Here is a 115,343-nt window from a genome sequence, read left to right on the forward strand (position 1 = left end):
CTGCCTGATGGGGCCGATGGCCTACCGTGTCGCGGGGATCGCGCGCACCCTGACCGAGCTTGGCCATAGTGTCGAGGATCGCGGCGATGTCGTCCCGCCTCCGCCGCGCGGCGAAACCCACGCCAATCCGGCCGTCCACCACCTCCCCGAAGTGCTCGCCTGGACCGAAGCGCTGGCGGCCGCCGCGACCACCGCAATGGCCGACGGGATGCCGGTTTTCATGGGGGGCGACCATTCGCTGTCGCTGGGAACCGTCGCGGGGGTCACCGCCCATGCCAAAGCGGCGGGACGACCGCAATTCGTGATCTGGCTCGATGCCCATAGCGATTTCCACACCTTCGAGACCACGACGTCGGGCAATCTCCACGGCACACCCATGGCCTATGCCGCCGGTCGCGCGGGCTTTGCGCCGCTGCCGCCCTTTCCCGCGCCTGTCCCCGAGGCCAATATCTGCATGTTCGGCATCCGCTCGGTCGATCCCAAGGAATATGCCGCGCTGAAAAGCACCGATGTCATCGTCAACGACATGCGTGTGCTCGACGAGCGCGGGATCAGCGCCCCCCTGCGCGAATTCCTTGACCGCGTTCGGGCGGAGAACGGGATGTTGCATGTGAGCCTCGACGTGGATTTCCTTGATCCCGCCATCGCGCCTGCGGTCGGAACCACCGTTCCCGGAGGCGCAACCTTCCGCGAGGCGCATCTGGTGATGGAGCTTCTGCACGAGAGCCAGCTGGTGACCTCGCTCGATCTGGTCGAGCTGAACCCTTTCCTCGATGATCGCGGCAGAACCGCCAAGCTGATGGTCGATCTTTTGGGCAGCCTCATGGGCCGCAAGGTCTTTGACCGCCCGACGCGGAGTTATTGAGACGTCCCAGCGCAGCCGCCCCGCCCCTCGGCCAAAAGGGGCGAAGCGCTTGACTCTGCTTGCCTCCTGCCAAGCGGCAGGCTAGGAATTTCTCGGCTGCGGGCGTGGCGGAATGGTAGACGCATGGGACTTAAACTCCCTGGGGCGTAAGCCCGTGCGGGTTCAAGTCCCGCCGCCCGCACCATCTTGGCAAAACCGCGACAAACAACCGCAACCGCGCCCCGCCCGTCCTTTACCCGAGCCGCAACCAAATGGCCCCGGCTTTCGCCGAGGCCGCCTGTCCGGCGCCACCACGCCACCCGACAGGTATCCGATCCCGCCTTCAGCTAAGCGCGGATGACCCTGCGGCGCAAATCCGAACTGCGCGGCATTTTAGGCGATTGGGCTTGGTTCCCCCTGCCCCCTCGTTTAGGTTGCGCCGCATCGAGTCTAAGGAGTTTCGGATGGCACAACGTCTTCATCTGGTTTTCGGTGGCGAGCTTGTCGATCCCGCGCGGACCGAGTTCAAAGATGTCAAAAACATCCATGTTGTCGGCATCTTCCCCGATTACGCCTCGGCGCATGCCGCGTGGAAAGCCGAGGCGCAGCGCACCGTCGACAGCGCCCATACCCGCTATTTCATCGCCCATCTCCACCGCCTGCGCGACGAAGAGACCGAGGCGAGCATCACCGATGCGCTGACCAACAGCTGATCTGCGCGATTTCATGGCAGGTCTAGGCGGCAGCGCGGGCAATCTGGCACTCTGGCTGCATCTGCGGCGCAAGGACGGGCTTGTCGGCACGTCCCGCCCCGCAGTCGTCGCACCCGATGGCGAGGGCCCGCTTTTGCTGATCCACCTGCCGCCGGGCGAAGAGGACCCCGCCGCCCTGACCGCCGTCGTGGGCGCGCTTTTATCGACGCGCAAGGATCTGCGGCTGGTCTTCAGCGGCGGGAACCGCACCCCCTCGGCGCAGGGCGGCTCGCATTCGGTCAATCTGGCGGCGCTGGATAGTCCGGCTGCGGTCGAGGCGGCGCTCAAGGCCCTCGCCCCCAAAGCACTGCTGCTTTTCGGGGCCGACCTGCCCGCCGCCCTGATCACCGGCGCAGCCGATGCCGGCATCCCGATCCTGATGGCCGAAGCCCGCCTCGAGGGAAAGCTCGCGCGCGGGCTTTGGCGTGATACGATTACCCGCGGCCTTCTGGCACGCATCGACCGCATTCTCGTGCCCGACCTCCAGACCGAAGCCCTGCTGCGCAAGCTCGGCGCGGACGGGGGCAAGATCGAGATGATCGGCCCCGTGACCGACACACAGGCGCTTTTGCGCGGCAACGAGGCGGAACGTCAGGCCTTGGCGCAAGTCCTGAGCGGGCGCCATATCTGGTTTGCCGCCTCGCCGACCCTGCCCGAGGCTTTGGCCGCGATCGAGGCCCATCACGATCTTCTGCAATACAACCACCGCGCCTTGCTGATCCTTGCGGCCCCGCCCGAAGGCACTCTCGCCGAGATCCTCGCCTCCTGCGACGCGCACGGGCTCGCGCCGATCCTGCGTACCGACGACGATGATCCCCAGCCCGACGACCATGTCCTGATCGCCGAGGAGGACGACGAGATGGGCCTGTGGTACCGCCTCGCGTCCGTGACCTTCGTCGGCGGCACGCTGATCGGCGGCAATGCCTTTCCCGCGCGTCATCCCTTCGAGCCCGCAGCCCTCGGTTCGGCGATTATCCACGGCCCGATCCCCGGCCGCTATGATGCCGCCTGGGCACAGCTCGAAGGCGCCCATGCCGCGCGCAAGGTCGCGGATGTGCAAGGGCTCAAACAGGCGGTCTCGGATCTGGCTTCGGCCGAACAGGCGGCGATACTGGCGCAAAACGCATGGACCGTCAGCACCGGCGGCGCGGCCGTCGTGCGCCGGATCCTCTCGGACATCCTGACCGCGATGGAGGGAAAAGCATGAGCCTCCATGCCCCGCGCTTCTGGTTCGAGAAACCCGGCCCCCGCGCTCGGCTGCTGCAGCCGCTCGGCGCGCTTTACGCTGCGGCCACGGCGCGGCGTCTGGCCAAAGGCGCGCGCGAAAAGGTCGGCGTTCCGGTGATTTGTGTCGGCAACATCAATGCCGGCGGCACCGGCAAGACCCCGACCACGATCATGCTGATCCAGCTTTTGCAGGCGCGCGGCGTTGCGGTCCATGTCGTCTCGCGCGGCTATGGCGGCACCGAAAAAGGGCCGCTTCTGGTCGACGAGCGCAACCACAAAACCTCGGCGACCGGAGACGAGCCGCTGCTCATGGCGGCTTTCGCGCCGGTCTGGGTCTCGGACGACCGCGTTGCCGGGGCGAAGGCCGCAGCGGCTGCGGGGGCACAGGTGGTCCTGCTTGACGACGGATTTCAGGACCCCGCCCTCGCCCATGACATGTCCTTGGTCGTGGTCGATGCGGCGCGCGGCTTCGGCAACGGGCTATGCCTGCCCGCCGGCCCGCTGCGCGAGCCGGTTGCCGCCGGATTGAAGCGCGCCGATCTTCTGCTGACGATCGGCGATGCGGCCGCCCAAAGCCGGTTTGACGCCGATTGGGGCGCGAAAACCGCCACGACCCCGCGCATCAGCGGCGCGCTCAAGCCTTTGCAGATGGGTTTCGACTGGGAGGGCCACCGTGTGCTGGCCTTTGCGGGCATCGGCCATCCCGAAAAATTCTTTGCGACATTGCGCGATCTCGGAGCCGAGATCGTCCGTGCCGAGGCGCTCGAGGATCACCAGCCCTTCACCCGCGCCATGCTGACGCGGCTCGAGGCCGAATCGCGGCTGTCGGGGGCGCAATTGGTCACGACCGAAAAGGATGCCGTGCGGCTGCCGCGCAGTTTCCGCATGAAGGTCATGGCGCTGCCGGTCCGGCTGGAGCTGGACGACCCCGCCCCGCTTGCCGAGCGCCTCGCGGCGCTCGGGTTATAGCGCCCTAATCGTCCTGACCAAGACGCGGCGACGCGCGGTCGAGCGCAAGCTCGGCATCCGAAAAGCGGATCGGCAGGCGGACGCCCGGAATGCCCTCGGGCGTGATTTTCATGCCGCGCGCCACGATCTGGGGATCGGCGAATACATCCGCCATATCGTTGATCGGACCGGCAGGCACGCCCTCGGCCTCGAGCGCCGCAAGAAGACCGTCGCGCGTCCAAGTCCGCGTGACCGCGCTCAGCGTCACGGTCAACGCCTCGCGGTTGGCGATCCGGTCGGCATTGCTGCGGTAATCGGGCGCCTCGGCCAGCGCCGGCAGGCCCAGAACCGTGCAAAGCCTGCGATATTGACCGTCATTGCCGGTCGCGATGATGATCCAGCCGTCCGAGCAATCAAAAACCGCATAGGGCACGAGGTTGGGATGGGCATTCCCGAGCCGCTTGGGCGCAGTGCCGGTAGCAAGATAATTCATCGCCTGATTGGCCATGACGGCGGTGCCCACATCGAGAAGCGCCATATCGACCTGCTGGCCCCTGCCGGTCCGCTCGCGTTGCTGGAGCGCCGCGAGAATGCCTACGGTGGCATAGATGCCGGTAAAGATGTCGACCACGGCCACGCCGACTTTTTGCGGCTGGTGTTCGGGCTCGCCGGTCACGCTCATCAGGCCGGACATGCCCTGAATGATGAAATCATAGCCCGCGCGGTGCGCATAGGGGCCGTCCTGACCGAAACCCGTGATCGAACAATAGACCAGACGCGGGTTCAGCGCGCGAAGACTGGCGTAATCCAGCCCGTATTTTTCGAGACCGCCGAGCTTGAAATTCTCGATCACGACATCGGCATCCGCGATCAGAGCGCGGACCTTTTCCCGGCCCTCGGGGGTGCGGAAATCGGCGATGACGGATTTCTTGCCGCGGTTGGCGGCGTGGAAATAGGCCGCGCTTTCATCGCCGTCGCGTTTGATGAAAGGAGGGCCCCAACGCCGCGTATCGTCACCCTCGGGGGCTTCGACCTTGATCACCTCCGCGCCAAGATCGGCAAGAATCTGGCCGGACCAAGGTCCGGCCAAAATCCGCGCGAGCTCGACAACCTTCAGCCCATCGAGCGGTGTCGTCACGATCAGCCAGCCGCCGCGATCTTGTCGTCGAGGACTTTCTTCAGATCGTCCCACGGCTGGTTCTGGACCATCTCGCCGTTGATCATGAAGGTGGGAGTGCCTTCGATCTTGTCGTCGCCTGCATGTTTCTGGAAGGTCGCGACAAGATTGGCGACCTGCTGCTGGTCGGCCCAGCACGCATCCATCTGCTCGGTCGACATGCCGGCTTTCGCGCCGACTTTGCGCAGGTTGGCGGCGATCTCGTCACCCGATTGCGCGGCGAGCCAGGTCGTCTGGTCCGCAAACAGAATATCCGCGACCGCGTAATATTTGTCGTCGCCACCGCAACGCGCCAGAACGCCCGCCCAGAGGCCGACCGCGTCGAAATAGACGTCGCGCTGGATGAATTTGACCTTGCCGGTGTCGATATATTCCGCCTTCAGCTTGGCGAAGTTGTTGTTGTGGAAATCGCGGCAATGGCTGCAGGTGAAGCTCGCATATTCGACCATCGTGACCGGAGCGCTTTCCTGCCCCAGAACGATATCGTCAAGAACTTTGCCCTCGGGCATCTGGTCGGCCGCAGCCGCGGCTTCGGGTGCCGCGGTTTCCGCCTGTGCGGGAGCCGTGGCCTCTTGTGCGGAGGCCGGCACCAGCATCATCGCCGACATCGCCGCGGCGACAGCCGTCGCGAACAGGGAACGGGTGAGGGTCATTTATGAGCCTTTCGGTCGTTGTTGTCCCGACGGGACAGGTTATTGAGGGTCAGCTGGCGCATCGCCGCCGCCAAGGCAGGGTCGGTAAACCCCTTGGCAACCGCTTCGGCCTGATGAAGCTGTTCGGGAGTCGGAGGTTGCGCCGCAGCCTTGCGCGGCGCGGGCGCGAACTGCGCCTGCCCCTCCGCAAAGCCGGTCGGCGCGGTCTGGGTCAAAAGCACTTTGGAAACCGCATTGAACCCGTAGCAGGCATTCACCTTTTCGCGAATGCGCGGCAGATCCATCTCGACCAGCGGCGCATGGGCGCCCTGCACCAAAAGCGTCAGCGTCGCGCCGAAGCCGCGACCATGCGCGATCCGGACCGGACGCGTGCGGGCGGCGGTTTCGGGGCCGACCACCTCGGCCCAATTGGTCAGGAGGCGCGCAACGGCAAAGCCGCGGGTCTCGCCCACCGTGCGAACCCTTTGGGCAACCAGCGACGAGGCGACCTCGAAGCCGCGCATCCTGCGCCTTTGGGTCTTCTGCTGGTCTTTCGACTGCGCCATAGCTCGCGGCACCTTGTCCCGTCGCACCATTAAAATCCAATGCAGTCTGGACCGGACCGCTTCGGGATGCCAGATACCAGAGTCTGAAAATTGCGTGAAAGAACAGTGATCGCCCCGCTTCTTCTTGATTGGTACGACCGCCATGCGCGCGTTCTCCCTTGGCGAGTACCGCCGAAAGGGGGGACCGGCGACCCCTATCGCGTCTGGCTGTCCGAAGTCATGCTGCAACAAACCACTGTTGCGGCGGTGAAATCCTATTTCGAGCGCTTCACCAGTCTTTGGCCCAGTGTCGAGGATCTGGCCGCCGCACCCGACGAGGCGGTCATGGCGGAATGGGCGGGCCTCGGCTATTACGCGCGTGCCCGCAATCTGGTGGCCTGCGCCCGCGCGGTTGCCGAACGCGGCGCGTTTCCCGACACGCGCGAGGGGCTCGAGGCGCTGCCCGGCATCGGCGCCTATACATCGGCCGCGATTGCCGCGATCGCCTTCGACCGCTGCGAAACCGTGGTCGACGGCAATGTCGAGCGCGTGGTCTCGCGGCTCTTCGCGGTCGAAACCCCGATTCCGCGCGCCAAACCGCTGCTGCGCGAGCTGGCGGACCGGCTGACCCCGACCGAACGTCCGGGCGATTTCGCACAGGCAATGATGGATCTCGGGGCGACGATCTGCACGCCGCGCAACCCCGCCTGCGCGATCTGCCCGCTGATCGGCGAATGCGCGGCGCAAAAGCGCGGAATTGCGGCGGAGCTGCCCCGCAAAGAGCCGAAAAAGCCCAAACCCATGCGGCAGGGCATCGCTTGGGTCGGCTTCAGCAATGCCGGCGTCCTGCTCGAGCGGCGCGCCGAAAAGGGCCTGCTGGGCGGCACGCTGGCCTTCCCCTCGAGCGGCTGGGACGGCTCCGATCTGGCACCGCCCGCCGACGCGCCCTGGCGCGAGATCGGGACCGTGCGCCATGTTTTTACCCATTTCACGCTGGATCTGGTGGTGGCCACCGCGCCGCTTGCGCAAAAACCCGATCGCGGCAATCTTGTGGCTTTGGACGAATTCGATCCCAAAGCCCTGCCCGGCCTGATGCGCAAGGTCTGGGACATCGCCGCCCCGAAAGACCCATCCGCCCCGCCAGTCACGGCAAGCCGGGCCCGCACCAAAAAGCAGGGATAGACCCGATGAGCATGCCGCCCCGCCCCGCCGGTTTCCGCCACCGCCTGATCGACGCTTTGCCCTTCTGGCTCTCGCTCGGGATGGTGCCTTTGGTCGTGCTGGCGGCGGCGCGCGGCGGCTGGTGGTTTCTCTGCCTGCCGGCCTATGCGTGGTATCTCGTGACGTTCATGGACCTGATACTCGGCCGGAACGAGGAAAACCCCGATCCCCAGACGCCCGAAGCGCAGCTTTACTGGTACCGCGCGATCACGCTGGTCTGGTTCCCGCTTCAGGCCGCGCTGATTTTCGGAGCGATCCTTTACGTCACCCGCGCGCCCCATCTGGGCGGGCTGGAAAAGCTCGGGATTTTCTTCGGGATCGGCGTGGCTTCGGGCACGATCGGCATGGTCTATGCCCACGAGCTCTTGCACCAGCGCAACAATCTCGAGCGCTGGCTGGGCGATCTGCTGCTCGCCTCGACGCTCTATTCGCATTTCCGCACCGAGCATCTTCTGGTCCATCACTCATGGGTCGCCACCCCGCGCGATGCGGTTTCCGCCCGCTATAACGAGGGGTTCTTCCGCTATTTCCTGCGGGTTCTGCGCGATTGTCCGGCCAGCGCCTGGCAGGTCGAGGCCAAACGGCTGGCGCGGCGCGGCAACCGCGTCTGGGACCTGCGCAACCCGTTCTGGCGCTATGGCGCGCTGCAACTGGGGATGCTTGCCCTCGCGTTGGCCCTTGGCGGCTGGCAAGGGCTTTTCCTATTTCTCTGGCAGGCTTTCGTCGCGATCTGGCAGCTGGAGCTGACGAATTACGTCGAGCATTACGGGCTGACGCGCAAACATCTGGGGGAAGGCCGCTACGAACATGTCCTGCCGCGCCATTCGTGGAATGCCGCGCACAAGGCCTCGAACTGGCTGCTGATCAACCTCCAGCGCCATTCGGACCACCATTACAAACCCGACCGCCGCTTTCCGCTGCTGCAGACCTATGGTGCGGACGAGGCCCCGCAACTGCCCTTCGGCTATCCCGGCATGACCTTCATCGCCATGATCCCGCCGCTTTGGCGCAGGCGGATGAACCCGCGCGTCCGCGCCTGGCGGCGTCAGTTCTACCCCGAGATCGACGATTGGGGGCCCTATAGCTGCGCCGAAACCCCGATGCCGCGCGGCGCGCTATAGGGCCTGCAATCCCGCGAGTATCTGGTCGATCCGGCGCGCGCCGAAGCGGGTGTTGCCGTGGGAATATTCGGCCCGTCCGTGCTGGACATCCTGACGGCTGTTGAGCCGCAGCGAGCCGCGCATCCATTCGCTTCGGGTAAAAACCTCGTGGACCATCGTATCGGGCGGCTGCTCGATCACCACCGCCAGATCGGACATCAGTTCGTGCAGATGATGAAGATAGCGCTGGTGAAAGCTCGCCCCGTCGCCCCGCCGGAAAAGCTGGAGCAACGCCTGTTCCTGCTGCGGATCGTCGCGACACTCGACCGAGGGCAAAGGCGCGGGCAGAAACAGGATCGGCGCGATCCCGAGCCGCGCCAGCCGCCGGATCAGCCGCATCGCGGTCGAGGCCAGAATGCGGCGGCGCACCATCGCATCCATGAACCCCTCCGAGCACAGCTCGCAGGGGATACCTGCCGCGACAGAGGGAAAGCCGAGGCTGCGGTGGCTGGTCTGGACCGAGCAGAGCTGTGCAAAGCTGGACCCGCCGACCACAACGAAAGCGTCATAACCCGTCACCGCGAGCGCGGGCACCTCGTTGTAGAAATTGATCTGGCGCCGGATTTCGGGATCATCGGACAGGAGCACGCCGTCGCGAAGCTCGAGCTCGCCTATGCCGCGTCCGGGCAGGCCGAATATATCGGGGCGGAAATCGGGCCAACGCTCCGGCCAGTCGCGCAGGGCATTGCGCGGCGCGGCGAGATGGGAGTTCCCGATCAGAAGCACCCGCCCGAAACTCATCGCGCGAAAGCCTCTTTGAGGATTTCCTCGCAATCGGGCGGATCGCCGTCGATCTCTTCGCCGCCCAGCCACGGCGCCGGCGCGCCGTCCGGATCACGCAGCCCCTGCGCCGCAAAGAAAGCCGCCATGACCGAATCCACCCCGCGGTCAGAGACATCACGCAGATTGGGGCGAAAAAAACTGCCCATAGCGGCGGGATTGTTGACGATTTCATAGCTGGGGAAATAGTCGACATCGGCATGGCCGGCCGCAAAAGCACCGGCAGCGACGCGTAGAACCGCCTTGGACTGGTTGGTCGCGACCAGAACATGCTGGCCCGACACCGTTGCGGTCAGAGGCACCGGCGAGACCGACAGGATCAGCCTGCCCGCGGGATGAAGGGCTTTGAGGGTGTCGCGCAGCTCGGCCAGATCCGCCAGAACGTCGTCGTGACCGAGCGAAACAAATTCGTAGAGCGCCGGATCGAAATGGCCGGCCACCACGCCGGGGCAGGTCGGAAAGACCCTGCCCGTGCGCCGCTCCACCCAGCATTCGGTCAGCCCCAAGGTAAAAAAGACACAAGTCGCACGGGTAAAGACGCTGCGCACCGCCGCCAGATGGATCCGCCGCATCGCCAGAGCTTCATCGACCGAAACGAAACCATCCGGCTCGATCACGGGACGCAAAGCGTCGAAATAGCGGCCGTGACGGTCCCAGACATAGGCGGGATCGACGAAATCCGTCAAAGCATCGCGCAGAAGCTGCACGAAATGGCGCGCGGAATAGATATTGCCGTATCGCGCCGAATAAATGCCGTAACCGAAGTCGCGCGCGACAGCTTCGGCGGCGGCCCGCGGGGCGGGTTCGGCATCCAGCACATTCAGCCCCGCCCGCCGCAGCCTGCGCCCGATATATTGGGCAAAGCAGCTGCCTGCCGTCGCGATGGCATCATCCATACCCACGGAAAACTTCGGCTCGAAGACCGCAGTGATCCGCGCAGGATTGCTTTTCGCGACGCCGCTGCGCCAGAAAGCCTGAGGGGGAAGTTCCGAATAAGGATGAACCATGCCCCCTTTTTCCACAGAGAGCTGAAGATTTCGCAAATCCGCCCCCCCGAAAATCGCGGCAGAGCGGGCATATTGCGTAAAATGCGAATCAAAAGGCCCCGCCGCGACGGATCGACCGCGCGAACGGGGCAAGGTCGCCCCCACCGCGCGGAACTCGCGGCGTCATGGGGGCGTGGCGAAACGGGTGTCAGTTGGGGCGCGGGGTGTCCTCGGCCTGCATCTCGGCGCGGATCTGCTGGCGCAACGTGTCGATCGGCACCATGCGGCCCTCGCGGCGGAAATGCCAATAGGTCCAACCGTTGCAGGACGGCGCGCGTTGCAGCGCGGCCCCGACCTGATGGATCGAGCCCTTCACGTCATTGCCGATCAGGCTGCCGTCGGCGCGGACCTTGGCCTTGTGGCGGCTGTCGAGCGAGTAAAGCTCCTCGCCCGGACGCAGCATGCCGCGCTCGACGACCTGACCGAAGGGCACGCGCGGTTCGGCGCGTTTGCCGGTGGTGGTCGCAAGTGCGCCCGCATCAAGACGACGGACCCGCTCGAGCCGCTTGGTCGCGATCTCGCGGTAGGCTTCCTCGCGCTCGATGCCGATGAAATCGCGGCCAAGCATCTTGGCCACCGCGCCGGTCGTACCGGTGCCGAAGAACGGGTCGAGCACGACATCACCGGGATTGGTCGAGCCGATCAGGATGCGGTGCAGAAGGCTCTCGGGCTTTTGCGTCGGATGGGCCTTGTCGCCCTTGTCGTCTTTAAGACGCTCGCCGCCGGTGCAGATCGGCAAAACCCAGTCCGAGCGCATCTGGATGCCCTCGTTCAGCGATTTGAGCGCTTCGTAGTTGAAGGTATATTTCGAGTTTTCCGATTTCGAGGCCCAGATCATGGTCTCGTGCGCATTGGTCAGGCGCTTGCCGCGGAAATTCGGCATCGGATTGGATTTGCGCCAGATCACGTCGTTGAGGATCCAGTAACCGGCATCCTGAAGCGAGGCGCCGACGCGGAAAATGTTGTGATAGGAGCCGATCACCCAAATCGCGCCGTTGGGCTTGAGAATGCGGCGCGCTGCAGCCAGCCATTCGCGGGTGAATTGGTCATATGCGGCGAAACCCGTGAACTGGTCCCAATGGTCATCGACCGCATCGACTTTGGAATTGTCGGGGCGGTGCAAATCACCCTTGAGCTGCAGATTATAGGGCGGATCCGCGAAAATCAGGTCCACACTCGATTCCGGGAGCGAATTCATCACCTCGATGCAATCGCCCGCCAAAATCTGATTCAATGGAAGCTCACGTGATGCGAGACCACGCGGCTCGGCACGCCGAGTCGATTCTGTTTTCATTTTACTGCCTCATAACGCCGGCATTTTTGCCGATCTGGTATGGGTCCAAAATGATTCAGAAGCGATTCGGCGTCAAATTCTATTTTAAATCAAACGGTTGGGTTTGAGGGTTTACACAAGATGTTGTGGACGGGTGCGAAGCTACGCCTATGATATGGGGTCACGCCCAAATCTAGCAGCGCCTGCAAATGGGACTTAGTCGGATATCCGGCGTTTCTTTCCCAGCCATATCCCGGATGCTGTTGCGCCAAATCCACCATGAGCCTGTCGCGCAGCACTTTGGCCACAATCGACGCTGCGGCAATCGACATCGACAGCGCATCGCCCTTGATGATCGCCTGCGCGGGAATCGCGAGATCACGCGGAACGACATTGCCGTCGATCAGGGCGAAATCGGGACGGCGCGGCAAAGCCTCGACCGCGCGGCACATGGCGAGATGCGAGGCGTGATAGATATTGAGCGCGTCGATTTCCTCGATCCAGACATGGGAATAGGCCCAATCGCAACGCGCCATGATCTCTTCCGCCAAGGCATCGCGGCGCTTGGCGGAGAGCTTCTTGGAATCGTTCAGACCTGCCGGAGGATCGTCGCAGAGAATCACCGCGGCCGCCGTCACAGGACCGGCCAAAGGCCCGCGCCCGACCTCGTCGACGCCCACGATCACGCGGGCGCCCCGTGCTGCGGCCTCTTCCTCGAAATGCAGGTCCGGCTGGCTCATCGGGTGATCGTCACGGCTGCAATGGTGACTTCCTCGAGGTTCACGCCCTCGCCCTCGCGATCGACGACCAGAAAATCGGCCGCATTGTCGATCGGGGTCAGCACGCCGTGCCAAACGCCGGCATGCAGGTTCACGCCCGTTCCGGCCGGCACGATGAAGGCGATCGGCGCGCCGGGCTTGCCGCCCTCGTCGGGGGCCACGACCGACAGCCACTCGCCGTCGGTGATCGGGAAAAAGGCTTGCGAGCCAAGCGGGTGACGCTCGAGCAGGGTGCAGTCATAGGGGAAGCTGATCGGCTCGGAGCGGAAAATCGAGATGATCGCCTCGCCGCCGTTGCGCTCGACGGTCGCAAGGGCATTGTGACGCTCGCAGCGACCGGCGTTGATCATCTTGGTGGGGACTTCGCGCGCCGAAAGAACATCGCCGAAAGGGGCAAAGGCTTCGGCTGTAAGGGCAACAGCGCGGATTGCGTCAGTCATGTCGGTCTCCTCCAGACAGTCGGGCGGCAAAATGGCCGCCCAACTCTAGCGGAGCCTATACCCGATGCATACGGGGAAGGAAAATCGTCAGCAGCCCCATCAGCGGCAGGAAAGAGCAGACCCAATAGACGAATTCGATCCCCTTCTGGTCGGCGACCCAACCCAGCACGGCGGCTGCAATCCCGCCCATGCCGAAGGCAAAGCCGAAGAAGATCCCCGCGATCATACCCGTCCGCCCCGGCACCAGTTCCTGCGCGAAGACGACGATGGCCGGAAAGGCCGAAGCAAGGATCAGGCCGATGATGACGCTGAGCACGCCGGTCATCTCCAGCCCGACATGGGGCAAGGCGAGGGTGAAGGGCAGCACGCCCAGAATCGAGAACCAGATGACCTTGAGCGGCCCGACGCGGTCGCCGACGATCCCGCCCAGCATCACGCCCGCAGCCATGCCGGCGAGAAAGAGGAACAGCATGACCTGCGCCGACTGGGTCTCGATCCCGAATTTTTCCATCAGGAAGAAGGTGTAATAGCTCGAGAGGCTGGCGGTGTAGATGTTCTTGGTGAAGGTCAGCAGCGCCAGCACCACGATCGCCACGACGATCTTTTCGCGCGGCAGGCGGCTTGCGACCGCTTGGCGCGCAGGGCTTGCCTTGCGCTTGCCCTCGGCCCAGGTGCCGATGCGCCACAAGATCGCCGAACCGGCCATGGCAAAGGCCGAGAAGATCGCGATCGAGGGCCGGCCGAGCGGGACCACGATGAAGGCGGCGAGCAAAGGCCCGAGCGCCTGGCCGAAATTGCCGCCAAGCTGGAAGAGGGATTGCGCCGTTCCGAATTTGCCGCCCGACGCGATCCGCGCCACGCGCGAGCTCTCGGGGTGGAAAATCGACGAGCCGACGCCGATCAGCATCGCGCCGACCAGAAGAAGCGAATAGTTATGCGCCAGCGCCAACAGCAGCACGCCGACCACGGTCGAGCCCATGCCGAAAGACAGCGAACGCGGCATCGGATGCTTGTCGGTGACGATCCCCACGACCGGCTGCAAAAGAGATGCAGTTACCTGAAACGCGAAGGTCATCAGGCCGATCTGGCCGTAGCTGAGGGTAAATTCTTCTTGCAATAGCGGATAGATCGCCGACAGCATGGATTGCATCACGTCGTTGATCATATGGCAGGCACTGATTGCAATCAGAACTGCCCAAGCTGTGCCCACCTGTGCTGAGCCGCGGGACATTGTCGCATCCGACATCTGCTCCCCTCCCGAGTAATGGATTTTCCGTGAGATCCGGAACACTAGGGTGAGGCATTGTGCCGCAGAAAGAGGAAGTCAATGCGCGGAAGTCCGAAAAGTTCATCACGAAGCGATAAAAAATTCCTTAACTTGTCCGATTAGCACAACATATCCTTGTACATGTTACCGTTATGGGTGAATAATGAGAAAATACTTACAACCCTGAGATGACAATGAACGCTTTTTCCACACTCCCGAAACAAGTCGGGCAAGCACTGACGACAGGAGATCCCGTGCGTAGTCCGCAACGCATGATGACGTGGCAGGCGGTTCAGTCCGAGGTGCTGACGCGTATCCGTAACGGTTACTGGCGCCCGGGGCAACTGATCCCGACCGAAAGCGAGCTTGCAGTCGAATTCGGCTGCGCCCGTGCGACCGTCAACCGCGCCCTGACCTCTTTGGCCGCAAGCGGCCTTCTCGAGCGCCGCCGCAAAGTCGGCACCCGAATCGCCAAACACCCGCCGCAAAGCTCGACCTTGCCGAAAAACGTCCTGCGCGGCGAAATAGAAAGCAAGGGCGCGGCCTATGGCTACCACCTGATTTCGGTCAACCGCATCGTGCCGCCGGCCGATGTCGCCCAGCTTCTGATGCTGAAGCCGGGTCAGGAAGTCCTTGAAGTCCGCGCCGAATTCTCGGCCGACGACAGCCCCTATTGCGGCGAGGAACTCTGGGTCAATCTCGAGGCCGTTCCGGCCATCGACGGTGCCGACCTCACCTCCGCCTCGGCCTATGAGTGGCTGATCGAGAATGTCGCGCTCAACCACGGCAACCTCGCGGTTTCGGCCACTTCGGTGAAGTCGGAATTCGTCGGCAATGCATTGAGCATCCAGCGCGGAGCACCCGTTCTGGTGATCGAGCGCACGACCTGGGCTGATGCGGCCGCCGTTTCGGTGTCGCGCCAGTATTTCCCCGAAGGCCACTCGCTCAGCGCCCTTTTCTGAGCAATTCGCCATGCAGCGCCCCCCTATCAAGGCAACTTGATTCGGGAGCGCTTGCAACACCCGTGCAGAGCGTTCATGTGATCAGGGTCCCTTTGTGATCTTATCCTTCCCGCACCTGCCCGGAGCCCGCATGTCCCGCCTGCTTCCACAAACCCGTCGTCTCGCAAGCCTCATGTTGGCCGGGACTTTCCTGTTTGTTACCCAGGCCGCATTCGCGCCCCTTCCCGCTCTTGCACAAAGTGCAACCGCGCCGGAAAACAACGCCCGCAAATTCTCTGCCGCCGATATCGAGGCTGCCGATTACACCAGCGGCGATCTGCCTGCCGGCCAATCGGCCCTGACCGCCAAAGTGCAGATCCTGCTCGATCGTTCGGGCATTTCGCCGGGGGTGGTCGACGGCTGGCGCGGCGGGATGAGCGAAAGCGCGATCCGCGCGTTCCAGCGCCGTGCCAATCTGCCGATGAACGGCCGCATGAGCCCCGTCGTGTGGCAGCTTCTCCAGCCCTTCGCGGCAGAGCCCCTGACGATGGAATACACCATCACCGAAGACGATGCGCATGGGCTGGTCGACAAGATCCCGAGCGATTACGCCGAAAAGGCGGCGATGACCTCGCAAGGCTATACCAGCATTCTCGAAAAGCTGGCCGAGCGCTTCCACATGGACGAGAAATTCCTCCAGAAGCTGAACCCCGGCATCACCTTCGAGCCGGGCGCCACCATCAAGGCGACGGTTCCGGCCAAGCCGATTCGCGCGACCGTGACGCGCATCATCGTCGACAAGGCGACGCGGCGGGTCGCGGCCTATGATGCCAAGGGCAATATGGTCGCGGATTATCCCGCAACCGTCGGCTCGACCACGACGCCTTCGCCGCACGGAACCCATACCGTCGATGCGGTCGCGCTCAATCCGACCTACACCTACAACCCCGCCAAGAACTTCAAACAGGGCGACAACGACCGCGTTCTGCTGGTCCCGCCCGGACCGAACGGGCCGGTGGGCGATGTCTGGATCGACCTGTCCGAGCCGACCTACGGCATTCACGGCACCGCAACGCCCTCGCGGCTTTTCGTCAACCAATCCTATGGCTGCGTGCGTCTGACCAACTGGGATGCGCGCGAGCTGGCCCATATGGTCAAGGCGCGCGTCACCGTGGTCGAATTCCTCGATCCGGGGGTCAGCATTGCCGATGTGACCTCGGGTGCCGCAGGAGCTGCGGGCGCAACCTCGGTTGCCGCCACCATCACCGGCAAGCGCCCCCTCGCGCGGCCTTATCTGCCGGCCGAAACCGTCACGGCTGCCGGCGCGGGCGCCACGACAACGGCCGCCACCGGCGCGGCCACGAATGCGGCAACCGCCCCGACCGCGGCCACGCTTCCCGCCGCAACCGTTACCGCCCCTGCCGCCCAGCAGGCGGCAAGCCCTGCGACAAGCACCGCGCCTGTCGCTGGCACCCCTCCTGATGGCGCACCCACCGTTTCCGGCAGCGACCTGCTCTCCGAGGCGATCTCGCAGGCGGTGACCTCCAACCCGCCGGTCACGAGCACGACCCTGCCCGATGCCCCGCAAAGCGGTCCGGCGGCATCCACCCCGCCGGCTGCGGCCGTGCCCTCCTTGGCGCCGACGCTGCCGCCGCGCCGCAGCCCGGGCCGGAGCGATCCGGCAACGCCGCCCGCCGCGCTCGATGCGGCCACGGCCGCCAGCACGATCGCACCGCTGACCACCCAGACCACAACGGGGCAATAGGGAAATGCGGGCCGCCTTGCAGACAAGCGTACTGGCGGCCCTTTTTTCCGCTGCCATCCCCCTGACGGCTTTGACGCAACCAGCGCCTGCCCAAGGGCAGGAAGCACCTGCCATCGCGCCGCAATCCTCGAAACCGCCACCTCCAAAACCCGCCGCACCGGAGACCGCCCCCAAGGCCGCATCAGAGGCCGCATCAGAGGCGGCTCCCGAATCCGCTCTACCGGAAGCCGCCAAGCCCGAAGCGCAGGCAGAGACAGGCGCCGCTCCGCCCCCTGCCGGTCCCGCGGCCAAAGCCGATGCGCCCCCCCTGCCCGATGGCCTGCGCGGCAGCGACCTCGGCCATTCCGCCTGCCTGCTCACGCTCTATCTCATGGGCGCGCGCTATAGCGAGGAGCCGGCAATCACCGAGGAAAACCCCGATTGCGGCATTGCCCGCCCGATATCCGTCTCCCAGATTCTGCCGGGCGTCACTTTGGACGGCGATCCGGTCATGCGCTGCGAGACCGCCCGCCAGCTCGCATTCTGGCTGAACGGCACTGTCCTTCCTGCGACGCGCTTTCTTGACGGCGCGCCGCGCCTTGCCGCGATTGCCCCCGGCTCGACCTACCAATGCCGCGGCGTCATCGGCACGCAAAGCAGCGCCAATGTCTCGGAACATGCTTTGGGGAATGCTTTCGACATCGCCGCCTTCACCTTCGACAACGGCGAAAGCTACGAGGTCGCGCCGCGTCAGGACGACGGCGATATGGCCGAGGCCTTTCTGGCCGCGATCAGGGGGGGCGCTTGCCTCTATTTCACGACGGTGCTCGGGCCCGGCACGAATGCCGCCCATGACAACCACCTCCACCTCGACATCAAGGCCCGCAAGGGCGGCTTCCGCATCTGCCAATAGGCAGCGCCCCCCCGCGCGCCCTAGTGGACCAGTCGCTCCATGCTGAGATAATCGGGATCGAATTTCGCCAGCCGGCAGAGCTCGTCCCAATCGAGGATCTGCACCTCGGATCCGACCCAGCGCACCAGCCCGCGATCCTTGAGATCACGCACCGCACGGTTGATATGAATGGGCGAATATCCAAGAATTTCAGCAAGTTCACGCTGAAGAATCGGCAGAGTGAAGCGCAACCCCTGCGTCGCCCCGATGCTGCGCTGGCGCGTGTAAAGCTCGCAGACGAGATGGGCAAGATGCGCGCTCGAGCGCAACGAGGCCGCCGCGACCAGCCAGCGCCGGTGCACCGCCGCATCAAAGGTCGTCGCCAGCCACAGCAGCCGCGTCAGATGCGGAAATTCCTGCGTGATGCGCGACAGCTCGTCATGTGCGATGAACTCGACGCTCGATTGCCCCATCGAGATCACGTCATGTTCGAGCCGCTTGGTCATGAACCCGTGCAGATCGGTAAAATCCCCGATGATATGGATGGCCGTGATGACCTGCACATCCGAGCGCCCTTGCACCTTATGGGCATGGGCCGACATTCCCCGCACCATCATGGAGCTGCGCGTCAGCGTCTCGCCTTGCGGAATGATCACGGCGCCCGGTTGGAAACTGGTCGTTGTCGTCCGGATCGACCGGAGCCGTGCAATATCGGCAGGGCCCACCTCGGATTTGCCCTGAAGATAGCGGATGAAATAGTCGCTAATCGCCATAACCGCCCCCTAAAAAAAAACCTTTTAAACTTACAATTTATCAATGAGGGGCCGAATATCACGCTACGTCAAGCTAACATAAGTTGATCGCCAAGCCGCTGACCGCGCCCGAAACACTCAACCGCTGGGAACAAATGGCATTTTGCCAATTTGTCTTTTTAGCAGTTTATGTCCGCAAACCCGAAGGTGCGGAATTCGACGCGGCCAAAGCGGTCTGACGCGCCAAGGCCTCGCTCAAAAGCACGAAGCTTTCGGCCGCATCCCCCGAGCGCAGCGTGACAAAATGATCGAGCGAGGGATAAACGCGGACCGCCTCGTCAAGCACGGGGTCCGAGCCCTGCGCATAAAGGCCCGCACGGATCATCAGCTCGGATTCCGCATAGGCCCCGAGCATCGCCCGCGCCCGCGCGATCAGCGCATTCTCCGCATCATTGGCCGCCTGCGGCAGCGACCGCGACACCGAGCGCAGCACATCGATCGCGGGAAATCGGCCCCGCTCGGCGATGGCGCGGTCAAGCACGACATGGCCGTCCAGTACCCCGCGCAGGATATCGGCGACCGGCTCCTCCATATCCGATCCGGCCACCAGAACCGAGAAGATGCCGGTGATATCGCCCTGCCCTTCGGGCCCCGGCCCCGAGCGCTCGGCCAGCGCCATGATCAGGTTCGAGACCGAGGCCGGAAAGCCGCGGTAGCTGGGACTTTCTCCGGCCGCGAGGGCGATCTCGCGATGGGCTTCGGCGAATCGGGTGATCGAATCGGCAAGGAAGAGCACATGTTTACCTTGATCGCGGAAATATTCGGCGATCGTCATCCCCGCCCAGGCGCAGCGTCGCCGCATCATCGGCGACTGGTCCGAGGTCGCGGCGACCACGACGGCCCGCGCCATCCCCTCGGGGCCAAGGACCGTTTCGACGAATTCGCGCAACTCGCGCCCGCGCTCGCCGATCAGCGCGATCACCACGACATCCGCCGTGACCCCGCGCGCCAAGGCCGAGAGCAGCGTCGATTTCCCGACGCCCGATCCCGCGAAAAGCCCCAGTCGCTGGCCGCGCGCGATGGGCAGGATCGTATCGAAGACCGCCAAGCCGGTATCGAGCCGCGCCCCGAGCCGTTTGCGGCCGGCAGCAGGCGGCGGCGGTGCGCGGTAGCGCATCGGTGTCGGCCCCTGCGCCAGATGCCGCCCGTCCAGAGGCTGCCCCAGAGGATCGATCACCCGCCCGATCCACGCATCCGTCGGCGTCAGACGCGGCGCGAACAGCAGCTCGGCCCGCGCGCCGATCCGCAGCCCCTCGCTCGGCCCCTCGGGCAGGATCGCCGCGAATCGCGCCTGCAAGGCGATGACCTCGCCGAACAGCAGCGCTCCGCCCGGCATCGCAAAAGAGATCCGGTCGCCAAGCGCCGCGTGGTTGTTCAACCCGCTGACCAACACCACACCTGCCTGAATCGCATGCACAAGGCCGAAATGGCGGATCATCTTTTGCTCGGAGATCTGCTGCCCGATGCGGGCGGCAAAGGAGGTTAATCCATCCATCTCGGCTGTCTCTCCAGAAAGTTCCGTCGTCGAAACGGTTTCTAAACCAATTGGGGTTAAAACCTGGTTATCGACCAAGCGGAGAAGCCGGTGTTTGACAAAATCGAAACCCTGAGAATGGCGGAAAAGCTGATCGCCCACGGCACCCAGCGCCAAAAGCTCATCGCGGCCAATGTCGCCAATGCCGATACGCCCGGCTTCAAGGCCAATGATCTCGCGGGGTTTGCGCAAAGCTATGGCCATGCGCCTGCGACAGAGCTGCGCGCCAGCAATCCGCGCCACATCGCGGGCGGCAGCTGGGGGATGGGCGCGCCGCGGACCATCAGCGCCGGCGGCGAACCCGCACCCAACGGCAATACCGTCTCGCTCGAGGACGAAGTGTTCCGCATCGCCGATGCCCGCCGCGAATTCGACCTTGCGCTGACGATCACCAAAACATCGCTCTCGCTGATGCGCTCCAGCATCGGCCGCAGATATTGAGGCCCGCCATGTCCGATCTTCTTTCCGCCGTCAAAATCGCCAGCTCGGGCATGAAGGCCCAAGCCGTCCGGCTGCGCCATGTCTCGGAAAACATCGCCAATGCCGACACGCCCGGCTACCACCGCAAATTGGTCAGCTTTCAAGAGGATGTCGATTTCGGCCGCGAGACGGGGCGGGTGGCGGCCAGCCCGACCCGCTATGACCGCCGCGAATTGCCGCAAATCTACAACCCCGGTCATCCGATGGCCGACGCCAACGGCTACTACCGCGGATCCAACGTCGATCTGGTGATCGAAATCGCCGATTCACGTGAAGCGAGCCGCAGCTACGAAGCCAATCTGCGTGTCTTCGAACAGTCGCGCCAGATGGGCTCCTCGCTCCTTGACCTCATTCGCCGCTGAAAGGATTGAGACATGATCTCCCCGATTTCCGCCGCCAGTGCCTATAATAACGCCCGCGCCTCGGTCGCACCTTCCGAAGAGCTGCCGCAGGGTGTGGTCAACGGCATTTCCGACTTTGCCCGCGTCATGGAGCAGGTCGATACCGCCGCCACCGGCGCGATGAAAGGCACGACCGAGACCCACGAGCTGGTGCAGTCGATCGCCCGCGCCGAGATGGCGATGGATACCGTCGTAGCCATTCGCGACAAAGTCGTCGAGGCCTATCAGGAAATCATGCGAATGCCGGTCTAAGCCGATGATGGACGAGAACCTCATCTTCGACGTGACGCGCCAGGCGCTTTGGATCGCGGTCCGCATGTCGGCACCGCTTCTGGCGGCGGCTCTGATTGTCGGTGTCGTGATCGGCCTTTTTCAGGCGCTCACCTCGATTCAAGAGATGACGCTGACCTTCGTGCCGAAAATCGGCCTGATGCTCGTCATCTTCTGGGTCACCATGAGCTTCATGACCGCCACCCTCGCCGATTTCTTCAACGAGCGCATCTTGTCGCTGATCATCGGAGCCTGAGTGATGGACAACAGCATCTATGCCACCCTGACGCGCCAATCCGGCCTGATGAACGAGATGCGTTCGGTTGCCAACAACATTGCCAACTCGAATACGGTCGGCTTTCGCCGCGAGGGCGTGATTTTCTCGGAATATATGGTCTCTCTCGACCGCAGCGGCGAGACGCTGGCCATGGCCAACGCCCGCGGCCGTCATGTCGACCTGCGTCAAGGCGGCCTGACCATGACCAACGGCCAGCTTGATCTCGCGCTCGAGGGCGAGGGATTTTTCATGGTCGAGACCCTGCAGGGCAAACGCCTGACCCGCGCCGGTGCCTTTGCGCTCACGCCCGAAGGCGAGATCGTCGACATGTCGGGCAACCGCTTGCTCGACGAGGGGCAGGCCCCGATCGCCATCCCCGACGGCGCGCGCCATATCGGCATTGGTGCCGACGGCACGGTCTCTGCCGATGACCAGCCGATCGGTCGCGTGGGCGTTTTCGCGGCGCCCGACCCTTCCGAGATGCTGCATCAGGAAGGCACGCTTTTCACGCCGGGCGCGAACCCCGAGCCGCTCGAAAACCCGCGTGTGCGCCAGGGCTTTCTCGAGGAATCCAACGTCGAGCCCATCCACGAGATCTCGCGAATGATCGAGGTGCAGCGCGCCTATGAACTCGGGCAGTCCTTTCTCGATGCCGAGGACCAACGCATTCGCAACGTCATGATTTCACTCACCCGATAAAGGAACCGAGATGAGAGCCCTGCAGATCGCAGCCACCGGCATGAGCGCGCAGCAAATGCGCGTCGAGGTAATCTCGAACAACCTCGCCAATATGTCGACCACCGGCTACAACCCGCGCCGCGCCGAATTCGCCGATCTTTATTATCAGCAGGCACTGCGTCCGGGGACTTTGACCTCGACCGAGGGTTCGATGGTTCCGACCGGCGTCCAGCTCGGCCTCGGCGTGCGTCCGACGGCGGTTACGGTGATGTTGGCGCAGGGTACGCTGACCAATACGAACGGCGATCTCGATGTCGCAATCGACGGCAACGGCTATCTCGAGATCGAGCTGCCCTCGGGCACATCGGCCTATACCCGCGACGGCAGCCTCAAGCGCTCGGCCGACGGGCTGATCGTTACCTCCGAGGGCTATCCGGTCGTGCCGGGCCTCACGATCCCCGCAGATGCCACCAGCGTTGCAATCAACGCAAACGGCGAGGTTTTCGCCTATTTCGAGGATCAGGTCGAACCCGAAAACCTCGGCCAGTTCACTCTGGCGACCTTCATCAACGAAAAGGGCCTCGAGGCGACGGGCGGGAACATGTTCCTCGAAACGCCCGCCTCGGGTCCGGCACAGGTCGCCAACCCGGGCGAACAGGGGCTGGGCACCCTGCGGGCGGGCTATCTCGAGGAAAGCGCCGTCGATCCGGTGCGCGAGATCACCGAGCTGATCAAGGCGCAGCGCGGCTACGAGCTGAACTCCAAGGTCATCACCGCTGCCGACCAAATGCTCAACGCAACGGTACAGGTGCGGAAATGCTCAAACTTGCGCTCTGTCTCATCGCCCTGCCCGCCTTGGTCGCGGCAAACCCCGTTACTGCGGCCCGCACCTTGCCCACCGGCACGATCCTGTCCCAAGGCGATCTCGCCTTTGGCGAACAAGCCGACCCCGCAGCGCTGGATGCGCTGATCGGCATGGAAACCCGCGTGATGATCTACGAGGGCAAGCCAGTCACGCCGTCCCAGCTTGCCACGCCCACCCTCGTCGAACGCAACCAGATGGTCACGCTCTCCTATGTCAGCAACAGCCTCCAGATCGACACCGAAGGGCGCGCGCTCTCGTCCGGCCGGCTGGGTGATGTGGTTCGGGTCATGAATATGGGATCGCGCGCGACCGTCTCCGGAGAGGTTGCCGCGAACGGCAGCGTCGTGATCCGCAACCGTTAAGCCAGAAAGCACTGAAACATCATGAGCAAAACCCTTCCGCTCCTGACAGGGGCCTGCCTTGTCACGCTCACCGCTCTGGGTGCCTGCGGCCGCATCAAGGAGGTGGGACAGCAGCCCGAACTGACGGATTCCGTCGACGGGCCCGAGTTCCATGCCATGTCGGCGGCCGCCTATAGCGCGCCCCATTTCCCCGGAGCGACCATCGAATCCCCCAGTCTGGGCTCGCTTTGGACAACAAGTCCCATGTCGCTGGTCAGCGACAAGCGCGCCACCGAACGCGGCGACATCCTGACCGTCGTCATCGAGATCGACGACAAGGCCGAGTTCCAGAACACCTCGGGGCGCAGCCGCTCGGCGACCGATAAAGTCGGCATTCCCAATCTCATGGGAATTCCGCAACGCATCGACAAGATGTTGCCCGACGGTGCCTCGATGGAGGATCTGGCGGATGCCAGCGCGAATTCCTCTTATAAGGGCAGCGGCAATATCTCGCGGCGCGAAAAGCTGACCCTGCGGGTCGCGGCGACAATCATCGACATTCTGCCCAATGGCGTGCTGCGCGTCCAAGGCTCGCAAGAGGTCCGCGTCAACAATGAAGTCCGCGAGCTGACCGTCAGCGGCTTTGTCCGCCCCGCCGACATCGGCCGGCGCAACGAAATTGCCTATGACCGTATTGCAGGCGCACGGATTTCCTATGGCGGGCGGGGCAACATCACCGATGTGCAGCAGCCGCGCTACGGCCAGCAGATCGCCGATATCCTTTTGCCCTATTGAGGACATGATGCTCAAGAAAATCCTCATGCTGCTTCTGCCCGTACTCGCCCTTATCGGAGGCGCGGTCGGGGGCGAGATCCTCAAAGGCAAGCCCGAGATAGATGCTTCCGCGCAAGCCTCGGGCGAAGATGGCGAAGACGAGGCCTCCAGGGCTGGCGAAGGCGATCACGACAAAGGCGAGAATGCCTATTTCCGTTTCCCGACGCAGTTCTTCGTCCCGATCATGCAGAACGGCGATACTTTCGCGACCATGATCGTGGCCCTGACGCTGGAGATGCCGAAACCTTCGGAGGAAAAGGTTCTGGCCAACGAGCATCGTCTGCGCGACGCTTTGTTGCGTGCATTGATGATCCACGCCAATACCGGCGGTTTTTCAGGAAACTACACGTCGGACCAGCAAATGGACCGGCTGCGCGCCTCGCTGCTGAAGGCCGCGACCGATACGGCGGGGCCGGATGTAACGGGTATCCTTGTCGAGGATATCGCGCGGCAACTGCAATAGCCGCGCGGTCTTCTACCGGATGACGAACAGCGAAGCGCCCGTAGGCTCGGGCGCTCAACAGGGCTGGCCCGACCCCGTCATGCGCGCTAGGTTGACGCAAGTTATTCGGGATCCCGCCTTGCCTCCTCCAATCACGATCGCCTTGGCCAGTTACAATGGCGCGGCCTACCTGCCGACGCAGCTCGAAAGTTTTCGCGCGCAAAGCGAGGCGGACTGGAATCTGCTGGTCTCGGATGACGGATCAAACGATGCGACCCGAGACCAACTGGAAGGGTTCATTGCCGGTCTGCCCGTCGGCAGGGGGCGTCTTATCGAAGGACCAAAGGCCGGCTCGACGCGGAATTTTCTTCATCTGACGGCGGCGGCTGATCCCGAGCACTGGTTGGCTTATAGCGATCAGGACGACAAATGGCTGCCCGAAAAACTCGGTCGCGCGCGCGCGTTTCTTGCCGATAAAACCGGTCCCGCAATCTATGCGGCGCGGACGACGATCTGCGACGAGGAGCTGAATATCCTTGCTCCGGCTCCTGCTTTTACCCGCCCGCTGACCTTCCGCAATGCCCTGATTCAGGCCTGCTTGCCCGGCAATACAATCGTCGCGAATGCGCCCGCATTGCGCCTTTTGCAAGAGGCCGCGCCCGCGGCGGCGGCGGCGGGCGTCGTGTCGCATGATTGGTGGGCCTTCCAGCTTCTGTCGGCTGCGGGAGCGGCGATCAAACGCGACCGCGCGCAGGTTCTTCTTTATCGCCAGCATGGCCGGAACCTGATGGGGCGCAACGACACCCCCCGCGCCAAAGCCGCGCGGCTTTCGCTCTTGGGGAACGGAACTTTCGCGGAATGGCTTGATGCCAATCAGGCCGCGCTCGAGCCGGTTGCGCATTTGATGACTGCGGAGAACCGCGCGCTTTTGGCGCGTTTCCGCAAAGCGCGTGACAAATCCGGCGCCGCGACCGCCAAGGATTTTCTTGCGATGGGACTTTATCGCCAGACGCGGCTGGGGACGCTGGCGGTTTTGGCGGCGGCGAGCGCAGGCCGGTTGGCCCCCCGTCAAGCGGCCGTCTAAGTCGCCTCAAAGCACCCAAGGCCCCGCATTTCGGACGGGGCCATTCTGGTCAGCCGATCAGGCGCATCAGATAGCGGCCATAATCGTTCTTGGAGAAAAGCTTGGCCCGCTCGCGCAGCTGGTCGGCATCGATCCAGCCCTGCTCAAAGGCGATTTCCTCGGGGCAGCCTGTCTGGAGCCCCTGACGACGCTCCAGCGTGCGCACGAAGTTGCCCGCGTCAAGCAAGCTGGCATGGGTGCCGGTATCCAGCCAGGCGTAACCGCGACCCATCCGCTCGACCGTGAGACTGCCGTCATGAAGATAGGTCTCGAGCAGAGTGGTGATTTCCAGCTCGCCCCGCGCCGAAGGCTTGACCTCGCGCGCGCGTGCAGGCGCGGTTTCGTCAAGGAAATAAAGCCCCGTCACCGCGTAATCCGACGGCGGATTTTCCGGCTTTTCGATGATCGCATTGACCTGACCGTCGCCATCGAAGGCAACCACGCCGTAACGCTCGGGATCGGCGACGCGGTAGCCGAAAACCGTACCGCCCTGCTTGCGCTGGTCGGCCGAAGTCAGAAGGTCGGGAAGGCCCTGACCGAAGAAGATATTGTCGCCCAGAACCATTGCCGAGGGTGCGCCTGCAAGGAAATCCTCGGCGAGGATATAGGCTTGCGCGAGCCCGTCCGGAGAGGGCTGGATGATCCATTCGAAGCGCAGCCCCCATTGGCTGCCGTCGCCCAGAAGCCGCTGGAATTGAGCCTGATCCTCGGGGGTGGTGATCACGGCGATCTCGCGGATCCCCGCCAGCATCATCACCGAAATCGGGTAATAAATCATGGGCTTGTCGTAGATCGGCAGAAGCTGCTTCGAGACGCCCATCGTGATCGGGTAGAGCCGTGTGCCCGAACCGCCCGCCAGAATGATCCCTTTGCGCGCCAGCGCGTTTGCCTCGGTCATTGCTTCAACTCCGTAAGCACATCCACCAAACCGGCCTGCCAATCGGGCCGGAGGATTCCGAAATCGCGCGCGATAGCCGAGCAATCAAGCCGCGAATTCGCGGGCCGCGCCGCCGGCGTCGGGTAATCGGCGGTGGTGATGTCGGTGATCGCACAGGACAGCCCCGCCTGCGCCATGATCGCCCGCGCGAAATCGGCCCAGTTCGTATCGGGAGCGCCCGAGAAATGGTAAATGCCGCCCTTCGAGCGGTCGTCGAGCATGGCTTCGGCCATGGTCAGGCAGGCTTGGGCAATTGCACGCGCGGGCGTCGGGCCACCGTGCTGGTCGGCCACAACGCGCAGCTCCGGCCGCTCGGCGCCCAGCCGCAGCATGGTTTTCACGAAATTCGCGCCATGGGCGGAAAAGACCCACGAGGTCCGCAGGATCGCGGCTTGTGCGCCGCTGGCAAGGATCGCCTGCTCGCCGGCAAGTTTGGTTGCGCCGTAAACGCCCAAAGGTCCGGTCGGATCGGTTTCGATCCAAGGGCGCTCGCCGTCACCGGCAAAGACGTAATCGGTCGAGATATGGACGAAAGGCAGGCCGAGACCGGCCGCGGCGCTCGCCATGGCGGCGGGGGCATCTGCATTGACCAGTCGCGCAAGCTCGGGTTCGGATTCGGCGCGGTCGACGGCGGTATAAGCCGCGGCATTGATGACGGCGCGCGCGCCCGAGGCGCGGATCGCGGCTGCGCAGGCGGCAGGATCGGACAGATCGGCCTGATCGCGGCCGAGGAAAACGGCATCGGGCGCAAGCCGCGCCAGTTCGGTCGCAACCTGCCCCGTCCGGCCGAAGACCAGAAGCGCGGTCATGCTTTGCCCAGCCTTTCGCCGACGCCTTGACGATCGAGCAGCGGGCGCCACCACTCCTCGTTGTCGAGGTACCATTCGACGGTGCGGCGCAGCCCCTCTTCGACCGTGACCGAGGGGCGCCAGCCCAGCTCGTCGCGGATCCGCGCGGGGTCGATCGCATAACGGCGGTCGTGGCCGGGACGGTCGGTCACGAAGATGATCAAACGGTCATGCGGGGCGTTTTGCGGGCGCAGACGATCCATCTCGGCGCAGATCGTGCGCACGAGATCGATGTTTTTCGCCTCGTTCTCGCCACCGATATTGTAGCTGCGCCCCGTCTCGCCCTTTTCGAGCGCGAGCAGCAGGGCATCGGCATGATCCTCGACATAGAGCCAGTCGCGGACATTGCCGCCATCGCCGTAAACCGGAATCGGCTGGCCCGACAGCGCGCGCAGGATCACGACCGGCACCAGCTTTTCGGGGAAATGGTAGGGGCCGTAATTGTTCGAGCAATTGGTCAGGATGACCGGCAGGCCATAGGTCTCGTGCCAGGCGCGCACCAGATGGTCCGAGGCCGCTTTCGAGGCCGAATAGGGGCTGCGCGGATCATAGGGGGTTTCCTCGGTGAACTGACCGTCCTCGCCCAGCGAACCGAAAACCTCGTCGGTCGAGATATGGTGGAAGCGGAAACCCTCGGGCTTGCCCTGCGCGGCCCAATAGCCGCGCGCCGCCTCGAGCATGTTGTAGGTGCCGGTGATATTGGTTTCGATGAACGCCCCCGGCCCGTCGATCGAGCGGTCGACATGGCTTTCGGCCGCCAGATGCATGACGGCATCAGGCTGATGCGCGGCGAAAATACGGTCGAGCGCGGCGCGGTCGCGGATATCGGCCTGTTCGAAAGCGTAAAGCGGACTGTTGCCGACCGCCGCCACATTCGCGGCATTGGCGGCATAGGTCATGGCATCTAGGTTCACGACAGAATGGCCGCGCGCAACGGCAAGGCGGACGACTGCGGAACCGATGAATCCGGCACCGCCGGTGACGAGAATCTTCATGCCTGGGGCTCGTATGTAAAGGGGCTGTCGAAGTCTGCGAGGGTCTGGGCCGCGGCATCCTTGCCCGACAGGATCGGTTCTGCGGTGAGTTGCCAATCGATGCCGACACTGTCCCAAGCCACGCCGCCATCGCTTTCGGGGGCGTAATAATCGCTACATTTATAGACGATTTCGGTATCGGCGGCGCGGGTCACGAATCCATGCAGGAAACCGGCAGGGATCCAGAGCTGGCGGCCGTTATCGAAGGTCAGATCGACCCCCACCCAATCGCCATAGGTCGGGCTGCCTTTGCGCACGTCGACGGCGACATCGAACAAAGCCCCGCGGCCGCAGCGCACCAGCTTGCCCTGCGCATTGGGCGGCGACTGGAAGTGCAGGCCGCGCAAAGTATTGATCGCAGTCGAAAAAGAGTGGTTGTCCTGCACGAATTCCGGCAAGTCTACTCCGGCTTCGGCCAAGGTCCGGCGATTCCAGCTTTCGGAAAAGAAGCCGCGGGCGTCGCCGTGGCGTTTGGGCGTCAGGATCAGAACGCCCGGAAGTTTCGTCGTCTCGACCAGCATCGTCAGCCTACCCACATTCACCGCAAAGACGCCTCTGCTATGGCTTAGCAAATCGTAAAAAACAAGGCTCCTCCATATTAATCAACAAGATGGAAAGGACTGGCCTTGGCCGCCTCCTTGGCTTTCTTCTGACAGGGCTCCCCACATCAGACCTGTCGAAAGGAAGGCGTTGTTTCGTCGTGGATTACACTCATATCATCACCTTGACCGCCCCTCAGGCGGCCTTCACCCGCAATATCGCGGATCTGATGGTCGTCACCTCGGAGCACGGGGCCTGGCTCTATGGTGCAACGCATATCGGCGGGGGGATCGGGGCCTTCGCGCTTGCCTCGGCGGATCAGGCGATCACCTTTCTCTCGGGCGCAGCCTATAGCCAGTCCGCGACCTATCTCGACCGGCCAAGGGTCGAGCTGCTGACGATCGACGGGCGGCCGGTCATTGCGGGGATCGGAGTGCTCAGCCCCAACGGCTTCAGTCACGCGATCGCGCAGAACGGGCGGCTCGAGGGCCTGCCGCAGGCGCTGTCCGTCGGCATGTCGCAGGGGGTTGGGAGCTTTCTCGGGCAGAACAACGCGCTGGTCGAGATGGGGCAATTCTCGGCGGGCGGCAAGGATTACCTCTACTCCGTCGCCAACAACCAGCTGGGTTACGACATCTGGCAGATGCTCTCCGACGGCCGGATCGCGAAAGCCTCTCAAGTCACCCTGCCCTTTTCCGGCGCGCCGGCGAATGCGGAGATCAACAAGCTGGTGGTGCTGGAGGTCGGGAGCAAGCAATTCCTGATCGGCGCATCGGCATTGGCCAACAGCCTGTCCCTGCAGGAGATAAACGCCAACGGCACGTTCGGCACGGTCAGGATCCTGTCTGCCGAGACAGGAATCGGGCTGAACCAGCCGACCCAGCTCGAAGCGGTAACGGTCGCGGGGGTGAGCTATCTCGTGGTCGGATCGGCCCAGAGCTCGTCGCTGACCACAATGCGCGTAACTGCTGCGGGCGATCTGCTGCCGCTCGACCATATCATAGACGAGCGCTCGACCCGTTTCAGCGGGGTGACGGCCATGACCTCGCTCGTGGTGGACGGGCGCGCCTTCGTCTTTGTCGGCGGCAAGGACAGCGGCATTTCGGTCTTTACCGTCATGCCGAACGGCACCCTGCTCCACCTGCTGACGCTGGCCGATCAGGACGGCTGGTCGATGGCGAATGTCTCGGCAATCTCGGCAGCCTTCATCGGCGGCAAGATCGCCCTTTTCGTCAGCTCAACCACCGAGGCGGGGATTACCCAATTCAGCCTCGACCCCGGCAAGATCGGCCTGACCGCCGCGGTCGGTGCCGGTCGCCAATCGGGCACGGCCCTTGGCGACCTGCTGGTCGCGGGGCCCGATACGACCGATCTGTCGGGAGGGGCCGGAAACGACATACTGGTCACGGGCGGCGGCACGCTTTCCATGACCGGAGGCGCCGGAGCCGACGTCTTTGTCGTCGCCGCGCTCGAGGGGCGCACAACCATTACCGATTTCGAATACGGCATCGACCGGCTCGATCTCAGCAATCTCGGGATGATCCGCAGCACCATGCAGGTCAAAATGATCGAGACGAGCTGGGGCATGCGGTTCCGCATCAACGACATGTACGTCGATATCCGCTCGCATGACGGTCGTCCGCTGGATGCGGGGCTTTTTACCAATGCGATGTTTCCCCATGCCCATTATGCGCCGCCCTCGACCGGAAACACGGTCTACGGCTCGGCTTGGGACGATACGCTTATGGTCAGCGCGCTGGTCTCGCGCCTGTTCGGGATGGGCGGCAACGATGTGCTGCTGGGCGCGGCCGGCGCCGACTTTCTGAACGGCGGCGCCGGCAACGACACGCTGGGCGGCGGGGCGGGCCACGACACGCTCATGGGCGAGGAGGGCAACGATCTTCTGCGCGGCAATGGCGATAATGACCGGCTTTGGGGCGGTGCGGGGCAGGATTCGCTTTATGGCGGCACCGGGAGCGACACCCTTTATGGCGACACGGGCAACGACCTGCTCTGGGGAGAGGAAGACGACGACACGCTCTTCGGCGGCGAGGGCAACGACACGCTTTATGGCGATGGCGGGAATGATCATCTCGATGGCGGAATCGGAAACGACCTGCTTTTTGGCGGCGATGGCGACGACACGCTGATTTCCCTGTCGGGTGCCAATACCCTGAATGGCGGAAACGGGAACGATTCGATCGTTGGCGGAAGCGGCGTGGATTCACTCGTTGGCGGGATGGGCGACGACACATTGCGCGGGGGCGCGGGAAACGACCGGCTGTTTGGCGAACCGGGCAATGATCTTTTGTTCGGAGGGGCGGGCAATGACGTGATCTCAGGTCAGGCCGGCAACGACACGCTTCACGGCGAAGATGGCAACGACCAGCTTTACGGCGGCACGGGTGAAGACCGGTTATCCGGGAATGCGGGCAATGACACCTTGTACGGAGAGGACGGCAATGACGTGTTGTTCGGAGGATCGGGCAACGACGTTTTGCGCGGCCAAAACGGCAACGACACGCTGAACGGCGAGGACGGCGACGATCTGCTTTATGGCGGAGACGGGAACGATCTCCTTGCCGGACACGGCGGAAACGACACCATTATCGGCGAGACCGGCAACGACATTATCTACGGCCATGCCGGAAACGACCGTCTGCACGGCCAAGGCGGCAACGATGCCATCGCCGGTGGTACAGGCAATGATACGCTCTACGGCGATGCCGGAAACGATTGGCTGAGCGGCGAACAGGGCAACGACGTCATCTTCGGTGGCGACGGCAACGACCGGCTGCTGGGAGGGTTGGGCAATGACACCCTCGACGGCGGAACCGGCAATGATACCCTCAACGGCAACGACGGGCTGGATCTGCTGCGGGGCGGGACCGGAAACGACTCGCTGATCGGCGGCAACGGCAGCAGCAGGCTTTATGGCGATGCGGGCCACGACCGGCTGTTCGGCGGCCTGAACGGCGATTTTCTGGACGGTGGGGAGGGGAACGATTTCCTCAACGGCGGCGGCGGGAACGACTCGCTTTGGGGCGGTTTCGGTGCGGACACCCCTTTTGGCGATCAGGGCTTCGATTTCCTGCGCGGAGGATCGGGGGCTGACAGCCTTGACGGGGGGCTCGGCAACGACACACTTCACGGCGGCCCCGGATCCGACACCCTGTGCGGCGGGTTCGGCCATGACGTATTCCTGTTCAGGGAGCGCGCCGATTTCGACCGCTCGGTCGATATCGTCACCGATTTCGCGCGCGGGCAGGACAAGCTGGACTTTCGCGGTCTGGGACTTGCCTACATCGGCAAGACGGGCTTTTCGGGCGGGCCGCAAATCCGCGCCGACCAGCAATCGGGGATGACCATTCTCCAGATCGATATCGACGGCAACAAAGGCTTTGATCTTACGATAAGGCTGCAGGGCGTCACCGGATTCGGAGCCGCGGATCTGCTGCTTTAGCCTTCCATCAGGTCGCGGTACTTGCGGAACAGCAGCAGGAGACCGAAGAAAGCCAGAACCAGCGACAGGCCCAACACATAGCCCATGCTGACATATTCCGCCTCGTAGGTCGGGTAGAATCCGTGCCGCATCATGCCGACGCAATGGATGAGCGGATTGTACCACAGAATGGCCTGCCCCGCCGCCGGCAGCATGTCATAGGTGAAGAACAGCCCCGAGATCAGGAACAACGGCCGCGTCAGAATGCTCCACGCCCGCTCCCAGATCGGGAAGGCGGTGATCAGGTAGCAGTTGAGCGTCCCGATCCCCAGACCCAGCGCCGTCACCATAATGAGTGATTCGACTACGGCACCGATGCGCACATCCACCGGCAGCTCGAAGATCATGTAGATCCCCGTCATGACCAATGTGATGATCGCGCAATGCGTCAGCGCGTTCAAAATGGCGCGAGCGGCCAGCGCATCAAGGAAGGTCACGCTGGGATAGGCCATGAACGGCCGCGAAAATCGGATCGAAGAGGCCACTTTGCCTGAGAGGTCGTTGTACATCACGAAGGGCAGAAAGCCCGTCGCATAGAACAACGGAAAGTTGGTCCCGAGCCCCGGCCGATGCACGGAAAGCGAGAAAATCAAGGACAAAAGCGCGATGCCGAGCACCGGTTCGAGAACGGCCCAGATATAGCCGCCCGCCGATTTTCCATAGGTTGTCGCCATTTCGCGCAACATCAGCGCAACAACGATCCGCCCCATTTGAAAGCGCGGCCGCGGCGTTCGATGCGAGCGGAAATAGGGCGTTTGCGGCGTATCGTCGTGTCGGGGAATGTCGGTCATGTGAACGCGGAGGCTGGCATTGACTGTCTGCAGTATGTAACAACTGCTCGGAAAAGGTAAACCAGCGAAAGCTCCTCTGTCATGTCACAACACTCCGAACATGGAAGAGGGCAGCCAGATCCGCAAGCCGGCCCCTCGCGAACGGCAGACGGGACCTCGCAGCCGGTGGCCCAAAAAGCAAGCCCTCAATCTGATGCGGCAACGCCCGAACGGGCGGCACCCCCAGCCGCGCAAGCACAGAAGATGCCCGTGACCACCGATCAAACGCCCGCCGCATCCAGCCCCAAAGGCGCTGCCGCCCCCCAACCGGCCACCCCGCAGGCAGCAGCCCCGCAGGCAGCCGCGACAGCTCAACCGAACCAGACCCAGCCGGCACAAGCCGCCCAGGCTCAGGCAGCTCCGGCCCAATCGGCCCCGCCGCGCCCTGCCCCCGCCGCCGCCGCCCAAGGCGCTACGGCCCAAGCGCCCAAACCCGCACAAGCTCAGGCTGCGGCTCAGGCCCAAGCGCCGCGTCAGGCAGCCCAACCGGCAGCCGCCGCTCCGGCGAATGCGCAAGCGCAGGCCAAACCCCAGCAGGCCGCCCGCGCCATGCAGCAGCCCGCTGCCGGACAAGGCGCACAGCGCCAACCGTTGCAGGTGCGTCCCGCCCAGCCGCAACCACCCGCGCAGAAACGCCCCGGTGCCGCAGTTCCCGCCCGTCAGGGTCAGGGACAGGCCGTCGCCCGCCCGATTGCCCCCTCGCAGCAGGCCGTGCGCCAGCCGGTCAGCGCGGCCCAGCCGCAAAAGCGCCACTGGATGTTGCTGCTGTCCTTCCTGATCATCGTGGTGGTGCCGACCCTCATTTCGGCCTGGTATCTATGGAACCGCGCGGCGGACCAATATGTCTCGACGGTGGGTTTTTCGGTCCGCAAGGAAGATTCCGCCGCGCCGTCTTTCGACTTTCTCGGCGGCCTCGCGGCGCTGAGCGGCGGTACGGTCGGGGCCTCGGATACCGATATCCTCTACCAGTATATCCGCAGCCACGACATGGTTGAAACAGCGGATCAAAAGCTCGATCTGCGCACCATGTTCTCGCGCGATTGGCCCCGCGATTTCGTCTTTGCCTATAATCCGACGGGCACGATCGAGGATCTGACCGATTACTGGCAGCGTCAGGTCAAGATCTACTACGATTCGACCTCCGGCCTGATCACGCTCGATGTCAGCGCCTTCACCCCCGAAGACGCCCAGAGGGTCGCGCAGACGATTCTGGACGCGAGCACCGCCAAGATCAACGAGCTCTCCTCGATCGCGCGCGAAGATGCGATGCGCCTGACCACGCAGGAGCTCGAGAAAACCCGCGTCGAGCTGACCAAGAGCCGTCAGGACATGACCGCTTTCCGCATGCGCACCCAGATCGTCGATCCGCAGGCCGATCTTGCCGGACAGATGGGCGTGATCACCGGATTGCAGGGCCAGCTGGCCGAACAGATGATCCAGCACGACCTGTTGGTCGAAAACGCCAGCCCCAAGGACAACCGCGTCATCCAGTCGCAGAAAAAGCTCGACGCTCTGCGCAATCTCATCGACCGCGAGCGCAGCAAATTCGGCGAGGCGGGTCAGGGCCCGAACGGCGAAAGCTATGCCCAGCTTGTCGCGGAATACGAGAAACTGGCCGTCGATCGCGAATTTGCCGAAGGGGCGCATCGCTCGGCGCGGATCGCCTACGAAACCTCGATGGCCGAGGCGCAGCGCCAGTCGCGCTATCTCGCGACCCACATCTCGCCGCGCGTGGCCGAGGCCTCGACAGAGCCCAACCGCCAGCGTCTTCTGGCGCTGGTGGCCGGCCTTCTGCTGATCGGCTGGTCCGTTCTCACCCTGATCTACTACAGCGTCCGTGACCGCAAATAAGCGATGATCCAGCTCGAGAATCTGACCAAGATCTTTCGCCGCAAGGGGCAGCGACATGTCGTTGCCGACAATATCAATGCGGTTTTCCCGACCGGCGAATCCGTCGCCCTTCTGGGGCGCAATGGTGCGGGCAAATCGACCCTGCTGCGCATCATTGCGGGGACGATTTCGCCAACCTACGGGCGGGTGGTCTCGAGCGGGACGATCTCTTGGCCGGTGGGTTTCGCGGGCAGTTTCCACGCCGATCTAACCGGTGCGCAGAATGTGCGCTTCGTGGCGCGGATCTACGGCGTCGATACCGACCAACTCATTGACTATGTTGCAGATTTTGCCGAACTCGGCGAACATTTTCACCGCCCCTTCGGGACCTATTCCTCAGGGATGCGCTCGCGTCTGGCGATGGGCACGAGCATGGGGATCAAATTCGACACCTATCTCGTCGACGAGGTCACCAGCGTCGGCGACGCCTCGTTCCGCGCCAAATCCCAACAGGTTTTCGCCGAGCGCATGAGCCAGTCGGGCGCGATCGTCGTCACCCACTCCATGGCGATGGTGCGGGCGATGTGCACGATGGGGGCGGTGCTCGACCGCGGCAATCTGACGATTTTCGACGATCTCGACGAGGGCATCGCCTATCACGAGATGCTCATGAGCCTGCCCGCCGCCTATATCGACGAGGATGCGCCGGTCTGATCCTGCACCGCGGTTCCGCCCGAAGCGGCCTTAGACCTAAGGGCTAGGGTGACGCCCGCGGTTTGACGGGGTACATCACGGACAAACCGACAGGAGCCTTCGAATGGATACCAAAGCCCTCATCACCGCCTATTACGACGCATTCAACGCCGGTCGCACCGACGAGATGCTGACCATGCTGCATGACGAGATCGAGCATCACGTCAACGAGGGCGGCATCCGTCGCGGCAAAGAGCTTTTCGCCGAATTCAACCGCCACATGACGGAAAGCTACCGCGAAAACCTGACCGATATGGTGATCTTCGCCAATGAGAGCGGCACCCGCGCGGCAGCCGAATTCATCGTGAACGGCACCTATCTCAAGACCGACGAGGGGCTGCCGGAGGCCAACGGCCAGACCTACCGCCTGCCCGCCGGCACGTTCTTCGAGATCCGCGACGGCAAGATCGCGCGCGTCACGACCTATTACAACCTCGCCGACTGGACCAAACAGGTCGTCGGATGATCGAGACGCGGGTCCTCACCGGAGAGGCCGTTGCCGCCGTGCTGGATGATCTGGCACGGCTGCGCATCACGGTCTTTCGCGACTGGCCCTATCTCTACGACGGCGATCCCGATTACGAACGCGACTACCTCAAGGCCTATCAATCCCCCGGGGCGGTGGTGGTCGCGGCCTATGACGGCGCGCGCATGATCGGCGCCTCGACCGGCGCCCCGATGGAGGACCACGCCGAAGATTTCGCGGCAGCCTTCGCGATCCGGCCCGAGCCTCTGGAACAGATCTTCTACTGCGCGGAATCGGTCCTGCTGCCCGATTATCGCGGCCACGGTCTGGGCCATGCCTTCTTCGACGGCCGCGAGGCGCAGGCCCGCGCACTTGGCCGCCGCTATTCGGCCTTTTGCAGCGTGATGCGCCCCAAGGACCACCCTGCCCGCCCCGCAAACTATCGCCCGCTTGATGGCTTTTGGCAAAAGCGCGGCTATGCCGAACTGCCCGGCGTGATCGCCGAATTCGACTGGAAAGACATCGGCGAGGATCACTGCACGCGCAAACCCCTGCAATTCTGGATGAAAACGCTGTGACCAAAGTCAAAATCGCAACCTCGGCCTATGATTTCGACTGGTTCGACAGTTTCTCCGATTACGAGGCCAAGATCACCCGCTGGGTCGAGGCGGCATCCGATTGCGACCTGCTGGTCTTTCCGGAATATGGCGCGATGGAGCTGGCCTCGCTCGGCGGCACCGCAATCGCCGCCGACCTCGAGGCGAGCCTGCACGAAGTCGCCCGCCACGAAGAAGCCCGCGACCGCCTTCACGCGGATCTCGCGCGGCGCTTCGACCTCCATATCCTCGCGGCCTCCGGTCCGGCCTTGCCCGATCCCGCGAAACGCCCCGTCAACCGCGCGGTGCTGTTCGGCCCCCAAGGAAGGATCGGGCATCAGGACAAACAGGTCATGACCCGTTTCGAGCGCGAGGATTGGGATGTGGTCGGCGCGCCCGGCCTGCGCCTTTTCGACACGGCCGTCGGCAAGATCGGTATTCTGATCTGCTATGACGGCGAATTCCCGCTTTTGGGCCGCGCGCTTGCCGAGGCCGGTGCGGAAATCATCCTTGTGCCCTCTTGCACCGACACGATCGCGGGATTCAACCGCGTCAGGATCGGGGCCATGGCGCGGGCGCTGGAATCGCAATGCGTCGTCGTGCAATCCCCGACCGTGGGCAATGTCGACTGGAACCCCGCCATCGACGAGAACCGCGGCATCGCGGCAATCTATGCCCCGCCGGACGGGCTCTGGCCCGAAAGCGGGATTATCGCCGAGGGCAGGCTCGACCGCCCCGAATGGATCAAGGCGGAGGTCGATCTGGCCAAGGTCGCACAAAGCCGCGCCGACGGCCGCGTCCTGCCCTTCGCCCATTGGCCCGAAAGCGCCTTGAGCAAGGTGATCTGACACGGGACCGCGCAAAGGGTGCCCCCCGCGCCCGCCTGACGACGCTTTCTCCGGAATGAAAATACCCCCCTGCGGCGCTGGCCAAGGGGGGTATTTTCATTCCGGAGAAAGCTTTGAGGTCAGTTCGTCGCAGGTTCGGCGGGAACGGTGCCGTCGGGGGTTGCGGGCTGCCCGCCCTCGATGGCTTCGGCGCCTTCCGCGGGTTTGGAGAGGCGGTTGTCGCTCCACTCGCCCGAGGCGACCTGTCCTGTCGCATAGCGCATCACGCCGGTGCCCTGACGCTTTCCGGCGACGAAATTGCCGGTATAGGTGTCGCCGTTGGCATAGGTGGCGGTGCCCTCGCCGTCGATTTCGCCGGCTTTCCAGCCGCCCTCGTAGCGGAAGCCGTCGGGTGTGATCAGGCGGCCTTTGCCTTCGCGCAGCCCGCCGACGAAATTGCCGTCATAGGTCGTGCCGTCGGGATAGGTGGCCTGGCCTTCGCCATGACGCTGGCCCTCGCGCCAGCTGCCGTTGTAGACATAGCCGTCGGGATAGACCATGCGGCCCTGACCTTCGTTGCGGGCGTTCTGGAAACCGCCCTCATAGGTCAGCCCGTTGGCATATTTGGCAACGCCCTGACCATTGATCACGCCTTCGGACCAATCGCCCTCATAGGTCGCGCCATCGGGATAGGTGATCAGGCCGCGCCCGTCGGGCAGGTCGTTGCGCAAGGCTCCGTCATAGGTCGAGCCGTCGGGATAGGTGATGAGCCCCATCCCCTCCATCCGGCCCTGCACCCAGTCGCCGTCGTAGATATAACCGTCGGTGCCGGTGAAAACGCCTTTGCCGTCGCGCTTGTCGTCGCGGAAACCGCCCTCGTAGCGATCACCGTTCTTGTAGACCGCGACGCCCGCGCCCTGACGTTTGCCGTTGACCATCCGGCCCTGATAGGTGTCGCCGGTGGCCTGCACGAGCTTGCCGTCACCGCTCATCTGGCCCGCCGCCCAGCCTCCCTCGTAGGACAGACCGTCCGGCATGGTCAGCTTGCCGCGACCGGCGCGCTGGTTGGCGAGCATGTCGCCCTCGTAGATCGCGCCGTCGGGATAGGTGATTTTGCCGCGCCCTTCCTTGACGCCCGCCTTCCAGTCGCCCTCATAACGGTAGCCGTTGGGTTGGGTCAGAACGCCCTTGCCGTTGTGCAGCGCGCGCAGGAAACCGCCGGTATAGACCGAGCCGTTGGCGTAATGGGCCACGCCCTCGCCCGTGATCTCGCCCTCGAGCCAGTCGCCCTCGAAGGTGCCGCCGTCGGCATAGACGATCTTGCCCTTGCCGTGGGGCTTGCCCTTGGAAAAGCTGCCCTCGTAGACCGAGCCGTTGGGGAAGGTCGCTTTGCCCTGACCGAGGATCTCGCCCTCGACCCAATCGCCGCTGTATTCATATCCGTTGGGGAGTTTGTAGGTCCCGCGCCCATGCTGGCGCCCGTTGCGGAAGGTCCCCTCGTAGACGCCACCGTCGTCATATTGCTTGGTGATGACGGTCTCTGCTCCGGCAAGGCCTACGCCTGCCAGAAAAATCGCCGTGGCGGCAATTACTGCCCTCATCGCCCTGCCTCCGGTTTGCCTGCGTTCGATCCGCCCGTTTTCCGGGCGGGTTTTGATCGGGTTTAACCTATTGCAGGGCAAGGCGCAAAGCCCGACTTTTCCTTTTGTCTCCGCTCGCCTATCAACGCAGGGGACAAGACAGGGAGAGCGCGATGACCGATCGTTTCCGCATCACTTTGGGACAGCTGAACCCCACAGTCGGCGATCTGGACGGCAATGCCCGCAAGGCCCGAGAGGCTTTTGCCGCAGCCAAGGCCGCCGGTGCCGACATGCTGGCTTTGCCCGAGATGTTCATCACCGGCTACCAGACGCAGGATCTGGTCCTCAAAGCCGCCTTCACCGCCGATGCCGAGGCCCATCTGGTCCAGCTCGCCAAGGATTGCGCCGTTGGTCCCGCGATCGGGATCGGCGGGCCGTGGCGCGACGGTGGCAAGCTTTACAACGCGTTCTGGATCTTGCAGGGCGGCAAGGTCGTGGCGCGCGTTCTCAAACACGATCTGCCCCATCAGCAGCTTTTCGACGAGATGCGCCTTTTCGATGCGGGTCCGGTATCGGGCCCCTACCGCATCGGGCCCCTACGCATCGGCAGCCCGATCTGCGAGGACAGCTGGTGGCCCGAGGTCTCCGAGACCCTTGCCGAAACCGGCGCCGAGATCCTGCTGATCCCGAACGGCAGCCCCTATCACCGAAGCAAGCTTGACCTGCGCATGACGCATATCGTCTCGCGCGTGGTCGAGACCGGCCTGCCGGCGGTTTACCTCAATGCGGTGGGCGGGCAGGACGACCAGCTTTACGATGGCGCGAGCTTTGTCCTGAACCCCGGCGAGAGCGGCGGCGTCGACAAGGTCATGCAGCTTGCGCCTTTCGACGAGATCGTCACCCATGTCGATTTCGTCCGCACCCCCTCGGGCTGGCGTGCCGAAAAGGGCGAGATGGCGCATCAGCCCGATGAATGGGAGCAAGATTACCGCGCCATGACCGAAGGCCTGCGCGACTACATGCGCAAATCGGGCTTCAAGACCGCGCTTCTGGGCATGTCGGGCGGGATCGATTCCGCGCTGGTCGCGACGATTGCGGCCGATGCTTTGGGGCCTGAAAACGTCCTCTGTGTCATGCTGCCGAGCGAATATACCTCGGCTGAAAGCCTCGAGGACGCGAGCGATTGCGCCAACCGTCTGGGCATCCGCATCGAGACCGTGCGCATCGACGGCGCGCGCGATGCGGTCGATGGCGCTTTGGCGCATCTGATGGCCGGCACCAAGCCCGATCTGACCGAGGAAAACATCCAGTCCCGCCTGCGCGGCGTGCTGCTGATGGCGCTGTCGAACAAATTCGGCGGGCTTTTGTTGACCACCGGCAACAAATCCGAGGTCGCGGTCGGCTATTCCACGATCTACGGCGATATGGCGGGCGGCTATAATCCGATCAAGGATCTTTATAAAACCCGCGTTTTCGAGACCTGCCGCTGGCGCAATGCCAATCACCGCGACTGGATGAAGGGCAAATCGGGCGAGGTCATCACCCCGCGCATCATCTCCAAGCCGCCTTCGGCCGAGCTGCGCCCCGACCAGAAGGACCAGGACAGCCTGCCGCCCTACGAGGTGCTGGACGCGATCCTCGACGGGCTGGTCGAGCGTGACCTGTCCGTCAAGGAAATCGTGGCGATGGGGCACGAGCCCGAGGTGGTTCTGAAGGTTCAGGGCCTGCTCTATGCCAGCGAATGGAAACGCTATCAGGCGGCCCCCGGCCCGCGGATCTCGCGCAAGGCCTTCTGGCTCGACCGCCGCTATCCTTTGGTCAACCGCTGGCGCGACAAGGCCTGAACCCTTCCCCATCAACGAAAAACGCGGCGCATCACGCGCCGCGTTCTTGTTTTCCGATCAAGGGACCAAGTGGCTGCGCGCCGCCTAAACCTCGACCGTGATGCGCTTTTGCGCGCCGATCTCGAAGACCTTCTTGTAATGTTCGATCAGATCCTGCGGGCCGGTCGCCTTTTCGGGATTGTCCGACAGTTTCACCGTCGGCACGCCGTTCGCGGCAACCGCCTTGCACACCAGCGAGAACGGCGCGAGCCCGTCGCCCGGCACCAGACCGCGGAAGTCGTTGGTCAAAAGCGTGCCCCAGCCGAAGCTGACTTTGACGCGGCCGTGGAAGCGGGCGAAAAGCTCGTGCATCTTGGCGACATCCAGCCCGTCGGAGAAGATGATCAGCTTCTCGCGCGGGTCCTCGCCACGACTTTTCCACCAGGCAATCGCGGTTTCGGCACCCTCGGCCGGATCGCCGCTGTCGATGCGGATGCCGGTCCAACCCGCCAGCCAATCGGGGGCGTGATCAAGGAAATGCTTGGTGCCGTAGGTATCGGGAAGGATGATACGCAGCATGCCGTCATGCTCTTCGTGCCAATCGGCGAGCACTTTATAGGGCGCCTGCTGCAATTCGGCATCGTTCTTGGCCAATGCGGCATAGACCATCGGCAATTCATGCGCATTGGTGCCGATCGCCTCGATATCGCGGCGCATGGCGATCAGGCAGTTCGAGGTGCCGATAAAACGCTCGTCGCCCAAGCCCTCGACCATGGCCTGCACGCACCAATCCTGCCACAAAAAGCTGTGACGGCGGCGGGTGCCGAAATCGGCGATGCGCAGATCGGGGCCGAGCTTGCGCAATTCCTCGATCTTTTCCCACAGCCGCGCCATGCCGCGCGCGTAAAGCACCTGCAGCTCGAAGCGGCCCATATCCTTGAGAACCGCGCGCGAGCGCAGCTCCATGATGATCGCCAAGGCGGGGATTTCCCACAGCATGACCTCGGGCCATTTCCCTTCAAAGGTCAGCTCGTATTGGCCGTCGCGCTTTTCCAGCTGATAGGCGGGCAGACGCAGGTTCTCGAGAAACTCCATGAAATCGGGGCGGAACATCTGGCGTTTGCCGTAGAACGTATTGCCGCGCAGCCATGTGCTTTCGCCGCGCGTCAGCGACAGGCCGCGCACATGGTCGAGCTGCTCGCGCAACTCGCCCTCGTCGATGAGATCGGCAAGCCGAACCGATTTCGAGCGGTTGATCAGGCTGAACGTGACCGTCGTATCGGGGCTGTTGCGAAAGACCGACTGGCACATCAAGAGCTTGTAGAAGTCGGTATCGATCAGCGAACGCACGATCGGATCGATCTTCCATTTGTGGTTGTAAACGCGCGTCGCAATATCGACGGTCGGGATCATCATGCGAGTATTACTCCTGCCGCATTCATGCTCAGCCGCGCCTGTTCCAGCGAGCCGTCGAGATCGATGGCGCGGCAGGCGGATTCAATAACGGTTGCGGAAAAACCCAGTTTGACCGCATCGATCGCCGACCACGCGACGCAGAAATCATGGGCGAGGCCCACGAAGCTCAGATCGCTCAGGCCGCGTTCGCGCAGATAGCCCGCAAGGCCGGTGGGCGTCTTGTGGTCGTTCTCGAAGAACGAGGAATAGCTGTCGATGCCGGCACGAAACCCCTTGCGCAGCACCAGATCGGCGCTTGTCGTGACCAGATCGGCGTGAAATTCCGCGCCTCCCGTGCCGATCACGCAATGGCGCGGCCACAGGACCTGCGGGCCGTAATCCATCTCGGTGACAGTGAAGGGCGCCGCACCCGCATGGTTGTCGGCAAAACTCGCGTGATCGGCGGGATGCCAGTCCTGCGTCAGAACCACCGCGTCGAAATCCGCCATCAGCGCATTGATCGGCGCAATGATCTCGTCGCCTCCGGTGACGGCAAGCGCGCCTCCGGGGCAGAAATCCACCTGCATATCGATAACGATCAAGGCCCTGGCCACGGCGTCCTCCCTCAAATCCGGTCGTCAGGTTCGCGGTTTTTGTCAGGGGCTGCAAGCAATTTGCTGCGACTGCAGCCGAGTTTACTTGATCCCGACGCGATCTTGAGGCAAGCGGCAGCCATGTTCACCGTCGCCGCACTTTACCATTTCACCCGATTCCCCGAACCCGCCGCCCTGCAAGGCCCCTTGCAGGAAGCCTGCGATTTGGCAGGGATCAAGGGCACGCTGCTGATCGCCCCCGAGGGCATCAACGGCACGATCGCGGGCAGCCGCGCGGGAATCGATGCGGCCTTGGCCCATATCCGCGCCCTGCCCGGCTGCGCCGGTCTCGAGTGGAAGGAAAGCCCCGCCGCCGAGATGCCTTTCGCGCGCATGAAGGTCCGCCTCAAGCGCGAGATCGTCACGATGGGTCAGCCCGATGTCGATCCGACCGCCTCGGTCGGCCATTACGTCGAGGCCAAGGACTGGAACGCGCTGATTTCCGCCCCCGATGTCGCGGTGATCGACACGCGCAACGATTACGAGGTCGAGATCGGGACTTTCGACGGCGCGGTCGATCCGGGCACGAAAAGCTTCCGCGACTTTCCGGATTGGTGGCGCGAGAATGCCCATCGTTTCCACAACAAGCGCATCGCGATGTTCTGCACTGGCGGCATCCGCTGCGAGAAATCGACGAACTTCCTGCTGGGTGAGGGCATTCCCGAGGTTTACCACCTCAAGGGCGGCATCCTGAAATACCTTGAAGATGTCCCCGCCGAGGACAGCAAATGGCAGGGTGAGTGCTTCGTTTTCGACAAGCGCGTCAGCCTTGGCCACGGGTTGGTTCAAGGTGATTACGATCTCTGCCACGCCTGCCGCCGCCCGCTTTCGGCCGAGGACAAGCAGCGCCCCGAATTCGAGATCGGCGTCTGCTGCCACCGCTGCGCCGACGAGTATTCCGAGGCCGACCGCGCCCGTTTCCGCGAGCGCCAGCGTCAGGTCGAGCGCGGCGAGATCGCCCTTTAAGCGCCCTGCGCAGCCTGCCCGTCAAAGCGCCCCTTCGCGGGCGCTTTTTCATATCGGCCGGAGACTTGGTGATTCGATGCGATCCGCGAATGGCGCCCCGCCGGAAAACCCATGAAATCAATCAGGTGGCGCTTTAGCGTTCCGAGCTTTTCACTCGGGCATGAAAGCGTTTTTCTGGGTCATTTCCGCACCCGAAGGGCCATTCCGCCAAGCAGCGGAAGGATAAGGGTTTTTCGCTTTTCCGAGCGTTCTCCTCAGCTTTCAATCTCCGAGAAATCTACTCAACTATTTGTTTTTATTATCTTTTTTATTGACCTCATCGTCCGACCCGACCATATCTGCCCCAACACAGCCAGCCAGCTCTTCGATCCCTGCAAGCGAGCTGTCGTCCCGAAACAGCCAGACAGGAAGTCCCGATGAGCCACGCCGTTTGCAACTCTTGCGCCTATTACGAAGACCATGCCGTTCAGGCTGCCGCCCAGCTCTCCGATGCGGGCCTTTGCCGCGTCAATCCGCCGGTCGCCCCGAAGGAAGAGGGCCGAGGCGTATGGCCGACGGTTCAGAAAACCGATTGGTGCGGCAAATACGCGACGCTGTTCGCAGCCGAATAATCGGGCCCGGCAGCCAAGCCTGCACGCAAAACGTAGCCAGCAAAAGGTAGCCAGCACGGCAAAGCCAGCCCCGGAAAGAGCCAGCGCGCGATCGCCAGCAAGCCTTTCCCCCAGCCAGCCGACCCAGCCAGCACCGCCCGCCAGCCTGCATTCGCCAGTTAGGCTTTGCCAGCCAGCATCAAAAGAAAAAGGCAGCCCTTTCGGGCTGCCTTTCTCGTTCAGTCTCGTGAACCGCTGATCAGAAGCGGAAGCTTGCGCGGACCTGCACCGTGTCGGCTTTCAGGTCCAGACCCGAGACATTCCCGACATCGTCGAAGTCGTGGCGGGTATATTCGGCGCCCAGAACAAAGCGCTCGGTGACTTTGAAGTCGCCGCCGATACCGTAAACCAGACCGTTTTCGGAATCGTCGGCATCAAGATAGGCGTAGCCGACGGTCACATAGGGCAGGAAACGGCCAAGGTCGTAACCGGCGCGGGCGCGCAGGCTCAGCAGGTCGCCCTTGCCCGAAACGTCATCCAGCTCGACTTTGTTGTAGTTCAGTTCGCCGCCCAGAACATAGCTGCCGAAATCGTGCTGATAGCCGGCGAAAACGCCGTAAGCGTCCAGATCACGCTTGCCCGATTGCGAGCCGAACTCGGCTTTGGCTTCGCCCTGACCATATTGCGCACCAGCGTAGAAGCCGGTCCAGTCGCCGAACTGCGGCGCGGTCTCGGTTTCTACGACGACGGGGGTCTCGACGACCGGCGCGACATAACCGCCGGCGAAAGCGCCCGTAGCAAGAAGCGAAGCCAGAACCGTTGCACCAAAGAGTTTCATATCATCATCCTCATTCCGTTGGAGGCAGATCCTTCCGCCTCCGTTGGTCATGAGATAGGTGGCCCCCCTGCCCCTTTTAAGCTCTACCGCAAGGAGAGCGGGTCAGTCGCGACATTTGCGCAACACCCCTGTTGCGCGCAGATCACGGAATCGCGATCAGGCCCGAAACGAAAGCGGCGGACCCTTGGCCCGCCGCTTCCCGTATTGCGAAATCCACCCGTTGCGGGCCGGATTATTTCACCTGACCCAGACGCCCCGCCGCGATTGCGGCCATGTTGAGGATGTCGTTCACGGTCGAGCTGGTCGAGCAGATCTGGATCGGCTGCGCCACACCGGTCAGGATCGGGCCTACAACCGTCGCGCCTGCCATCTCCTGCAGAAGTTTGACCGAGATCGAGGCCGAATGGCGCGCCGGCACCACCAGCACGTTGGCCGGACCCGTCAGACGCGAGAAGGGATATTTTGCCGCCTGCGCCATGTTCAGCGCCACATCGACGGTCATCTCGCCCTCGTATTCGAAATCGACCCCGCGCGCATCGAGCACTTCCGAAGCCTTGGCCATCTTTACCGCGCGCTCGCTGATCGGATAGCCGAAGTTCGAGAAGGACAGGAAAGCCACGCGCGGATCAAGACCCAGGCCGCGCGCGACATGCGCACCGCGGGTCGCGATATCGGCGAGATCCTCGGCCTCGGGCCACTCGTGGACCAGCGTGTCGCCCATCAGGATGACGCGGCCGTTGTGCAGAACGGCGGTGATGCCGACCGCGCCGTCTTCGGGATTGACGTCGAAGACCTTGCGGATCTGGGACAGGACATGCGCGTTCTTGCGCGTGGCACCGGTCACCAGACCGTCGCCGTGACCATGGGCCAGCATCAGCGAGGCAAAGACATGGCGGTCGCGGTTCGCCAGCTTGTTGGTATCCTCGCGGTCGAGACCCTTGCGCTGGAGGCGCGCGTAAAGCGTCTCGTGATACTGCTCGAGATGGCGCGAATTCGAGGCGTTGACCACCGTCAGCTCGCGACCGGCCTCGCCCAGACCGACGGCTTCCAGCTTTTCCTTCACATCCGCCTCGCGGCCGACAACGATCGACTGGCCCATGCCGCCGCGCTGCCAGGCGACGGCTGCACGCAGCACGCGCGGATCGTCGCCCTCGGCAAAGATCATGCGGGCCTGTGCCTGACGCGCGCGGGCGTGAATGCCCTGCAAGATCGCGGCGGTCGGGTCCATGCGGGCCTTGAGCGACTGGACATAGCCGTCCATGTCGATGATCGGACGGCGCGCGACGCCGGTATCCATGCCGGCCTGCGCAACCGCCGGCGGGATGACATGGATGAGACGCGGATCGAAGGGCGTCGGGATGATGTAGTCGCGGCCGAACTGCAGCTTGCGGCCGTAAGCCACGGCAACCTCGTCGGGAACATCCTCGCGGGCGAGTTCCGCCAAGGCGCGGGCACAGGCAATCTTCATCTCGTCGTTGATGGCGCGGGCATGGATGTCCAGCGCGCCGCGGAAGAGATAGGGAAAGCCGAGGACGTTGTTGACCTGGTTGGCGTAATCCGAGCGCCCCGTCGCCACGATCGCATCGGCGCGCACGGCATGGGCATCCTCGGGGGTGATTTCGGGATCGGGGTTCGCCATGGCGAAGATCACCGGATTGTCGGCCATGGTCTTGACCATGGCCTGCGTCACCGCGCCTTTGGCCGAAACGCCGATAAAGACGTCGGCGCCGTTCATCGCCTCTTCAAGCGTGCGGGCGTCGGTATCGGCGGCATGGGCCGATTTCCACTGGTTCATGCCCTCGGTGCGGCCCTTGTAGATCACGCCCTTGGTGTCGCACATCAGGCAGTTGTCCTGCTGCGCGCCCATGGCCTTCATCAGCTCGAGGCAGGCGATCCCCGCCGCGCCCGCGCCGTTCACGACGATGCGCACATCCTCGATCCTCTTGCCCGAAAGCTCGAGCGCGTTGATCAGGCCGGCGGCGCAGATCACGGCGGTGCCGTGCTGGTCGTCGTGGAAGACCGGAATGTCGCAGATTTCCTTCAGGCGCTGCTCGATGATGAAGCATTCGGGCGCCTTGATGTCTTCAAGGTTCACACCGCCGAAAGTCGGCGACATCAGCTTGACCGCGCGGATGATTTCTTCGGGATCTTCGGTATCGAGTTCGATATCGATCGCGTTCACATCGGCGAAACGCTTGAAGAGGACGGCCTTGCCCTCCATCACCGGCTTCGATGCCAGCGCGCCGAGGTTGCCCAGACCAAGGATCGAGGTGCCGTTCGACACGACCGCAACCATATTGCCCTTGACGGTATAGTCGTAGGCAAGCTCCGGATTGGCGGCGATCGCCTCGACCGGCACGGCAACGCCCGGCGAATAGGCCAGAGACAAATCGCGCTGCGTCGCCATCTGCTTCGAGGCGACCACGTCGTATTTGCCCGGTCGCGGCTCGAGGTGGTAGGCCAGCGCCTCTTCTTTGGTGATGCGTGATTTGTGCGGCGTATTGTCGTCGGTCATGCTGATCCCTCTCCTGCCACCCGCCGGATGCCTAAAGGCGGGAAGCCCCAATAATATACCGGTCAGCCATGCCGCAAAGCTGCGTCGCTTGATAGGGGTATTTCACCATAAAGTCGGATATTTCTCCATTTCGGTAAAATTTTCCGAAATGGCGGGGCAGAGCGGCACTCCGACCGCAACCGGAGGCTGCCTTTGCACCCCCGCCGCATTTGTCCGAGGCGTGCTCAGGCGGCCCCTTCAGCGCGGCCGAGCGCCTCGCAGGCGCGATCCACCCCCTCGCCGATCACGATTCTCATGGCCTGCATGGCGGTTTCCTCGTCGTGATCGGCGATCGCGCGGGCGATGCGCAGATGAAGCGAAGCGCTTTGCGAGATTCCCTCGGGGCTGAGCGCGGGCGAGGAGATGCGGAAACTCACCGCCAGCGCCGCCTCGACCAGCGTCGAAACCGAGCGGATGAAGGGATTGCGCGACATGGCGGCGACAGCGATGTGGAATTCCAGATCGACGGCGGCAAAGCTCTCGCGGCTGTGGTTGCGGTCGTCCATCCGCGCCGCGATATTGTAAAGCTGGATGATCTCTTCGGGCGTGGCATGGCGCGCCGCCAAAGCGGCCGTTGCCGGCTCGAGCGCCATGCGCATCTCGGAAAGCTGGCGGACGAATTCGCCGTCCATGCCCTTCTGCATGCGCCAGCCGATCACGTCGCGATCCACGAAATTCCAGCTCTCGCGCGGATTGACCTGCGTGCCGACCCGCGATTTGGCGCGGATCAGGCCTTTGGCGGCAAGGGTCTTCATCGCCTCGCGCAAGACGGTGCGCGAGACCTCGAAACGCGCGGTCAGGACCGGATCACCGGGCAGGATCTCGTTCTCGGCGAAATCGCCCGCGACAATGGCGCGCCCCAAAGCGTCGACGACTTTGGCATGGCTCGAGGCGGGAAGCGTGCCGAAGGCGGCCCGTTTGATCAGGGTCATCGCGCGCCCGCGCCGCTTTGCGACATCGCGCTTTGGCCGGAACCGGCGTGGCCAGAACCACTTTGAATCGGGCCGGATCGCGTCGTTTTGCGCGCGGCGCGGTAGTCGCTGACCAGAACGATCACCCGTTGAAGCACGATGAAAGCGAAGAGCAGAAGCCCCACTACGATCTTGGTCCACCACGAGGACAAGCTGCCGTCAAAAACGATATAGGTCTGGATAAGGCCTTGAATCAACACGCCGAACAACGTCCCCAAGATCAGCCCCGCGCCGCCGGTCAGCAAGGTGCCCCCGACCACGACGGCGGCGATCGCATCCAGCTCGACGCCCACGGTCGCGAGCGAATAACCCGCCGAGGTATAGAGCGTATAGGCCAGCCCCGAAAGCCCTGCGAGAAAGCCCGACAAGGCATAAAGCTGCACCGTTGTGCGCCGGACCGGCACACCCATCAGTTCGGCCGATTGGGCCGACCCGCCAAGCGCATAGACATTGGCGCCAAAGCGTGTGCGATGCGCGACCACCACCCCTGCCGCAAAGACCGCGAGCATCAGCAGCCCCAGAAAGCTGAGCTTGCCCTTGTCGGGCAGCGCGATGGCGATTGATTTGAGGCTGCGCAGGAACGGATGGCTGATCGGCACGGATTCGGTCGAGATCAGGAAAGCCGCGCCCCGCGCCAGAAACATCCCCGCCAGCGTCACCACGAATGGCGGCATTTTCAGCAGGTCGATCATCAGCCCCATCAGTGCGCCGAAAGCGGTCGAGACCATCAGCGCCAGCCCGAAGGCCAGCGCCGGATGTACCCCCGCCCGTACCAGCACCGCGACGAGGACCGAGGTAAAGGCGATGACCGCACCCACCGACAGATCGATCCCGCCCGAGATGATGACGAAGGTCATCCCCACCGCCGCAATCCCCAGAAAGGCGTTGTCGGTCAGAAGGTTGCCGGCCACGCGCCAGGACAGGATCGCGGGAAACTGCGCGGCGCAGAGCGCATAGGCGAGGACGAAAATCACCACGGTCGCGACAAAGGGCAGATTGCGGGTGCGGATCATGCTTCGACCTCGGATTTCGGCTTGCGGCGCAGGCTTCTGAGAAAGGCGGTTTCGAGCCGGACCGCAGGCGATTGCAGCGTCAGGATCACGACGATCACGACGGCCTTGACGATCAGGTTGAACTCGGGCGGCCAGCCCGACATCAGGATGCCGGTATTGAGCGCCTGAATGATCAGCGCGCCGATCAGCGAGGCCGTGATCGAAAAGCGCCCTCCCGCGAGCGAGGTCCCCCCGATCACCACCGCCAAAATCGCGTCCAGCTCGAGCCAGAGACCGGCGTTGTTGGCATCCGCGCCGCGGATATCGGCAGTCACGATCATCCCCGCCACCGCCGCGCAAAGCCCCGAGACGACATAGGCCGTCAGGATCAGGAAACGCGCCCTGACCCCCATCAGCATCGAGGCCCTGCGGTTGATCCCCACCGCCTCGATCAGCAACCCGAGCGCGGTGCGGCGCACCAAAAGCCCGACCGCCAGTCCCATGACAACCCAGATCACGATCGGCATCGGGATACCCAGCACCGCTCCCGACCCGATGAAGGCAAAGGCCGGATCGTTGAAGGTCAGGATGACGCCATTGGTCACGAGCTGCGCGATCCCGCGTCCCGCCACCATCAGGATCAGCGTCGCGATGATCGGCTGGATATCGAGAAAGGCCACCAGAACTCCGTTCCAGATCCCGCAAACCACTCCGACCAGCAGAGAAATCACGATCACCGCAACCAGAGGCTGACCCTCGGAGACAAGGCTGGCCGCGATCGCGCCGGTGATCGCCATGACCGCACCGACCGAGAGATCGATCCCCTTGGTCGCAATCACCAACGTCATGCCGATCGCCAATAGCGCGACCGGCGCGACCCGCACGCCGACATCGATCAGGCTGCCGTAAAGCCGCCCGTTCTGAACCGAAATCGCGAAAAATCCCGGCGCAACCATCGCGATCAGCACCAGAACCAGCGCCAACGCCCCAAGCTGCGGCGCAAGGCGGCGGAATTTGCGTCCCAGAGCACCCGTCATGCCGCATCTCCCGCCAAGGCCATCGCGCCCATGATCGCGCGGGCATTGACCTCCGCACCCGAGAGCTCGCGGATGTGGCGGCGGTCCGAGAGCACGATGACGCGACTCGAATAGGCGACCAGCTCCTCGACCTCGGAGGAGATTACAACCAGCGCCATGCCGTCGGCGCAAAGCCGGCGGATCAGCGCAATGATTTCGGCATGGGCGCCGATATCGATGCCGCGCGTCGGCTCGTCGAGGATCAGCAGACGCGGATCGGTGGCCAGCCAGCGCGCAAGAATGGCCTTTTGCTGGTTCCCGCCCGAGAGGAATTTGATCGGCCGGTCGGGATCGGGCGGCCGGATGTCGAGCGCCGCGATATAGCGCGCGGCAATCGCATCGGCCTCGTCGCGCGCAATCGGCCGCGCCCAACCCCGCCGCGCCTGAAGCGCGAGGATAATGTTGTCGCGCACCGAAAGATCGCCCACGATCCCGTCGGTCTTACGCTCTTCGGGGCAAAGCCCGATCCCCAAGGCAATCGCCTCGTCTGGGGATTTCGGCGCGACCGGACGTCCGTCGACCTGCATCTCGCCGCTGTCGGGCCGCGTGATCGCAAACATGAGCGCGGCCGTCTCGGTCCGGCCCGAGCCCAAAAGCCCCGCGATTCCCACGACTTCTCCCGGCCGGATCGCCAGGTCGAACGGCGCGATCATGCCGCTTTTGCCGAACCCCCTGAAGTCGAATGCCGCCTCGCCTTCTGCCGCGCGGGGGGGGACGGGACGAAGATCGTCGCCGGCCAGATCATGCCCCAGCATCAGGCTGACGAGATCGCGCCGCGGCAGGTCGGCCAGCGCGCGGCTCCCGACCATGCGACCATTGCGCAGCACCGTGACCCGATCCGCCAAAGCGTAAACCTGATCCAGAAAATGCGTGATGATCACGATCCCCAAACCGCGATCGCGCAGCTGGCGCAGCACCGTGAAAATCGCCTCGACCTCGCGCACATCAAGGCTCGCGGTCGGCTCGTCGAGAAACAGGACCTTGCCCGAAAGATCGACAGCCCGCGCAATCGCAATGATCTGGCGCACTGCGACCGGATAATGCGACAGGGTCTCGGCCGGATCGACGGCAAGGCCGTAATGGCCCAAAAGCGCCGCTGCATCGGCCCGCATCTTGCGCGTATCGACCATGCCGAAGCGGCGCGGCTGGCGCCCGAGATAAAGGTTCTCGGCGACGGTCAGATTGTCGAGAAGGTTGACCTCCTGATAGACCGTACCGATCCCCAAAGTCTGCGCCTCCGCGACCGAGCGCGGCTCGACCGGCGCCCTCTCGAGCGCCATCACCCCGCCATCGCGGCGGTAGGCGCCGGTCAGGATCTTGACCAACGTGGACTTTCCCGCGCCGTTTTCGCCCAAAAGCGCATGGATCTCGCCCGCGCGGAGGGTGAAGTCGACACCCTCCAGAACCTTCACGCCGAAAAAGGATTTCTCGATACCCTGCGCCGACAAAAGCGCCTGTTCCGAAGCCATGCCCCGCCCTTTCGCAAATGAAACGGGCGGGGCAGCCCCCGCCCGAAAGGATCAGTAACCAAGACCTTTCTTGGCCTCGTAAACCGCCTTGGGATCGTCGGCCTGCGTGAACAGTTTGGATTCGGTCTGGATCCATTTCGCGGGCGCCGTGCCATCCGCCAGATAGGCCGCGAGAACGTCGAAGGCGGGCCCCGCCATATCGGGCGTCAGCTCGACGGTGGCATTGGCCTCGCCCTCGGCCATGGCGAGAAAGATGTCCGGAACGGCGTCGATCGAGACGATCTTGATGTCGGTGCCCGGCTTGAGCCCCGCTTCCTTGATCGCCTGAATAGCCCCGACAGCCATATCGTCGTTATGGGCATAGACCGCGCAAATATCCTTGCCGCCATTCTCGGCCTTGATGAAGCTCTCCATCACCTCTTTGCCCTTGGTGCGGGTGAAGTCGCCGGTCTGCGAGCGCGCGATGGTGATGTTGTCATGCCCCGCAATCGCCTCCTCGAAGCCCTGCTTGCGGTTGATCGCGGGCGAAGAGCCGGTCGTGCCCTGAAGCTCCACCACCTTGCAGGCCTTGTCGCCGACATCGGCCACCAGCCAATCCCCCGCAACCTTGCCCTCGTGAACCTGATCCGAGGTCACCGCGGTGAGATAGAGATCCTCGGGCGCCTCGATCTGGCGGTCGAGCAGAACCACGGGGATCTCGGCATCCTTGGCCTCGGCCAGAACATCGTCCCAGCCTGTCGCCACAACCGGCGCGATCAGGATCGCATCGACGCCCTGCGCGATGAAGCCGCGCACCGCCTTGATCTGGTTTTCCTGCTTTTGCTGGGCATCGGCGAATTTCAGATCGATGCCGCGCTCTTTGGCCTGGTTTTGCGTCAGCGTCGTCTCGGCCGCGCGCCACCCCGATTCAGAGCCAATCTGCGAAAAGCCCACGACCTTGCCTTCCATTCCGGCCGCCAGAACCGGCGCAGCCATGCTCAGACAGGCGACCGCAGTGGTCGCCACGAGAAATGATTTCATGATGCTCTCTCCCTGAAGGCCGCTTTCCTCCCGGCCCTATAATAGGCGTATTATATGATTAATTATGCGTCAAAACTTTTCTTCATCATAAAAATACCCAATTACCCGAGCATTTCAAAGAAATGCTGGTGCATGGTCGCGATTAATAGGACAAATTGAAGCTGTCAGCCCTGCAAGGCGCGGGTCGAGGCGCGCAGCATCAGCTTGGGGGGAATCAGGCTTTGCGGCGCGACCGCCCGCCCCTCGATCACGGCGAGCATGGTCTCGCCCGCCATGCGCCCGATCTCGCGTTTGGGCTGGCGTACCGTTGTCAGCGCCGGCGTCAAATGCGAGACGAGCTCGATATCGTCAAAGCCCACGACCGAGACGTCGCGCGGTACGTCGATCCCGTGGCGTTGCAATTCGGCGATGAAGGCACAGGCCATCTCGTCCGAAAAGGACACGACACCGGTCGGCCGCTGCTCCGGCGCAAGCGCAAGCCAGAGCTCCGCCGCCCGCCGTCCGGCATCGAGCGAGAAATCTCCGGCGAATACCGTAAAGCCTTCGGGGCCGAGAACCCGCTCCACCCCTTCTATCCGCGTGCGGTGGAGGATATTCGCCGCAGGCCCGCCGATACAGGCGATCCGGCGATGGCCGAGCGCGGCCAGATGCTCGGCTGCAAGGGCCGCACCTGCCGCATTATCGAGCGCCACAGAGGGAAAATCGAGATCCTCGCGCCATTCGCAGGCCATCACGACCGGCGGGATTCCCCTGCCCGACAGCAGCTCCTCGCGCGCCACAAGCCCGTCACAGAGCACAATCCCGTCGGCCCGCGACGGGTCGAGGAAGCGCTGGAGCGAGCGCCGTCGCCCGCCCTCCGCCAATGTATCGCCGACCAGCAGGTCATAACCCGCCTCCTCCAGCACCCGGCCGAGCCCCGCGAGGATCTTGGCGAAGAACGGATTGCCGAGATTGGGCACAAGCGCCACCACCGCGCCGGTGCGCTGCTTGCGCAGGTTTCGCGCGGCATGGTTCATCCGGTAGCCGCTTTGCTGGACCGCCTGCAAAACCACCTCGCGCGTTGCCTCGGCCACCATGGCGGGGCGCGACAGAACGCGGCTGACCGTCGCCGCCGAGACCCCTGCAAGGCGGGCGACATCGGCGATCTTGATCGGATTGGGGCTTTGGGCATCGTCAGTCATAACGTCGGACCCTAAGCCCAGCCAAGGCGCTCCACAAGCTTCTTGCAATCGATTTCACAAACAGGCAAGACTTTACGCCAGAGGGAGGAATCGAGATGAAAACCATGCGCGGGCCCGGTTTGTTTCTGGCGCAATTCGCTTCGGATCAGGCACCCTTCAACGATTGGACCGCGATAACCGGCTGGGCCGCAGGTCTGGGCTATGCGGGCGTTCAGGTCCCCTCGATCGACCAGCGCCTTTTCGATCTCGATCTCGCCGTCACTTCCAGCGCGTGGCGCGACGATTTCCTCGGTCAGGCCGCCGACAAAGGCATCGCCGTGACCGAGCTTTCCACCCATTTGCAAGGCCAGCTCGTCGCCGTCCACCCCGCCTATGACGCGGCTTTCGACGCATTCGCCCCGCCGGCCGTTCACGGCAATCCCAAGGCGCGGCAGGAATGGGCCGTCGATCAGGTCGCGAAAACCATCCGCGCCAGCGCGGCGCTTGGCCTGAATGCGATGGCGACTTTCTCGGGGGCTTTGGCTTGGCCCTATCTTTACCCTTGGCCGCAGCGCGCGCCGGGTCTGGTTGAAACGGCGTTCGACGAACTTGCCAAACGCTGGCTGCCGCTTTTGAACCTCGCCGAGGACCACGGCGTCGACATCTGTTTCGAGATCCATCCGGGCGAGGATCTTCACGACGGCATCACCTTCGAGATGTTCCTCGAACGCGTCGGCAACCACGCCCGCGCCAATATGCTTTACGATCCGTCTCACTACCTGCTGCAGCAGCTCGATTATCTCGACCACATCGACATCTACCACGAGCGCATCAAGATGTTTCACGTCAAGGATGCCGAGTTCAATCCCACGGGCCGCCAAGGCGTTTACGGAGGCTTCCAGTCTTGGGTGAACCGCGCCGGACGCTTCCGCAGCCCGGGTGACGGTCAGGTCGATTTCAAAGGTGTTTTCTCGAAGCTCACGCAATATGACTTTTCGGGCTGGGCCGTGGTCGAATGGGAATGCGCGCTCAAACACCCCGAGGACGGCGCCCGTGAAGGGGCCGCTTTCGTGCGCGACCATATTATCCGCGTGACCCCCCATGCTTTCGACGATTTCGCGGCAGGCAGCATTGATCAGGCCGCCGTCAACAAGGCGCTCGGGCTATGAGCGCGCGCATCCCGCTCGGCATGGTCGGCGGCGGCGCAGGCGCTTTCATCGGCGGCGTCCACCGCATTGCCGCGCGGATGGACGGGCGCTTCGATCTGGTAGCAGGGGCCTTGTCGTCCGACCCCGAACGGGCGCGCTCTTCCGCCGAGGCTTTGGGGATCGCGCGCAGCTACGCGGATTTCACGGACATGGCCCAAGCCGAGGCCGCCCGTCCCGACGGCATCCGCGCAGTGGCCATTGTGACGCCGAACCATCTCCATGCGGCGCCCGCCATCGCCTTCCTGAACGCGGGCATCCATGTCATCTGCGACAAGCCAATGGCCGCGACGCAGGCCGAGGCGCAGGCTATGGCCGAAGCCGCCGCCAACTCGACGGCGCGGTTTTTCCTGACCCATAACTATAGCGCCCTGCCCCTGATCCGAGAGGCCCGCGCATTGGTTGCCGAAGGCGCGATCGGCCGGTTGCGGCTGGTACAGGCAAATTACCTGCAAGGCTGGCTTGCCGATGACGTGCAGTCGAAACAGGCCGAATGGCGCACCGATCCCGCGCGCGCAGGTGCAGGCGCTTTGGGCGATATCGCGACCCATGCGTGGCAGCTTGCGCAATTCGTGACCGGCGAGACCCCCGCCGAACTCTCGGCCGAACTCTCGAGCATGGTACCGAACCGCCCGATCGACGACGATGTGCGTGTGGCCTTGCGCTATGCCGGCGGCGCGAGGGGCGGGCTTTGGGCCAGTCAGGTCGCGGTCGGCCATGAAAACGGGCTGACGCTGGCGCTTTACGGCAGCGACGGCGCGCTTCATTGGGCGCAGGAGACGCCGGAGCGCCTGATCCATACCCCGAAAGGCCAGCCGCCGCGCATTCTGACGCGGGCGCAGGACCGCTCCGGCTCGTTCCGCACGCCGCCCGGCCATCCCGAAGGCTATCTCGAAGGTTTCGCCAATCTTTATTCCGATATTGCCGATATCATCGCTGGCGAGACCGCGCATCTCGACCGCGTTCCGGGCATTGCGGCCGGCCTGTCGGGCATGCGCTTCATCGCGGCCGCGCAGGAAAGCGCACGCGCGAATGGGCAATGGGTGGGGATATGACGCAAGCGGATTCCAAAGCCATCCTTGCGCTTGAAGGTGTCAGGCGCAGCTTCGGCCCGATCGAAGTGCTCCACGGGGTCGACCTGCCGCTTTACGGCGGCGAGGTACACGCGCTGATCGGCGAAAACGGCGCGGGCAAATCGACGATCATGAAAATCCTCGGCGGTTTTCTGGCGCCGACCGCGGGGCAAGTGCTTCTTGACGGCAGCCCCGCCCCCTATCGTTCCGGCCCCGAGGCCGAAGCGGCTGGCGTCATCGTCATCCATCAGGAATTCAACCTCGCCCAGGACCTGACCGTCGCGGCCAATGTCTTTCTGGGCCGCGAGCTTGGCGGCTGGCGGCTGGACCACCGTGCCATGCGCGAGGCGACGGCGGCGCTGCTCGAACGGCTCCAGACCACAATTTCGCCCGATGCCCTGATCCGCGACCTCTCGGTCCCCGACCGCCAGATGGTCGAGATCGCCAAGGCCCTGTCGCGCGATGCCCGCGTGCTGATCATGGACGAGCCCTCGGCTGTTCTGACCCATCGCGAGGTCGGCGCGCTTTACGACCAGATCGACCGGTTGCGCGCGGACGGTGTCGCGATCATGTTCTGCTCGCACCGCCTTGACGAGGTGGCCCATCTTGCCGACCGCATCACGGTCCTGCGCGACGGTTCGGTCGTTGGGCGTGCCCTGCGCGGCGAGATGACCGAGGACGGCATGGCGACCGCAATGGTCGGGCGCGAGCTGACCGATTTCTTCCCGCCAAAAGCCGAAAGCCTTGGCGAAACCGTGCTCGAGGTCTCGGGCCTTTCGGTTGCAGGCCGAGTCAGGAATGCCGATCTCTCGCTTCGCCGTGGCGAGGTTCTGGGGATTGCGGGGCTGGTGGGCTCCGGCCGGACCGAGCTGGCCGAGGGGCTGGTGGGCCTGCGCCCCGCCACGGGACGCATCACCATCGAAGGCCGCGAAACCGTGATCCGCGATCCGCGTCAGGCCGCCGGATCGGGCCTCGCCTATCTGACCGAGGACCGCAAAGAGGCCGGTCTCCTGCTGCAAAAGGGCCTCACGCCCAACCTGACCTTGGCCGCGTTGGAGCGGTTCGGCGGCATCCGCATCGACAAGGCCGCCGAGGCGCAGGCACTGGAAACCGCGATCCGCGATTTCGACATCCGCGCCCCTTCGCGCGAGATCATGGCGGGCAACCTGTCGGGCGGAAACCAGCAAAAGCTGCTGTTGGCCAAGACCATGCTGACCGAACCGAAGATCATCATCATCGACGAGCCGACGCGCGGCATCGATGTCGGCACCAAAAGCCAGATCTACGCCTTTATCCGCAAACTCGCCGCCGAAGGGCGCAGCATCATCGTGATCTCGTCCGAGTTGACCGAGGTCATGGGCCTGTCCGACCGCGTGCTTGTCATGCGTCAGGGCAGCATCGCGGGCGAGCTGTCCGGCCCGCAGATCACCGAGGACAATATCGTGCGTCTGGCCATGGGGCTGGATGCGCAGGATGAACCAGCAGCCGGGGCACTTTCCGCATGACACGCATCAATTTCCATGTTCTCGGCCCGATCGTGGCGCTGGTTCTGCTGATCCTGCTGGGCTGGTTCCTCAACCCCGCCTTTCTCGCGCCCGCCAATATCACCAACGTTCTGGCGCGCTCGGCCTTTATCGGCATGATCGCGGTCGGTATGACCTTCGTGATCACATCGGGCGGGCTCGACCTGTCGGTCGGCGCAATGGCGGCCTTTCTGGCAGGGGTCGCGATCATCGCGATGAACGCGCTTGCGCCGGTCACCGGCGTCAACTGGGGCACGATCGTGCTGGGCATGCTGGTCGCGCTTGGCGGCGGGCTGATTGCTGGGCTGATCAACGGCGCGCTGATCACCAAGGCTCGGATCGAGCCCTTCATCGTCACTTTGGGGACGATGGGGATTTTCCGCAGCCTCGTGACATGGCTGGGCGACGGCGGCACGCTGAGCCTCGCCTCGGATCTGCGCACGCTTTACCGGCCGGTTTATTACTCGGGCCTCGGCTGGATCACCTGGCCGATCATCGTCTTCGCGATCGTCGCCGTGCTGGGCGAGCTTTTGATGCGGCAGGCACGCTTCGGCCGCTATATCGAGGCGATCGGCTCGAACGACCGCGTTGCGCGCTATTCGGCGGTGGATGTGAACCGCGTGAAGCTGCTCAGCTATGTGCTGCTTGGCGGCTTGGTCGGGCTTGCGGTCATCATGTATGTGCCGCGTCTGGGGTCGGCCTCGGGCTCGACCGGCATCGGCTGGGAGCTGGAGGCGATCGCCGCCGTCATCATCGGCGGCACCGCGCTGAAAGGCGGAACGGGTCGGGTCTGGGGCACGGTCGTAGGTGTCCTGATCCTGAGCCTCATCGACAATATCCTGAATTTGACCTCGCTGGTTTCCCCCTATCTCAACGGGGCGATCCAGGGCGTCATCATCGTGCTTGCTGTCGTCTTGCAGCGGGAAAAACGCACCGCCGAGGAGCGGTGAACAAGGGAGGAAGACCATGCTTCGTAGAAATCTGCTGAAACTGCCGATGGTTGCGGCACTGATGATCGGCGTCTCGGGCGGCGCCGTTCTGGCGCAGGATGCCGCGAAAAAGGTGATCGGCGTCTCGATCCCCTCGGCGACCCACGGATTCATGGGCGGGCTGAACTGGCACGCGCAAGAAACCATCAAGCGTCTGGGCACGACCTATCCCGACATCGAATTCGTTCTGGCGACCGCGCCGGATGCCAGCAAACAGGTCAACGACATCGAAGACATGATGGCCACGCGCAATATCGACGCGCTGGTCGTGCTGCCCTTCGAATCCGAGCCGCTGACCGCGCCGGTCAAATCGGTCAAGGATGCGGGCAAATGGGTGACGGTCGTCGACCGCGGCCTGTCCGAGGAAGGGATCGAGGATCTCTACGTCGCGGGCGACAACACCGCTTTCGGCCGTGTCGCGGGCGACTATTTCAAAGCCAACCTCAAGCCGGGCGCGAAAATCGTGATCCTGCGCGGCATTCCGACCACGCTCGACAACGAGCGCGTCGATGCGTTCGAGGCGGCTTTGGCCGGTTCCGAGATCGAGATCCTCGACAAGCAGCACGGCAACTGGAACCGCGACGACGCCTTCAAGGTCATGCAGGACTATCTGACCAAATTCCCGCAGATCGACGCGGTTTGGGCGGCCGATGACGATATGGCGCTCGGCGTGCTCGAGGCGATTTCGGCAGCAGGCCGTCAGGACCAGATGTGGGTCGTGGGCGGTGCCGGTATGAAGGAAATCGTCAAGCGCATCATGGACAAGGATCCGCAGCTGCCGGTGAACGTGACCTATCCGCCGGCGCTGATCTCTTCGGCAATCGAGATGACCGCGCTCAACTTCGAATCCGATGCGCCGGTCTCGGGCCGCTTCATCATCGGCTCGCGTCTGATCACGCCCGAGAACGCCGAAACCTTCTACTTCCCCGAAAGCCCGTTCTGATCCTTCGGGACGATGAAAGCCGTCGCGGCGTCAGCTGTTTGCCAGCGCCGCGACGATCTCTGCCTCGTGCAGCCAGAAGGCCAGACCGACCAGAACCAGCGTCACCGCCCAGACCACAAGGTCGTGACGCGGATCCCAGGCATGGTGACGACGCGCCAGACGCACCGCGATCGGATAGTTCAGCACGAAAGCCAGCGCCTGCCCGATGAACACCCCCGCAAGCCCCTCGTGCCATGCGCCGAACGCCACGAGCAGGATATAGATCGAGGCGCGGCAGGCCTGCATGACGAAAACGCCCCGCGTATCGCCTGCCGCCAAGGCCGAGTAATCATAGCTGCTGGTCAGGATCTGCGGCAGTTGCAGCAGCGCGATGATCACCAGCAGCCCGCCCGCATGGATGTAGCGCGCATCGTACAGCACGCCGACCAGATCGGGCCCGAGGACCACCAGCATCGCCACGCCAAAGATCAACAGGCAGGCCACACCCGCGCGGGCCTTGGCCAAAGTGCGGATATTGCTGCCGCCTTCGGAGGGAGGATGTTGGCGGTACATTGGGATGAACAGCCGCCCGCCGATCGCCCCCCCGAGCATCATCGGCACCGTGCCGAGGAATTGCCCGATGTTGTAGATGCCCAGTTGCTCGAGCGAGAGCACCCGTCCGAGGATCAGCCGGTCGCCCTGAAACAGCAGGAAGCCGCAGATCGTGCTGAGGAAAATCCATTTGCCGAAATGCACCAGCTCGCTGCGCGCCTCGGGCTCGAGGCGGAAGCGGTTGATATGGCCGGGCAGGAAGAGCCAGGTCAGCAGCAGCATGACCGCCGCGCCCGCGATATTGCCGATGACCAGCGCCCAGACCGAATGCAGCCAATAGGCGGCCAGAACCACGATACCGATGTTGATGGCCTGCGCGATCAGCTCGATCGCGGTCAGGCGGCCAAGGAACATGTGACGCGCCGCCGTGTCGATCCGCGTCGGGTTGAACCCCGCGATCAGCAGCGAGATCGCCGCGACAGGAAAGACCTGCGCGAATTGCGGCGCGTTGTAGAACAGCGCCAGCGGCCATGCGATCAGCGTCGAGACCCCCAGAAGGATCCCGCCGCGAATGATCTTCAGCGTCCAAGCCGTATCCAGAAACGCCGGATCATCGCCGCGTTTGCTTTGCTGGATCGAGGGGCCGAGTCCCATATCGCTGAACATGGTCAGGCCGATCAGGAAGCCCGTGACCAGCGTCATCAGCCCGAAATCGTCGGGGCTGAGAATGCGCGTCAGCAGCAGGTTCGAGAGCAGCCGCATGAACTGCCCGCCACCGAAACCGATGATCGACAAAATCGAGCCACCCAAGGCTCGTGAAGCGAGGGCCCCCTTCGCCGCTTGCGCACCACTCTCCTTGGCGCCCGAAGCGGCCTCCTCCAGATTCGTCATTCGCTCAACCAGATCCCATCGGGCCAACCACGCCGGGCGAAGGTACCCCCGGCAAGAATCCAATTAACCAGACTGCGCCGATAAAGGTCCAAAAAAGGATCAATCCGACGTAAATCTTGCGCCGCCAGGCGGCATCGAGATCTTCCTCCGAGGAGACATAGGCCAGCTCGATCACAGGCTGGATCCCCGTCGCGCGCTGGAACTGGCCGCTGCTGCGCAGGACCGGATTTTTCAGCTCGAGAATGAAGGCAAGGCCGACCGCAAAGAACGTGCTGGCGAAAACTCCCAGAACCGCGCTTTTCTTGCGGCCCGACAAGGAGGGATATTCCGGCGGCACCGCGCGTTCGAGCACGACGAACCGTTCGGTCTGGTTGTTTTCCTGCAGGGCCTGCAAGGTCTCGACCTCGGCCAGACGGCGCGAGATTTCGTTGTAGCGGTCGCGGTAGCGCTGTTGCTCGCGGGCCAAACCCTCGAATTCCAGCATGACCTCGGCCGAGATGCTGCGCGCATGTTCGATCGCGGCCTGACGGGCGTTGACCTGTTCCTTTTGCGCGCGCAACTGGCGCAGCTGCGAATCGATCAGCTCGACCTGTTCGAGAACGACCCGCGACGTATCGCTGAGCCCGCCCTGCGTCAGACGCTGGATATTGGCCTCGAGCCGCGCGATCTCGGGGTGGCCGGGATCCAGCGTGCGCTTGGCCTGCGACAGTTCGACCTCGGCGGCGCGAAGCTGCTGGACCAGCGAGGCCGAGGCACTGCGCCCGCCCTCTGCCGCGGTCGCGGTCACTTCGGGTCCGGCCTGCAAGGCCAGACGCTCGCGTTCGAGCGACATGATATCGCGGTCGAGCGTCGCGTCCTGCGCGGCAAGCTGGGTCAGTTCGCTTTGCAGATATTCCTGTGCCGAAGGCAGGGAATCCTCGTTGGCGGAGTTGAATTCCGCCACTTTGCGGTCATGGGCTTCAAGTTCGCCCTGAAGCTGCGAGGCCTCGCCCAGAAGGAACTGGTGGGTTTCCTGAATGCGCGACTGGCGGTTTTCCTCGTCGCGGTTGATGACGCCATCGGCGAAATCGTTGGCGATATCCGCGGCCTGCTGGGCTGTGCCGCCCTGCGCGGTGATGATGATCGCGGCCAGGGATGCGCCGCCCGTCGCCTGCCCCGGAGCCGCGACGCTTTCGATCCGCGTCGTGCTGCGCAGCAGATCGACCTTTTCGTTCGGGCTCAGCGGCAGGTCGGGATAAAGGTTGTGCCGCTCGATCACCGAAATCAGGTTCGAACGCACCATCAGGCGCTGCTCGATCAACTGGACGCGGCGCGCGATCGGCAGGCCGGAATCGCTGGCCGGATCGACGATGGCCGGCGCCTCGATCTGGATCACGGCAGCGGAATCGTAAACGCGCGGCGATGTCACCACCAGATAAAGGGCAACCAGAATGCCCGCGGCCATCAGCGTCAGAACCACCGGCAATCGCCGGCGCAGCATGGAAATGACGTCGTCAATCGATTGTATCGGTCCCACAGCGACGTCCTATTTCTCAGCTTTGTTCAAGACGACGCCCATCAGAGGCGCTTCGTCCGCGAGATAACGCTCGGCGAGCTTCATATCGGCGGGCTTGGTGCTCATCCCGTCGGCCACCATCAGGATCGACTCGGCCAGCGGCAGGGCCGACATGCCGACATCCGACCCCAGAAGCGCGGACAGATCCATGATGACGTAATCGCTGCCCTGCCGTTCGAGCATCGCGGCCAAAGCACGGGCGAAGCTCGGGCTTTGCAGAAGCTCGGCGGGATAGGGCTCAGGCGCGGCGGGGGCGAGAACGCGCAATCCCGGCTGCTCGGGGAGCTCGACCAGAAGCGCGTCGAGATCGGCCCCCGATTTGATCTGGTCGGTGACCGGACTGCACCCGTCCAGTTCGAGCTGGCGTGCGATCGAGGGTTCGAGGAAATTCAGATCCACCAGCGTCACGCGCACGCCCTGCTGGCGCAGCAGCGCCCAGGTCAGTTCGAGCGCGACCGTCGTGGCACCGGCCCCGACCGTCAGTGGCAGGACGGCAAGGCGGCTCCAGCCGCGATCATGCATTTCTTTCGCGACACGCGTGCGCAGCAAAGCGAGGCGCCGCGCGCGTTCGATTTCGGGAGGGGGCGCCTGTTCGGACGCCAGGCGAAGGAAGGGAAACACTTTACGCCTCTCGGAAGCAGTCGACTCGGGAACAACCTTGCCGGATAAAGGGACCGGCACCGCCGTTCCCGTTCCTTTTTCTGCGGTGTCTGTCAATAGACTGTTCCCTCGGTAAGCAGTTGTTCACCGATGACACGGTCGGCAACTCCATGTTATCTTCGGCTTTATGTGCGTCACAACCAAAATCACCAATCCAATGAACGACACAGCTGCTCCCCATCGCTTTGTGAAGGCTGACGTTACGGCAATTGCAATTGGCCGCAACGAGGGCGACCGGCTCACCCGCTGTCTTGCCTCGCTTTTGCCCCAAGTGCGACATGTCGTTTTCGTCGATTCGGGTTCGACCGACGGCAGCGCCGAGCGTGCGCGCGCCATGGGAGCCGAGGTCGTGGCCCTCGATATGTCGCGCCCCTTCACGGCGGCGCGTGCGCGCAATGCAGGCCTTGCGCATCTTGCCGCGACGCAGGGGCAGCAATCGGAATTCGTGCAGTTCGTCGATGGCGATTGCGAGGTCGATCCCAACTGGATTCCGACCGCGCTCACGGCTTTGGCCGCCGAGCCCGGATTGGCCGTGGTCGCGGGACGCCGCCGCGAGCGCTTCCCCGAACAATCGGTCTATAACCGCCTGATCGATGCGGAATGGGATACGCCTGTCGGCCCCGCGCGGGCGGTGGGCGGCGATCTTCTGGCACGTTCGGCCGCGATTGCCGAGGTGCGCGGCTATGATCCGACCCTGATCGCCGGCGAAGAGCCCGAAATGTGCCTGCGCCTCGCCCGCGCCGGTTGGGGCATCCGCCGCATCGATGCCGAAATGACGCTGCATGACGCGGCCATGACCAAGCTGTCGCAATGGTGGAAGCGCAGCCGCCGCGCCGGTCACGCCTTTGCCGAGGTCTCGTGGCGCTACCGCGACGGCCCCGAGGGCTTCTGGAAGCGCGAGACCATGCGCCCGCTGGTCTGGGCCGTGGCCCTGCCGCTTGTCGTTCTGGTTCTGGCGCTGTCCGTCTCGCCCTGGGCACTGCTGGGCCTGCTGGCCTATCCCGCGCAGATCGCGCGGATGGCGCTGCGCGATCCGCTCCGTCAGGACCGCTGGCCGCGCGCCTTTTTCAACATGCTCGGCAAGTTCTCCGAGGCTTACGGCATCGCCGAGTTCCACATCCGTCGCCTCATGGGCCGCCGCTCTGGATTGATCGAATACAAATGACCCCCGCCCCCGCGCAGATCATCATTCCCGCCCATAACGAGGGCGGCTATATCGTCGATTGCCTTGCGAGCCTGCTCGAACAGGACCATCAGGGGCCAGTGACGACGACCGTCGTGGCCAACGGCTGTACCGACGACACCGTCGAGCGGGCACTGGCGATGGCACCGCAATTCGCGGCGCGAGGCTGGCAGCTTCGGGTGGAGGATCTGCCGCAGGGCGGCAAGGTCGGCGCGCTCAACCACGGCGACCATCTGGCCGACCAGTCGGGGACGGGTCCGCGCATCTATCTCGATGCCGATATCCGCATGAGCCGCAGCCTGCTGCGCGGTATCATCGCCGCGCTCGAGACGCCCGAGCCGCGCTATGCCGGCGGCCGTCTGGTGGTCGCGCAGAGCCCGAGCTGGATCTCTCGTGCCTATGCCCGCTTCTGGCAAAAGCTGCCTTTCCTGCGCCACGGCACTACCGGCGCAGGGCTTTTTGCCGTCAACCACGCCGGCCGCCAGCGCTGGGGCCAGTTTCCGGGTATCATCTCGGACGACACTTTCGTGCGGCTGAATTTCTCGGAGGCCGAACGCCTGTTGGTCGACCAGCCCTATTCCTGGCCGATCGCCGAAGGTTTCGGCACCCTCGTCCGCGTCCGCAGGCGTCAGGACAACGGCGTCTCCGAGATCGCCGCGCTCTATCCGCAGTTGCTCGAAAATCAGGGCCACGACAGCCCCTCGAAGCCCGAGCTGACAAGGCTCGCCCTGCGCGATCCGGTGGGGTTTGTGGTCTATGCCACCGTCGCCGTTGCCGTCCGCATCGGCAAGAACAACCACGATTGGGCGCGGGGCCGCTAGATCCCGCCCTGCCGGAGCCGGCATCCTGTCCGCTTTGGGTGATCACAAGGCGGGGGTTGCGCATGTCGCTCCGTCGGGCTTCATCGCCCTGTCGAGACAGGTCTGGCACCGACAAGCAGGTTGACCGACGGGTCCGCTATTGATCAGAACAGTTTTTGCCGCGGGTATAGCAAGATTATTTCGTTGATAAAGTGCCAACGTCTCGGGAATTGATTCTCCAGTCAATTCGCTTGGCGGTTTAGCACCGTTCAACCTGCGACTGAGAAATTACAAACAATTCGCTTCAAATGGTCCGCACCCCGAAACCGCGTAAAATTCGCGGCGTTAACCATTATTAAGCCGTTGAAAACAAACGAACCTATCCTTTTGGTTAGGCCCTCATATAGCTCTAGTTTTATGCGAATGCTTCGATATAATGCCGGTGTACCGTGTTTGTGAGCGTAACGATGAAGCATCAGGTTAATATTGCTGCTGATGAGCAGCATGGAGTCGACTGCACTGCAATTCACTCGACCCCAAAAGGCAGCGATCTGCCATCCGGGATCAGATCTCCCTACGCTCGCTTCTGCAAGCGCCCCCTCGACATCCTGCTGGTGCTTTTGGTGATGCCGATCGCCCTGCCGCTGGTTGTCATCCTGTCGGCGATCATTGCGCTGGAGGGCGGCTCGCCCTTCTATTCGCAACTGCGCGTCGGCCGCTCGGGCCGCAGCTTCCGGCTGTGGAAACTGCGCAGCATGGTCAAGAACGCGGACGAGCGCCTCGAGGATTACCTCGACAGCGACCCTGCCGCGCGTGCGGAATGGGATCTGACCCAGAAGCTCAAGAAAGATCCGCGGATCACCAAATTCGGCCGCTTCCTGCGCAAGTCGTCGCTGGACGAGCTGCCGCAGCTCTTCAACGTCTTCAAAGGCGATATGAGCGTGGTCGGCCCGCGTCCGATGCTGCTGGATCAGGCGCAGCTCTATCCGGGTGCCGATTACTACCACCTGCGCCCCGGTGTCACGGGCCTGTGGCAGATCTCGGACCGCAACGACAGCACCTTCGCGGCGCGCGCCTCTTTTGACGCCCGTTACGCGATGAACCTGAGCTTCCTGAGCGATTTCCGCATCATGGCTCAGACCTTCGGCGTCGTTTTGCGCGGCACCGGCTACTGATCCAGAAGATCACCGGCCGCCGGTGCGGCACGGTGTGCAAGCAAATTCGAAGTCCCGAAATCGAAGTCGCGCCTAGCGCGCTTGGCGGCCTGCACCAGCAGGCGCGAGCTCGCAGGGCGCGGCTTCATTCCATTGCGCCTCTTCGGCATCCTCTTCCGTCAGAAAGCGGCGCCAGGCCAGCGCGAGAACCATCACGGCGCCACAAAGAGCGTAGAGGGTAACCGCAGGGAAAAACGTCAAATTCAGCATCCAAGCGGCCAGCGCCGTGCAGGCGGCCGAGACTGCTGAAGATATGCCTAGAATAGCAAACAGTTTCCTGCTCCATTAATACCGTGTTCATGGCCATGCGATATCAACCGTGCTTCCACCGCGCTACAAAGCCAGAACTAAATTAAACTTCTCAAATCCGCGCCGAGTCGCAAAGTAAACTTCTGCGCGGCTACACTTTCCGGCCTAAAATCGCCCAGACTAGTTAAAATTTCGGCAATAGTTTGCCAGTATCAGTGACAAAACACTCATAAGTAGAAATTAAGATGAAATTGCCGCGAATCGGATATCTCGTCAACACTTATCCGCGACCCTCCCACAGCTTCATTCGCCGTGAGATTGCGGCACTCGAACGGTTCGGCTTTTCGATCCACCGCTTTTCGATGCGCAGCGACGAAGAAGCGCTGACCGATCCGGCCGATCTCGCCGAACATGCGAAAACCGAACGGATACTGGATCTCGGCGGTCGCAAGCTGGTGACGAACCTTCTGCGCCAGAGCCTGCGCGCCCCGAAAGCGACCGCCCGCGGGCTGCGCCTTGCGTGGAAACGGGCGCGTGCGGGCGAATCCTCCTTCTTGCGCCAGTTCATCTATCTGGCCGAGGGCGCGACGGTCGCCTTAAGGGCGAACGCGCTGGGGCTGTCGCATATTCACGCCCATTTCGGCACGAACTCGACCCGCGTCGCCGCTTATGCACGGCTTTTGGGCGGGCCGCGCTTCAGCTTTACCGTCCATGGCCCCGAAGAATTCGACGGTCCTTTGGCTCTCGATTTGGGCGAGAAAATCAAATCATCCCAATTCTGTGCGGCGATCAGCAGCTATGGCCGCTCGCAGCTTTATCGCTGGACCGAGCCGGAATATTGGCAAAATGTCAAAGTCGTTCATTGCGGGATCGAGCTTGCCAATTGGCCCGAACCGGGTCCGATGCCCCAAGGCGATCAACTGCGCATGGTCGCGATCGGGCGCTTTGCCGAACAGAAGGGCTTCGGCCTTCTGATCAAATCCTTCGCCGCCGCCCATCGCCGAAATCCCGCGCTGCATCTGTCGCTGGTCGGCGACGGCCCGCTTCGCCCCCAGATCGAGGCCATGTTGCGCCAGGAAAGCATGGAGCAAGCCGTCGATCTTCTGGGCTGGCAGGACGAGAACGGCGTGCGCAACGCTCTCGCCGCCTCGCATCTTCTGGTCGTGCCGAGCTTTGCCGAAGGCCTGCCCGTCGTCATCATGGAGGCGATGGCCAGCGCCCGCCCCTGTATCGCAACCTATGTTGCGGGCGTCCCCGAGCTGGTGCGTCCCGGTTACGAAGGCTGGCTGGTGCCCGCCGGCGATTGCGATGCACTGTCCGCCGCCATGCTGGATGCCGCGCGGACCGATCGGGCCCAGCTCGAGGAAATGGGTCAGGCCGCGCGCGTCCGCGTGATGGAGCGGCACGACATCGACCAGTCGGCCCGCCTTCTGGCGCGCCATTTCCTGTCCTCTTCCGAGCACTAAAGGCGGCCGCCAGCCGCACGACCGTCCAAAGCAAAAGGGCGCCGGTTCGATCCGGCGCCCTTCCTGATTTCCGCTCGCTCGTCCGCTCAGCGGTTTTGACGCAGTTGCGCACGCATCGCGCGGCGCTGCGCGACGATATCGCTCGCACTCTCCGAAATCGGCGCGGCCGCAGGGGCCTGCATGACGGCAGGCTGCGCGACCGGCGCGGCGACCTGCACCGGAGCCTGCACAGCAGGGGCCACGACGGCAGGACGCGGGGCAGCCGGTGTCGCGACCGGCGCGGCCGTTGCCGCTCCTGCGGGGGCAAGGCCCGCGACGTGCTTCTGGAACGCCTCGAACACGGGGAAGCGGAAAACATCCGTCACCCCCAGACGCGCCAACCCCAGACGGTCGCGCAAGGTGCGGTGAAGCTGGATCGCCAGCAGCGAATGGCCGCCAAGCGCGAAGAAATTGTCGCGCGGCGCGATCGAAGGCACGCCAAGAGTCTCGCGCCAGATCTCGAGCACGCCCTGCGCCAGTTCGGCATTGCCCGCATTGGCAGCGACGGGAGCCGGTGCAACAGGTGCAGGGGCAACCGCGACAGGCGGCGCGACAGGCGGCGGCGCGACCACCGGCACCGCGCGCACCACACCGCCCGGAACCGGCAATTGCTTGCGGTCGATCTTGCGGTTCGGCGTCAGCGGCATCTTGTCGAGAACGACGATCCGGCCCGGCACCATATGGCCCGGAAGCCTTTCGATCAAAGCCTCGCGCATCCGCGCCTCGTCGAGGCCCGCGCCGGTGACATAGGCGACCAGACGGCGGTCGCCCGCTACATCCTCGCGCACGATCGCAACCGCGTCGCGCACGCCCGTCAGATCGGCCAAAGCGGCCTCGATCTCGCCCAGTTCGATGCGGAAGCCGCGCAATTTGATCTGGAGATCGGCGCGCCCGATGTAATCAAGCAGCCCGTCCTCGCGCCAACGCACGAGATCGCCGGTCTTGTACATGCGCGCGCCCCAAGGCGCGGCGCGGTCCGGCGTCACGAAAGGATCGGGACGGAAGGCGGCATTGGTCAGATCCTCGCGCTGCCAATAGCCGCGCGTCACGCCATGGCCGCCGATCCACAGCTCGCCCTGACCATCGGGCGGCACGGGGCTGCCTTCGGTGTCGAGAACATAGATCTGCGTATTGGCGATCGGGCGGCCCAAGGTGACCTCGGCCCCGTGCGACAGATCGGCGACCGTCGACCAGATCGTCGTCTCGGTCGGGCCGTACATGTTGAGGATCTTGGCATCCGACAGGCGGCGCATCTCGGCCAGAAGGCTGGGCGGAAGCGCCTCGCCACCGACCATGATGCATTTCAGACGCCCCATTTCGGCGGCAACCACCGGATCGGAGACCAGAATCCGCGCCATCGAGGGCGTGCATTGCAGATGGGTGACCTTGTGGCGGCGGATCTGCGCGGCCATCGAGAAATCGCCGTCGTCTTCAAGCGGATTGACCGCCTCGCGCAGCTTCGCAAGCAGCGGGAAACCCTCGACCACCTGTGCGGGGGCGATACCGTAATCGATCAGACAGGCGATCTCGCCCACGCCGATGCCGCGCAGATGCTCGACCCGCGCAACGCCGTCCTCGAAGGAGCCGAACAGGCCCGAATCGTCGAAATAGCGCAGGAAGGCGAATTCGAGGATGCCGTCCATCTCGTCATCGCTCAGCGTGCCGAGGTCGATCGCCATCGGGTTCGACATGCCTTCGGGGCGGCGGAACGCGGGGAAATCCCAAGCATATTGTTTGACGAGAGCGGCCGCCGAACGCAGATAGGCCTTCATCGGCTCGCGCGCGATTTCGCGGGCGGTGTCGCGATCCGCCGCAAGGCAGGTATGCAACATCAGCGAGACTTTGAAGTCTTCGGGATTGTGGCCCGCAGCCCGCAGCGCGGCGTGGTAATCCTTGATCCGCGCTTCGACCGTATCGATGCTTTGGCCCAGAAGATGCGTCAGGACGTTCATCCCCAGACGCCCCGCCTCTTTCCAGGTGTCCGGATTGCCCGCAACCGTCATCCACAGCGGAATTTCGGGCTGGACCGGACGCGGCTGGGTCACGACCTCGAAACTGGTCCCGTCGCCTTTGGGGAAGGCCACCGCCTCACCGCGCCACAACCGGCGCAGCTCGTCGATCGCGGTGATCATCGAGGGCTTGTTCTCCGGCGGGCGGTTCTCGGGCCGCAGGACGAAATCGTCGGGCTGCCAGCCGGAGGCGATCGCCAGACCGGCACGACCGCCGGTAAGATTGTCGATCACCGCCCATTCCTCGGCGACGCGGGCAGGATGATGAAGCGGGATCACGCAGCTGCCGGCGCGCACCGCGATGTTCTTCGTGACCGCAGCCACCGCCGCACCCGTCACCGAAGGGTTCGGATAGGGGCCGCCGAAAGCGTGGAAGTGGCGCTCAGGCGTCCAGACGGCGGTGAAGCCGTTTTCATCGGCGAAACGCGCGCCATCCAGCAGCAGCTTGTATTTCTGCGGCCCCGGCCCGTCGTCGTTGCCCCAGTAGAACAGGCTGAAATCCATCTGCTTTCCGGCAGGCTGCGCCACGCCGCCCGACACCGCCAGCCGCGATTCCTCGCCCGCGATCACCAGCTTCATGCCGCGAGACAAGGTCCAGAAGATCTCGAGCACGGAAATGTCGAAGGACAGACTGGTCACCGCCAGCCAGGCATCGCCCGGCGCGTGCGGAATGAACGCATCCATGCCGGTGAAGAAATTCGAGACGTTGCGGTGCTCGATCATCACGCCTTTCGGACGCCCCGTCGAGCCCGAGGTAAAAATCAGATAGGCAAGGTTTTCCGGCTTCACCGCCGTCACCGGCGCTGGCGCCTGCGCCGGAATGGTCGCGGGAATGGTGATGACCTGCGCACCATGGGGGGGCAAATCGCCCTCCATCCCCTCTTGCGCCAGCACGACCGCCGCGGCGCTATCCTCTACATAAAGCGCGATGCGGTCGACGGGGTAATCGGGATCGAGCGGCACATAGGCCCCGCCCGCTTTCAGGATCGCCAGCGCGCCGATCACCAGTTCGGGCGAACGGCGGGCGAAGATGCCCACAGGCCGGTCGGGACCGACGCCAAGCGCCACCAGCCGCGCCGCCAAAGCATTTGCGGCGCGGTCAAGCTCGCCGCGCGTCAGCTGGCGGTTTTCAAAAACCAGCGCGACCGCATCGGGATCGGCGGCAGCCGTCGCCGCGATCAGCTCATGCATGCAGGCAGGAGCGACATCGACGAATGTGTCGTTACGCGCGACCAGAAGCTCGTGCCGCTCGGCATCCGACAGCAAGGGAATGTCGCGCAGAAGCGTCGCCTCGGGCAGGGCCATGGCGCGGCGGATCGCCTCGGCGGCGCGTTCGGCCCGCGCGGGAGAGATGCGTGCCGCATCATAGTCGATCCATGCCCGGCCATCGGCCAGCGTGACGCGCAAGGCGCTGGGGGTCGCGGCACCATCCGCGCTCAGGCTGATGGCGAGATCGGGAAGCGCCGCCTCGCGCAATTCGGGCGCACGGCGCAGCAGATCCGCCATGAAGGGGCCGCGTTTGGCGGCATCCTCTTGCGCGAGACGCAGGCTCTCGGCCAGCCCGCCAAGGCTCGCGCGCGGGTTCGCCTCGACGCGCAGCGGGACCCAATCGGAGACGATCCCTTTGAAGTCGGGGAATTCGGCCGGACGCAAAGCAAGATCGGTCTCGGCCTGACCGGCGAGGCGCGCCAGCACCGCGGCGACCGCTGCCAAAGCAAGCCCGCCCTCTGCCGCGCCAAGGTCGATGCGCTGTTTGGGGGCACCGGCCTCGGTCAAACCGGGCATGACGGCGGGGTTCATCCGCGCCAGACGCTTGCGCCAGATCCCGTCGCTTTTCGCGGCGCGGGTAGCAAGGGCGCTCAGCCGGTCGCGCGTGGTCGCGTCCAGAGCGGGGACGGATTCGGGCGGGCTGGCGAGCTTGCCGGCAAGGGTGAGACGCACTGCGCCATCGCCGGTCGCAACCGTCAGCTGGTCGCCCTCATGCGCTAGAACCTGCCCCGCCGCACCGCTGCCTTCGGCATATTCGGCCGCGGCCACCATGACGATATGGCCGTCTGCCAGCGCCAGTTTCGGCTCGGCCAAGGGGTTCCAATAGCCGCTGTGATCCAGCGCGCGCACCAGATCGACGATGCGCCGCGAGGGTTGCGTGAAATCGAGAACGCCCGCCGCCTCGGGCCGTTTGTCGAGCGCGTAATAGCCGCGCTGGCCAAGGTCCTGCTTTTGCCGGATCGGCGCGCCGCTTTCGAGCATCTGCACGACATCGGCAAAGGCCTCGGCCCCGCGGGCAAAGCAACGCGCGTTCAGCGTCAACGCATTGTCGTCGGGACGGATGGGGAATTGGCGGCTGGCAAGGATGTCGCCCTCGTCGATGCCGCCCTCGATCATGTGCCAGGTGATGCCGTGATCGGTCTTGCCCTCGATCATCGCCCAAAGCGGTACGTTCAGCCCCGCCATGCGCGGCAAGGGGCCATCGTGGAAATTGATCGCCCCGAGACGGCCGCGCGCCAAGGTTTCGGGCTTGAGGATCGACAGGTTCGCCACGCTGAAAACCCAATCGGCGACCGGCGCGTCGGCCGGCTGCGGCGCATCCTGATCCTCGACGCGCAGGCCCTGCCCCTGCGCCCAATCGCGCAGCTCGGGGTTACGGGTGACGATGGCCAGAATGGCGTGGCCGCGCGCGATCAGCGTCTCGGCGGCGTGGCGCATCAGGGATTCATTGCCGATAACGACGGCGGAAAACTCGGTCATGACTGGCCCTTTTCAACATGGACTGGCTTGGGCTGGCGGCGGAGCGCATGGCGCATCATCAACCCCAGATGGCCTTTGGGAGTACCGGAATCGCGGCGTTGCAGCAGGCAGCGCAGCTGCCACAGGCTTGTGCCCGCGACATGGGCGGCGGTGGCGGTCAATGCGCCTGTGCGGCCGTGGTGTTTCTCGAAATAGCGGCGGCGGGAATCGTACCAGTAATCGGGCACCCGAGCCCAACGCTTCATGCCCGTCGAAGCGGAACCGATATGCGCGATCTCGCTTTCGTAGACGTAATGCGTCTCCCAGCCGGCATCGGCCGCGCGGCGGCAGAGGTCGGTTTCCTCGAAATAGAGAAAGAACCCCTCGTCGAACAAACCGATCTGGTCGAGCATCTCGGCGCGCATCATCATCGAGGCCCCCGCCGACCAATCGACCTGAAGCGACTGTAAAGGCTGCGGCAAAGCCACGATCTTGTTGCGCAGCAGCTTGGAAATCGGGCCGGTTTTCACCGTCGCCTCGAATTCGCCCGCGGTCGAGGGAAAACGAAAGGCGGTGTGATGGGGCTCGCCGTCCATGCCGCGAATGCGCGAACAGGCGATGCCGGCCTTGGCGTGATGGTCGAGATAGCTGATCAAAGCGCGGATCGCGCCTTGCTGGGGGATCGCGTCCGAATTGAGCAGATAGACGAGATCCGCGCGCCGCCCGTCCGGTGCGCCGCGACGGATGCCGTAATTGTTGCCCGCCCCAAAGCCGCCGTTCCGGCCGGATTCAACGATGGCGAGGCGGCCGGAATCGAGCCAGCCCCGGGCCTTAGCCTCGGCCGTCATCGCCTCGAAAGAGCCGTCACCCGAGTCGTTGTCAACCAAAGTGACGCCGCCCTCGATCCCCTCCATCTCGCGCAGCGCGCCTTCTACCGCCATCAAGGACAGATCCGGTGTCCGGAAATTCAGGACGATCGTATTCAAAACAGGCGACATTTTATCCAATCCGCTCATCGTCATTCCGCCGCCTCGGCCCGTGCCGCGACGGCTTCATCGGCCTCGCGCAGAATGTCGCGCAGAACCGAGGCCAAGCGCCGCACATTGGGCTCGAGCACCATGGAATCGTGATCCCCCGGCACCTCGATCACCCGCAATTGCGGCATCCATTCCGACCAGCCGTTATCCTCGTAAAGATACTCGCGGCCCGTCGTGACCCAGCGCCCGCCCGAGACCTTGAACCGGTGATCGAGCGGCGGACGGAACATCGCGACCGGCCCTTTCCATTCGGCGAGTTCGACCTTGGGCAGAGCCTCGCGGAAGGCCGCCTCGATCGCGAGATCGTGGAAGGCGGCACCTTCTGCCTCGGGGGCGGCGGCATTGGCGCGCTGGCGGCGCGACATCTCGTAGCCGAGCTTGTTCTTGATCCAATTGGCCGCAAAGGCTGGGCCCTGCTCGCGCATTTCCGTGAAGCGGATCAACAGCTTGTCCTGCTTCGACAGGCCCGGACGCATCGGCAGCGGCGTATCGAGCATGACGAGCTGCGCCACCTCTTCGCCCTCGGCCTGCAGGAGCCGCGCCATTTCCAGCGCGATCAGCCCCCCGCCCGAGAAGCCGCCCAGCAGATAGGGGCCATGCGGCTGGACCTGACGGATCTCGACCAGATAATCGCGCGCGGCGTCGATAAAGCTTTCATGCGGCTTGTCGTCGCCGAACAGGCCGCGCGCCTGAAGGCCGTAGAAATGGCGGTCGGGCCCGACGCGCTGCGCCAGCTGGCGCAGGTTCATGATATTGCCGAACATCCCCGCGACCATGAAGAAGGGCGTGCCGCCATCCGTGCCGCCCATATCGACGACGAAACGGCGCGCGGGCTTGTCGCCCTGATCGGCAGCTGCCACCAGACGCGGGCCCGCCGCGACTACGCCGTCGCGCGGAGCGACACGCGGCGCGATCAGCGCGGCCAGTTTGGCGATGGTCGGTGCCTCGAACAGCGTCGAGATCGGCAGATCGATCCCGATCGCCTTTCGCACCTGCGCAAACATCCGGACCGCGATCAGCGAATGGCCGCCAAGGTCGAAGAAACTATCCTCGGCCCCGATCTGGGCGATGCCCAGAAGCTCGGACCAGATCGCCGCGATTTCGGCCTCGAGACCCGGAGCAGGCTCGACGAAATCGCCGTCGAGATCGGGCCGCTCGAAGCCGCCCTCGCTCGCGCCCGCGTCTTCGGGAAGCGCCGCTTCGGCGATCAGCGAGGGCAGATCCAGCGAGGAAACAAACACCTGCGGCAGGCCGGTCGCCAGGGCACGCGTCAGCATTTCCGGCCCGATTTCGGCGGGAATACCCTGCGAGATATTGAGATGCAGGCGTCGCTCGGCAGGGCTGAGCGGGCGCGCGGCGTCGACCTTCGCGCGGGAACCGGCGTTGAAGCCGCCTTCGAGCTTGCGGATGGCGAAACCGCGGATTTCCACCGCAACGGTGCCGTCGGGCAGCGCCAGATCGATATCGAACTGCGCCATGCCTACGGCGGCCGTATTCGCGCCCGCATTGCGGATGCGGCTGATGACCTGCCCGCCCATCGGACCATGCACGATGATCGAGCCGTAACCCATCGGCACCCAGAGGTGATCGGGACGCCAGCCCTCGACCAGCTCCATCGCCCAGCCGGTCGCAATATCGAGCAGCGCCGGATGCAGGATGTAGCCCTGCGCCAGATCACCCGCGAAGGCCGGATCAAGCGCGAGCTCCGCCATGCCCTCGCCGCCGGTGATGGCGTAACGGCGCAGGACCTGCCAACGCTGACCGAAGCGCATCTGGCTGTCTTGCGCCGAACGGATCGCCGCCCCCTGCCCGTCCTTTTGCCAGACGGCAGGCGCAACCACGCCGCGCGGCTGGTCCTTTTGCACCGTTTCGATCCGCGCGGTGACATTCGGCCCCGCCTGCGGATCGTCGAGTACGCTGACGCGCAGCCCGTCGCCTTCCGGCTCCAGCCGGATCGTGACCAGCGCCGAGCCGCCATCCGCGACCAGAACCGGCCGCAGGAACTCCAGATCCGAGATCGCGACCGGCAGGCTGAGGCCGACCTCGACCGCGGCTTCGGTGATCAGCTCGATCCAGCCCGTCCCCGGCATCAGCGCCTGCCCCGAAGCCGTGCGGTGTCCGCCGATGATCCAGTCTTCGATGCGCAAGAGCTTGCGGAACTGGCGTCCCCCCGGCATCGGCTGGCTGTCGTCGAGCAACGGACGCCCGACCGGCGCGACAATCGCATCGCTCGCCGGACGATCCAGACCCGCCGCGCGCGCCGCCATGCCGGCATCGGCCCAGACGCCCCAATTGACGGCCAGCACCTGCCCGAGCGCCGCCGGAGCCGAACGCGCAACCGCGTTCAGATATTCGTTCGCCGCGACATAATCGGCCTGCCCCGCTGCCCCGATCACCGAGGAGGTCGAGGAAAACAGCACGGTCTGCTTCGCCGGATGCTCGGCCAAGGCCGAAACCAGCGCCTGCGTGCCCAAAAGCTTGGGCGCGAGCACATCCCATGAATCGTCATCGGTCTTGGTCGCGATCAGCGCGTCGCGCGTAACGCCCGCCGCATGCATCACAACATCGAGCGAGCCGAACCGCGCCCGTGCCTCGTCGACCACGCGGCGCATGTCTTCGGGGCTGGTCACTTCGGCGCGGACGGCCAGAACCTCGGCCCCCAATTCCTCGAGCTGGCGGACGGCTGCCTCGACACGGGCCGAGCCGGTGGCCCCGCGCGTGGTCAGAACCAGCTTCGCGCCGCCCTTTTGCGCCAGATCCTGCGCGATGGTCTGACCGATCCCGCCGAAACCGCCGGTGATCAGGGTCACGCCCCGCGAGGGCGCAGGGGACTCGGGCAAGGCGACCGCCTCGATGCCTTGGGCAAAACGTCGCGGACCGCGCCAGGCGATCACCTCGACGCCGTTCAGGGGCGCGAGCGCCTCTTCCAGAAGCTGCGCCGCCAGAAGATCCAGCGCCGCACCATCGGTTTTCGCCCCGCCAAAGGTGCTGCGGCGGGTTTCGGGCACGCGCAGATCGACCAAGCGGGTCGAAACCCCCGCCGCCTCGTGCGGCAGTACCCGCAACGGACCGAGGATGGTCGATTTCTCGGGCTGGCTCGCCGCCTCGCCCGAAACGCTCAGCGTATCGCTGGTCACCGCAATCAGATCGAGCGGTTGATCCGCCAGCTCAGAGCCGATCGCCTGCGCCAGATGCAGCAGGCTGAAGAAGCCGCGCTCAAGCCGCGTGTTCAGGATCGAGGAACCCGCACGGATACGGTCCTCGGTCGTGACCGACCACAGATGCAGGATCCGCTCGGGCCGGAGGTCTTGTCCGATCAGCGCGGCCAGCAGGATCTCGTAGCCTTCGCGGTCGGATTCGGGCGGCAAGGTGAAATGGCCGCCACCGAAATCATGGAAACGGTCGCCCGCCTTTACGGTCGCGACCACTTGGCCGAGCGCGGTCAGGCTGGCGGCCACGCGCTCGCCCAGACCGGATTCGTCCATGAAAATCAGGAAGCTTTTCTTGTCCGTCGCGACGGGCCGACCCTCGGCCCCGATCTCGACATCGGTGCCGGCCAGACGCCATGCCGGACGCCAGCCCCAATCGGCCGGATCCTCGATCCGCGCGAGTTCGTCGCTGGTCGCGGCGATCTCGGGCCGCGACTGTTCGATGAAATAGCGTTTGCGCTGGAACTGGTAGCCCGGAAGCGACAGGCGGCGACGCTGGATGCCGCCCCAGATCTGGTCCCAGTCGATGGCAACACCCGCCGCCCAGATCCGCGCAAGGCCGAGCATGAAGTAGACATCATCGCCCACCGCATGATCGCGGTGGCGCAGGGTCGAGATCACCTGATTGCTGGTGAGAGCGGGATGCGACTGCGCCATGACCTTCATCGCGCGGCCGGGGCCGACCTCGAGAAAGATCCGCCCCGGTACGCGCGCGAGATGGTCGATCCCGTCGGCGAAACGGACGGTCCCGCGCAGATGGGCGACCCAGTAATCGGGATCCATCGCCTCGGCATCGGTCAAAACCACGCCCGAGCGGTTGGAAATGATCGGAATTTGCGGCGCGTTCAGACGAATCCGCGCGAGGTAGTCACGGAAACGTCCCAGAATCGGTTCAAGCATCCGTGAATGGGCAGCAATCGAGATCGCGATGCGCTGGGTCTCGATGCCTTTGGCCTTCATCCGTACGGCGAAAGCGTCCAGCGCCGCATCCGAGCCGGAAACCACGCTCAGCATCGGCGCATTGACGGCGGCGAGGTCCAGATCGTCGCCCAACTCGTCGGCGAAATCCGCGGGCGGAAGCTCGATGCTGAGCATGCCGCCTGCGGGCACGGTATCGAACAGTTGGCCGCGCAGATGGACAAGGCCGATACAATCCTCGAAGGACATGACACCGGCCAAGGCGGCCGCGGTATTCTCGCCCATCGAATGGCCGATCAGCGCGGCGGGCTGGACGCCCCAGCTCATCCAGAGCTGCGCCAGCGCATATTCGGTGATCATCAGCAAAGGCAGCTGGATCGAGGGCTTGAGCAGCCGCTCGTCGGCAGCCTTGCGCCCCTCTTCGGAGGGAAGCCAGAGCGCGCGCAGATCCTCGCCGCTTGCCTTGGCCATATGGTCGAGACCGCGATCCATCCACTCGCGGAAAACCGGCTCGGTGCCGTAAAGGTCGCGGGCCATGCCGGCATATTGCGCGCCGCCGCCCGGCAGCATGAAGACGACCTCTGCATCCTCGGCCACGAGCTGCTGGTCGAAAACCAGCTGCGGATCGGGGGTAGCCAGCTGCTTCGCGGCCTCGGCCGCATCATGGGCAATCAGGACGCGGCGGCGGTCGAAACGGTGCCGGCCGTGGGTCAGCGTATAGGACAGGTCGGCCATATCGACGGCCGGATTATCCGCCAGCCAACCGGCCACGGCCTGCGCATTGGCATCCAGCGCCGCTTTGCTGCGGCCCGAGACGGTGACGATATGGAAAGGCCAGTCCGATTGCGCGGGCGGCGCGATCCGCGGCGGCTCCTGCACGACGACATGGGCATTGGTGCCCCCGACGCCCAACGAGTTCACACCCGCGCGCCGGACCGGCGCCGACCATTCGGTCAGCCGGTCGTTGACCTGAAACGGGCCGCCCGCGAAATCGATGGCGGGGTTGGGCTTTTCGAAGCCGAGGCTCGGCGGGATCTTTCCGTGATGGACCGACAAAGCGGTCTTGATCAGACTCGCGCCGCCCGCGGCCGTGTCGAGATGGCCGATATTCGTCTTGACCGAGCCGATATAGCACGGGCCGTTGCGCGCTCCGGGGACACGCTCGAAGGCTTGGTTCAGCGCCGCGACCTCGATCGGATCGCCAAGCGCGGTGCCCGTCCCGTGGCATTCGACATAACCGATCGAGCCGGAATCGACGCCCGACATCACCAACGCCTCGGAAATCGCCTGCGCCTGGCCCTCGACACTCGGCGCAAGATAGCCGGCCTTGGCCGAGCCGTCGTTGTTGATCGCCGATCCCTTGATGACCGCCCAGATGTGATCGCCGTCGGCAATCGCATCCGACAGGCGGCGCAGCACCAGAACCGCCGCGCCCGAGCCGAAAACCGTGCCCTGCGCGCGGTGGTCGAACGCATGGCAATGGCCGTCGGGCGAGAGGATCTCGTTTTCCTTGTAAAGATAGCCGCGCGCATGGGGCAGCTCGATGGTGACGCCGCCCGCCAAGGTCATGTCGCATTCGCCCGACAACAGCGACTGGCTCGCCATATGGATCGCGACCAGCGAGGTCGAACAGGCGGTCTGGACGTTGACGCTCGGCCCGCCGAGATCGAAAGCAAAGCTCACGCGGGTCGACAGGAAATCCTTGTCGTTGCCGGTATGGCGCAACAGAAAATGGCCGACATTATCGACCAGCTCGCGGTTCGAGCAGACGTTCCAGTAGAAATAGCTTCCCATGCCGCAACCGGCGAAAACGCCGATCGGCGCCTTGAATTCCGCGGGCACATGCGCCGCATCCTCGAGCGCATGCCAGCAGGTCTCGAGGAATTTGCGATGCTGGGGGTCCATGATCGCGGCTTCCTTGGGGCTGAGCCCGAAGAATTCCGCATCGAATCCGTCGAAGTCGCCGAGAACCGCGGCCGAGCGGACGTAATTGGGATCACGCAACCGCGCGCGCGATTCGCCCGCGGCAAGCAGCTGCTCTTCGGTCAGAGGCTGGATCGATTCGACACCGCGACACAAATTGTCCCAGTATTCGGACACATCCTTCGCCCCCGGCAATTGGGCCGCCATACCAATAATGGCAATATCGGTCGCCTCGGCCTTCGGAAAATCGAATGACATAATCCACGTACCCCAGAAGAAACTATTACCGGCCAGCCCAAACAATATGACGGGAGGCTGGCGAATTTATGCCTATATATAATAGCTTCTTCGCCGCCTATATGAGCGAGGTCAATTCTGTCCTTTTGGACAGGGTCTTAGCAGGTAAAATCCGACTATTGGTAAAATAATTTCCCTCGCGCATGCGGACAGCGCTTCCGGCGAGCATGCCGGTCATCAACCACGAGATCGGCGTGATGGTCGCATTGGGGATGAGATCAACCATATTGAGGCCCATGACCAAGGCCACGACGGCAATCGCCATATCCTCTTCGCTCAGCCTGCCGCGCCGCTCGCGCGGCCAGTTGCGCCAGAGCAGGAAGAGCGGCAGGAGCAGCAGCCCGAACTCCGCCACGAAGCCGAAAATCCCGCGCTCGCCCAAAAGGCGGATCCATTCGCCGTCGGTGATCGTCTCGTAGCGCGCCGTGGCCGGATCGACGATCAGCGGGCGGCCCCAGCCGCCCCAGCCGAAAGCCGGACGTTCGAGCGCGCGCTGCAGCAGCCGCGTTTCGTTGAGCAGGCGGAACTCCAGCGACTGGCCGCGATCGGCATCGGCGCCGTTGGTGGTTGCCACGATCTTCTCGATCGGCATCCAGGGCTGGGCGCGCACCACCGGATAGGCGCAGACCGCAACGCCCAGCAGCATTGCCGCAAAGATGATCTGTCGCGGCCGTGCCAGCCACAACAGCGGGGCGGCAATGGTGAACTGCAGCAGAACGCCCATGGATTTGCACATCACGAGCATCATCATCAGATAGCCCGAAATCGCATACCATTTGCCGTTGCGGATCACCCGCGTGAGCGCGATCGCGCAAAGCAGCGCCGTCATGCACAGGAAAGCGACCCAGAGCGGATGCTCGAGAAAGACGATCGGGCGGAAGCCGTTGTAGCGCATCGTCTGGACGAAATCGTGCTGGAAATAGCCGTAGACCCAGACGTTGATCTGCGGAGAAAGCCGCACCTCGACCATCATCGGCAGCGAATAGACCAGCAGGGCCAGCACCAGACCCCGCACCAGAAGGCTCATGCCCTGCGGATTGGAAAGGTATTTGTACCCCAAGGCGAAAGGCACGAGATGGGCGAAAACCAGCATCGATTCGCCGATTGCCTGCGACAATGTGATGCCCGGCCGGACCGAGACCCCCTCGATCAAGGCATCGGGATTGGTGAGCGCCGACAGGATCGGCGCGATCAGCAGCATTCCCAGAAAGAGCGTCACCGGCCCCGAATATCTCGGCGGCTCGGCAATCAGGGCCTCGTCCTTCTTGAGCATGTTGAAAAAGGCCGCCGACAGCGCCGGAATGATCGCTTTGTTGAGGCTGGGGAACAGCGGCAGGTCGATCTCGGCCACCGGCGGCAGCACGAGATAGCCGGCAAGGATCGACCAGATGATCGCCTGCTGGCGCGGCAACCGGTTGAACATCACCGAAACCACGATCGGCCAGATCAAAAGCATCATCAGCGCCTGGGGCGTCGTCATGGCGCGCGCCCTCTTGTGGTTCCAGACGGATTTTGACTAACCATGACCTTGCGCCCGACATTGCAATCGCGGCTGGCGCGACCCATGCTTTCACTGGGATAGCCGTTACGAGGGGCAAGATGCAATTCCGCTTTGAAGACGGCGCGACCGTCACGGTCAACTGCAAGGACGAGGCAGAGCTTCTGGCCAAGGTCCGCGCGCGCCTTGCCGGCGAACAGCCCTTCGCCATTGCGACGATCAATGTCGACCATTTGCAGCGCCTGCCCGAGGATGCGGCCTTCCGTCATGCCTATGCGGCCCATGACCTGATCTGCGCCGACGGCAATCCCGTCGTCTGGCTGTCGAAACTTGCGAAGAAGCCGGTCTCGCTGGTGCCGGGGTCGGATCTCGTGGTGCCGCTGATGCGCGAGGCGGTCGCGGCCGGTGTGCCGGTCGCCTTGGTCGGTGCCAATGACGATTCGCTGGCCAAGGCCGCCGACCGCCTGCGCGAGCTGGTACCGGGCCTGACTGTCGCGCTGACCCATGCACCGGGCTTCCCCTTTGATCCGGACGGGGCAGAAGGGGCGGAGATCATCGAGAAACTGCGCGCCTCGGGGGCAAGGATCTGCCTTTTGGCCATCGGCGCGCCGCGTCAGGAACGCTTCGCGATCCGCGCGCGCAATGCATTGCCCGCGACCGGCTTTGCCTCGATCGGGGCGGGGCTCGACTTTTTGTCGGGTCATCAGCAGCGGGCACCGAAAATCATGCGCCAGGCCAAGATGGAATGGCTGTGGCGCATGCTGTCGAACCCCAAACGTCTGGCCGGACGCTATGCACGGGGCTTTACGATTTTGCCAGGTCAAGCGCTGAAGGCGTGGCGGCAAAGGTCAGATCCGAGCGGTCCGTCTGCTTGAAGACCCGCGCCAGATGCGCCATCCGCGCCTCGAACTCGGATTCCGCATCATGGCGGCGGGCATAGGTCAGCGCCGCCTCGGCATGATCAAGCAATTGCTTGCGGTCTTTGGCCAAAGCCCCGATCTGCTCGGCCATTTGCCGCAGCTGGTTCATCGGCACCGTCCAGCCGCCATTGCTGTGCAGAACCAGCGGCGAGAGCATCTGGTTGTCGAAACCCAGTACCGGCAGGCCGCAGCCCATCGCCTCGAGATAGGTGCATGAGGGATCGGACTGGACGTGGCAGCTGATGAAGAGATCGGCCTCCATCCGCGAAACAGGCACCAGACCGCTCTCGAAGGGCAGCGGGCCGTGGAGCGAGACATGCTTGCCCAGCCCCTTTTGCGCGATCTGTGCGCGCATGCCCTCGGCCAGACTGCCGTCGCCGTAGATCGCCAGCGTAAAGGGCACGCCGCGCGCCACGAGAAGCTCGGCCAGAGGCAGCAGCAGATGCGCCCCCTTGAGCGGCTCGAGCCGGCCCGAATGGATCAGGCGCAAGGGCCCCGCGGCCTCGTGGTGGCGTTGGCGCGCAACCATGTCGCGCGTCGTCGCGAACATCGGCTTCTGCATGCGGTTGTCGAGATAGCGCAAAGCATAGCTGTTGAGCGCGCTATATTCGCTGGCGGCGGGAAAGCCGTTCATCTGGATACCATCGGCCTGACGCAGCACCTGCTTGCGCCGCCGCTCCTGCCGGTAGTTCCAGACCACCGACCACAAGCGGCGCAGATAGCCGCGCCGTTTGTCGATCATCGCGATCCGCATCCGGGTATCGAGCGTGTATTCGATGCCGTAAACCACCGAGAGCCCCAGCGCCTTGGCCGCATCGCCCAAAGCCAGCTGCTCGGTCATATCGGCAGAGGCAAGGACCAGCCCCGGCCCCTTTTCCAGCGCGGTTTCGGGCGCCGCCCCTTCGGGCAGGACCTTGACGCGAAAGCCCAGCTCGTCGATCGGATAGACCGAGCTGAAGGGCAGATCCGAGGCCTTGCCCGCGCAGACGACCGCGGTAATCGGGCCGTCCCAATGGCGCGCGTGCATATCCATACCGGCGACGAATTTGTCGTCGATGCGCAGGTGCCCCTCGTCCACCACCACGACCGGAGCGGCGGAAAAGAGGGTCAGATGGGGTCGATTGTCAGTCATCTCGTCATGACCTCGGGGAATGTTTGAAAAAGATTATACTCAAAAAGCGCGATCAAGAAGGGGATGCGCATTGCGGATATGGCGCTCGGCCATGTGCTTTGCACGGCGGCCCTGGGCAAAAGGACGCGCGGGAACGGGCAATTCCCCCTCACGAAGGGCGGGGAACAGCGTGAAAATTTCTTCGCGGGCGGCGGGGCCGACGGATTTGAGCGCCTCGCTGCCGGTAAAAAGCGACTCTGTTTCGGCCCCGTTCGAGATCAGGATCTCGTGGCTGTCGAAAAGGATGTGGAAATATTCGACGGAATCGACCTCGGCGACCGAGATTCCCTCGACCCCGAGAAGCTGGCGTGCGGCCACCAGAACCTCGGGTGCCCCGAACATGCGCTGCGCAATCGCAGAGCGCACCAGAATGCGGTGCTGCGGCGAAACCATGAGATCCGTGCTCGGCGTATCGAAACCCAGCGCACCGGCCGCAATGCGGATCGGTTGCAGTTTGGGTGCCTCGTCCAAATCGGCGGCGGAAAGCTTGCGGCTGCCGACCCAGCGGATCGGGCGCAGGCCGTGGTCGCGGGTCTGGACCAGCTGGCCGACGGCCAGATCCTCGACCGCGACCTGACGGCCCGAAGCACAGCGGATCATCGTGCCGCGCGCGAAGCAAGGAATGCCCAGAGCATGCAGCTTGGCCGGACTGTCGACCTGATCGGGGCGCACCCCGTCCAGCGTGATCGTCTCGCCATTGGGGAATTGCAGGATCGCCCAGCCCCACTGGTCGACCCCGATCGTGATGTCGTTTACATCGACCGGATTGCCGTCCGCATCATGCAGCCCCGAGACATCAAGCTTGTCGATCGTGGTCCATGATCCGTCGGCACCCTGAACCGGCGCGTTCCAGTTCATCAGCGTATCGTTCCCGCCACCGTCGGCGAAGATCACGATATCTTCCTGCGTATCGGGGAAATTCCGATCGCCGAAGAGGAAGTCGTTGACCATGATGATGTCATCGCCCGCGCCGCCGATGATCGTATCGGCGCCATGTCCGCCGTGCAGCGTATCGGCCCCCGCGCTGCCGACCAGACGGTCGTCGCCCGAGAGGGTCCAGACGTTGACACCGATCGTACCGGAGCCCGAATAGGCCCGCGAGGCGTCGACCGAGTCGTTGCCCGCACCGGTATTGACCTGCTCGAACTGGCCGAACAGCAGCGTATTGCCGTCGGCATAGCTGGCGCTGCCGCCTTCGACGTCGCCGTCGCGGAAGGTGACCGTGAAATCGGCCCCGCCCCACATGTTCAGCGTATCGCCGCCGCCATATTCGCCGGTCTCGCCGCCGTAAATCTCGTCGTGGTTGCCGACGCTGCCGTCATTGCCCCAGCGGATGCCGTCATTGCCGCCGCCGGCATAGACGGTGTCGTTGCCGCGGCTGCTCTCGATCAGGTCTTCGCCGTCGCCCGAATCGATGAAATCGTCGCCGTCTCCGCCGTCCAGCGTATCGCGGAAATCGCTGCCGTAGATGACGTCGTCGCCGGCCCCGCCATGCAGGCCGACGCCGTTGCGCAGCCCGTCATGGGTCGTGTTGCCGTCGGTGCGCGCACCCATGCCGCGCGCGTCCAGAGTGTCGTTACCGCTGCCGGTGTAGATATGTTCGGCGCCGGTAAAGGTGACGGTGCTGCCGCCGAATTGCATCGTACCGTCGCGGAAATTGTCCAGAACGACCGTGGCGTCCTGCGTCAAAGCGCCTGCGTCAAGGTGATCGCCAATATCCTGGACATAACCCGCATCCGGCTCGTCATCGCCGGTGCCCAGATGGATCGTGTCATTGCCGGAATTGTCGTCGACCAGAACGATATCGCGTCCGTTGCCCGCATCGATCAGATCGTCGCCCGCACCGCCGTCAATCGTGTCGTTTCCGTCGAAACCGTTGATGACATCTGCAGCGGCAGTACCCAAAAGGCTGTCGTGATCGTTGGTACCGTCGATATTGGCCATTTTTAACGCACTCACATTCCACTAAATACTTGTAAATATACGCCGCGCCGCAGACATATTGGGCGATAAATTGCCGATGGTTATCTTGTGGCTTGCGTAACTTAATCCTTTTTGCTTCGCCGTCACCTTATCCTTTTATGCAGCCTGTGGATAAGGCGACACGCGGGCACCCGACCGCGCGCCGCCCACCAGGAATTGTACCACACCGCATCGGTGCAACCTAAGGAAGATTGCCTTGGTTCCCTTGCCTGTCGTCACGGTTTATGGACAATCCAACCGATTTTCTTCAGGCGGTACGATGTCCGATCAGCCCACTCCGATGATTGCCCAGTTCCTCGCCATCCGCGAGGCGAACCCCGGCGCGCTTTTGTTTTACCGCATGGGCGATTTCTACGAGATGTTCTTCGAGGATGCACTGGCGGCCTCTGCCGCGCTCGATATCGCGCTGACCAAACGCGGCACCTATCAGGGCGAGCCGATCCCGATGTGCGGCGTGCCCGTCCATGCCGCCGAAAGCTATCTGCTGACCCTGATCCGCAAGGGTTTCCGTGTCGCCATCGCCGAGCAGATGGAGGACCCCGCCGAGGCCAAGAAGCGCGGCGCGAAATCGGTCGTCGCCCGCGACGTCGTGCGCCTTGTCACACCGGGGACGCTGACCGAGGATTCGCTGCTCGAGGCGCGCCGCCACAACTTTCTTGCCAGTTTCGCGACCGTGCGCGACGAGACCGCGTTGGCTTGGGTCGATATTTCGACGGGCGCTTTCCGCGTCTCGCCGGTGCCGCTGGTCCGCCTTGGACCCGAACTTGCCCGCCACGCCCCGCGCGAGCTGCTGGCGGTCGAGGGCAGCAAGCTCGACGAGCTGGCCCAGGATGCCGGTGCGGCCCTGACCGAGCTTTCGGCGGGCAGTTTCGACAGCACCGCCGCCGTGCGCCGCCTCTCGGCGCTGTTCGGGGTGGAAACGCTGGACGGCTTCGGCAGCTTCGGCCGTGCCGAGCTGGCAGCGATGGGCGCGATTGCCGATTATCTCGACATGACCCAGCGCGGGAACCTGCCGCTTTTGCGCCCGCCGGTGCGCGAGGCCACGGGCGGCGCGATGCAGATCGACGCGGCCACGCGGCGCAACCTCGAACTGACGCAGGCGCTTTCGGGCGGGCGCGAGGGCTCGCTTCTGGCCGCCATCGACCGCACCACCACCGCGGCGGGCGCGCGTCTGCTGGACCGCCGCATCAGCGCACCCTCGCGCGATCTGGGCGAAATCCATGCCCGTCAGACGGCCGTCGCCTTCCTCGCCGAGGCCCCGCGCCTGACCGCCGATCTGCGCGACGCGCTGTCGCGCGCGCCCGATATGGACCGCGCCTTGTCGCGCATCGCACTTGATCGCGGCGGCCCGCGCGATCTGACCGCCATCCGCGCCGGTCTGAGCCAAGGCGCGGCGATTGCCGCCCTGATGCCCGAGGATGCCGGCTCGGTTCTGATCGAGGCTGCAGCCGCGCTGGTCGGCCATGACGCGCTGATCGACCTGCTTGACGACGCTCTGGTCGCCGAGCCCCCGCTTCTGACCCGCGACGGCGGCTATATCGCGGCGGGCCATGACGAGGAACTCGACGAGACCCGCCGGTTGCGCGACGAGGGCCGCGGCGTGATCGCCGGAATGCAGGCCGATTTCATCCGCGAGACCGGCGTTCAAAGCCTCAAGATCAAGCACAACAATGTGCTGGGCTATTTCATTGAAACCACCACGACCCATGCCGAGAAGATGCTCGCCCCCCCCCTGAACGAGCGCTTTATCCACCGCCAGACCACGGCAAACCAGATCCGCTTCACCACGGTCGAGCTGTCCGAGCTCGAGACCCGGATCCTCAATGCCCGCGACCGCGCCTTGGAGATCGAGCGCAGGATTTTCGCGGCTCTGGTCAAAGCGGTTCTCGATCAATCGGGGCCGATCGGTCAGGCCGCGCGTGCTTTGGCCGAGATCGACCTACAGGCCGCTTTCGCCGATCTCGCGACCGGCGAGGGCTGGAGCCGTCCCACCGTCGACGAGAGCCGAGCCTTTGAAATCGCCGGCGGCCGCCATCCGGTCGTCGAACGCGCCCTGCGCCGCAAAGGCGAGACCTTTGTGGCCAATGATTGCGCGCTGACCTCGGGGCAGACCCCCGCGATCTGGCTGCTGACCGGCCCGAACATGGCGGGTAAATCGACCTTCCTGCGGCAGAACGCGCTGATTGCGGTCCTCGCGCAGGCGGGGGCCTTCGTGCCAGCAAGCGCCGCCCATATCGGCATGGTCAGCCAGCTTTTCAGCCGCGTCGGTGCGGCGGACGATCTGGCGCGCGGCCGCTCGACCTTCATGGTCGAGATGGTGGAAACCGCCGCGATCCTCAATCAGGCCGATGACCGCGCTTTGGTCATCCTTGACGAGATCGGACGCGGCACGGCGACCTGGGACGGGTTGTCGATCGCTTGGGCGGTGATGGAGCATCTTCATGCAACCAACCGTTGCCGTGCGCTTTTCGCGACCCATTACCACGAGATGACCGCGCTTTCGGCCCGTTTGGACGGCGTGGAAAATGCGACCGTCAGCGTGCGCGAATGGGAGGGAGAGGTGATCTTTCTCCACGAGGTTAAGAAAGGCGCGGCGGACCGCTCCTACGGGGTGCAGGTCGCGCGGCTGGCGGGACTTCCGGCCTCGGTGGTGGAACGCGCCAAGGACATCCTCCATACGCTTGAAAGCGGCGAGCGCGAGGGCGGGACCAAGCCTCAGATGCTGCTCGATGATCTGCCGCTTTTCCGCGCCGCGCCGCCACCGGCCGCACCACCTGCGGCCCGCGCTTCTGCCGCCGAAAGCCGCCTGCGCGAGATCAATCCCGACGAGCTGACCCCGCGCGAGGCGCTGGACCTGCTCTATCAGCTCAAGACCCTGCAAGCCGAGGCGTGAGGCGCGTGCCTGCCCCTGCGGCGGGCCGCCTCAGATCGGCATCTTGATGAAGCTTTCGCGCAAGGCCTCGGACCAGGCGGCGCTCATGGCGCGGAACTGGGGATCGTCCTCGGCGATGCGGCGCATGGTGCCGACGCGGCATTCGTCCTTGGCGATCACCGCCAGATCCAGCGGCATCCCCACCGACAGGTTCGAGCGCAGGGTCGAATCCATCGACAAGAGCACCGCCTTTTGCGCATCGGCCAGCGAGGTCTCGGGACGCACGACGCGGTCGAGGATGGGCTTGCCGTATTTGTGCTCGCCGATTTGCAGGAAGGGCGTGTCGTCGGTCGCTTCGATGAAATTACCCTCGGGATAGATCAGGAATAGCCGCATCTCGCCGCCCGCGCGCTGGCCCGCGACGATCATGCTGGCCGAGGCCGCCGAGGCCTGAAGATCCTGAAACTGCCCCGCGATCTCGCGCCGCGTCCGCGCCAATGTATTGCCGATGATCGTCGCGATCTGGAGCATCGTCGGCGCCTTCATGATCGAGGTCGTCTCGTCGGCCTCGTCGTGGTGGATCGCCTCGTGGATGCGCGCCAAAGCGGTCTGGGTGACCGACAGGCTTCCCGCCGTCATGATCCCGATGACCCTTTCGCCGGGGTTCTCGAAGAAGAACATCTTGCGATAGGTCGAGATATTGTCGAGGCCGGCATTGGTGCGGGTGTCCGACAACATCACCACGCCGGCATTCAGCTTCAAAGCGACACAATAGGTCATCGTCACATCCACATAACGCGCGATTGCGAATTTGGACCGAAGGCCGCGCGCCCTCAAGCCCAATCCGGCAGGGCGGTTACTGATCCATTTCCTCGACCGCGACGCGGATATCAAGGCGCTCCGCCCCCTGCCCGACCGTGCGCCCGACGATCGGCGCGGCGTCGGCGGCATCATAGCCCGAGCCGAGCCGGACATAGCGGTCGTCGGGGCAACAACGGTTGGCCGCGTCGAAACCGACCCAGCCCAGCGAGCCGGTATGGATCTCGGCCCAGGCATGGGCCGCGTCATGGGGTGCGCCGTCGATATTGGAGTGCAGATAGCCCGAGACATAGCGCGCCGGCAGCCCCCGCGCCCGCGCAAGGGCGATCAGCGCATGGGTATGGTCCTGACACACCCCCTCGCCCAAGGCCAAGGCCTCGGCGGCGGTAGTCCGGCTTTCGGTCACGCCCGGGCGATAGAGGATCGCATCCGAAATCTCCGCCGAAAGGCGATGCGACAGATCGAGCGCATCCTCGCCCGCCACGCCCGCTGCAAGATCGCGCAACGCCGCATCGGGTGCGCTGAGCGGCGTGTCGCGCAGATAGGCCAGCGGATTGATGGTCTCGCGATGGCCGCGCAGCACGCCGGCGGTGTCGCGCGTCTCGATCCGGCCGTGGATCGAGACAGTGACCTCGGAGACGGGGCCGCGCACGCTCCAGCTTTCGATCCAGTCGCCCGCCCCGTCGCGAAAGGCGCTGCCGCGATGGCCGCCATCGACCGTGACGGTCCAATCCGCCACGCGCTGGCCCTCGAACACCGAGGGCGTCAGCCGCAGGCTTTGCACCAGACCGAGGATCGGCGCGTCGTAGCGATAGGTCGTCTCGTGGGTGATCTGAAGTTTCATGCGCCTCCCCTCCTAATTGCGGCCGTTGAGGTAATCGTGGTGAACCGCATTGGCGATTTCGGCGATCTCGCCGATGAACCAGCTGAGAAATTCGTGCAGCCCCTCGTCGAAGATCAGCTCGATGTCGTGGCCCTCGATCTCCTCCAGCACGCGGGCGGCCATATCGGCGGCACTCGAGGGCACGCCGCGTCCGTAACGCTCGACCAGACCGCCCAGATGGGCCGCGGCCTCGCCCAAAGCGGTCATCAGCGAGCGCGGGCTTTCGCGGTTCAGGATCAGGAATTCGGCCACTTTGGTGGCGGTGATCTCGCCGCCATATGCCCAATGGAAGGCGCGATGGGCGGAAAGCGCGCGCAAAAGCACCTGCCACTGATAGCTGTCGAGCCCCGAGCCGATGAATTCGACCCGCGGCAGCAGGACGAAGTATTTCACATCGAGCATCCGCGCCGTCGCATCCGCGCGCTCGAGCGCATAGCCGATATTGAGGAACCGCCAGCCGTCGCTGCGCAGCTGGGTCGCGGCAATGGCACCGCGGATGGTCGAGGTATGGCGCGTGGTGAAATCGGTCATCATCGCCGCATCGATCTGTCCGCGCGGGGCCTTTTCGATGGCGCGCAGCTCTTGATAGGCACTGTTGAGCGCGTCCCAGACCTGCGAGGTCAGCGCGGTTCTGACCACACGCCCGCCCTCGCGCGCCTTTTCAAGGCCGGATGCCACCGACGAGGGATTGCAACGGTCGAAGAACATGAAGGTCTCGATGTTCTCCTGCGTGATCTCGCCGTATTTCTGGTGGAAGGCATCGGCATTGCCCGAGGCGCGCAAAAGCGATTCCCATTCATTCTCGACACGCTCGGCGTTCGAGGGGATCAGGGTGATGCGGACGCCGACATCGAGCAGACGCGCGGCGGTCTCGCTGCGCTCCAGATGGCGGCCGATCCAGAAGAGGTGATAGGCGGTGCGGCTGAGCATGGTCTTTCCCCCTTATTCCGACAGGACCCAGGTGTCTTTGACACCGCCGCCCTGAGAGGAATTCACCACCAAAGAGCCCTCGCGCATTGCCACCCGCGTCAGTCCGCCGGGCACCAGCTCGACCCGATCGCCGCAGAGGCAGAAGGGCCGCAGATCGACATGGCGCGGCGCGATGCCTTCATCGACGAAGGTCGGGCAGGTCGACAGGGACAGGGTCGGTTGCGCGATGTAGTTGGCGGGATTGGCTTTGATCCGCTGCGCGAATTCGGCGATCTCGGCCTTGCTCGCCTTGGGGCCGATCAGCATGCCGTAGCCACCCGAGCCGTGGACCTCCTTGACGACCAGCTCGGACAGATTGTCGAGCGCATAGGCCAGATCGTCCTCGCGCCACAAAGCCCATGTATCGACATTCTTCAGGATCGGCTCTTCGCCGAGATAGAAGCGGATCATCTCCGGGACAAAGATGTAGATCGCCTTGTCGTCGGCCACCCCCGCCCCCGGCGCCGAGACGATCGAGACCCCGCCCGAACGGTAGACATCCATCAGTCCCGGCACGCCGAGCGCGGAGTCGCGGCGGAAGCACAGAGGGTCGAGATAGGCGTCGTCGATGCGGCGGTAGATGACATCGACCCGCTTCGGCCCCTCGGTCGTGCGCATATAGACCAGCTCGCCATCGACAAAGAGATCGCTGCCCTCGACCAGCTCCACCCCCATCAGATCGGCGAGAAAGGAGTGCTCGTAATAGGCGCTGTTGTAAGGGCCCGGCGTCAGGATCACGATGGTCGGATTGTCCCTGCACTTCGTCGGCGCGACCGAGACCAGCATCCGGCGCAGCATGGCGGGATAGCTGTCGACCGGCTCGATGCGGTTGTTGCGAAACAGCGTCGGGAACATCCGCATCATGATCTCGCGGTTCTCCAGCATGTAGCTGACCCCCGAGGGCGTGCGACAATTGTCCTCGAGAACGTGGAATTCGTCGCGTCCCGTGCGCACGATGTCGATGCCGACAATATGGGAATAGACCCCGCGCGGCGGCACGAAGCCGACCATGGCCTTTTCATAGGCGATATTGCGGTAAACGAGCGCGGCAGGCACGCGACCGGCACGGATGATCTCGCCCCGCCCGTAGACGTCGCGCAAAAAGGCGTTGAGCGCGCGGGCACGCTGTTTGATCCCGCGTTCGAGCTTGCGCCATTCATCTTGCAAAAAGACGCGGGGCATCATGTCGAAGGGCATCAGCCGGTCGGGGTCGCCACCCTCGCCATAGACCGCGAAAGTGATGCCGATGCGGCGAAACAGCGCCTCGGCCTCGGCCTGTTTCATCTGGCGGAACTCGGCGGGCATGGTCGCGATCCAGTTCGACAGCATCGCATAGGGCGCGCGCACGCGGTCCCCGTCGAACATCTCGTTGTAATACATCTGCCCCTCCTGCCCGCTGCGCTGCCTCTTTCGCCAGAATGTCAGCCCCCTCGCCCCGCTTCATCAGCCGAACCGGCGCATGAGGGCCAAAGTTCCGCAGGATTGCGGGCAAAACGGGCATTTGCCCAAGAGAGAGGCAAGCGCGCCCAGCTGCTTGGCCTTGGGCGCAGGGGAAGGCCGACCAAAAGGCGCACCAAAAGCAACGGGCGGCCCCGGAGAACCGCCCGTCATAACCGTGTCTTTGTCGCGCCCCCGCGATCAGGGGCGCGCGGATCCCGTGCTCACAGGAAGGTCAGATCGTCCGAAAGCGCCGCCACGCGGTTCACGCCCTCGACCCGCAGCGAATGGCCGTTCGAGAAATCGAAGACCACGGCACCGGCAACCACGCTCGCCATGCCCAGAACCTGCTGCACGCTGAGATTGGATCCGCCCCACAGGCTGCGGCTCAGCTGGATCGTGTCGATATTGTCCTGGAAATCCTGCACGACATCGCGGCCCAGACTGAAGACGAACGTATCGGAACCGCTCCCGCCGCGAAGCGTGTCATTGCCGCGCGCCCCGTTGAGCACATCGTTTCCGGCACCGCCGACAAGAAGGTTATTGCCCACATTGCCGTCGAGGCGGTTATTGCCGGCATTGCCCGTCCCGTTGATGTTCGCGCTTCCGGTCAAAAGCAGCCGCTCGAGATTCGCGCCCAGAGTATGGCCGCTCGCGGATCGCACGAGATCGTAGCCCCCGCCCGCTTCTTCGATAATGGTCACGCCCGCCGTAAAGACATAGGTGTCGTTGCCGCCCTGACCACGCAGCACGTCCCTGCCGCCCTGCCCGTCCAGCCAGTCTCCGCCCGCGCCGCCATAAAGCAGGTCGTTGCCCGAGCCGCCATAAAGCGTGTCGTTGCCGTCGCCGCCATTGAGCGTATCGTTGCCCGCGCCACCCGAAAGGCGGTTCGCGGCCTCGCTTCCGAGGATGTTGTTGTTGAGCGCATTGCCCGTTCCGACAATCGCTCTCACACCGCGCAGCTCGAGGTTCTCGAGGAAATTGCCGAGCGTGTAGTTCTGGTTGACCGCGATCACGCGATCCGTGCCGCCATTGGCCTCTTCGACGATCGTGTCGCGGGCATCGATCAGCTGGTAGGTATCATTGCCCGCCCCGCCGATCAGCCGGTCGGCTCCGGCACCGCCGTAAAGCGTGTCGTTGCCCAGCCCGCCGCTGATCGTGTCGTTGCCGTCATTGCCCCAAAGCGCATTGTTCGCGGCATTGCCGACAATGCGGTCCGAGCCCGAGCCTGCGACATATTCCTCGATCAGGGTGCCGTAGGCGATCGAGATGTTTCCGGTCAGGCCGTAAGCGCTCGAAACCGTGCCCTGCGCCAGGTTGATCACCTGGGCGCGGGTATCGCTGCGCAGGTCGAGCCGGTCAATGCCGCCGTCGTCCTGAATGGTAAAGCTGATCTCGTCGCGACGCGCGGGCGAGCGCAGCATGTTGGCGATATTGGCGTAAAGCCCGCCGGCATTGGTTTGCTCGCCATAGGTCGTATTGCCGGTGCGCATCTGGGCCGGACCGTAAAGATCACGGATCGCGAGAATATCCGCGATCATCGGCGTGAGGGCATAGGCACGCGAGGCGACCACCGCCGTATTGTCGGCCTGGTCGAAATACGACATCACCGTCGCTTGCCAGCTGTCGTTCACATAGGAGTTGTCGTAGTTGTAATCGGCGCTGCCGTTGTAGTTTCCGGCATGTCCCAGCCCCAAAGCATGGCCGATCTCGTGGACATAGGTCTGGAAGGAATAGCTGTCCAAAGTCGTGCCGTAGGCATTGAGCCAGCCGGTGCCGACATTGACATGCGACCGCAGGATCGAGCCGTTGCCCGCGATCGTCGAGGTGGAATGGGCCGAATTGACCTGATTGTCGTCAAAGGTGATGTGGACGGGCTGGCCGTTCGCGGGATTGGTGTTGAAGCGGATGCCGCTTACCTGCGTCCAGGCATTGAGCGCCGAAACCGCAAGCGCGCGCCCCGCCGCCGTCAAATCCGACAGATCCACGTTCAGCGTATCATTTGCCGGCAGATTGAACGAACGCCGCGCCGCACCATTGGCCTCCCAAAAATCATTGGTCAGCTGATGCGCGATCTGCGCGGGCGTATAGGTGCCGTTGCGGACCGAGATCTGGTATCCGCCAACGCCGCCGAGATAGCCCGCGCTGGTATAACCCTCGACCGCCAGATAATAGCGGCCCGCCGTTTGGGCGTGAAAGCCAAGCAACGGATCGAAACTGGCCCCGTTGTCGTCCATCGCCCCGACCCTGACTCCGGCCGAGTTATAGATCGAGATCGTCGGATCATTGAGCTGCGACCCGCCAACGCCGGTCACGCTGACCTGAATGCCCTGACCGGCGCGCAAATTGATCGCAACCCAGTCCTCGTCGCCCGAAACCCCCAAGGAGCCGTTGAACGTATCGCCGACACCCATCGCATAGCGCGTGGCGGTCGATGCAGCAGCATCCCCGGCACTTTCGCGCATGGCCGCATGGCTGCGGCCGACGATATCGTCGAAAAGGGGAGGAACGGCTTTTGACATGACCCGGTTTTCCTTCGGAACGGCCTATCGCCAACAGCGCGACGGGCATCAATTTACACAAACGGCTTCACAGAAAGTTCACTGCAATCTTTGCGGCAACAGACCAATAAGATCAATGAACACCTAACGTCTCCGTGATCGAACCCGTTGCAGCGATACCTCAGCCTGCCCCGCGCAGCCCTCCAGCCATCAACTGTAGCCCGGGGAAAAATTGTTACAATATGAATGGAATACCGTGATTTATTCCGCCGCAAACGCCGGTTCGCGCGTCATGTTTAGCATTCGGTAAAGACTTCACGCCTAGATTGAGGATTACCGTCGCTTCAAACAGGACCTGTCAGGACCAGCCATGAAACTTTCCATCTCGTCCCAAGAGGATAGACAGATCGTCACCATCGAAGAGGCGCGGCTCGATGCGGCGATCGCGACGGCCTTCAAGGACCGGATGCGCGAAATCCTCCCCCAAGCGGGTGCAGGGATCATTCTCGACCTGTCGCAAGTGAATTTCATGGATAGTTCAGGCTTGGGCGCGGTGATCGCCGTGCTCAAGGCCATGCCCGAGGGGCGCGAACTGCAGCTTGCGGGGCTGACCCCGAATGTCGAACGCGTCTTTCGCCTCACCCATATGAACAGCGTCTTCAAGATCATCGGCCAAGCCGGAAACGGCACCGACGGCCGGCTGATCGACGGAAGGTCGAGCGTCGGTGCCCCAGACGCGGCCTCCCCCCCCGAGAACCGTCCGGGTTAAAGCGATGGGATCGAGCCGCGACAGAAGCCCGCCCCCTTTCGCAGTTCGCCGGCAGCCGATGTATCACCGCGTCTTTCGCGCGGACAACATCGCGGTGCGCGCCGCATTGCTCGCGCTCAGGGTCAGGTTCAACAATCAGGTCGATGACGAAAGCATCGGTCGGCTCGAGCTTGCTCTGGCCGAGGTGCTCAACAATATCTGTGAACATGGCGGTGACGCGCTCTCGCTTTCGGCCGGAGATAGTGACCCCGAGGCGGCCCATGATCCGCAGACACGAACAGGCGCAGGCACCACGCGGCCCGCTCAAGCCAAGGACCAGCCCGTCGCGCGCGAAAGCCGAAGTTTCGTCCGGAAGATGCCGCCGGAAAAGGACCACGCGCCCACGATCCATCTTTGCGTCATCCGGCAAAACAACGGCCTTGCCTGCGCGATCACCGATGACGGCATCGCCTTGCCCGAATGGTGCCTTCTGCCCTTCGGGGATCCGACGTTTTCCACCTTCCGCTCGCGGGAGAGCGACGTCGACACCCTGCCCGAGGGCGGCTTCGGTTGGTATCTGATTCAGGATCTGACCCGTGCCATGTGCTATTATCGCGAGGATCAGCGCAATTTCCTCGCCTTCACCGTTCCCTATTCGGCAGGTTCGGAAGGCGAAAGAAGTTCAGAGCCGGATAGCACGCCCTGTGCACCTTGCCGGCCGCCAGAAAAGGACGCGGCCGCATATGACTAGGGCAGAGGCCGTCGCCCTTGCGGCAGATCGCCACCGCCGCGCGGCCGTTTGCGCGGTCAGTTCAGGCTGAAGGGCAGCGGGTAACGGCCATCAACGAATTCGCCGAACATTTCCGCCACTTCGGGATGCTCCAGCGGTTCGCCCGAAACATCGGGGACCAGATTCTGCTCCGAGACATAGGCAACGTAATAGGTCGCCTCGGTCTCGGCATAGAGATGGTAGAAAGGCTGGTTGCGCGCGGGCCGGGAATCTTCGGGAATGGATTCGTACCATTCCTCGGTATTGGCGAATTCCGGATCGACGTCGAACACCACACCACGGAACGGATGCTCGCGATGCCGGACCACCTGGCCCAAATTGTATTTCGCGACTTTCGACGATTCTTGCATCATTCTCTTTCCCGATGCGGCTCCAAATACCGCCGCATCAGCCTTATGTCCACTCTCTTGCAGGTTTGGCACAACCGGCGACACCTTCGTATGAGACATGGGCTCCCCTCCCTTACTGCCCTTCCGGCAGCGCGACATCTTCGCCCGGCAAGGCCAGCGGCACCGTCGATATCGCCATTTTCGCCGATCCGCCCGACAGCTCGTCGGCATGGGACAGATAGATCAGCACCTGATTTTCCTCGTCATAGATCCGTTTGACCCGCAAGGATTTGAAAATCAGCGAGCGGCCTTCGGAAAAGACATCCTCCCCCGCAGGGCCGCGGGCGATATCGCCCACCACAACCGCGCCGGTCTGGCTGCATTCGATCGCGGAGTTCGACGGATCCTCGAACCAGTTCCCCTGAAAAACGCGGTCCATCATCGAGCGCGAGAAATAGGCGAGATGGCAGGTCACGCCCGACACTTTGGGATCGGCGAAAGCCTCGACCAGAATGTCGTTTCCGGTCCAGTCGACCCCAACCTTGCCGACGACCTCCGCACGCGCCCCGCCTGCAAGGCCCAAAAGCGCCGCCGCCAAAACCACAGCCCTCATGCCTGCACCCGCATTGCGGGCAGAAGCGGCGCGAAACCGTCCTCGCCCAGAAGACTCACGCCCTTGTCGTCCAACGCGACCGCGCTCAGCTTGCCGCCGAAAACCGCGCCGGTATCGATGGCAAGGCGGTTGCCGAGATGCTGGACCTCTTTGACCGGCGTATGGCCATGAACGACCAGCCGGCCGTGATCCTCCACGTTATCGAGAAAGCCCTGCCGGATCCACAACAGATCCTGCTCGCGCTGATCCTCGATCGCAATGCCCGGACGGATGCCGGCATGAACGAAAAGCGCGCCCGGCTCCTCGTGATAAAGCGGCAGGTGATCGAGCCATTGCGCATGGTCGGCGGGCACGGCTTTCAGCGCCTGCTCGTGCAGCGCGGCGCGCTCCTGCCCCGCACTGACGCCATAGCTTGCCAAAGTGGCCGCCGCGCCCAAGCCCTCGTGATCGACCCAATGCGCCCCCGAGCTCAGCCCCGGATCGATCCAGTCGGGCTCGTAAAGAAAGTTCGGCAGGAAACGGTCGTGATTGCCTTTGAGGACGATCCAGTCGCGCCCCTTCGCCAGACCTTCGCGCAGATAATCGACGACTGCGCGGGAATCGGGGCCGCGATCCAGCAGGTCGCCGACGTGGATGATGCGCGCATCCGCCCCGCCAAAGCGCGCGATTTGCTCGTGCAACGCCTTCAGCTTGTCGATCTCGCCGTGAATATCGCCGATCGCAAAGACCCGCATGGCCACCCTTCCATAATGAAGCCCCCCGCCAACGTCCGGGCGAGGGGCTGGTTCCGACAGCGATGCGAAAAGGCTCAGACCTCGAAGCGCATCGGCTTGACCTGCAAGAATTTGCCGGTCTTTTGCAAAGTGGCAAGCACTTCCGCACGGATCGGTTCATCAAGATAGAGAATCGCGATCGCGTCATCGCCCTGCTTGGTGCGGCCAAGGGTGAAGTTGGCGATGTTCACGCCCAGATCGCCCAGAACCGTCCCCAAAGCGCCGATCACGCCCGGTACGTCCTTGTTGCGGGTATAAAGCATGTTCTCGCCGATCTCGGCATCGACGTTGATCCCGCGGATCTGGATGAACCGCGGCTTGCCGTCCGAGAAGACCGTGCCCGCAACCGAACGCTCGCGCTTTTCGGTGACGACGGTCACCTTGATATAGCCGTCGAAAATGCCCTGCTTGTCCTGATGCGTGGTCGCCAGCTGCACGCCACGCTCTTTGGCGACGATCGGGGCCGAGACCATGTTCACGTCGGGATTGACGACTTTCATCATCCCCGCAATCACCGCCGCATTCAGCGCATTGAGGTTCATCTCGGACACGACACCGTCATACAGGATATTCACCGCCGTGATCGCCTCGTCCGTCATCTGGCCGACAAAGCTGCCGAGATAGCCCGCAAGCTTGATCCACGGCCCCATGATCGCGGCCTCTTCGGCAGTGACCGAAGGCATGTTCAGCGCGTTCTGCACCGCACCGGTCAGCAGGTAATCGGCCATCTGCTCGGCCACCTGAAGCGCCACATTCTCCTGCGCCTCATTGGTCGAGGCACCCAGATGCGGGGTCACGACGACGTTGGGCAGACCAAACAGCGGGCTTTCCGTCGCGGGTTCGGTCGCGAAAACGTCAAGCGCGGCACCGGCGACATGGCCCGACTTCAGCAGCTCGGCCAATGCCTCCTCGTCGATCAGACCGCCGCGCGCTGCGTTGATGATGCGCACACCCTTCTTGGTCTTCGCGAGGTTTTCGCGCGACAGGATATTGCGGGTCTTTTCGGTCAGCGGCACATGCAGCGTGATGAAATCGGCCTTGGCGAGCATCTCGTCCAGCTCGACCTTCTTCACGCCCAGTTCGAGCGCACGCTCTTCCGAGAGGAAGGGGTCATAGGCCAGAACCTTCATGCGCAAACCAAGCGCGCGGTCGATCACGATCGAACCGATATTGCCCGCACCGATGATGCCCAAGGTCTTGTTGAAGACCTCGACACCCATGAAGCGGCTCTTCTCCCATTTGCCCTGATGGGTCGAGGCGCTCGCCTCGGGCAGCTGGCGCGCCACCGCAAACATCAGCGCGATCGCATGTTCGGCCGTGGTGACCGAGTTGCCGAACGGCGTGTTCATCACGATCACGCCCTTTTTCGAGGCCGCCGGAATATCGACGTTATCAACCCCGATACCGGCGCGGCCGATCACCTTGAGATTGGTCGCGCTTTCCAGCAGCTTCTCGGTCACTTTGGTGGCCGAGCGGATGGCCAGACCGTCGTAATTGCCGATGATTTCGGCCAGTTTTTCTTTGTCCTTGCCGACATCGGGCAGATAATCCACCTCGACGCCGCGATCACGGAAGATCTGGACGGCGGTTTCCGAAAGCTTGTCCGAAACGAGAACCTTGGGCATCTCTCTATCCTTTGGGTAAGCAGATCCGAGCGGGGGAATCGTTCCCCCGTGCTGCAATTTCTTCATCAGGTAACTACCCCGGGGGTCCGGGGGCTGGCCCCCGGCCTCACGCGGGCCGATCTGTCAGCCTTGGGCCGCGATCTCAGCCTCGAAGGCATATTCGATCCAGGGCATCAAAGCCGCGACATCGGAAGTCTCGATCGTCGCGCCGCACCAGATCCGCAGACCGGCAGGCGCATCGCGGTAAGCACCGGCGTCAAGAGCCACGCCCTCTTTCTCCAGCCGTTTCGCGACGGCTTTGGCGAAAGCCGCTCCGTCCTTGATGCGCGCATCGGTAAAGCGCAGGCAGACCGAGGTATTCGAGGCCGTCGCCGGATCGACCGCCAGATCGGCGATCCAGTCGCGGGTCGCGATGAAGTCGCGGATGGCTTTGGCATTGGCATCCGAACGCGCGATCAGCGCGTCTTTGCCGCCCAGAGCCTGCGCCCATTTCAGCGCGACCAGATAATCCTCGACACACAGCATCGACGGCGTGTTGATCGTCTCGCCCTTGAAGATGCCCTCGATCAGCTTGCCGCCTTTGGTCATGCGGAAGATCTTGGGCATCGGCCATGCCGGCACATAGCTTTCCAGACGCTCGACCGCGCGCGGGCTCAGGATCAGGACGCCATGCGCACCCTCTCCGCCCAGCACTTTCTGCCAGCTGAACGTCACCACATCGAGCTTGTCGAAGGGCAGATCCATCGCGAAAGCGGCCGAGGTCGCGTCGCAGATGGTCAGACCGGCGCGATCCGCGGGGATCTTGTCGCCATTGGGGACACGCACGCCCGAAGTCGTCCCGTTCCAGGTGAAAACGACATCCTTGTCGAAATCGACATCCTCGAAATCGACGATATGGCCGTAATCGGCTTTGCGGGTGGTGGCGTCCAGTTTCAGCTGTTTCACCACATCGGTGACCCAGCCTTCGCCGAAGCTCTCCCATGCCAGCATCTCGACGGGACGTGCGCCCAGAAGCGACCAGAGCGCCATTTCCACAGCGCCGGTATCGGAAGCGGGGACGATGCCGATGCGGTAATCCGCAGGCACGTTCAGAATTTCACGGGTAAGATCAATGGCCTCGGCCAATTTTGCTTTCCCGACGGTCGAGCGATGCGAGCGGCCCAAAGGCGCATCGGAAAGCATCGTCAAATCAAAACCGGGGATTTTGGCGCAAGGGCCCGAGGAAAAACGCGGATTGGCCGGCCGCGTAGCCGGAGTCTGTGCAGTCATGATACTACCCTTCCAGGTAAAAGCCTCACGTTGGGGTGAGGTGTCCCACTGACTGGGTTAAACCTCCGCCCCACGTCGCGCAAGAAAAAAATTCACCGTATTTGCACATGCGGCATTTTCGGCTCCCGCGCGGCATTTTGCTGGCAAGGCCGCCCCCTTTCGATTAGGCCAAGCGCAAATTCTGGCCGTACCGGAGGCGCCATGTTCACCGTCAGCATCCTTGCCGCACCCAGCCGCGCCGACCTGCGCCAGGCCCGTATCGACGCGCTCAGAAGCCGCTGGAACGCAGGCGGGACGCGTTGGCTCGACACTGGAATCGCTGCGGAATTCGCGGTGCAATCCGCGCCTGCCGATTTCTGGGAGGCCTGGGCACAGCTTCAGGCCGAAGGCTTCGATCTCGCGATCCAGACCAGCGAAGGGCGCGCCAAATCCGTCCTGATCGCCGATATGGATTCGACCATGATCAATCAGGAATGCATCGACGAGCTGGCTGATTTCGCCGGTGTCGGTGCGCGTGTCGCGGCGATCACGGCGCGCGCGATGAATGGCGAGCTGAACTTCGACGAGGCCCTGAACGAACGCGTCGGCCTCCTCGCGGGGCTGAGCGAATCAGTCGTGGACGAGGTTCTGGCCTCGCGCATCACCCTTGCTGCCGGCGGTCCGGCCCTGCTGGCCACCATGCGCGCCAAGGGCGCCTATTCCGCGCTGGTCTCGGGCGGGTTCACGGTTTTCACCGGCCCGATCGCCGCGAAACTGGGTTTCGACGAGAACCGCGCCAATGTCCTTTACGCCAAAGACGGCATCCTGACCGGCGAGGTCGCCCGTCCGATCCTCGGCAGCGCCGCCAAGGTCGAGGCCCTGCGCGAGATCACCGACCGCCTCGGCCTCGGGGTCGAACAGGCGATTGCGGTCGGCGACGGCGCGAATGATCTGGCCATGATCCAGCTTGCGGGAGCGGGTGTCGCTCTCCATGCCAAGCCCTCGGTCGCGGCCCAGGCCAAGCTGCGCGTCAACCACGGCGATCTGACCGCGCTGTTGTATTTGCAGGGCTACCACCGCGAAGAGTTCGCATCCTAACGAATTCGCGGCATGACAGCGGGCCATGTGATGCGCTAATGCGTCAATTGCGTGACGATTGCAGCCAAAACGGTTGTCGGACTTGCGACCATCACCCATCGGTAACAAAAGTAATTCATCATGACCCCTCGCCTCAAAGCCCTCTCCGTCCATCTTCTGACCGCCACCGGCGCGGTTTTGTCGATGCTCGCCATGCTGGCCGCGGTGCAGGGCGAATGGTCGAAGATGTTTCTCTGGCTTCTGGTCGCGCTGATCGTTGACGGAGTAGACGGGCCGCTCGCACGCCATTTCGACGTCAAGAAGAACTGGCCGACCTATGACGGCGTGATCATGGACATGATCGTCGACTACCTGACCTATGTCTTCATCCCCGCCTATGCGCTCTTCATGTCGGGGCTGCTGCCGGGATGGACGGGTTGGCTGGCGATCATCGCCATCGTCTATGGCAGCGTGCTGTACTTTGCCGATACGCGCATGAAAACGCGCGACTATTCCTTTGCGGGCTTTCCGGCCTGCTGGAACATGCTGGTGCTCGTGCTGTTCGCGCTGAAGCCGGTGTGGTGGGTCAGCCTGCTGCTGGTGATCGTGCTGACGGTGACGATGTTCACCAATGTGAAATTCATCCACCCCGTGCGCACCACGCGCTGGCGGCTGGTCTCGCTGCCGATGACGGCAGGCTGGGTCTTTTTCGCGGGCTGGGCGGTAGCGGTCGATTTCCACCCGGAAAGCTGGGCGCATTGGGGTCTCGTGATCACCTCGCTTTGGCTGATGTGCGCCGGTTTTGTCCAGCAGCTGACCGAACCGCGCACTTGATCCGCAGGCCCCGAGCCCGCAAAGATGCGGGCAAAGATTGCGAGGGGGCCTCATGTTCGCCAGATCAACGCTTGCCGCCGCCATTCTGGCGGTTTCCACCGGCGCGGCCTTTGCCGCCCCGACCCAGATCACCCTCGGCATGGTGCTCGAACCGCCGAACCTCAACCCGACCGAAGGTGCTGCCGCAGCCGTTGACGAAGTCGTCTATGCCAATCTTTTCGAGGGGCTGACACGGATCGCGCCGGACGGCTCGGTCCAGCCCGGGCTCGCGGCAAGCTGGGATGTCACCGAGGGCGGCAAGGTCTATACCTTCCATCTGCGCGACGGCGTCACCTTTCACGACGGCGCGGCTTTTGATGCGCAGGACGTGATTTTCTCGCTCGATCGCGCCCGCGCCCCGGACAGCACCAATGCCCAGAAAGAGCTGTTCACCGGCATCCAATCCGTCGAGGCGCTGGACCCGCTGACCGTCCGCGTCACGCTGAAAGGACCGGACGGCGGCTTTCCGTTCAAGATGGCCTGGGGCGATGCCGTCATGGTCGACGAGGCCAGCATCGCGGGCATCGCCACCAAACCCGTCGGCACCGGCCCCTACCGTTTCGGCGAATGGCGTCAGGGCGATCTGATCCGCCTGCAGGCCTATGACGGCTATTGGGGCGAGAAGCCCGCGATCACCGATGCGACCTTCCGCTTCATATCGGATCCGACGGCGGCTTTCGCGGCGATCATGGCCGAAGATGTCGATGCCTTCCCGAACTATCCCGCCGTCGAGACCCTGCCCCAGCTTGAAGCCGATCCGCGCTTCAAGGTCATCGTCGGCACCACCGAGGGCGAGACGATCCTTGCGATGAACAACACCCGTGCGCCGCTGGACGATCTGCGGGTGCGGCAGGCGATCACCCATGCGGTGAACCGTCAAGACATCATCGACGGCGCGATGTTCGGCTACGGCACGCCGATCGGCACCCATTTCGCGCCCCATAACCCCGATTACATCGATCTGACCGCGCAATCGGCCTATGACCCCGAACAGGCCAAGACGCTGCTGGCCGAGGCGGGTGTCTCGGGCCTCAAGCTGCGCCTCGCGCTGCCCCCCCCGCCCTATGCGCGGCGCGGCGGAGAGATCATCGCGGCCGAGCTGGCCGCCGTCGGCATCGCGACCGAGATCACCAATATGGAATGGGCGCAATGGCTGGAAACCGTCCATAACGGCGGCGATTTCGACCTGACCGTCATCAGCCATGTCGAGCCGCTCGACATCGGCATCTATGGCCGTGACGGCTATTACTTCCACTATGCCAAGCCGGAATTCAAAGCACTGATGGCCAAGCTGCAGGAGACCGTGGAGCCCGAGGCGCGCTCGGCGCTGCTCAAGGACGCGCAAAAGATGATCGCGGATGATGCGGTCAACGTCTATCTGTTCCAGCTGCCGAAAATCGGCGTCGCCAATGCCAGGATCGAGGGGCTTTGGGCCAATGCGCCCATGCCCGCCAATGATCTGGGCGCGGTGCGCTGGAGCGAATAGAAGCCGCGCGGATAAGAAAAGCGGGGGGCTTTGCGCCCCCCGCACCCCCCGCAAGGTATTTGTGTCAAAGCGAAGGCTGCCGGCCTTTGGCGCCGCCTCAGTTCTTGAGCACGAGGCAGCGGCCGCCGAGGCTGCGCAAGCGGGTGCAAAAGGCATTCGCCTCGCCCTTGTTGCTATAGCCGAGCTGCGCCGTATAGACGCGGCGCTGCGAGCCGTTCAGGCGGCGCTGGACATAGCTCACCCGTTTGCCGCCGAGGATCGGACGCAATTGCCGGTTCAACCGCTGGATCTGCTGGTTGACCCCAGATTTGCTCGGATGCGAGGCGAGGATGACGCCATAGGGCCAAGCGCGCTGGGGCGTCTCGAATTCGTGGAGCTTGCGGTTGCCCGCCAAGGTGACACAGGCATCGTAGAAGGCTGCGGTCTTGTCGAGCCGGATGTCGACCTTCGAGGGCTCGGGCGGCTCGTCGCGCCAGATCCATGCGTTGTAGCCGGTGATCGCCTCGACATAATCCTGCGTCTCCCAAGGGAGCGAGCCGCCGGTGGTTTTGAAGCGCGAGGCGCGGCCCTCGCCGCCGTTATAGGCGACAGCGGCAAGGCCGATATTGCCGAAACCATCGGTCAGCTTGCGCAGATAACCTGCCGAGGCATCGATTGCCTTGGCGGGGTTGAAGGGATCGTCGAGGCCGACGAGATCCGCCGTGCCCGGCATGAATTGCGCGATCCCCTGCGCGCCGACGGGGCTGACCGCGCTCGGCTCAAACAGGCTTTCCTTCCACAGCAGGCGCGCGAGGAAGTGGGGGTTGATGCCGTGATGGCTCGAGGCATCCTCGATCGTGCGGCAGACATCGGGGATATAATTGGTCAACGTTATGCAATAGCGCCCGTCGGCGGTGCAGCGGCGCTCCTTGCTGTCCTTGCGCGTGGCGGGATCGGCTTTGGCCGGCACTGCGCGCGGAGCGGGGATGCCGTAAAGCGCATCGATCGCCTCGTAGCCCGCGGCAGGCAAGGCGGTCAGGCCGATCAGGGCGGCAAGGATGAAACGACGCAGCGACACGGACAAAGGGACCTCATGACAAATGCGGCGCGGCGGGCCGGGGCCCCTGCCCGTCGCCGCGGCATTCACGCGACATCATGCTGAAAAGCAAGACGCGCGCCCAGAGCATTTCGGGCGCGCGCCGGATTTCGTTTGAAGCGCGCGATCAGTTGCGCACTGCGGCCTCTTGGACGACGGCAGCGGCTTGCGCCTCGGCCTCGGGGATCAGGTAGCCGTCCGGCGTCGCAATCTGGCGGCCTTCAAGCGCGATGCTTTCGGCCTGGCTGCGGACCTTGACGTTGGTGCCCATCGGGGTCTCGTCGAAGAGATCCATGATGTCCTGGTTGAAGAGGCGGATACAGCCGGCCGAGGTGGCCTTGCCGATCGAGCTCGGGTCCATCGTGCCGTGGATGCGGTACATCGTGTCGCGGCCACCCTGATAGAGGTAGAGCGCACGCGAGCCGAGCGGGTTCGAGGCGCCGCCGGGCAGACCGTTGCGCAGGTGGCCGTAAAGCTCGGGCTCGGTGCGGACCATATTGGCGGTCGGCGTCCACGAGGGCCAAGCGGCCTTGCGGCGGATCGTGGCATTGCCTTTGAAGCCGGTACCGGCGCGGCCGACCGCAATCCCGAAGCGCATCGCCTCGCCATTTTCCATGACGTGGTAGAGCAGGCGGGCATAGGGGTCGACGACAATGGTGCCGGGTGCTTCGGGGCCGTTATAGGCCACGCGCTGACGCGAGTTGCGCTCGTTGAGATAAGCGGGACGCACAGCGGGAATATCGATAGCTTGACCGTTCGGACCGGCGTCGACACGCGCTTGGTAGATATTGGGCGTCGTGGAGGCGGGCGTCAGTTGCTGTTGGGGCTGCGGAGCACAAGCCGCCAGGCCAAGGGCCAGAATCAGCGTCAGCGGGGCGATTCTCATCATGTTCTTCCTTCGTAACGCGGCCGCCCCTGAATCGAGGCCGCCGTGACAGCAGAAACGCAGGTTCCCGAATCCGGCCATGGGGCAGACCAAGACCGCGATTCGCATCCAGCATTTAAAGCCTGCCGGACAGGGAAGCCGCAAGGGCCGCCCCGATCTTGCGCGGTTTTCAGGTCACGACTGTTGCCATTTGGTTCGTTTTGCCTATCACGCCTGCGTGAGTTGCGGCAGGATGCGGCAAAACGCGCCGGCAGCCCGTAGGCACCGGCGCATCGTCATTGCCGCAGGGCGCTCAGGCCTGAACCGGCGCACCATGGCCCGCCAGGCGCGGCGCCATCTTCTGCGTGTAGCGGATATAGCCCAGATCCTCGTGCTCGATCTCGGGACGACGGCCCGACATCAGATCGGCCAGAACCCGACCCGAGCCCGCCGCCATGGTCCAGCCCAAAGTGCCGTGGCCACAGTTGAGGAAAAGGTTCGCAAGCGGAGTCGCGCCAATGATCGGGGTTCCGTCCGGCGTCATCGGGCGCAACCCGCTCCAGAACTGGGCCTTGTCGGTATTGCCCGCCCCGCCGAAGAGGTCATTGACCGACAGCGCCAAAGTCGCGCGGCGGCGCGCGTTCAGCGACGTGTCGAAACCGGCGATCTCGGCCAGCCCGCCGACGCGGATCCGGTCGCCCAAACGGGTGATCGCGACTTTATAGGTCTCGTCCATCACGGTCGAAACCGGCGCGATATCGGCGTTTTCGATCGGGATCGTCAGCGAATAGCCCTTGAGCGGATAGATCGGCAGCTTGATCCCGAGATGGCGCACGAGGAAGGGCGAATAGCTGCCCATCGCCAAAACATAGCGGTCCGCCGTGATGCGGCCTGCCGAGGTCTTGACCCCCGACACCCGACCGCCTTCGGCCTCGATCGCATCGATGCTGACGCCCCATTTGAAGGTCACGCCCGCTGCTTGGGCCATCGCGGCCAGCGCATTGGTGAATTTGAAGCAATCGCCGGTCTCGTCGCCCGGAAGGCGCAAACCGCCGGCGATCAGTTCTTGCGATTGGGCCAGCCCCGGTTCGGCGCGCACGCAGCCCGCACGGTCGAGAACCTCGAAGGGCACGCCGTCGGCCTGCAGAACCTCGATATCCTTCGCCACGGCAGCAATCTGCTTTTCGCTGCGGAAGACCTGCAACGTGCCCTGCATGCGCTCGTCATAGCGGATGCCGGTTTCGGCGCGCAAATCCTTGAGGCAGTCGCGGCTGTATTCGGCGACCCGCACCATGCGGCTCTTGTTCACCGCATAGGCGGTCGAGGTGCAGTTCTTGAGCATCTGGAGCATCCAGCTTGCCCGCTGCATGTCGAAACGCGGCTGCAAGACCAACGGCGCATGGCGCTGGAACATCCATTTGATCGCCTTGAGCGGGATCCCCGGCGCGGCCCAGGGCGAGGAATAGCCCGGCGAGACCTCGCCCGCATTGGCAAAGCTGGTTTCCAGAGCGGGGCCGGTCTGGCGGTCGATGACCGTCACCTCGTGGCCGGCCTGAGCCAGATACCATGCCGAGGTCACGCCGATAACGCCTGCGCCCAGAACCACAACTTTCATGACGGGAAACCCCTAAATGTCGAAACTTTCACAGGAGGATAAGCGTCTTGGCGAAAATTACTTCCCGTTCTTCATCACAAAAATACCCATAAACGCATTAATCATCGCCATGAAAGCCGTATGACCGAAGATAATTCGATGAATATGACAAACACCGCAACATTGACCCACATTTGCCTTGCGTTGCGGTCATATCGCCCAGCCGATTCCCGCGCCTCTCCGCTCCCCATCTCCCGCCTAGGGCCGCGATCATGCGCCGAAACCCGCTCCGACCGATCCAAGCGGCGCGCGCGGGGTTTCCGACGGATTGCCGCCACCGCAGGGAGTGCTAGACTTGTGCCAAGAAGCCAAGCGGATCCAGAGAGTTGCCGGACAAGAAGTCTCCCCTCGCCCCGTTTCGTCACAAAGACTTCAGAACGCTGTGGTCCGCGACGCTCGTCTCCAATTTCGGAGGTCTGGTGCAGGCGGTCGGTGCGGCATGGATGATGACGCAGCTCACCGATTCCCCGACGCTGATCGCCTTGGTGCAAGCCTCGAACACGCTGCCGATCATGCTCTTCGCGCTGGCCTCGGGTGCTCTGGCCGATCTTTTCGACCGCCGCACCTTGCTGATCTCGGCGCAGGTCTTCATGGCGGCGGTCTCGCTGGTCCTTGCCGTGGTGACATGGCAGGGGATGATGACGCCCTGGCTTTTGCTGTGCTTCACCTTCCTGATCGGCATGGGACAGGCGCTTTACAACCCGCCATGGCAGGCCAGCATGGGCGACCTTGTCCCGCGCGAGGATCTGCCCAGCGCGGTCACGCTGAATTCGGTCGGCTTCAACCTGATGCGCAGCGTCGGGCCGGCGGCGGGCGGGATCATCACCGCCGCTTGGGGCGCGGCCGCGGCCTTTACCGTCAATGCGCTCAGCTATGTACCGCTTTTGGGCGCGCTTTATCTCTGGCGCCCCGACATTCCCAAACGCACCACCGCGCGCGAGCCCTTCGGCTCGGCCATTCAGGCCGGCCTGCGCTATGTCGCGCTGTCGCCCAATCTGGTGCGGGTGATGATCCGCGCGGGGCTGTTCGGCTTTTCGGCGGTCTCGATTCTGGCGCTTCTGCCGCTGGTTGCGAAATCCCATCCCGACGGCGGCTCGCTGCTGTTCGGCCTGCTGCTGGGCTGTTACGGGCTGGGCGCGATCTTCGGCGCGATGGTGAACCCCTATATCCGCGAGCGCCTTGCGAACGAGATCATCGTGCGCATTTCCTTCGCCGCTTTCGCGCTGGCGGCGTTGGTGCTGGCCTTCACCGATTCCGTCTGGCTCCATGCGCTGGCAATCTTTCCGGCCGGCGCGGGCTGGGTGCTCGCGCTGTCGCTTTTCAACGTCTCGGTCCAGCTCTCGACCCCGCGCTGGGTGGTGGCGCGGGCCTTGGCGCTTTACCAGACGGCGACTTTCGGCGGCATGGCGGCAGGGTCATGGGTCTGGGGTTCGATCGCGAGCTCCTACGGCATCGACGCGGCGCTGGCCTGCGCGGCGGTTCCGCTACTGCTGGGCGCGGCGCTTGGCCATTGGCTGAGCGTGCCCGAATTCGGCTCGCTCAACCTCGATCCGATCAACTCCTTCCGCGAGCCGCAACTGCGTGTCGATCTGCGCGGGCGCTCCGGCCCGATCATGATCATGATCGATTACGAGATCGACCAGAACGACGTGCCGCAATTTCTTGACCTGATGGCCCAGCGCCGCACCATCCGCCGGCGCGACGGTGCACGCGGCTGGGCATTGCTGCGCGATCTGGAGAACCCCAACCACTGGTCGGAAAGCTACCATATCGCGACTTGGGACGATTACGTCCGCCACAACATGCGCCGCACCAAATCCGATGCGAAGGTCACCGAGCAGCTTGCCGCGCTCCATCGCGGCGAGGGCGGCCCGCCGGTCCACCGCATGATCGAGCGTCACAGCGTTGGTCCCGAAGACGACCTGCCCCTCATCGGCAAGTTGGAGGTTCCCTGACAAAGCCTGTTGCAGCCCTGCCCTTGCGCATGGCATTCGGCGCATGAAATCAACCGCGCCCTTTACGGGATCACGCCAGCTTCCTAGCGTTCCGAGATGATGGGATATGTACTTCGCCGCCTGATCTCGCTTGGTCTCAGCCTTGCTGTGGCCTCGGTGCTGATCTTTTCGGTGATCGCGATGATCCCCGGCGATCCGGCCAGTTTCATGCTGGGAACCGGCGCGCAGCCCGATACTTTGGCGGCTCTGCGCGAGCAATTGGGGCTGAACCTGCCCTTCGCGCAACGCTATCTCTCGTGGATCGGCGGAATTCTTCGGGGCGATTTCGGGCAGAGTTTCACCTACAAGACCCCGATTGCCGGCATGATCGCGACGCGGATGCAGGTCTCTTTGCCGTTGGCGGTGCTGGCGCTGGTGCTGTCGACGCTGCTGGCCTTTCCCATCGGCATGATCGCGGCGCGCTGGCGCGGGCGCGGAACCGACCGCGCCGTCATGGGCGTGACCCAGATCGGGATCGCGCTGCCGAATTTCTGGTTCGCGATGCTGCTGGTGCTGGTCTTCGCGGTGAAGCTCAGACTTTTGCCCGCAGGCGGCTTTCCGGGCTGGAGCGATCCTCTGGCCGCGCTGAAGGCCCTGACCCTGCCCGCCATCGCGCTGGCGCTCCCGCAGGCCGCGATCCTTGCGCGCGTGCTGCGCTCTAGCCTGATCGAGACGCTGGATCAGGACTATATCCGCACCGCCCGCGCCAAGGGGCTCTCGCGCGGCCAGACCCTGCGCCGCCACGCCCTGCGCAATGCCCTGATCCCCGTCCTGACCATTCTGGGCATGCAGTTCTCCTTCCTGCTGGCGGGCGCGATCATCATCGAGAACGTCTTTCACCTGCCGGGTCTGGGCCGGCTGATCTTTCAGGCCATCACCCAGCGCGACCTGATCGTGGTGCAATCCTCGGTCCTTGTCATGGTCGCGGCCGTGATCATCGTGACCTTCATCGTCGATCTCGGCTATGCGCTGGTCGACCCGAGGCTGCGCCGATGAGCAGGACGACGCGGGCAACCCTGATCCTTGGCGGCGCATTGGCCGGTGTCGCGATCCTCGCGGCTCTCCTGTCGCTGATCTGGACGCCCTATCCGGTGACGCAGCTCGCGATTGCCGACAAGCTCAAACCGCCCTCGGCGAGCCATTGGCTCGGGACCGACCATTTCGGCCGCGACATCTTGTCGATGGTGATGGTGGGGGCGCGGGTCTCGATCGCCGTGGCGCTGGTCGCGGTGGGGATCGGCATTTTGGCCGGAGTGCCTTTGGGGCTGATCGCGGCTGCGCGGCGCGGGTCATGGCTCGACGACCTGATCATGCGCGGCAACGATCTGGTCTTCGCCTTCCCGAGCCTCGTGATCGCGATCCTCATCACCTCGGTCTTCGGGCCGTCGGCCACCAATGCGATCATCGCGATCGGGATCTTCAACATCCCGGTTTTCGCCCGCATCACCCGCGCCGCGGCCATGCCGCTCTGGACGCTCGATTATATCCGCGCGGCCGAAGTCGCGGGCAAGGGCCCCGCCCGCATCAGCCTCGAGCACATCCTTCCCAATGTCGCAAATCTCCTGATCGTTCAGGGTACGATCCAGTTCAGCCTCGGCATCCTCGCCGAGGCGGGTCTGTCCTATGTCGGGCTCGGCGCGCAGCCGCCTACGCCAAGCTGGGGGCGCATGCTGGCCGAAAGCCAGACCATGGTGACACTCGCGCCCCATGTCGCGATCATTCCGGGCCTGTGCATCGTGGTCACGGTGCTCGGGCTCAACCTGCTGGGCGACGGGTTGCGCGATGCACTGGACCCCAGATTGCGCGAGCGCCCATGATCGAGATCCGCAACCTCTCGGTCGGCATCGGCACGACCCCGATCCTCGATGACATCTCGCTCAGCCTCAAGGCGGGCGAGATCACCGGACTGGTGGGCGAGAGCGGCTCGGGGAAGTCAATGGCGGCGCTGGCGGTGATCGGGCTTTTGCCGCGCCGTGCAGAGGCGACAGGCACGGTAGAATTCGCCGGCCGCAACCTCTTGACCCTGCCCGAGCGCGATCTTTGCGCCATCCGCGGCAAATCGATCAGCATGATCTTTCAGGAGCCGATGACCGCGCTCAATCCGCTGATGACCATCGGCGATCAGGTGGCCGAGGTCTTGCGCATCCACGAGAACCTGCCCCGCGCCGAGGCCTTGACGCGCGCGCGCGAACGTCTCGACCGCGTGGGCCTTGCCGAGCCGCGCTTTCCGCTGACGCTTTACCCGCACGAGCTCTCCGGCGGCCAGCGCCAGCGTGTGGCGATCGCGCTGGCCATTGCCACGCGCCCCGCCCTGCTGATCGCCGACGAGCCGACGACCGCGCTCGACGTGACCACGCAAGCCCAGATCCTGACGCTGCTGCAGGGGCTGGTGCGCGACGAGGGCATGTCGCTTTTGCTCATCACCCATGATCTCGCGGTGGTGGCGGGGATTGCCGATCAGGTCGCGGTGATGAAATCGGGCAGGATCGTCGATCTCGCGCCGACCGAGCGGCTCTTTCGCGACCGGCCCCACGCCTATACCCGCCAGCTTTTCGCCGCCTCGAACCATCAACCGCCGCTGATCGAGGCACCGGCTCGCGACGGCGCACCGCTTTTGGTGGTCGAGAATGCGGTGCGCGACTATCACCTGCCGCGCGGCACGTTGGAGCGCGGCCAGCGGCTGCGCGCGGTCGATCACGCGAGCCTCGAACTGGGTGCGGGCGAATCGCTGGGGCTGATCGGAGAATCGGGCTGCGGGAAATCGACGCTGACGCGGGCCATTCTCGGCCTCGACCCGCTTCAAGGCGGGCGCATCCTGCTTGACGGCGAGCCTGTGCAGGCCGGACGCCGGATGACGAAAGCGATGCGCGCCAAGATGCAGGTCGTCTTTCAGGACCCGTTCGGCAGCTTCGATCCGCGTTGGCGCGTCGAAAAGCTTGTGGCCGAGCCCTTCCATCTCGCCGGCCGCCCCAAGGATTGGCGCGACCGCGTTGCCGAGACTTTGGCCGAGGTCGGCATCGGCCCCGAGGCGATGGGCCGCTATATCCACGAATTCTCCGGCGGCCAGCGCCAGCGCATCGCCATTGCCCGCGCGCTGATCATCCGGCCGCGCCTGATCGTGCTGGACGAGGCCGTAAGCGCGCTGGATGTGCGGGTGCGCGCGCAGGTGCTTGACCTTCTGGCGCGGCTGCGGCGCGATTACGGCATGGCCTATCTCTTCATCAGCCACGACCTCTCGGTGGTGCGCCAGATCACCGAGCGTGTCGCGATCATGGATCGCGGCCGCATCGTCGAGACCGGACCGACAATCGGCGTCATGGATGCCCCCAAACATCCCACCACCCTGCGACTGGTCGCCGCAGCCCCCCGAATTCCCGAGGAATGGCGGGTTTTCGACGAAAAGACTTGAGCCCCACACCCTTGTCGCACGGCACTCGCGCCCCCACGTCGAAGGCGGACAAGGACAGGAGCTCCATATGCAGTGCCCGATCGACGGTGAAACTCTGGCCATGAGCCAGCGCAACGGTGTCGAGATCGACTATTGCCCGAAATGCCGCGGCGTGTGGCTGGACCGTGGCGAGCTGGACAAGATCCTCGAGCGTGCCGCCGCCGAAGCGGCCCCCGCGCCGCGTCAGGAACCCGAGCGCCGCGAAGAACGCGGTGACGACCGCCGTTTCGACGACCGCCGCGATGACCGTCGTGATGATCGCCGCGACGACCGCCG

Annotated in this window: 98 protein-coding genes, 1 tRNA gene and 1 pseudogene (2 of these 100 running past the window's edge); 50 read left to right on the forward strand and 50 right to left on the reverse strand. The window is 63.9% G+C overall.

Going from position 1 to position 115,343, the window contains the following annotated elements:
• The 5 genes from rocF to lpxK form a co-directional block, all read left to right on the forward strand.
• Positions 1-865: the 3' portion of an arginase gene (rocF, locus tag ACFFUC_RS07685; RefSeq protein WP_377685043.1), read on the forward strand. Its footprint begins 56 nt before the window's first position; 865 of the gene's 921 nt are visible here — the last part of the coding sequence; its start codon lies off the left edge, out of view; it ends in the stop codon at positions 863-865.
• 98 nt (positions 866-963) lie between these two features.
• Positions 964-1,049 (forward strand) — tRNA-Leu (locus tag ACFFUC_RS07690).
• Positions 1,050-1,308: 259 nt separating this feature from the next.
• Positions 1,309-1,557 (forward strand): DUF4170 domain-containing protein, encoded by a 249-nt coding sequence (locus tag ACFFUC_RS07695; RefSeq protein ID WP_377685045.1) that lies wholly within the window; start codon positions 1,309-1,311, stop codon positions 1,555-1,557.
• Positions 1,558-1,570: 13 nt separating this feature from the next.
• Positions 1,571-2,803, forward strand: a complete 1,233-nt coding sequence (locus ACFFUC_RS07700) for a glycosyltransferase N-terminal domain-containing protein (RefSeq protein WP_377685047.1) — start codon at positions 1,571-1,573, stop codon at positions 2,801-2,803.
• Positions 2,800-3,792, forward strand: a complete 993-nt coding sequence (lpxK, locus tag ACFFUC_RS07705; RefSeq protein WP_377685049.1) for a tetraacyldisaccharide 4'-kinase — start codon at positions 2,800-2,802, stop codon at positions 3,790-3,792. Before ACFFUC_RS07700 ends, lpxK begins: the two co-directional genes overlap by 4 nt.
• A gap of 4 nt (positions 3,793-3,796) precedes the next feature.
• Here the strand turns inward: lpxK and ACFFUC_RS07710 are convergent, their stop codons facing one another.
• From ACFFUC_RS07710 to ACFFUC_RS07720, 3 genes are read right to left on the reverse strand one after another with little or no spacing between them, the layout of a single operon-like run.
• Entirely contained in the window at positions 3,797-4,909 is a 1,113-nt protein-coding gene (locus ACFFUC_RS07710; protein WP_377685051.1) for a CaiB/BaiF CoA transferase family protein, read from the reverse strand.
• Positions 4,910-4,911: 2 nt separating this feature from the next.
• Positions 4,912-5,601, reverse strand: coding sequence for a DsbA family protein (locus ACFFUC_RS07715; protein WP_377685053.1), 690 nt, complete (start codon positions 5,599-5,601; stop codon positions 4,912-4,914).
• Positions 5,598-6,146, reverse strand: a complete 549-nt coding sequence (locus ACFFUC_RS07720; protein ID WP_377685055.1) for a DUF721 domain-containing protein — start codon at positions 6,144-6,146, stop codon at positions 5,598-5,600. Before ACFFUC_RS07720 ends, ACFFUC_RS07715 begins: the two co-directional genes overlap by 4 nt.
• Positions 6,147-6,236: 90 nt before the next feature.
• Between ACFFUC_RS07720 and mutY the strand changes: the two genes are divergently transcribed.
• Together mutY and ACFFUC_RS07730 are read left to right on the forward strand one after the other, a co-directional pair.
• Positions 6,237-7,307: an A/G-specific adenine glycosylase gene (gene mutY, locus ACFFUC_RS07725; RefSeq protein ID WP_377685057.1), complete on the forward strand. Its 1,071-nt coding sequence runs from the start codon at positions 6,237-6,239 to the stop codon at positions 7,305-7,307.
• 5 nt (positions 7,308-7,312) lie between these two features.
• Positions 7,313-8,467, forward strand: a complete 1,155-nt coding sequence (locus ACFFUC_RS07730) for an alkane 1-monooxygenase (RefSeq protein WP_377685058.1) — start codon at positions 7,313-7,315, stop codon at positions 8,465-8,467.
• On the opposite strand, the gene ACFFUC_RS07735 is transcribed toward ACFFUC_RS07730, so the two are convergent.
• The 6 genes from ACFFUC_RS07735 to ACFFUC_RS07760 form a co-directional block, all read right to left on the reverse strand.
• Complete coding sequence (locus ACFFUC_RS07735) at positions 8,462-9,247, reverse strand: hypothetical protein (RefSeq protein WP_377685060.1); 786 nt, start codon at positions 9,245-9,247, stop codon at positions 8,462-8,464. The two genes, ACFFUC_RS07730 and ACFFUC_RS07735, sit on opposite strands and share 6 nt — an antisense overlap.
• A complete protein-coding gene (locus ACFFUC_RS07740; RefSeq protein WP_377685062.1) occupies positions 9,244-10,293 on the reverse strand; it encodes a GSCFA domain-containing protein in 1,050 nt (349 codons plus the stop codon). Before ACFFUC_RS07740 ends, ACFFUC_RS07735 begins: the two co-directional genes overlap by 4 nt.
• Before the next feature lie 187 nt (positions 10,294-10,480).
• Positions 10,481-11,626 carry a site-specific DNA-methyltransferase gene (locus ACFFUC_RS07745; RefSeq protein WP_377685064.1) on the reverse strand — a complete coding sequence of 382 codons (1,146 nt, stop codon included), beginning with the start codon at positions 11,624-11,626 and terminating at the stop codon, positions 10,481-10,483.
• An 89-nt stretch (positions 11,627-11,715) separates the two neighbouring features.
• Positions 11,716-12,345, reverse strand: coding sequence for a ribonuclease HII (gene rnhB, locus ACFFUC_RS07750; protein ID WP_377685066.1), 630 nt, complete (start codon positions 12,343-12,345; stop codon positions 11,716-11,718).
• The gene (locus ACFFUC_RS07755; RefSeq protein WP_377685068.1) at positions 12,342-12,824 is read right to left on the reverse strand and encodes an ureidoglycolate lyase; all 483 of its coding nucleotides are present in this window, start codon (positions 12,822-12,824) and stop codon (positions 12,342-12,344) included. Before ACFFUC_RS07755 ends, rnhB begins: the two co-directional genes overlap by 4 nt.
• 55 nt (positions 12,825-12,879) lie before the next feature.
• Positions 12,880-14,055, reverse strand: a complete 1,176-nt coding sequence (locus tag ACFFUC_RS07760; protein ID WP_377685070.1) for an MFS transporter — start codon at positions 14,053-14,055, stop codon at positions 12,880-12,882.
• 290 nt (positions 14,056-14,345) lie between these two features.
• Here ACFFUC_RS07760 and hutC point away from each other — a divergent pair, with 290 nt between their 5' ends.
• From hutC to ACFFUC_RS07775, 3 genes are all read left to right on the forward strand, one after another.
• Positions 14,346-15,053: a histidine utilization transcriptional repressor HutC gene (gene hutC / locus ACFFUC_RS07765; protein ID WP_377685072.1), complete on the forward strand. Its 708-nt coding sequence runs from the start codon at positions 14,346-14,348 to the stop codon at positions 15,051-15,053.
• 130 nt (positions 15,054-15,183) lie between these two features.
• Positions 15,184-16,797, forward strand: a complete 1,614-nt coding sequence (locus ACFFUC_RS07770) for a L,D-transpeptidase family protein (RefSeq protein ID WP_377685075.1) — start codon at positions 15,184-15,186, stop codon at positions 16,795-16,797.
• A gap of 70 nt (positions 16,798-16,867) precedes the next feature.
• On the forward strand, positions 16,868-17,689 hold the full coding sequence (locus ACFFUC_RS07775) for an extensin-like domain-containing protein (RefSeq protein WP_377685077.1): 822 nt from the start codon (positions 16,868-16,870) through the stop codon (positions 17,687-17,689).
• A gap of 20 nt (positions 17,690-17,709) precedes the next feature.
• On the opposite strand, the gene ACFFUC_RS07780 is transcribed toward ACFFUC_RS07775, so the two are convergent.
• Together ACFFUC_RS07780 and ACFFUC_RS07785 are read right to left on the reverse strand one after the other, a co-directional pair.
• Positions 17,710-18,441, reverse strand: coding sequence for a Crp/Fnr family transcriptional regulator (locus tag ACFFUC_RS07780; RefSeq protein WP_377685078.1), 732 nt, complete (start codon positions 18,439-18,441; stop codon positions 17,710-17,712).
• Between the two features lie 166 nt (positions 18,442-18,607).
• Positions 18,608-19,975, reverse strand: a complete 1,368-nt coding sequence (locus tag ACFFUC_RS07785; RefSeq protein ID WP_377685080.1) for a FliI/YscN family ATPase — start codon at positions 19,973-19,975, stop codon at positions 18,608-18,610.
• Between the two features lie 90 nt (positions 19,976-20,065).
• Between ACFFUC_RS07785 and ACFFUC_RS07790 the strand changes: the two genes are divergently transcribed.
• The 10 genes and pseudogenes from ACFFUC_RS07790 to ACFFUC_RS07835 all read left to right on the forward strand — a co-directional run bounded on the left by ACFFUC_RS07790 (position 20,066) and on the right by ACFFUC_RS07835 (position 25,686).
• The gene (locus ACFFUC_RS07790) at positions 20,066-20,455 is read left to right on the forward strand and encodes a FlgB family protein (protein ID WP_377685082.1); all 390 of its coding nucleotides are present in this window, start codon (positions 20,066-20,068) and stop codon (positions 20,453-20,455) included.
• 8 nt (positions 20,456-20,463) lie between these two features.
• Positions 20,464-20,856, forward strand: coding sequence for a flagellar basal body rod protein FlgC (gene flgC / locus ACFFUC_RS07795; protein ID WP_377685084.1), 393 nt, complete (start codon positions 20,464-20,466; stop codon positions 20,854-20,856).
• A 12-nt stretch (positions 20,857-20,868) separates the two neighbouring features.
• Complete coding sequence (gene fliE / locus ACFFUC_RS07800) at positions 20,869-21,147, forward strand: flagellar hook-basal body complex protein FliE (RefSeq protein WP_377685086.1); 279 nt, start codon at positions 20,869-20,871, stop codon at positions 21,145-21,147.
• 7 nt (positions 21,148-21,154) lie between these two features.
• Positions 21,155-21,421: a flagellar biosynthesis protein FliQ gene (gene fliQ, locus ACFFUC_RS07805; RefSeq protein WP_377685295.1), complete on the forward strand. Its 267-nt coding sequence runs from the start codon at positions 21,155-21,157 to the stop codon at positions 21,419-21,421.
• A 3-nt stretch (positions 21,422-21,424) separates the two neighbouring features.
• On the forward strand, positions 21,425-22,141 hold the full coding sequence (locus ACFFUC_RS07810; RefSeq protein ID WP_377685087.1) for a flagellar hook-basal body complex protein: 717 nt from the start codon (positions 21,425-21,427) through the stop codon (positions 22,139-22,141).
• 10 nt (positions 22,142-22,151) lie between these two features.
• Positions 22,152-22,934: pseudogene (gene flgG / locus ACFFUC_RS07815) on the forward strand (flagellar basal-body rod protein FlgG); the annotation flags it as partial.
• Positions 22,935-23,011: 77 nt separating this feature from the next.
• Positions 23,012-23,347, forward strand: coding sequence for a flagellar basal body P-ring formation chaperone FlgA (gene flgA, locus ACFFUC_RS07820; protein WP_377685088.1), 336 nt, complete (start codon positions 23,012-23,014; stop codon positions 23,345-23,347).
• 21 nt (positions 23,348-23,368) lie between these two features.
• Positions 23,369-24,121, forward strand: coding sequence for a flagellar basal body L-ring protein FlgH (gene flgH, locus ACFFUC_RS07825; RefSeq protein WP_377685090.1), 753 nt, complete (start codon positions 23,369-23,371; stop codon positions 24,119-24,121).
• A 4-nt stretch (positions 24,122-24,125) separates the two neighbouring features.
• Entirely contained in the window at positions 24,126-24,623 is a 498-nt protein-coding gene (locus ACFFUC_RS07830; protein WP_377685091.1) for a hypothetical protein, read from the forward strand.
• 118 nt (positions 24,624-24,741) lie between these two features.
• The gene (locus tag ACFFUC_RS07835; protein ID WP_377685093.1) at positions 24,742-25,686 is read left to right on the forward strand and encodes a glycosyltransferase; all 945 of its coding nucleotides are present in this window, start codon (positions 24,742-24,744) and stop codon (positions 25,684-25,686) included.
• A gap of 49 nt (positions 25,687-25,735) precedes the next feature.
• Here the strand turns inward: ACFFUC_RS07835 and rfbA are convergent, their stop codons facing one another.
• The 4 genes from rfbA to rfbC are packed head-to-tail and all read right to left on the reverse strand — an operon-like array spanning position 25,736 to position 29,065.
• Positions 25,736-26,623, reverse strand: a complete 888-nt coding sequence (gene rfbA / locus ACFFUC_RS07840) for a glucose-1-phosphate thymidylyltransferase RfbA (RefSeq protein ID WP_377685095.1) — start codon at positions 26,621-26,623, stop codon at positions 25,736-25,738.
• Complete coding sequence (gene rfbD, locus ACFFUC_RS07845; protein WP_377685097.1) at positions 26,620-27,471, reverse strand: dTDP-4-dehydrorhamnose reductase; 852 nt, start codon at positions 27,469-27,471, stop codon at positions 26,620-26,622. The genes rfbA and rfbD overlap by 4 nt, the downstream gene beginning before the upstream one ends.
• Positions 27,468-28,505: a dTDP-glucose 4,6-dehydratase gene (gene rfbB, locus ACFFUC_RS07850; RefSeq protein ID WP_377685098.1), complete on the reverse strand. Its 1,038-nt coding sequence runs from the start codon at positions 28,503-28,505 to the stop codon at positions 27,468-27,470. The genes rfbD and rfbB overlap by 4 nt, the downstream gene beginning before the upstream one ends.
• Entirely contained in the window at positions 28,502-29,065 is a 564-nt protein-coding gene (gene rfbC / locus ACFFUC_RS07855) for a dTDP-4-dehydrorhamnose 3,5-epimerase (protein WP_377685297.1), read from the reverse strand. The genes rfbB and rfbC overlap by 4 nt, the downstream gene beginning before the upstream one ends.
• 179 nt (positions 29,066-29,244) lie before the next feature.
• Here rfbC and ACFFUC_RS07860 point away from each other — a divergent pair, with 179 nt between their 5' ends.
• Positions 29,245-32,547: a calcium-binding protein gene (locus ACFFUC_RS07860; protein ID WP_377685100.1), complete on the forward strand. Its 3,303-nt coding sequence runs from the start codon at positions 29,245-29,247 to the stop codon at positions 32,545-32,547.
• Here the strand turns inward: ACFFUC_RS07860 and ACFFUC_RS07865 are convergent.
• Complete coding sequence (locus ACFFUC_RS07865; RefSeq protein ID WP_377685102.1) at positions 32,544-33,377, reverse strand: ABC transporter permease; 834 nt, start codon at positions 33,375-33,377, stop codon at positions 32,544-32,546. The genes ACFFUC_RS07860 and ACFFUC_RS07865 overlap by 4 nt on opposite strands.
• Positions 33,378-33,620: 243 nt before the next feature.
• On the opposite strand from ACFFUC_RS07865, the gene ACFFUC_RS07870 reads away from it, so the two are divergent.
• The 5 genes from ACFFUC_RS07870 (at position 33,621) to ACFFUC_RS07890 (ending at position 37,909) form a co-directional block, all read left to right on the forward strand.
• Complete coding sequence (locus tag ACFFUC_RS07870; protein ID WP_377685104.1) at positions 33,621-35,267, forward strand: KpsE/RkpR family capsule polysaccharide export protein; 1,647 nt, start codon at positions 33,621-33,623, stop codon at positions 35,265-35,267.
• Between the two features lie 3 nt (positions 35,268-35,270).
• Complete coding sequence (locus tag ACFFUC_RS07875) at positions 35,271-35,960, forward strand: ABC transporter ATP-binding protein (RefSeq protein ID WP_377685106.1); 690 nt, start codon at positions 35,271-35,273, stop codon at positions 35,958-35,960.
• A 103-nt stretch (positions 35,961-36,063) separates the two neighbouring features.
• Complete coding sequence (locus tag ACFFUC_RS07880) at positions 36,064-36,465, forward strand: ketosteroid isomerase-related protein (protein ID WP_377685108.1); 402 nt, start codon at positions 36,064-36,066, stop codon at positions 36,463-36,465.
• Complete coding sequence (locus ACFFUC_RS07885; protein ID WP_377685109.1) at positions 36,462-37,043, forward strand: GNAT family N-acetyltransferase; 582 nt, start codon at positions 36,462-36,464, stop codon at positions 37,041-37,043. Before ACFFUC_RS07880 ends, ACFFUC_RS07885 begins: the two co-directional genes overlap by 4 nt.
• Positions 37,040-37,909, forward strand: coding sequence for a carbon-nitrogen hydrolase family protein (locus ACFFUC_RS07890; RefSeq protein WP_377685111.1), 870 nt, complete (start codon positions 37,040-37,042; stop codon positions 37,907-37,909). The genes ACFFUC_RS07885 and ACFFUC_RS07890 overlap by 4 nt, the downstream gene beginning before the upstream one ends.
• 119 nt (positions 37,910-38,028) lie before the next feature.
• Here ACFFUC_RS07890 and ACFFUC_RS07895 read toward each other — a convergent pair whose 3' ends face one another.
• The gene (locus ACFFUC_RS07895; protein ID WP_377685113.1) at positions 38,029-39,489 is read right to left on the reverse strand and encodes an MORN repeat-containing protein; all 1,461 of its coding nucleotides are present in this window, start codon (positions 39,487-39,489) and stop codon (positions 38,029-38,031) included.
• Between the two features lie 152 nt (positions 39,490-39,641).
• Between ACFFUC_RS07895 and ACFFUC_RS07900 the strand changes: the two genes are divergently transcribed.
• Complete coding sequence (locus tag ACFFUC_RS07900) at positions 39,642-41,312, forward strand: NAD+ synthase (RefSeq protein ID WP_377685115.1); 1,671 nt, start codon at positions 39,642-39,644, stop codon at positions 41,310-41,312.
• A gap of 84 nt (positions 41,313-41,396) precedes the next feature.
• On the opposite strand, the gene pncB is transcribed toward ACFFUC_RS07900, so the two are convergent.
• Positions 41,397-42,707: a nicotinate phosphoribosyltransferase gene (gene pncB / locus ACFFUC_RS07905; protein WP_377685117.1), complete on the reverse strand. Its 1,311-nt coding sequence runs from the start codon at positions 42,705-42,707 to the stop codon at positions 41,397-41,399.
• Complete coding sequence (pncA, locus tag ACFFUC_RS07910) at positions 42,704-43,300, reverse strand: bifunctional nicotinamidase/pyrazinamidase (RefSeq protein WP_377685119.1); 597 nt, start codon at positions 43,298-43,300, stop codon at positions 42,704-42,706. The genes pncB and pncA overlap by 4 nt, the downstream gene beginning before the upstream one ends.
• A 120-nt stretch (positions 43,301-43,420) precedes the next feature.
• Here pncA and trhO point away from each other — a divergent pair, with 120 nt between their 5' ends.
• Together trhO and ACFFUC_RS07920 are read left to right on the forward strand one after the other, a co-directional pair.
• Complete coding sequence (trhO, locus tag ACFFUC_RS07915) at positions 43,421-44,305, forward strand: oxygen-dependent tRNA uridine(34) hydroxylase TrhO (RefSeq protein ID WP_377685121.1); 885 nt, start codon at positions 43,421-43,423, stop codon at positions 44,303-44,305.
• A gap of 416 nt (positions 44,306-44,721) precedes the next feature.
• On the forward strand, positions 44,722-44,916 hold the full coding sequence (locus ACFFUC_RS07920) for a hypothetical protein (RefSeq protein ID WP_377685123.1): 195 nt from the start codon (positions 44,722-44,724) through the stop codon (positions 44,914-44,916).
• A 238-nt stretch (positions 44,917-45,154) separates the two neighbouring features.
• On the opposite strand, the gene ACFFUC_RS07925 is transcribed toward ACFFUC_RS07920, so the two are convergent.
• The 8 genes from ACFFUC_RS07925 to ACFFUC_RS07960 form a co-directional block, all read right to left on the reverse strand.
• On the reverse strand, positions 45,155-45,733 hold the full coding sequence (locus ACFFUC_RS07925) for an outer membrane protein (protein WP_377685124.1): 579 nt from the start codon (positions 45,731-45,733) through the stop codon (positions 45,155-45,157).
• 232 nt (positions 45,734-45,965) lie between these two features.
• The gene (locus ACFFUC_RS07930) at positions 45,966-48,248 is read right to left on the reverse strand and encodes an NADP-dependent malic enzyme (RefSeq protein ID WP_377685126.1); all 2,283 of its coding nucleotides are present in this window, start codon (positions 48,246-48,248) and stop codon (positions 45,966-45,968) included.
• A gap of 224 nt (positions 48,249-48,472) precedes the next feature.
• Positions 48,473-49,219, reverse strand: a complete 747-nt coding sequence (locus tag ACFFUC_RS07935) for a FadR/GntR family transcriptional regulator (RefSeq protein ID WP_377685128.1) — start codon at positions 49,217-49,219, stop codon at positions 48,473-48,475.
• On the reverse strand, positions 49,216-50,271 hold the full coding sequence (yjfF, locus tag ACFFUC_RS07940; RefSeq protein ID WP_377685130.1) for a galactofuranose ABC transporter, permease protein YjfF: 1,056 nt from the start codon (positions 50,269-50,271) through the stop codon (positions 49,216-49,218). Before yjfF ends, ACFFUC_RS07935 begins: the two co-directional genes overlap by 4 nt.
• Positions 50,268-51,287, reverse strand: coding sequence for an ABC transporter permease (locus ACFFUC_RS07945; RefSeq protein WP_377685132.1), 1,020 nt, complete (start codon positions 51,285-51,287; stop codon positions 50,268-50,270). Before ACFFUC_RS07945 ends, yjfF begins: the two co-directional genes overlap by 4 nt.
• Entirely contained in the window at positions 51,284-52,795 is a 1,512-nt protein-coding gene (locus tag ACFFUC_RS07950) for a sugar ABC transporter ATP-binding protein (protein WP_377685134.1), read from the reverse strand. The genes ACFFUC_RS07945 and ACFFUC_RS07950 overlap by 4 nt, the downstream gene beginning before the upstream one ends.
• Before the next feature lie 51 nt (positions 52,796-52,846).
• Entirely contained in the window at positions 52,847-53,815 is a 969-nt protein-coding gene (gene ytfQ, locus ACFFUC_RS07955; protein WP_377685135.1) for a galactofuranose ABC transporter, galactofuranose-binding protein YtfQ, read from the reverse strand.
• A gap of 164 nt (positions 53,816-53,979) precedes the next feature.
• Positions 53,980-54,996 carry a LacI family DNA-binding transcriptional regulator gene (locus ACFFUC_RS07960; RefSeq protein WP_377685136.1) on the reverse strand — a complete coding sequence of 339 codons (1,017 nt, stop codon included), beginning with the start codon at positions 54,994-54,996 and terminating at the stop codon, positions 53,980-53,982.
• Between the two features lie 95 nt (positions 54,997-55,091).
• Here ACFFUC_RS07960 and ACFFUC_RS07965 point away from each other — a divergent pair, with 95 nt between their 5' ends.
• Genes ACFFUC_RS07965 through ACFFUC_RS07985 form a run of 5 tightly spaced genes read left to right on the forward strand, consistent with a single transcriptional unit; the run spans position 55,092 to position 60,708 of the window.
• Positions 55,092-56,144: a sugar phosphate isomerase/epimerase family protein gene (locus ACFFUC_RS07965; RefSeq protein WP_377685138.1), complete on the forward strand. Its 1,053-nt coding sequence runs from the start codon at positions 55,092-55,094 to the stop codon at positions 56,142-56,144.
• A complete protein-coding gene (locus tag ACFFUC_RS07970) occupies positions 56,141-57,235 on the forward strand; it encodes a Gfo/Idh/MocA family protein (protein ID WP_377685140.1) in 1,095 nt (364 codons plus the stop codon). Before ACFFUC_RS07965 ends, ACFFUC_RS07970 begins: the two co-directional genes overlap by 4 nt.
• Positions 57,232-58,758 carry a sugar ABC transporter ATP-binding protein gene (locus tag ACFFUC_RS07975; RefSeq protein ID WP_377685142.1) on the forward strand — a complete coding sequence of 509 codons (1,527 nt, stop codon included), beginning with the start codon at positions 57,232-57,234 and terminating at the stop codon, positions 58,756-58,758. Before ACFFUC_RS07970 ends, ACFFUC_RS07975 begins: the two co-directional genes overlap by 4 nt.
• Positions 58,755-59,726 (forward strand): ABC transporter permease, encoded by a 972-nt coding sequence (locus ACFFUC_RS07980; RefSeq protein WP_377685144.1) that lies wholly within the window; start codon positions 58,755-58,757, stop codon positions 59,724-59,726. The genes ACFFUC_RS07975 and ACFFUC_RS07980 overlap by 4 nt, the downstream gene beginning before the upstream one ends.
• 16 nt (positions 59,727-59,742) lie before the next feature.
• The gene (locus tag ACFFUC_RS07985) at positions 59,743-60,708 is read left to right on the forward strand and encodes an ABC transporter substrate-binding protein (RefSeq protein WP_377685146.1); all 966 of its coding nucleotides are present in this window, start codon (positions 59,743-59,745) and stop codon (positions 60,706-60,708) included.
• A 30-nt stretch (positions 60,709-60,738) separates the two neighbouring features.
• Here the strand turns inward: ACFFUC_RS07985 and ACFFUC_RS07990 are convergent, their stop codons facing one another.
• The 3 genes from ACFFUC_RS07990 to ACFFUC_RS08000 are packed head-to-tail and all read right to left on the reverse strand — an operon-like array spanning position 60,739 to position 64,306.
• Positions 60,739-62,130 carry an oligosaccharide flippase family protein gene (locus ACFFUC_RS07990; protein WP_377685147.1) on the reverse strand — a complete coding sequence of 464 codons (1,392 nt, stop codon included), beginning with the start codon at positions 62,128-62,130 and terminating at the stop codon, positions 60,739-60,741.
• 4 nt (positions 62,131-62,134) lie between these two features.
• The gene (locus ACFFUC_RS07995; protein WP_377685149.1) at positions 62,135-63,646 is read right to left on the reverse strand and encodes a GumC family protein; all 1,512 of its coding nucleotides are present in this window, start codon (positions 63,644-63,646) and stop codon (positions 62,135-62,137) included.
• 9 nt (positions 63,647-63,655) lie between these two features.
• Positions 63,656-64,306, reverse strand: a complete 651-nt coding sequence (locus tag ACFFUC_RS08000) for a P-loop NTPase family protein (protein WP_377685150.1) — start codon at positions 64,304-64,306, stop codon at positions 63,656-63,658.
• Between the two features lie 196 nt (positions 64,307-64,502).
• On the opposite strand from ACFFUC_RS08000, the gene ACFFUC_RS08005 reads away from it, so the two are divergent.
• From ACFFUC_RS08005 to ACFFUC_RS08015, 3 genes are all read left to right on the forward strand, one after another.
• A complete protein-coding gene (locus tag ACFFUC_RS08005) occupies positions 64,503-65,510 on the forward strand; it encodes a glycosyltransferase family 2 protein (protein WP_377685152.1) in 1,008 nt (335 codons plus the stop codon).
• A complete protein-coding gene (locus tag ACFFUC_RS08010; protein ID WP_377685154.1) occupies positions 65,507-66,349 on the forward strand; it encodes a glycosyltransferase in 843 nt (280 codons plus the stop codon). The genes ACFFUC_RS08005 and ACFFUC_RS08010 overlap by 4 nt, the downstream gene beginning before the upstream one ends.
• 446 nt (positions 66,350-66,795) lie before the next feature.
• The gene (locus tag ACFFUC_RS08015) at positions 66,796-67,503 is read left to right on the forward strand and encodes a sugar transferase (RefSeq protein ID WP_377685156.1); all 708 of its coding nucleotides are present in this window, start codon (positions 66,796-66,798) and stop codon (positions 67,501-67,503) included.
• 72 nt (positions 67,504-67,575) lie between these two features.
• Here ACFFUC_RS08015 and ACFFUC_RS08020 read toward each other — a convergent pair whose 3' ends face one another.
• Entirely contained in the window at positions 67,576-67,752 is a 177-nt protein-coding gene (locus ACFFUC_RS08020; protein ID WP_377685158.1) for a hypothetical protein, read from the reverse strand.
• Positions 67,753-68,036: 284 nt separating this feature from the next.
• On the opposite strand from ACFFUC_RS08020, the gene ACFFUC_RS08025 reads away from it, so the two are divergent.
• Positions 68,037-69,257: a glycosyltransferase family 4 protein gene (locus ACFFUC_RS08025; RefSeq protein WP_377685160.1), complete on the forward strand. Its 1,221-nt coding sequence runs from the start codon at positions 68,037-68,039 to the stop codon at positions 69,255-69,257.
• A gap of 86 nt (positions 69,258-69,343) precedes the next feature.
• Here ACFFUC_RS08025 and ACFFUC_RS08030 read toward each other — a convergent pair whose 3' ends face one another.
• From ACFFUC_RS08030 to ACFFUC_RS08045, 4 genes are all read right to left on the reverse strand, one after another.
• Positions 69,344-74,053, reverse strand: a complete 4,710-nt coding sequence (locus ACFFUC_RS08030) for a MupA/Atu3671 family FMN-dependent luciferase-like monooxygenase (RefSeq protein WP_377685161.1) — start codon at positions 74,051-74,053, stop codon at positions 69,344-69,346.
• A complete protein-coding gene (locus tag ACFFUC_RS08035; protein ID WP_377685163.1) occupies positions 74,050-75,030 on the reverse strand; it encodes a glycosyltransferase family 2 protein in 981 nt (326 codons plus the stop codon). Before ACFFUC_RS08035 ends, ACFFUC_RS08030 begins: the two co-directional genes overlap by 4 nt.
• A gap of 20 nt (positions 75,031-75,050) precedes the next feature.
• Positions 75,051-81,377, reverse strand: a complete 6,327-nt coding sequence (locus tag ACFFUC_RS08040) for a type I polyketide synthase (RefSeq protein ID WP_377685165.1) — start codon at positions 81,375-81,377, stop codon at positions 75,051-75,053.
• Between the two features lie 97 nt (positions 81,378-81,474).
• Complete coding sequence (locus ACFFUC_RS08045) at positions 81,475-82,896, reverse strand: O-antigen ligase family protein (RefSeq protein ID WP_377685167.1); 1,422 nt, start codon at positions 82,894-82,896, stop codon at positions 81,475-81,477.
• 119 nt (positions 82,897-83,015) lie between these two features.
• Here ACFFUC_RS08045 and ACFFUC_RS08050 point away from each other — a divergent pair, with 119 nt between their 5' ends.
• A complete protein-coding gene (locus ACFFUC_RS08050) occupies positions 83,016-83,789 on the forward strand; it encodes a WecB/TagA/CpsF family glycosyltransferase (protein WP_377685169.1) in 774 nt (257 codons plus the stop codon).
• On the opposite strand, the gene ACFFUC_RS08055 is transcribed toward ACFFUC_RS08050, so the two are convergent.
• Positions 83,719-84,966: a glycosyltransferase gene (locus ACFFUC_RS08055; protein WP_377685171.1), complete on the reverse strand. Its 1,248-nt coding sequence runs from the start codon at positions 84,964-84,966 to the stop codon at positions 83,719-83,721. The two genes, ACFFUC_RS08050 and ACFFUC_RS08055, sit on opposite strands and share 71 nt — an antisense overlap.
• Before the next feature lie 39 nt (positions 84,967-85,005).
• Positions 85,006-86,949, reverse strand: coding sequence for a Hint domain-containing protein (locus tag ACFFUC_RS08060; protein ID WP_377685173.1), 1,944 nt, complete (start codon positions 86,947-86,949; stop codon positions 85,006-85,008).
• 298 nt (positions 86,950-87,247) lie between these two features.
• Between ACFFUC_RS08060 and mutS the strand changes: the two genes are divergently transcribed.
• Positions 87,248-89,881, forward strand: a complete 2,634-nt coding sequence (gene mutS / locus ACFFUC_RS08065) for a DNA mismatch repair protein MutS (protein ID WP_377685175.1) — start codon at positions 87,248-87,250, stop codon at positions 89,879-89,881.
• Positions 89,882-89,911: 30 nt separating this feature from the next.
• Here mutS and ACFFUC_RS08070 read toward each other — a convergent pair whose 3' ends face one another.
• The 5 genes from ACFFUC_RS08070 to ACFFUC_RS08090 all read right to left on the reverse strand — a co-directional run bounded on the left by ACFFUC_RS08070 (position 89,912) and on the right by ACFFUC_RS08090 (position 96,490).
• On the reverse strand, positions 89,912-90,640 hold the full coding sequence (locus tag ACFFUC_RS08070) for a proteasome-type protease (RefSeq protein ID WP_377685177.1): 729 nt from the start codon (positions 90,638-90,640) through the stop codon (positions 89,912-89,914).
• Positions 90,641-90,716: 76 nt separating this feature from the next.
• Positions 90,717-91,523, reverse strand: a complete 807-nt coding sequence (locus ACFFUC_RS08075) for a transglutaminase family protein (RefSeq protein WP_377685179.1) — start codon at positions 91,521-91,523, stop codon at positions 90,717-90,719.
• 12 nt (positions 91,524-91,535) lie between these two features.
• On the reverse strand, positions 91,536-92,492 hold the full coding sequence (locus ACFFUC_RS08080; RefSeq protein ID WP_377685181.1) for an alpha-E domain-containing protein: 957 nt from the start codon (positions 92,490-92,492) through the stop codon (positions 91,536-91,538).
• A 12-nt stretch (positions 92,493-92,504) separates the two neighbouring features.
• A complete protein-coding gene (locus tag ACFFUC_RS08085; protein ID WP_377685183.1) occupies positions 92,505-93,911 on the reverse strand; it encodes a circularly permuted type 2 ATP-grasp protein in 1,407 nt (468 codons plus the stop codon).
• 281 nt (positions 93,912-94,192) lie between these two features.
• The gene (locus ACFFUC_RS08090) at positions 94,193-96,490 is read right to left on the reverse strand and encodes a M10 family metallopeptidase C-terminal domain-containing protein (protein ID WP_377685184.1); all 2,298 of its coding nucleotides are present in this window, start codon (positions 96,488-96,490) and stop codon (positions 94,193-94,195) included.
• 349 nt (positions 96,491-96,839) lie between these two features.
• On the opposite strand from ACFFUC_RS08090, the gene ACFFUC_RS08095 reads away from it, so the two are divergent.
• Both ACFFUC_RS08095 and ACFFUC_RS08100 read left to right on the forward strand, forming a co-directional pair.
• Positions 96,840-97,238 carry an STAS domain-containing protein gene (locus ACFFUC_RS08095; RefSeq protein ID WP_377685185.1) on the forward strand — a complete coding sequence of 133 codons (399 nt, stop codon included), beginning with the start codon at positions 96,840-96,842 and terminating at the stop codon, positions 97,236-97,238.
• 58 nt (positions 97,239-97,296) lie between these two features.
• Positions 97,297-97,968, forward strand: coding sequence for an ATP-binding protein (locus ACFFUC_RS08100; protein ID WP_377685186.1), 672 nt, complete (start codon positions 97,297-97,299; stop codon positions 97,966-97,968).
• Positions 97,969-98,024: 56 nt separating this feature from the next.
• Here the strand turns inward: ACFFUC_RS08100 and hspQ are convergent, their stop codons facing one another.
• The 5 genes from hspQ to ACFFUC_RS08125 all read right to left on the reverse strand — a co-directional run bounded on the left by hspQ (position 98,025) and on the right by ACFFUC_RS08125 (position 102,619).
• A complete protein-coding gene (gene hspQ, locus ACFFUC_RS08105) occupies positions 98,025-98,357 on the reverse strand; it encodes a heat shock protein HspQ (RefSeq protein WP_377685300.1) in 333 nt (110 codons plus the stop codon).
• A 112-nt stretch (positions 98,358-98,469) separates the two neighbouring features.
• Positions 98,470-98,949 carry a CreA family protein gene (locus ACFFUC_RS08110; RefSeq protein ID WP_377685187.1) on the reverse strand — a complete coding sequence of 160 codons (480 nt, stop codon included), beginning with the start codon at positions 98,947-98,949 and terminating at the stop codon, positions 98,470-98,472.
• Complete coding sequence (locus tag ACFFUC_RS08115) at positions 98,946-99,683, reverse strand: metallophosphoesterase (protein WP_377685189.1); 738 nt, start codon at positions 99,681-99,683, stop codon at positions 98,946-98,948. Before ACFFUC_RS08115 ends, ACFFUC_RS08110 begins: the two co-directional genes overlap by 4 nt.
• 74 nt (positions 99,684-99,757) lie before the next feature.
• Positions 99,758-101,347, reverse strand: coding sequence for a phosphoglycerate dehydrogenase (serA, locus tag ACFFUC_RS08120; protein ID WP_377685191.1), 1,590 nt, complete (start codon positions 101,345-101,347; stop codon positions 99,758-99,760).
• 123 nt (positions 101,348-101,470) lie between these two features.
• Positions 101,471-102,619: a phosphoserine transaminase gene (locus ACFFUC_RS08125; protein WP_377685302.1), complete on the reverse strand. Its 1,149-nt coding sequence runs from the start codon at positions 102,617-102,619 to the stop codon at positions 101,471-101,473.
• 198 nt (positions 102,620-102,817) lie between these two features.
• Between ACFFUC_RS08125 and serB the strand changes: the two genes are divergently transcribed.
• The 3 genes from serB (at position 102,818) to ACFFUC_RS08140 (ending at position 106,031) form a co-directional block, all read left to right on the forward strand.
• Positions 102,818-103,693, forward strand: a complete 876-nt coding sequence (gene serB / locus ACFFUC_RS08130; protein ID WP_377685192.1) for a phosphoserine phosphatase SerB — start codon at positions 102,818-102,820, stop codon at positions 103,691-103,693.
• A gap of 120 nt (positions 103,694-103,813) precedes the next feature.
• Positions 103,814-104,506 (forward strand): CDP-alcohol phosphatidyltransferase family protein, encoded by a 693-nt coding sequence (locus tag ACFFUC_RS08135; protein ID WP_377685194.1) that lies wholly within the window; start codon positions 103,814-103,816, stop codon positions 104,504-104,506.
• Between the two features lie 52 nt (positions 104,507-104,558).
• The gene (locus ACFFUC_RS08140; RefSeq protein ID WP_377685195.1) at positions 104,559-106,031 is read left to right on the forward strand and encodes an ABC transporter substrate-binding protein; all 1,473 of its coding nucleotides are present in this window, start codon (positions 104,559-104,561) and stop codon (positions 106,029-106,031) included.
• A 97-nt stretch (positions 106,032-106,128) separates the two neighbouring features.
• On the opposite strand, the gene ACFFUC_RS08145 is transcribed toward ACFFUC_RS08140, so the two are convergent.
• From ACFFUC_RS08145 to ACFFUC_RS08155, 3 genes are all read right to left on the reverse strand, one after another.
• Positions 106,129-107,088 (reverse strand): transglycosylase SLT domain-containing protein, encoded by a 960-nt coding sequence (locus tag ACFFUC_RS08145; RefSeq protein ID WP_377685304.1) that lies wholly within the window; start codon positions 107,086-107,088, stop codon positions 106,129-106,131.
• Between the two features lie 145 nt (positions 107,089-107,233).
• Complete coding sequence (locus ACFFUC_RS08150) at positions 107,234-107,992, reverse strand: L,D-transpeptidase family protein (RefSeq protein WP_377685306.1); 759 nt, start codon at positions 107,990-107,992, stop codon at positions 107,234-107,236.
• Between the two features lie 292 nt (positions 107,993-108,284).
• Complete coding sequence (locus ACFFUC_RS08155; RefSeq protein WP_377685197.1) at positions 108,285-109,586, reverse strand: D-amino acid dehydrogenase; 1,302 nt, start codon at positions 109,584-109,586, stop codon at positions 108,285-108,287.
• A gap of 365 nt (positions 109,587-109,951) precedes the next feature.
• Between ACFFUC_RS08155 and ACFFUC_RS08160 the strand changes: the two genes are divergently transcribed.
• The 5 genes from ACFFUC_RS08160 to ACFFUC_RS08180 all read left to right on the forward strand — a co-directional run.
• Positions 109,952-111,580, forward strand: coding sequence for an MFS transporter (locus ACFFUC_RS08160; RefSeq protein WP_377685199.1), 1,629 nt, complete (start codon positions 109,952-109,954; stop codon positions 111,578-111,580).
• 96 nt (positions 111,581-111,676) lie between these two features.
• On the forward strand, positions 111,677-112,615 hold the full coding sequence (locus ACFFUC_RS08165; RefSeq protein WP_377685201.1) for an ABC transporter permease: 939 nt from the start codon (positions 111,677-111,679) through the stop codon (positions 112,613-112,615).
• Positions 112,612-113,436, forward strand: a complete 825-nt coding sequence (locus ACFFUC_RS08170; protein WP_377685203.1) for an ABC transporter permease — start codon at positions 112,612-112,614, stop codon at positions 113,434-113,436. Before ACFFUC_RS08165 ends, ACFFUC_RS08170 begins: the two co-directional genes overlap by 4 nt.
• A complete protein-coding gene (locus ACFFUC_RS08175; RefSeq protein ID WP_377685205.1) occupies positions 113,433-115,028 on the forward strand; it encodes an ABC transporter ATP-binding protein in 1,596 nt (531 codons plus the stop codon). The genes ACFFUC_RS08170 and ACFFUC_RS08175 overlap by 4 nt, the downstream gene beginning before the upstream one ends.
• 67 nt (positions 115,029-115,095) lie before the next feature.
• Positions 115,096-115,343 carry the 5' portion of a TFIIB-type zinc ribbon-containing protein gene (locus tag ACFFUC_RS08180; protein WP_377685207.1) on the forward strand. The gene runs 97 nt beyond the window's last position, so 248 of the gene's 345 nt are visible here — the first part of the coding sequence; it begins with the start codon at positions 115,096-115,098; the stop codon falls past the right edge of the window.

Origin of the sequence: Paracoccus cavernae (assembly GCF_042430175.1) — a bacterium.
Lineage (GTDB): Bacteria > Pseudomonadota > Alphaproteobacteria > Rhodobacterales > Rhodobacteraceae > Paracoccus > Paracoccus cavernae.

Coding starts and splice junctions, on each gene's coding strand:
- ACFFUC_RS07695 (WP_377685045.1), top strand. CDS start 1,309: ATGGCACAACGTCTTCATCTGGTTTTCGGTGGCGAGCTTGTCGATCCC.
- ACFFUC_RS07700 (WP_377685047.1), top strand. CDS start 1,571: ATGGCAGGTCTAGGCGGCAGCGCGGGCAATCTGGCACTCTGGCTGCAT.
- lpxK (WP_377685049.1), top strand. CDS start 2,800: ATGAGCCTCCATGCCCCGCGCTTCTGGTTCGAGAAACCCGGCCCCCGC.
- ACFFUC_RS07715 (WP_377685053.1), bottom strand. CDS start 5,601: ATGACCCTCACCCGTTCCCTGTTCGCGACGGCTGTCGCCGCGGCGATG.
- ACFFUC_RS07720 (WP_377685055.1), bottom strand. CDS start 6,146: ATGGCGCAGTCGAAAGACCAGCAGAAGACCCAAAGGCGCAGGATGCGC.
- ACFFUC_RS07730 (WP_377685058.1), top strand. CDS start 7,313: ATGAGCATGCCGCCCCGCCCCGCCGGTTTCCGCCACCGCCTGATCGAC.
- ACFFUC_RS07735 (WP_377685060.1), bottom strand. CDS start 9,247: ATGAGTTTCGGGCGGGTGCTTCTGATCGGGAACTCCCATCTCGCCGCG.
- ACFFUC_RS07740 (WP_377685062.1), bottom strand. CDS start 10,293: ATGGTTCATCCTTATTCGGAACTTCCCCCTCAGGCTTTCTGGCGCAGC.
- ACFFUC_RS07745 (WP_377685064.1), bottom strand. CDS start 11,626: ATGAAAACAGAATCGACTCGGCGTGCCGAGCCGCGTGGTCTCGCATCA.
- rnhB (WP_377685066.1), bottom strand. CDS start 12,345: ATGAGCCAGCCGGACCTGCATTTCGAGGAAGAGGCCGCAGCACGGGGC.
- ACFFUC_RS07755 (WP_377685068.1), bottom strand. CDS start 12,824: ATGACTGACGCAATCCGCGCTGTTGCCCTTACAGCCGAAGCCTTTGCC.
- ACFFUC_RS07760 (WP_377685070.1), bottom strand. CDS start 14,055: ATGTCCCGCGGCTCAGCACAGGTGGGCACAGCTTGGGCAGTTCTGATT.
- ACFFUC_RS07770 (WP_377685075.1), top strand. CDS start 15,184: ATGTCCCGCCTGCTTCCACAAACCCGTCGTCTCGCAAGCCTCATGTTG.
- ACFFUC_RS07780 (WP_377685078.1), bottom strand. CDS start 18,441: ATGGCGATTAGCGACTATTTCATCCGCTATCTTCAGGGCAAATCCGAG.
- ACFFUC_RS07785 (WP_377685080.1), bottom strand. CDS start 19,975: ATGGATGGATTAACCTCCTTTGCCGCCCGCATCGGGCAGCAGATCTCC.
- flgC (WP_377685084.1), top strand. CDS start 20,464: ATGTCCGATCTTCTTTCCGCCGTCAAAATCGCCAGCTCGGGCATGAAG.
- fliE (WP_377685086.1), top strand. CDS start 20,869: ATGATCTCCCCGATTTCCGCCGCCAGTGCCTATAATAACGCCCGCGCC.
- fliQ (WP_377685295.1), top strand. CDS start 21,155: ATGGACGAGAACCTCATCTTCGACGTGACGCGCCAGGCGCTTTGGATC.
- ACFFUC_RS07810 (WP_377685087.1), top strand. CDS start 21,425: ATGGACAACAGCATCTATGCCACCCTGACGCGCCAATCCGGCCTGATG.
- flgH (WP_377685090.1), top strand. CDS start 23,369: ATGAGCAAAACCCTTCCGCTCCTGACAGGGGCCTGCCTTGTCACGCTC.
- ACFFUC_RS07830 (WP_377685091.1), top strand. CDS start 24,126: ATGATGCTCAAGAAAATCCTCATGCTGCTTCTGCCCGTACTCGCCCTT.
- rfbA (WP_377685095.1), bottom strand. CDS start 26,623: ATGACCGAGGCAAACGCGCTGGCGCGCAAAGGGATCATTCTGGCGGGC.
- rfbD (WP_377685097.1), bottom strand. CDS start 27,471: ATGACCGCGCTTCTGGTCTTCGGCCGGACGGGGCAGGTTGCGACCGAA.
- rfbB (WP_377685098.1), bottom strand. CDS start 28,505: ATGAAGATTCTCGTCACCGGCGGTGCCGGATTCATCGGTTCCGCAGTC.
- rfbC (WP_377685297.1), bottom strand. CDS start 29,065: ATGCTGGTCGAGACGACGAAACTTCCGGGCGTTCTGATCCTGACGCCC.
- ACFFUC_RS07865 (WP_377685102.1), bottom strand. CDS start 33,377: ATGACCGACATTCCCCGACACGACGATACGCCGCAAACGCCCTATTTC.
- ACFFUC_RS07870 (WP_377685104.1), top strand. CDS start 33,621: ATGCCCGTGACCACCGATCAAACGCCCGCCGCATCCAGCCCCAAAGGC.
- ACFFUC_RS07875 (WP_377685106.1), top strand. CDS start 35,271: ATGATCCAGCTCGAGAATCTGACCAAGATCTTTCGCCGCAAGGGGCAG.
- ACFFUC_RS07880 (WP_377685108.1), top strand. CDS start 36,064: ATGGATACCAAAGCCCTCATCACCGCCTATTACGACGCATTCAACGCC.
- ACFFUC_RS07885 (WP_377685109.1), top strand. CDS start 36,462: ATGATCGAGACGCGGGTCCTCACCGGAGAGGCCGTTGCCGCCGTGCTG.
- ACFFUC_RS07895 (WP_377685113.1), bottom strand. CDS start 39,489: ATGAGGGCAGTAATTGCCGCCACGGCGATTTTTCTGGCAGGCGTAGGC.
- ACFFUC_RS07900 (WP_377685115.1), top strand. CDS start 39,642: ATGACCGATCGTTTCCGCATCACTTTGGGACAGCTGAACCCCACAGTC.
- pncB (WP_377685117.1), bottom strand. CDS start 42,707: ATGATGATCCCGACCGTCGATATTGCGACGCGCGTTTACAACCACAAA.
- trhO (WP_377685121.1), top strand. CDS start 43,421: ATGTTCACCGTCGCCGCACTTTACCATTTCACCCGATTCCCCGAACCC.
- ACFFUC_RS07920 (WP_377685123.1), top strand. CDS start 44,722: ATGAGCCACGCCGTTTGCAACTCTTGCGCCTATTACGAAGACCATGCC.
- ACFFUC_RS07925 (WP_377685124.1), bottom strand. CDS start 45,733: ATGAAACTCTTTGGTGCAACGGTTCTGGCTTCGCTTCTTGCTACGGGC.
- ACFFUC_RS07930 (WP_377685126.1), bottom strand. CDS start 48,248: ATGACCGACGACAATACGCCGCACAAATCACGCATCACCAAAGAAGAG.
- ACFFUC_RS07935 (WP_377685128.1), bottom strand. CDS start 49,219: ATGACCCTGATCAAACGGGCCGCCTTCGGCACGCTTCCCGCCTCGAGC.
- yjfF (WP_377685130.1), bottom strand. CDS start 50,271: ATGATCCGCACCCGCAATCTGCCCTTTGTCGCGACCGTGGTGATTTTC.
- ACFFUC_RS07945 (WP_377685132.1), bottom strand. CDS start 51,287: ATGACGGGTGCTCTGGGACGCAAATTCCGCCGCCTTGCGCCGCAGCTT.
- ACFFUC_RS07950 (WP_377685134.1), bottom strand. CDS start 52,795: ATGGCTTCGGAACAGGCGCTTTTGTCGGCGCAGGGTATCGAGAAATCC.
- ytfQ (WP_377685135.1), bottom strand. CDS start 53,815: ATGAAATCATTTCTCGTGGCGACCACTGCGGTCGCCTGTCTGAGCATG.
- ACFFUC_RS07960 (WP_377685136.1), bottom strand. CDS start 54,996: ATGACTGACGATGCCCAAAGCCCCAATCCGATCAAGATCGCCGATGTC.
- ACFFUC_RS07965 (WP_377685138.1), top strand. CDS start 55,092: ATGAAAACCATGCGCGGGCCCGGTTTGTTTCTGGCGCAATTCGCTTCG.
- ACFFUC_RS07970 (WP_377685140.1), top strand. CDS start 56,141: ATGAGCGCGCGCATCCCGCTCGGCATGGTCGGCGGCGGCGCAGGCGCT.
- ACFFUC_RS07975 (WP_377685142.1), top strand. CDS start 57,232: ATGACGCAAGCGGATTCCAAAGCCATCCTTGCGCTTGAAGGTGTCAGG.
- ACFFUC_RS07980 (WP_377685144.1), top strand. CDS start 58,755: ATGACACGCATCAATTTCCATGTTCTCGGCCCGATCGTGGCGCTGGTT.
- ACFFUC_RS07985 (WP_377685146.1), top strand. CDS start 59,743: ATGCTTCGTAGAAATCTGCTGAAACTGCCGATGGTTGCGGCACTGATG.
- ACFFUC_RS07990 (WP_377685147.1), bottom strand. CDS start 62,130: ATGACGAATCTGGAGGAGGCCGCTTCGGGCGCCAAGGAGAGTGGTGCG.
- ACFFUC_RS08005 (WP_377685152.1), top strand. CDS start 64,503: ATGAACGACACAGCTGCTCCCCATCGCTTTGTGAAGGCTGACGTTACG.
- ACFFUC_RS08010 (WP_377685154.1), top strand. CDS start 65,507: ATGACCCCCGCCCCCGCGCAGATCATCATTCCCGCCCATAACGAGGGC.
- ACFFUC_RS08015 (WP_377685156.1), top strand. CDS start 66,796: ATGAAGCATCAGGTTAATATTGCTGCTGATGAGCAGCATGGAGTCGAC.
- ACFFUC_RS08020 (WP_377685158.1), bottom strand. CDS start 67,752: ATGCTGAATTTGACGTTTTTCCCTGCGGTTACCCTCTACGCTCTTTGT.
- ACFFUC_RS08025 (WP_377685160.1), top strand. CDS start 68,037: ATGAAATTGCCGCGAATCGGATATCTCGTCAACACTTATCCGCGACCC.
- ACFFUC_RS08030 (WP_377685161.1), bottom strand. CDS start 74,053: ATGACCGAGTTTTCCGCCGTCGTTATCGGCAATGAATCCCTGATGCGC.
- ACFFUC_RS08035 (WP_377685163.1), bottom strand. CDS start 75,030: ATGTCGCCTGTTTTGAATACGATCGTCCTGAATTTCCGGACACCGGAT.
- ACFFUC_RS08040 (WP_377685165.1), bottom strand. CDS start 81,377: ATGTCATTCGATTTTCCGAAGGCCGAGGCGACCGATATTGCCATTATT.
- ACFFUC_RS08045 (WP_377685167.1), bottom strand. CDS start 82,896: ATGACGACGCCCCAGGCGCTGATGATGCTTTTGATCTGGCCGATCGTG.
- ACFFUC_RS08050 (WP_377685169.1), top strand. CDS start 83,016: ATGCAATTCCGCTTTGAAGACGGCGCGACCGTCACGGTCAACTGCAAG.
- ACFFUC_RS08055 (WP_377685171.1), bottom strand. CDS start 84,966: ATGACTGACAATCGACCCCATCTGACCCTCTTTTCCGCCGCTCCGGTC.
- ACFFUC_RS08060 (WP_377685173.1), bottom strand. CDS start 86,949: ATGGCCAATATCGACGGTACCAACGATCACGACAGCCTTTTGGGTACT.
- mutS (WP_377685175.1), top strand. CDS start 87,248: ATGTCCGATCAGCCCACTCCGATGATTGCCCAGTTCCTCGCCATCCGC.
- ACFFUC_RS08070 (WP_377685177.1), bottom strand. CDS start 90,640: ATGACCTATTGTGTCGCTTTGAAGCTGAATGCCGGCGTGGTGATGTTG.
- ACFFUC_RS08075 (WP_377685179.1), bottom strand. CDS start 91,523: ATGAAACTTCAGATCACCCACGAGACGACCTATCGCTACGACGCGCCG.
- ACFFUC_RS08080 (WP_377685181.1), bottom strand. CDS start 92,492: ATGCTCAGCCGCACCGCCTATCACCTCTTCTGGATCGGCCGCCATCTG.
- ACFFUC_RS08085 (WP_377685183.1), bottom strand. CDS start 93,911: ATGTATTACAACGAGATGTTCGACGGGGACCGCGTGCGCGCGCCCTAT.
- ACFFUC_RS08090 (WP_377685184.1), bottom strand. CDS start 96,490: ATGTCAAAAGCCGTTCCTCCCCTTTTCGACGATATCGTCGGCCGCAGC.
- ACFFUC_RS08095 (WP_377685185.1), top strand. CDS start 96,840: ATGAAACTTTCCATCTCGTCCCAAGAGGATAGACAGATCGTCACCATC.
- ACFFUC_RS08100 (WP_377685186.1), top strand. CDS start 97,297: ATGTATCACCGCGTCTTTCGCGCGGACAACATCGCGGTGCGCGCCGCA.
- hspQ (WP_377685300.1), bottom strand. CDS start 98,357: ATGCAAGAATCGTCGAAAGTCGCGAAATACAATTTGGGCCAGGTGGTC.
- ACFFUC_RS08110 (WP_377685187.1), bottom strand. CDS start 98,949: ATGAGGGCTGTGGTTTTGGCGGCGGCGCTTTTGGGCCTTGCAGGCGGG.
- ACFFUC_RS08115 (WP_377685189.1), bottom strand. CDS start 99,683: ATGCGGGTCTTTGCGATCGGCGATATTCACGGCGAGATCGACAAGCTG.
- serA (WP_377685191.1), bottom strand. CDS start 101,347: ATGCCCAAGGTTCTCGTTTCGGACAAGCTTTCGGAAACCGCCGTCCAG.
- serB (WP_377685192.1), top strand. CDS start 102,818: ATGTTCACCGTCAGCATCCTTGCCGCACCCAGCCGCGCCGACCTGCGC.
- ACFFUC_RS08135 (WP_377685194.1), top strand. CDS start 103,814: ATGACCCCTCGCCTCAAAGCCCTCTCCGTCCATCTTCTGACCGCCACC.
- ACFFUC_RS08140 (WP_377685195.1), top strand. CDS start 104,559: ATGTTCGCCAGATCAACGCTTGCCGCCGCCATTCTGGCGGTTTCCACC.
- ACFFUC_RS08150 (WP_377685306.1), bottom strand. CDS start 107,992: ATGAGAATCGCCCCGCTGACGCTGATTCTGGCCCTTGGCCTGGCGGCT.
- ACFFUC_RS08155 (WP_377685197.1), bottom strand. CDS start 109,586: ATGAAAGTTGTGGTTCTGGGCGCAGGCGTTATCGGCGTGACCTCGGCA.
- ACFFUC_RS08165 (WP_377685201.1), top strand. CDS start 111,677: ATGATGGGATATGTACTTCGCCGCCTGATCTCGCTTGGTCTCAGCCTT.
- ACFFUC_RS08170 (WP_377685203.1), top strand. CDS start 112,612: ATGAGCAGGACGACGCGGGCAACCCTGATCCTTGGCGGCGCATTGGCC.
- ACFFUC_RS08175 (WP_377685205.1), top strand. CDS start 113,433: ATGATCGAGATCCGCAACCTCTCGGTCGGCATCGGCACGACCCCGATC.